Genomic DNA, 112,779 nt, shown 5'->3' on the forward strand with positions numbered 1-112,779 from the left:
GGTCCGCCCGGCCGCGGACGCAGTCGCCGTGCGACCGGCTCCCGGGGCCCTTGTCGCCGAGTACCTCGAGCACTGGCGACATGTCTATGAGTTCGTGTACTCGTCCGACGAGCTGCGGCACGGCGACGACCTCGATCTCTCGGGCTGGCGCGCCTCCGATACCGGTGCGCCGTTCTCCCGTGAGCACATGCTCGAATGGATCGAGCACGCCGTCGGACTCGTGCGCCGGGGGAACCCGCGTTCCGTTCTCGAAATCGGCTGCGGCAGCGGACTCCTGGCACACCGCCTGCGCACGTTCACCCGAAGCTATGTGGGACTCGACCCGGCCGGACCCGTCGTGCAGCGGTTACGCGCGCGGCAGCTACCGAGCGTCTCGGTAGTGCAGGCCTCCGCGCACCACCTCACCGATGTCCGAGTGACAGCCGCGGTAGAGCAGCTGGCTCCGCACGGCCGACCCGACTGCATACTCCTCAACAGCGTCACCCAATGCTTCCCCGACGAGCGCTATCTCACCGCAGTGCTCGACGACGCGCTCGACCTGGTGGCGCCCGGAGGCACCGTCGTCATCGGCGATATCCGCAACCTTGCCACCGCCTACGATTTCGCCCGATGGCTGGAGCAGGCCCTCGGGCCCGGTCGCAGCGCCGAGGAGATCGACCGGTGCGCCACGGCGCGCGTAGACGCCGACGAGGAATTGCTCTGTGACCCCTGGATCTTCGCCGACCTCGCCCGCCGACACCCGCGATCGGTGCGCGCCGCCTATTACGCCAAGCCCATGCGCGCCGATAGCGAACTCACCCGGTATCGGTACGATGTGGTACTGACCGTCGACGCACCCTCGTCGGCGCCTGCCCGGACGATCCCGTGGCGTGACCTGCCCGCCCGCGACACCGCCGGGCGGCTCCGCGCGCTCGCCGATTCGGTACGACGGGAAACGACCCTGGTCACCGGTATTCCGAACGCGCTGCTCGACCACGAATCCGCAGAAGCGGTCGAACCGGCCCGGGTCGCGGCGGTGCTCCCGGCCGACTACGCGGTACTCCTGGACTCCGCCGACGGCCGACTGCTCGCGGCCGGCCGCCCCGAACACCAGCCGGACCCGACCGCCTGGCCCGACGACCCGCCGAACACGTTCTGCAACAACCCGTTCGCGCGATATCTGCGGCGCAGGATGCCGGAAGTGCTCACCGACTACCTCGAATTGCTCACCACCGCGCCGCCGCTCCCGCCCATTGCCGTCGTCCAGGAGTCCTCCGCCGCATGACCACCACCACACCGTCGAGCTATCTCACCGAACTCCGCTCCGCCTGCCGAGGCGCCGTCCTGACACCGGGCGAACCGGGCTACGACCGCGCCCGGCAGCGATGGAACTCGGCGATCGACCAACGACCGGCAGCGGTCGTCCGATGCACCCGGGTGCCGGACGTCCGGGCAGCGGTCACCACTGCCCAGCACCACGGGTTACCCGTCTCGGTACGTGGCGGCGGACACGAAGTCGCGCAGCATCCCGCAGCCGACGGCTCCCTGCTGCTGGACCTTTCGGGCCTGAAAACCGTCACCATCGACCCGTCCACCCGGCGAGCCGTCGTCGGGGCAGGTGTCACGTGGGCCGAATTCGACCGTGTCTGCCATCGTCACGGACTGGCCGTGACCGGAGCGGACGTGTCCACGGTCGGCGTGGTTGGCTCCGCGCTCTGCGGTGGCAGCGGCTGGCTCCAGCGCATCGCCGGATTCACCTGCGACAGTGTCCGCTCCGCGCAGGTCGTGCTGGCCGACGGACGGCTCGTGCACACGAGCGGCGACCACCATCCGGACCTGCTGTGGGCGCTTCGTGGTGGCGGCGGCAACTTCGGCATCGTGGTCGCGCTCGAGCTCGAGCTCTACCCGATCCGACAGGTGCACGCGGGCACATTACTGTTCCGGCTCGACCGAGGACCCGGTGTCTTCCGAACATTCCAAGAGCTGTGCGCCGAGGCGTCCGACGAAATGGCACTGCGCGCCACTCTGCTGCACTGGCCGCCCACCGCCCCGGAAGGACCGCCCATGGCCGCGGTCACCGTCGCCCACTTCGGCGCCCCCGACCGAGCGCGAACGGAACTGACGGCGCTGCGCCGGTTGGGCGAGCCGGAACTCGATCTCATCCGCCCAGTGACCTATCCAGAGCTGCAACGCAACACCGAACAAGCGTTCCACGAAGGACACGGCACCGCGACCGGCACCGAGTGGCTCCGCGCATTCGACGATGATGCCGTCGACGCGCTCGTCGAGCTCGCGGCGCGGATGCCGACTCCGTACTCACTGGTGTCGGTCCATCGACTCGGGGGCGCCCTGCAGCGTATGCCGGTGGACGCGACCGCGTTCGGCTATCATGACGCCGCCTACCACGCGGTCATGTTCTCCGGTGGTCCCGCCGGGACCGACCTCACCGCTTCGCGCGCCTGGATCGCCGAGGTGGTGGACGCGCTGCAAGGATGCTCCGCGGGCGGTCCCTATATCGGAATCCTCGACGACACCGCCACACCCGAGCGTGTACGCCGCGCCTACCACCCCGCGTCCTATCCCCGCTTGCAGCGGGTGAAGACTCGCTACGATCCCGAAAACACGTTCCGCTGCAATCACAACATCCCACCGCTGAACGAGGCACCGTGACCGGCGACGAGACACTCGCGATCGCCCGGCAGGCCGCCGAGTCGGTCGCGTATTTCGATGCTCGCCAGTGCCTCGCCGCCCGCGCGGACCTCGATCTGTTCGGTCTAGGGGCCATGGCAGCAGTACTGCGCCCCGCGCTGTCGAGGCCGGAACCACGCACCGAGGAAGACCTGGTCGCCATGCTGCAGGTTGCGCCGCGGCACCGTTGGTTGCTGCGGCGCTGGCTCGCCCTGCTCAGCACACACGGATGGCTGGAACACGAGGCGAACAGGGGGTTCGCCTCGCTGCGAGCGGTACCCACCCCTCAGCGACCGGATCTCGAGCGGGCCTGCGCCGATCTCGGCTTCCCCGCGCAGCTCACACGGTTCTTCGCCGACGCCAACCGGCATGCGCTCGAGCTGCTGCAGGACCGGGTGCTGGCGCAGGAACTGTTGTTCCCCGACGGCGATCTCCTCACCGCCGAGGGAGCGTACCGGGACAACCCGGTGAATCAGTACCTCAACGCCGCGGCCGCCGGGGTTATCACACGAGCGGTGGACGAACTCTCCGGCGATCGTCACCCGGTACGGATCCTCGAACTCGGTGCCGGGGTCGGCGGCACCACCGCGGATCTCCTCCCGCAACTCGACGGCCGCCCGGTGGAATACCACTTCACCGATGTGTCGTCGTTCTTCCTCGATGCCGCCCGTACCCGTTTCGCACATCACCCAGGGCTGCGGTTCGCCTTGGTGGACCTCAATGCCGAACTCCCACCGCCCCGATCCTTCGATATCGTGCTGGCCGCCAATGTGCTGCACAATGCCCACCACTGCCGAGTGGCCCTACGTCGGCTACGCGAGTTGCTCCGCCCCGGCGGACACCTACTGGTGATCGAGTCCTGCCGGGAACACCCCCAACTGCTCACCTCGATGCACTTCCTGATGTCACCTCGACCCGGGGGAGTACGCCCCGGCGTCGACGATGTGCGCGCGGGCTCCGACCGCATCTTCCTGACCGAATCGCAATGGCGGGCCGAACTCGTCGCCGCCGATCTCGCGCCCTGGCTCGTACTGCCCGGGCCGGAGCAGCCGCTGGCCGCGCACGGCCAGCGGATCTTCGCCGCCCGGACACCGCACTGACCCGAGGATCGCTCGCCATGCGCATTCACCCGACCGTCGGTCGCCGATACACCGCCACAGACCACTACGAAGTCGGTCGCGAGAAGATCCGCGACTTCGCCCGCGCCGTCCAGGATTTCCATCCGGCCCACTGGGAGGACACCGCGGCCCGCGACCTCGGACACCCGGGGCTGCTCGCGCCGATCACCTTCGCCTCCGCGGTCACCTTCCCGGCGCATCGGAAGCTCATGCGCGCGGCGCTCGACGGCTACGATCCGGCGCACCTTCTCCATGTCGAGCAGGAAATCCGCAGTAACCGCCCGGTGACGGCAGGCGACCGGCTGACCCACGACATCACGGTGGACTCCCGCCGGTCCACGTCGGCAGGTGGTGAGCTCATCGCTCTCACCACCACTATCCACGATGACACCGGAGCTGTCGTGCAAACCGTGCACACCACCCTGGCCGGCCGCGACCACGGCAGTTCGCCGACCGCGGAAGCGCTCGCCATGCTGGACCTTCCCGGACCCGAGACCATCCGGACTCCGCCATCTCCGGAAGCCGCCGACGTCCGGCCGCGAGGGAGTGCCCGACGCACCGCCGTGCCGGACCTCCGCCAAGGGCAGGAGTTCCCGCCGATAACAATGCGACTCACCCGCGGTGAACTCGTCCACTACGCGGGCGTCTCCGGCGATATCAATCCCATCCACTGGCACGATGCCGCCGCTCGGCACGCGGGTCTGGACGCCGTCGCCGCGCACGGGATGCTGACCATGGGACTCGGTGCGGCCTGTCTGAGCGAGTGGCTGGGTACGGCGGACCGTGTCGTGGCCTACTACGTCCAATTCGCCAGACCGATCGTACTCGAGGCGCATCGGCCTGCGGATGTCACATTTCGAGCGGTGGTCCGGTCCATCGATCCGGTTGCGATGCGTGCCACCATCTCGCTGACTGCTCACTACTCCGATACGCCTGCCTTCGGCGCTGCCTCGGCGACCGTCGGGCTGGTCTGACGACACCGTCTGCGGTGCGGCCTGTACGCTTCCCCTCGAGGCTGTTGACCCGCTGTGCGCATCAACTGTGGTCGCTCAACCGGAGGAGTTTTCGCTGGTGGAGCGTGTGGGCGTAGTGGTCGATTCCCCTCCGGACACCAGTGCTAACCCACAGGGGGGCGGCGCCAACGATTGCTTTCTGTTCCATACGATGGAACCTCACCTCCAGTGGTCGGTGCAGCTTCGCCTTGTCTGCCGGGGCTCCGGCTGCTACATCGATACGGGGGCGAAGGTGTCGTTGTCGAGGGCAGCTGTCTGGATCATCAGGAAATCCTATCGTTACCGAGGGCGGGCATTCCCGGCGCGACTTCGTCCGCCGGGGCGAAGGAACTGGACAGATGACAGCCGCCACGGCAGGCGTCGGCGACCACGCGACCGCTGCAGGCGGGCCCAGTGGCGACCGCGTCGTGCCCGGCATCGGTCATCCCCGGGCATTCGGTGGCGAGGAGTTCGTCGATATGGTCATGCGTTCGGAATGGTGGTGGTGGCGGCGTGTTCCGCAGCGCCTTCGGATGTCCCTCGGCGGAGGATCGCGTGGTGGTAACGATCACCGGCAACCGGGTGAAGGGCTGCTAGATTGGCCAGAGATCCGCTTTTCGGCATGCTGTTCTACGACCGTTCGAGTTGAAGAGGCGAGGCGATGAAAGCACTCGTCGGCTATGCCCCGGTGAGCGCCTGCGAATGCGGCGGCTGCTTCTCCAGTGGCGGGTCGGCCCGGCTGGTGACGACCCGTGAATTCGCGTTCGACGGCGGGAAGGGGTATTCGAGGCGCCGGACGAGGAACTCGGCGATGTCGTGAAGCGCTGATCCGTTTCGGTCGATCCGCCGTCGCTTCGCCGTGTGCCGTGGAGGAGGTGTGATGTACGACCCCGATCCACCGTTTCGGCCGATACGCCGGGTCGATGGTTACCTGCCTCTGGAGGATTACGGGCTGATCGGAGACGGCACGACGGCTGCCCTGGTCGGTGTCGACGGATCGATTCCCTGGCTGTGTATTCCACGGTTCGACGCCGAACCGCTGTTTTGCGGCCTGCTCGATAATGCTCGGGGCGGGACGTTCACCATCGCACCGGCGGAACTGCGTGAGGGCCGCCAACGCTATCTCCCGGCCACCGGGGTGCTGGAAACCGAGCTGCGCTGCGCCACCGGCGTCGTCCGGTTGACCGATGCGATGGTCCTGCGTTCAGGCGCCGACCTCGGCGAGGACGCTGCTGCCGACAGAGCGGAACTCGTTCGCAGCGCCCTGGTCATCGAAGGCCGGGTCCGTTTGGCCGTCGAATTGTTGCCCAGGGGCGGGGCCGAGGTACAGCCCGTGCTGAGCGGAATGGAGATCCGCCCGAGTACCCGGCCTCGTCTGCGGTTGCCTCTGCGGAGCAACCGGCCGATACCCGGCCTGCACGCCACCTTCACCGTCTTCGTCTTCCGCCGCCTCGGCTTCCACGGCGAGGCAGACGCGTTCCTCGGCTGGGCCCTCGACGCCGTCGAACGCGGGGACCGGCCGCGCATCATGTACCACCTCGACGGCGACCCGGTACCGGACGAGGTATCGGACGCCGGTCTCGAAGGTTACGGCGTTCGGCACCGGTCCGGTGGGGCAACGGCGCCGCCGATCAACGCCAGCACGACCTCTACGGCGAAATCCTCGATTGCGCCGACCAATGGCTGCGGTCCGGTGGCGAGCTGCAGCCTGTCCTCCGGGCCGGTCCGGCCGGTTTGGCGGAGATGGCCGGCCGCGCGTGGGCGCAGCCGGACCAAGGGATCTGGGAGGCCCGCAGCGAGGGCCGTGCGTTCACCTACAGTGCGGCGCTGTGCCACGTCGCGCTGGACCGGGCCGCATCGATCGGCGAGCGTTTCCGGCTACCCGGGCCCGTCGGCACGTGGCGCGCCACCGCCACGCACATCCGCGAGTCCATCTTGGAACGCGCCTGGAACGAGCGGACTCGGACGTTGAGCGCCCATCTCGACGGAGGTTCCGCGCTGGATGCCAGCCTGCTGGCGCTGCCGCTGCGCCGTGTCGTCCCGGCCGGCCATCCGCGCATGGTGGCGACGACGGCGGCGATCGCCGAGCGCCTGGACGCCGGCGGCGGACTGCTCTACCGGTATCTGCACGACGAATCACCCGACGGCCTGCCCGGCGATGAGGGCGCCTTCGTCCTGTGCAGCTTCTGGCTGATCGATAACCTGACTCTGCAGGGCCGTATCGAAGAGGCCGAGCAGCTCTACGACTCCCTGTGCGCCCGCGCCAGCCCGCTGGGCCTGCTCTCCGAACAGATCGACCCCTCCACCGACGCGGTCATGGGCAACTTCCCGCAGGCGTTCAGCCATATCGGCGTCATCGCCAGTGGTGTGAACCTCGCACGTGCAAAGGTGGCCGCACGATGATCCGACGACTTGTCATCTACGGCGGCACAGGTGATCTGGCAGGACGCTATCTCCTACCGGGGCTGGCCGCTCTCCACGAAACCGGTCGTCTCGGCGCGGGTTTCGAGTTCGTCTGCGCCGACCGGAAGGGCCGGGACGACGAACAGTTCCGGGCATGGGCCGCGACCCAGCTCGACCAGTACGCCCCGAACATCTCGGGCGACACCCGGCAGGCGATACTCACGGCTGCGCGATACCGGCAGGCCGATATACAGGACCCGGCGCAGGTTGCCGATACGATCGCCGGCGCGGGACCGGTGGCCGTCTACCTGGCCCTGCCGCCGGCGTTGTTCCCCACCGCGATCCGGACACTGCACGCCGCGCAGCTCCCGGACGGCAGCCGGCTCGTGTTCGAGAAACCGTTCGGCGAGGATCTGGCCAGCGCGGAAACCCTCAACCGGCTGCTGGCGGATCTCATCCCCGAACAGGCCGTCTTCCGGGTGGACCATTTCCTCGCCATGACCACTGTGCAGAACCTACTCGGCAGCCGGTTGGCCAACCGGGTACTCGAATCACTCTGGAACAGCGCGCATATCACCGACGTCGAGATCATCTGGGACGAGACGCTCACCCTCGAGGACCGCGCCGGGTACTACGACAGTGTCGGTGCGCTCGAGGACATGGTGCAGAACCATCTCCTGCAACTGCTCTGCCTGGTAGCCATGGAACCACCGATCACCCTGTCCGAACGCGATCTGCGCGACCGCAAGGTCGACGTCCTGAGATCGATCCGCCCCCTGACCGACGACGATATACCGCACCGTACCCGTCGCGGCCGATACAGCGCCGGCGTGATCGGCGATCGCCACGTCCCCGCCTACACCGACGAGCCCGGCGTGGACCCGCGACGACGCACCGAAACCTTCACCGAAGTCCACTTGCGGATCGACAACTGGCGATGGGCCGGTACGAACTTCGTGCTGCGCACCGGCAAAGCTCTCGCCGTCGACCGCAAGGAGGTTGCCATCCACTTCCGTCCGGTCCCCCATATGCCCTTCGGCCACCACGGGACGACAACACCGAACGTCCTGCGGTTCGGACTCGACCCCGAAAACCTCACTCTCGCCCTCACGACCATCGGCGCTGCCGTGGACACTCTGGTCCCGGTCACCATGACCGCACCGATCCAACCGCCCGACCTACCCGCCTACGGACGGCTCTTGCTCGACGTGCTGCTCGGGAATCCGGCCCTGTCCATCCGCGGGGACGAGGCGGAAGAGGCCTGGCGGGTGGTCACCCCGATCATTTCGGCCTGGTCGAGAGATTTGATACCGCTCGACGACTACCCCGCCGGTTCACTGGGCCCGGCGGTCGGCCGCGGCTGATGGACAGCTTTGCGGCCGTGGAAGCGTCCGATGCCCACGTTCACCATGTGTAGTGGAAGGTTTGCCGCAGCGGACAACCGGGTTCGTGGTCTGTGATCCACCCACCGGGAGGAAGAAGGTGTCACTGGTAGCTCGCGGTACCTCATGGTGACACCGTCTCGGAGTCGCGACGCTGGTGGCCGACCGCCCGCACCGCTGTGTGGCCGGTGGTAGTTGTAGGTGTATCCAGCCTTCACGGTGGAAGCACGTCGGTTCGTGTGATCGCTGGCGTCACGATGCGCTCAACCGGGCGCGGTGCGTCTCGCACAGTTCCCAGATCGTGTTGCGCGTGCGTTCGTCCAAGACAGCATCGGGCCACGGGGTCGGAATGGCCTTGGTGTTGAAGTAGGTGCCGTTGGTGTTGCGGACCTCGGGGCTGGTCGCGAGGTGAATGCTGGACCGTGTGGCCTCGATCAGCGCCTTGTGGCCATAGAGCACCGGCATCGCCAGCCGCAGCAGCGGCACGATCGGACGAGCCAGCGGCGGGTAGGCGCCGATGGTGAGGTCCCTGTTCATCGAGGTGTACGCATGTCCGGGGTAGGCCACGTTCAGCGTCACCGGCGACCCTTCGACCTCTTGGGCAAAGCGGTAACTCATCGCCATCTGGGCCAGCTTGGTCTGGTTGTAGAAGGACAAGCCGACGTAGGACTTCTCACCCTGGAGGTTGTCCAGGTCGATCCGGCCCTTCGGGATGCCGCCGGTGATGTTGATGACCCGACCCCCACCCGAGGATGTCAGGGCCGGCATCAGCCAGTGCGTGAGGCAGAACGGCGCGACCACGTTGACCGCGAACGCAGTCTCGATACCGTCCTCGGTCACCTCACGATGAGATCTGGTCGCTCCCGCGTTATTGATCAGCACGTCGACGCCACGACTCCGGGTGCTGACCTCCTCGGCGAGGCGCTTCACGTCGCTGAGCCGGGACATATCGGCAGTTATCGCCTCGACTCGGCGGTTCCCGCTGGAGCCGCGGAGCTCCTCCACGGCGGCATCGGCGCGGTTCTTGTCGCGCCCGACGAGGATCACGCGTGCGCCCAGGTCGGCCAACTGCCGCGCTGTCTCTTTCCCGATCCCTCCGGTGCTTCCGGTCACCAGCACGGTCTTGCCATCCACAACCATCACTCCACTCCATCGATTCCTGTCACTTGGTGACACTATAGTCATTGAGTGCATAGTTTTAGTCTGAGTGCATGAGTGAGGGACTGAGGGAACGGACCCGGCGAGCCGTGCGGGCCGAGATCGCCGAGGTAGCCATCGACTTGTTCACCCGCCAGGGCTTCGAGAACACGACTGTCGATGAGATCGCAAGCGCGGCCGGTATGACCAAGCGCAGCTTCTTCCGGTACTTCCCGACCAAGGATGACGTCGTCTTCGAGGGCGTCGACCTCACCGGCGGGGACGTGGTCGCCGACATCGCCGCTCGACCTGCCGGCGAAGACCCCTGGGAATCTCTACATCACGTACTCCGCGCTCGGCAGGGCGAGATCCATGCCAGTGAGCAGGTCCTGGTCACGTTGCGGCTGATCGAGGCTACCCCCGCGCTGATAGGACGACTCCACCAACGACGAGCGGAGTGGCGACGGCGAGTCGGTGACGCGCTCGAGGCTCGCCCGGGCGTCGAGATCGACGCGTACGCAGCGGATCTGCTGATCAACGCCGCGACCGCTGTACTGGATGCCGTGTCCAGTCAATGGGTGCGATCAGGCGGCAAAGCGGACCGCTCCAGTCTTCTCGACCAAGGATTCCTCCACGTCCACGTGGATACCGACCCGCAGTAGGTGTCCACTCCTCAGGGCGTCGGCTACTCGTCGCCGACGTCCTGCTCCGCAACAACCAGCCCACAGAGGGCGGCGCCAACGAGTGTTTTCTGTTCCAGATGATGGAACCGCTCCTCCAGTTCCAGTGTTCGGTACAGCTTCGCCTTCTCGTATTCGCTCGCATCCGAGACCATGCCTCTGACCGACCAGAACCGATCGACGGGGTAGAGGCTGATTTTCTGGCTGTCGGCGCCCGCAGTGCGGACTACGCGGATGTCGCCGAAAGAGTCGATGAGTTTGCGGATCTCCGTTTCGGTGCGCCGATGTATGGCGGGGAGAGCAACCGGTTCTGCTCGAGCATCGGAATGTATACCTCTGCGGCGCTGTGCCTTACGATCGACCGGTGGCGGGAGTGTCTAATTAACGGTGGATCTCAATGATCAAGGGAGAGAAGCCAAGTGAGTGACACGGCAGCCGAGGATGAGACGGTGACCGCGCAGGCCGTCACATCTGGCGCAGCGGAGGTGTCGGACGAGCAGTTGATCGCGATGCTGGTCGACCGGGCCCGCACCGACGGTCTGCAGCTCAGTGGTGAGGGTGGTCTGCTGCAGCAGCTGACCAAGCGGGTGCTCGAATCCGCTCTCGAAGGCGAGGTCACCGACCACCTCGGCTATGACAAGCACGACCCCGTCGGACTGAGGGGCCCGGTGGATTCCGGACAGCGGCCTGAAAGGCTATTTCATGCTGCCGTCTGCTGATTCAGGTAATCGGCGTGCACCTGCAATGGCGCCTTGTAGCCGAGTCCCGAGTGAAGACGTGTGCGATTGTAGAAGGTTTCGATGTATTCCACAATCGCGCGCCGAGCTTGATCCCGTGTTTCGAATGCCGTGCGATGTAACCATTCGTTCTTCAGGGTACCGAAGAACGATTCGGCCATGCTGTTGTCCCAGCATACTCCGGTACGGCCGACGGCTTGCCGCATGTTCATCTGTCGCAGTTTCTTCCCGAAATCATAGCTGGTGTAGTTCGAGCCGCGATCGCTGTGGAATATCGCCCGCGGCCGGATATCGATCCGAGTCGCGGCCATATCGAGCGCGTCGGCGATCAACGGGGTGCGGTAGTGGTCGGCCATCGACCAGCGGGCCACCATTTTCGTGTAGCAGTCGATCACGGTCGCCGAATACAGCCACCCCTGTTTCGTCCGGATATAGGTGATATGGGAGACGAACTTCTCACCCGGTGCCGTGGCGGTGAAGTCACGTGCCACGAGATCGGGGATCCGGTGGTCGATATCGGCGTCGGTCGTGACCGGCCGCCATGGTTTCGGCTGGCACGGCACCAGATCCGGCTCCCGCATCAGCTTGCGGACGGTGTCGTCGTCGACCGGGTGGCCCGAGGCGAGCAGCACCGCGTGGACTCGCCGGTGCCCGTAGGTGCCGTGGGAGTCGTCGAAGATCGCGGTGATCATCAGTTTCAGCTCTTCACGCCGCTTCTCGTTCTCAGACGCCGGTCGGGTACACCATTCGTAACAGCCCGATCTGGACACACCCAGGTTCCTGCACATGAAGGCAACAGAGTAGGCCTTCTCCGCGTCCAGTTCTGCGATGAATGCGTATTTCACTGCTGCCGGCTCGCGAAGAAGGCCGCCGCTTTTTCCAGGAACTCGGCCTTCATCCGGAGTTCGCGGTTCTCCCGCTCCAGCTCACGCAGTCGCGCCCGCTCCGAAATCGCCAGTGGTTCTTCCTCGTCCGGATGCTTCTTCCGGTAGGCTGCCACCCAATTGGTGAGCGTCCCGGAATTGATTCCCAGATCCCGTGCGACCGCCGCGATCGAACGGCCGTCACTTTCCAGGACCATTTTCACGGCCTCGTCCTTGTACTCGGGTGAGTACTTCTTCCGCTGGTGAGCCACGACCAATTTTCCCTCACATTCCCGTAACCGCCGTACCAGGGGGCACTGTCCGGAGGGAGCCGGGCACCTCAGTCGGCGGGCGGTGACCAAATGGGTCAGCCCAAGGTGACGGTGACGGCGCTGCCGACGACGGTGGCGGTGACACCGAGCAGATGCTCGGTGATCATCGCGGCGATTGGCTGGATGTGGCGGTCTTTGCGGGCGACGACGGCGAGGGTGCGGGCGTCGATGACGTGGGTGGAAACGAGGTCGTTCACCGTCGTTGCCCTGAGCGTCTCCTGCGGGAATGTGGGAGCGGGCAATGCGCACACCGCATCCTGCACCCGCCGGATCACGCTGATCGCACGCTTCGGAGTCTCGTCCGGGTGGTGACTGGGGGGCGGGGGCAGGATTGCGGTGGTCATCGCGTTCTCCTCGAATTCTCCGGTACGGACAGTTGCGAGTCGCCGCTTGGCCGGCCGGTGGGCCGTGGATGACGGGTGGCTTGGCAGGCGAGCAGCGCAGGATTAGTTTATACAAAAGTAGGTTGTAAAAACTAGGAGGTGGGCCACATGCCCGACACGGACCTGACACCAACAGAAGCGGCGGAATTGGATGTGCGGGAGTTACGCAAGCCGGACAAGCACCCGGCGATCTTCGCGCGGTTCGACGCCCTGGCTGCCGGAGAGTCGTTCGTGCTGGTGAACAATCACTACCCGCGGCATCTGCGCGACGAGTTCGATGTGGAGCATCCCGGCGGGTACGGCTGGGAGGTCGTCGAGAACGGGCCGCGTGTGTGGCGGGTGCGGATCGGGAAGCTGGCCTCGACCTCGCCGCCGCGGATACTGACCGATACCACCATCTTCGAGCCTGGACATTTGGATACGACAGGGGCGATTTGGACGTTGCCGGTGCGCCGCCGCGATCTGGATGCCAACATCATTCGCATTGCTCCGCATGGACGCATCGAGGCACACAACGGCCCGGATCTGGATGTGCTGATCCACGTGCTCGACGGCGCGGGCACCCTTACCACCGAGCTCGGTGAGCTGGAGTTGGCGGCGGGTGCGCTGGTATGGCTGCCGCGCCGGTCACGGCGCGCGTTCACCGCGGGACCGCATGGTCTGCGGTATCTGACCGTGCATCAACGCCGCCAGGCTCTGGTCCTGGACCCGATCGGCTGAGCCGGATCGGCGAGACTGCGCCGGACCCGCTGTTATGGCACCACGGTGACCGGGCAGTGGGCCCGGCGCAGCAGCCGGGCAGCGGTGGATCCGGTGAGGCGGTGCAGGCGGCTGCTCGACCGGCCGACGACGAGGCTGTCGGCGTTGTTGTCCTGGGCCAGCCGCGCCAGTTCGACCGCGGGGGCGCCGCAGCGGACGGTGAACGACCAGGGCAGGGGTAGGTCGTGGAGGATTTCGGTGGCCAGCTCGCGGGTGGCGGTGACCTGCTCGGTGGTGAGGCCGGTGGTGAGGTCGGCACCCATCGGCGCCAGGCTGGTCAGGTAGGCGCTGGTGGCGAGCGTGCTGATGTAGGCAACCAGCACGGTGGCATGCATGCGGCGTGCGGCGCCGGCAGCATAGGCGAGCGCATGCGGGGACGCCTCGGAGGTGTCGATACCGACGACAATCAGCGGACCGCGGCCCCGGCCGCGGTGATCGCGGCGGTATGTGGCCTGCTCGATCACCGCGTCGTGCTGGTCGCGGGATCGGCGCGGGTGTTCGGGGCGGGATTCAGCCGACGTGGTCATGGTCGTGTCCGGCGAGGGTGTGCAGGGCGATGGTGGAGTGCGCGAACGCGCCACCGGCATGCATCTCGGCGGCCACCCAGATCGCTTCCATGATCTCGGCGTCGCCGGCACCGGCACGGTGCGCGAGCTTCGTGTGGCCGGCGATGCAGTACGGGCATTGGGTGACGTGCGCGACCGCGACGGCGATGAGCTGTTTGGTTTTTTGCGGCAGTGCCCCGTCGGCGAATACCTGCCGGCTGAATTCGTCGAACGCCTGATGGATGTCGGGGGCCAATTCGCGGCGCCGCGCGCCGATGTCCTGGGTCGCGGCGGGATAAACGGGGTCGCTCATCTGCTGTTTCTCCTCTGCTGTGTCGCTGGATTGTTCTGTTTGTCGATTCCTCCCGGGTGTGTGTGAAGGTGGACCGTGGTGCGGCCGCGCCCTGGGGCGGCTGGTGTGTTGTTCCCGCGGGACCATCTGCGGTCCGGGAGTTGTTCATGACACGCTGTGGGCCAGTAGCAAAGTGGCGCCGACGAGAAGTGCGGCGATTTTCAGGATTTCCAGCACCACGTACTCGTAGTGGCCGCGCGAGCGGGGCGCGTCGTGGCCGGCGAGCACGGCATCGCTGCGGCGGGTCAGCCGCGGCCGGACCAACGTGAGCTGCACGAGCAGCGCCGCAATAGCCACGATCAGCGCGGTCATGGTGCCCGTGGCGGGCGGGTCGATGACGAGGGCGACGATAATCGCTGCCGCGAAAACGATTTCGATGCCGTTGAGGGCGCGGAACACCAGCCGTCCGATGCCGAGCCCGATCGGCACGGTGACGCCGGGCGCCCGGAATTTCAGCGGCGCCTCCAGGAACGAGATCGCCAGCACCATGCCGAGCCAGCAGAAACCGACCGCGGTGACAACAGCCCCGGCGGTGGTCATGCCGCGGATCCGGTCGGTGCCTGCGCAGGCGTGGCGGTGCTGGTCGTGGTGAGGTGAGCCAGGCACAGGTCGGGGGTGACGAACGGGTCGAGCCGGCGCACGGCGACCGGTGCAGCCCGGCCTTCGAGCACCCCCTGCATCAAGCCCAGATGGATCGGGCACACCACACTCGCACGAGTTTCGGCCAGGTCCAGGAACGGGCAGTGCTGCAACCGGATCTTCGGCTGATCATCGTCGGTGTCGGGTTCGGGATCGAAGCCGACCTCGTCGAGCACCCGCACCAGCTCATCCACCGCCTGCTCGGTGGTCGGCGACGCGGTGTCCATGTCGCGGGCCATCTCGCGGCCCCAGCGTCGCCCGGCCTCGGCGGCGCGGGCCGACGGGTCGGGGTCGGCGGCCAGCCCAGCGGTGAGGATCTCGGCAAGCAGTCGGTAGTTACGTGGCCCGGCCGGGTCCATCCCACGATGAGCGCGGAACATCTGCGGCGGGCGCCCCGGCCCGGTGCGCGGGTGTTCCACCCGCTCGGCTTGCCCGGCCTCGACCAGCGCCTCGAGATGGAAGCGCACCGTATTCGGGTGCAGCCGCAGCTGCGTGGCGATATCGACGATGCTCAACGCATCATGGGAGCCGCGCAATGCCGCGAGCACGTCACCGCGACGCCCACCACCGGCTCCGGTCGGCGTGGCACGGGAGCGCGGCAGTGTGGTGGCGGATGCTTTTTCGCGTGTCATGGCTGGCTACTCCGTGTCGGCAGCGCGGCGACCAGCGGAGTATCGACCCCAACCGGGCCGAGTTTCGCTGCACCGCCGGGAAATCCGAGCGGTTGGTCGCGTCCGGGCAAGGTTTCGGTGAAGAAGGCGGCGTTGTCGTCGAGATAGGGCTCGAGTTCGGCGGGAAGGTCCTGCTCGTAGTAGATCGCATCCACCGGGCACACCGGCACACACGCTCCGCAGTCCACACACTCGTCGGGGTGGATGTACAGCGACCGGCCACCCTCGTAGATGCAATCGACCGGGCATTCCTCCACACACGCCCGGTCCATCACGTCCACACAGGGCTCGCCGATCACATACGCCATACCTCTATTTATACATCGAAATCTTGTATAAACTAAGCGGCGGGTGACCTACCCCACCGGATCTCTCGGTGCCGACCATCAACACAGGGACCGATTGTCTCACCGCGGTGTCTCACTCGCCGCCGCATGCGGCGAGGGGTCAGCTGATCCCGATGCTGTGACGGCCGGGTCCGCCACCCGCCGCCATGTGTGCCCGTCGAGGATGTCGAACCGAGAGGGGATTCACCGTTGTCTGCAGCACCGGGGCACACCATGCCCGCCGTCGAGGCCGAGCGTCCGCTCGCCGCGCGGATGGGCCCCAAGGGCGCGGCGATCTGGAAGATCGTCACCACCACCGACCCGAAACTGCTCGGCGTCATGTACATCTTCACCGCGATATCGTTCTTCCTCATCGGCGGGTTGATGGCGCTGCTGATGCGCACCGAGCTTGCGCGACCGGGCCTGCAGTTCCTGTCCAACGAGCAGTACAACCAGTTGTTCACCATGCATGGCACACTCATGCTGCTGTTCTATGCGACCCCGATCGTGTTCGGATTCGCCAACTGCGTGCTGCCACTGCAGATCGGCGCCCCCGACGTGGCGTTTCCACGGCTGAATGCGCTCAGTTACTGGCTGTATCTGTTCGGCGCGACGATCGCGACCGCGGGATTCGTCACCCCCGGCGGTGCCGCCGATTTCGGGTGGACGGCATACATACCCTTGAGTTCGGCCGTCCATTCCCCCGGCGTCGGTGCCGACTTGTGGATCATGGGGGTGGGATTATCCGGCGTGGGCACCATCTTGGGCGCGGTGAACATGGTCACCACCGTGGTGTGCCTGCGGGCACCCGGGATGACTATGTTCCGGATGCCGATCTTCACCTGGATATTCTGGTGACGAGCTTTCTCGTGTTGCTGGCGTTCCCGATCCTGACCGCCGCGTTGATGGCCCTGGAGGTGGATCGGCACCTCGGCGGGCACATCTACGACCCCGCTACCGGCGGCCCGATCCTCTACCAGCATCTGTTCTGGTTCTTCGGCCATCCCGAAGTCTATATCGTCGCGATCCCGTTCTTCGGGATCATCACCGAGATCTTGCCGGTGTTCAGTCGCAAACCTGTCTTCGGCTACACCGCACTGGTGTTCGCGACTCTCGGTATCGCGGCATTGTCGTCGGCGGTGTGGGCGCACCACATGTTCGCCACCGGCGCGGGGGACTGCTGTGAGTTTGGTTGACTCGCGGGTTTGGTCTTTCAGGCCGCGAGTGCGGGCCGGTTTATTGTCTCAAACTCGATCGGGGTGAGGCGGCCGAGTCGGCGTTGCCGACGGGTGCGGTGGTAGGTCTTCTCGATCCAGACCACGATCGCCATCCGGAGCTCGTCGCGGGTCGCCCACCGCTCCCGGTCGAGAACATTCTTCTGCAGCAACGCGAAGAACGACTCCATAGCAGCGTTGTCACCACACGCCCCGACTCTGCCCATCGAACCTCGTAATCCATTGCTCGACAATGCGTTCACGAACTTCCGAGAGCGAAATTGACTGCCCCTGTCGGAGTGGACGATCGTCGCGGTAGGCGCTCGGAGAGTGACGGCATGGTTCAGTGCCGACACCGCCAACGACGCCTTCATCCGCGAATCGATCGAATACCCGACGATCCGGTTGGAGAACACGTCCTTGACAGCGCATAAATACAGTTTTCCTTCACCGGTGCAGTGCTCGGTGATGTCTGTCAACCACACCGCGTCCGGAACGGCGGCAGTGAAGTGGCGTCCGACGAGGTCGTCGTGGACCGGCGGGCCGGCCTTGCGGTTCAGGCCGCGTTTCTTGGCGAACACACTCCGGATCCGCTGGGCTGAACACAACCGGTGGACCCTGTTCTCGCCCGCACGGATACCGCGGGCAGGCAGCTCGTCGGCGATGAATCGGTAGCCGAAAGCCGGGTCGTCGGCATGGATGTCGAGAGCGGCGTTGATCAGATGGGCGTCGTCCCAATCGCGTTGCGAGACAGGGCATCGTTTCCATTTATAGAACGCTTGGGTGGAGAAGCCGAGTACCCGGCAGGTCACCGCGACGGGGATACCGTCAGCGGCCAGGTCGAGGACCAGCGGGTAACTCATTTTGGGTTGACGTCACGCGAGAAATAGGCGACCGCGCGGCGCATGACCTCGGCTTCTTGTTCCAACTGACGGATCCGTTTACGCGCTTCGCGCAGCTCGGCCGACTCGTCACGGGTGGCGCCGGGCCGGTGGCCGTCGTCGATATCGGCTTGCTTGAGCCAGTTCTTCACACAGCTCTGCGATATTCCGAAGTCCTTCGCGATCTGGGTCAACGAGATCTCGCCCTTACGGGCGACCGCGACGATGTCACGGCGGAACTCTTCGGGATATGGCTTCGGCATGAGGGACATCCTTCCAGCGAGGAGCGATCCTCACAGGTCAGGAGTCAACCAAACCGGGGGCAGCCCCCGCCGTCACCGCCGCGGCATCTTCCGCGCGCGGAACTGGTTCCCGGAACCCACGGGTGGGCGCACTGCAACAGAGGGCACAACGTCAGAATTTGTTGATACAAACATCGTCCGATCGGCACCGATGCCAGCGTTCACCGATAGAACCAGTTCACCCGTCTGGCCAGGTCAAATGGTGCACCGGCACCAGTAATTGGTATTCTTCGATCGTGAATGAGAGCTCGTCTGAGCTAGAGGCGTTGAGGGCCGCCCTCGCAGCAGGTGAGGGCAGTGGCCCGTCTGCCGAATTCGATTTCGAACGCCGCATCGAAGAGTTGACCGCACAGGCAGCCGATGCCGGTCTGATCGACGATTTCCTGGCTGGACGGTTGGTCCGCAGTGGCGAACCGGCCGATGTGTCCGAGCTGCCCGTTCCCGGCGGGCCGTCGCGATAGGCGCTGCTTCAGACTTGGGCCAGGCAGGCGGGCCAGGGCCCCTTCGAAGATGGCGAACCTATCGGTCGACTGTAGGGGTGGATGCCCGATCAGGTCGGCGACGACGTTTGCCTTGAGACCAGTGACCAGTGGGCCTGTCGGCGTTACATGACCGATATGACCGGCGAATTCAGCGACCAAGTTGCCGCTGTAGCGGCAACTGGCGCTGAAACGGAGTCCATGACTCCGGAGCAGCTGATGGCCGCAGCTTATCGTTCGGAGTTCACCGACGTGCCGCTCGACATCGCCCTGGCTCCTGATACCGATGCCGACCGCAAACCAGAGATGCGGCCGCGACGAGTGGCGATGCCCGGCGAACTGGACGTGAGATGCCAGATTCGGGCGAGTGATCTGCAGTTGAGCCGGTCGGCCTAAATTCGCCAGTTGATCGAGCAGGACCTGCGAACCGCCTATGAAGGGCAGCAGAACAAGCTGCCGTGACCTCGATACATATTGCTCTCGACCCAATCGCTGGAGGCACGCCACGCTAACCGAACACGACGGCAGGCGATAGCCCTGGCAACTCACGGCTTCGTCGGTGAAGACCTGCGAATAGCGATAGTTCGGACAATGGAGGCCAACTACCAATAGTCCGAGTTCTGGTGTCCGGTATTGTCGGCCGCCGTCGAGTTCGCCTCCCCTTCGGTGGCAGGCCGTTCGGGAAAAGGACATGTTCCGTGGCCAACAGAAGAACCATATTTCCCGAACGTGACACTCCCGCAAGGCGGGTGTTTTTAACGAGCTGGTGGCGCATTTCGGTGGCTGGATGCCAGCTCAGCCAAGAGCGCGAAGTAACTGGTTGCCGGCGTCCCGCCCCGCTTAAGGCTCGCGCATGGTGGATGAGGCCATACCTCGAGAATACGTAGCGATGTAGGGGCGCCTGCTGTTCGCCGACCACAACGGGCAGAGGGCTGCGCAGCGCGTAAGCCCGATCATGAAGTGACTGAAAGTGGCGGGTCAGAAGCCGACGGTGGTCAGCCTGGGTGCCCGTTACGGGCGCTTTCTCGACGAACAACCCCAGGGCGACAGCAGGCTGCATTTCAGCGTGACGGGCTGTCGGTGATCGGGGGACAGCCGGTGACGCGGTCTATATTTCACCGGAGATTGTCGAGGAGGTGCTGATCGCCGCGGCGGGCGGCGCCCCCTGTGTTGGGGACTCGATGCTCGCGCTGCGGGTAGGGCTCTACGGTAACGGGACGCTCCAGCACAGCGTGGTTCCTCGGTCGGGTCGTGCGGTGATGGTGAACTTGCCACCGCCCTGCTCTGCTCGGGCTGCCATGTTGGCCAGGCCGCTGTGGCGTTCCGGGCTTTCGGGGATGCCGATGCCGTCGTCGGTGACCTCCACGGTGACATCGTCGCCGATATCGAGTTCGACCGCGACACTGGTGGCGTTCGCATGGTGGACGACGTTGCTGACTGCTTCGCGAATGACGGCTTCGACGTCGTCGGTCAGTGGATCCATCAATACGGTGGCAGGGCCACTGACTCTTACGGTGGTGCGCAATCCGGTGTCTGCGGTCAGTTCCGCGATCACCGAGTGCAGGTGTTGGCGGAAGTCGACCGAGCCGGCGTCGGGGCCATTGTGCAGGTCGAAGATGGAGTGGCGGATGTCTTGGATGATCGCCTGGACGTCCTCGATCGTGTCCCCGAGTCGTGCTTTGACCTCCGGTGAGCGCGCACGCTGGACGGTGCTCTGTAGTGAGAGTCCCACGGCGAAGAGCCGTTGGATGACGTGGTCGTGTAGGTCGCGGGCGATGCGGTCGCGGTCGGCGACGATATCGAGTTCACGCATTCGGCGTTGGCTGTTGGCCAGTTGCAGGGCCAGTGCTGCTTGGTCGGCGATTGCGGTCATCATCGCTTGTTGTTCGGGGTCCAGCGGTTCGGTATCGGCTGGTTGGATGACGCCGAGGATTCCGATGATGGTGCGTTCGACCCGCAGGGGCAGAATCAGAGTGGCGCCGACGTCTGCTTCGAGTTCCGGCAGGTCGTCGTGGCGGCTGTAATCGAGGGTGACTGTTTCGCCGCGCAAGAATGCTTCGGTGGGGGAGCTGGGCATGGGTAGCCGTTGCCGGGCCAGCCGGCCGGCCTCGGCACCGGCCGTGGCGACTACGACCAGTTCCGGAACTTCTTCCACCGGTAGGTCGGTGTCTTCGGGTAGGGCGACGAAGGTGCACGCCGAGCCGGTGAGGGTCAATGCGCGTTCGGCGACGAGGTCGAGCACTTCGTGGGGTTCGCCACCAGTGAGTAGCTCGGTGGCGACGTCTTTGGTGGCTGCGAGCCACTGCTGGCGTACGCGGGATTGTTCGTAGAGGCGGGCGTTTTCGATGGCGATTCCGGCGGCGGCGGCCAACGCCTGGACAACGACCTCGTCGTCTTCGGTGAATTCCTGGCCGTCGGCTTTCTCGGTGAGGTAGAGGTTTCCGAAGACTTCGTCGCGGACCTTCACCGGGACGCCGAGGAAGGTGCGCATCGGCGGGTGGTGAGGTGGGAAGCCGACCGAGGACGGGTGCGCGGACAGGTCGGCGAGCCGGATGGGGGTGGGATGTTCGAACAGCAGGCCGAGGACTCCGCGGCCTTCGGGGAGATTGCCGATCAGGATGCGGGTGTGGTCGTCGATACCTTCGTTGATGAAGGCGGCGAGCTGTTTGGTGGTGCCGGTGTCACGGACACCGAGTGCCCCGTACTGGGCGTCGACGAGCTCGATGGCGGTGTGGACGATCGAGTGCAGCGTGTTGTCCAGATCCAAGCCCGCGGTGATGACCAGCATGGCTTCCATGAGCCGGTCCATGCGGTCGCGGACGTCGACGATCTGGGTGATGCGGTCGCGGAGCTCGTTGAGCAGCTCGCGGAGCTTCAGCTGCGATAACGCTTCCATCACCGGAGCTCGGCCCCGGGCGTCGCCTGGTTCCGCGCCCTGTGCGCCCATAACCCTATTGTTGCACCGGGCAGCCGACGAAGGTCAACTGTGACTCGTCAACGCTTCAATACCGTTTCTGCTGCTGACCGAGCTGGGAGGCCATGACCGCAGCTTGCGTGCGGCGTTCTACTCCCAGCTTGGTCAGCAGCCGTGACACGTAGTTCTTGACCGTTTTCTCGGCGAGATACATCTGTTCGGCGATCTGCCGGTTGGTCAACCCTTCGCCGAGCAACGCCAGCAGGGTGCGTTCTTGTTCGGTCAGGTCGGCCAAGGGGCCGGTCTTCTTCTCGGCGTCGCTGCGCAGCTTGGCCATCAGTGCGGCGGCGGCCCGGTTGTCGAGCAGTGAGCGTCCCGCGCCGACATCGCGGATGGCGTCGATCAGATTGAGACCGGTGACGTCCTTGATGACGTAGCCGCGGGCTCCGGCGAGGATGGCGTCGAGCATCGCCTGTTCGTCGGTGAACGAGGTCAGGATCAGGCAGCGCAGGCCGGGCACGATCGAGAGCAGTTCGCGGCACAGTTCGATGCCGTTGCCGTCGGGCAGCCGGATGTCGAGGACGGCGACATCGGGCTGCAGGGCCGGTATCCGTGCGAGGGCGTGCGACACGCTGTCTGCCTCCCCGATCACATCCATGTCGGATTCGAGGTTGAGCAGTCCTGCGATTCCGCGCCGGACGATTTCGTGGTCGTCGACCAGGAAAACCTTGATCATGACCTCACCTCCTACAGCGATGTCTTCAGACTACGACCGTGCGGGGCATATCGAGCGCACTGTCGCAGCCAGCGCAGCAGGTGTCGGTCCGGTGGTGCGTGACTCAGATGGCTCGCGTTCTCGGCTGCTCAGTCTTGCCGGGGCCTGACCACGAGGATCGGCAGTCGGCCCGACTGCAGAACTGCGGCGCTGGTGGAGCCGAAGACGAGGGTTCCGAGTTCACTGCGGCCGTGGCTGCCGACGACCAATAGTTGCGCGGCTGCTGATTGCTCGAGCAGCGAGCTCGTGGGCGGCCCGGTGTCGAGTACGGTTTGGACCCGGACGTCGGGGTAGCGTTCGCCGAAACCGGCGAGGGCTTGCGCCAGCACCGCCGTAGCAGCCTGCCGGCCGGGCGCGTGGGGAGGCAGAGTAGTGCCGTCGTCGGCGTGTACGGCCAGCAGGTCTACGTCGCGGCGCGCGGCTTCGTCGAATGCTGTGTGGACCGCGGGAGCGCTGTTACCGCTGTGGTCGATGCCGACCGTGACCGGGCGGGTCGACCCGGGTGCCGCGACCGTCGCGCCGGCGGGGACGACCGCCACCGGACAGTGTGCGCGGTGCAGTACCGCCGTGCTGACAGAGCCGGGGTTGCGGCACTGTATCCGGTGGTGGGTGCCGTGATGGCCGACCACGAGTATCCGGGCCTGTGCGGATCGCTCGATCAGAACCGGTATCACGGGGTCGAATGTCACCTCGAGATGGATAGTGGTGGATGGGCGGGCGTGTGGGGCGGTCCGGGCGATGCGGTAGGCCCGGTGGGCGATGGTGTGGCCCCGGTCGCGTAACCACTGTCTGCCGAGGTGGCTCGGTGGCAGCGCCGGGCTGCCGGGGATCGCCATCGAGGTGACGATATGGAGCCGGCAGTGGTGCAGGCCGGCTTCTGCCGCTGCCCAGGCGACTGCGCGGTGCGAGCACGGTGAGCCGTCGACGGCCGCCACGATCTGCGCCGGCGGATATCTCGGTGTGCTCGACGCCGGGTGCACCCTCATGTGCCCCTTCTTCATCGCCGTCCTTCCGTATCGGGGACGAGTAGGACATCGGAGCCGGAACGCAGCAGGACCGCGTGACCGGTGGTTCCCAGCAGCGAGTAGCCGAGCGGGGAATGCCGGCCGGCGCCCAGCACGATCAGATCGGCGCCCAGGCGTTCGGCAGTCGTGGTGATCTGTGGCGCCGGCTGACCCGAATCGATCAGCGTGTGGACAGGCGCGGGCGACAGATCCCGGGCCAACTGCTCGATATGCGGGTGGACGGCCCGGTTACCGGTTTCCCGTAGTTCCCGTACACCCTGCGTATCAGCACCGGGGGCGCGCGGCACGTGTTCGCCGGGGTCGGTTCCGGCGTGGAACAGGGTGTGCTCGGCGGCTGGGGTGAGTGTGGTTCCCGCTCGCGCGGCGTCGGCGGCGATGAGTGAGGAGTCCACCGCGAGTACGACGCTGCGGTATCCGTCCGCGGGTGCGTTCTTGACCACGAGCACCGGGATGCGGCTGCATCGCGCGAGTGTTTCGGCGGTGCCGCCCAGGCGCGCACCGACCGTGGCACCGCGGCCGTGCGCACCGATGACCAGGAGATCGGCCGTGCGGGCAGCGGCTTCTTCGACGATCGCCGAGTTGGTATCGCCGATGCGGATGACGGTGTCGGCGCGGGCGTTGCCGGCGAAACGATCGATATGGGCCCGCAGGCGTAGTTCGGCGGAATCGGTGGTATCCGCCCGCGTCCGGCCGCTCAGTACGTGTATCGCGGTCAGCCGGGCGTGGTGCTCGCGGGCCAGTGCGGCCGCGCGCGCGACCACTCGGCCGGCGGTGTCGGAGAAATCTGTGGCTACGAGTATGTGGGCCGGCGGGGCGCCACCGAGCGGTGGCCGGCGGCGGGCGTGGGCGCGGCGCCGGCGGCGGATACCCAGGCGCCGGATCACTGCCTTTTCCGCTTCCGCGATCAGGAACACCGAGACGCCTACCGCGAGTACCTTCGCCCATTCGATCGCGGTCAGCCCGGCGGATCCGAAGACGGTGTGCATGAACGGGGCGTAGGTGAACAGCAGCTGGAGAACGATGCACGCGCTGATGGCACCCAGGACGTACCGGCTGCCCAGAATCCCTTCGCGGTTGAGCACCGATTCGCTGATGTGGCGGCTGTTGATCAGGTAGAACATCTCGGTCACCACGATGGCGTTCACCGCGATGGTGCGGGCGGTCTCGAGGGTGGTGCCTGCTTCGAGTTCCCAGAGGAACAGGCCGAGCGCACCGGTCATCATCAGGGCGGAGACCAGGGCCACCCGCCAGACGAAGAATCCGGACAGCAGTGATTCCGTGGGTGGCCGGGGCGGTCGCCGCATGACGTCGGGTTCGGTGGGCTCGAATGCCAAAGCCAATCCCAGTGTGCTGACGGTGGCGAGGTTGATCCACAGCACCTGCGCGGGGGTGAGCGGCAGGGTCAGCGAGAACAGGATCGCCGCGATCACGACGAGTGCTTCGCCGCCGTTGGTGGGCAGCATGAACAGGATGAACTTGCGCAGGTTGTCATAGACTCCGCGTCCTTCGCGGACGGCCGCGGCGATCGTGGCGAAGTTGTCGTCGACCAGGATCATGTCGGCGGCTTCCTTGGCGGCCTCGGTACCGCCGCGTCCCATGGCCACGCCCACATCGGCCCGGGCGAGGGCCGGTGAATCGTTCACGCCGTCGCCGGTCATCGCGACGACTTCGCCGTTGTCCTGCAGCGCCTGAACCAGGTCGAGTTTGTGTTCGGGTGAGGTCCGGGCGAAGATTTCGGCTTCCGCGGCGGCGCTGCGCAGCCCGGCGTCGTCGTAGGAGGCGATCTCGTTACCGCTCAACGGTTCCCGGCCGCGACCAAGGCCCATCTGCGCGCCGATTTCGGCGGCGGTGGCGATATGGTCGCCGGTGACCATTTTGACCGTGATACCGGCGCGGTGGCAGTCACGTACCGCCTGGACCGCTTCGGCCCGCGGTGGATCGATGATTCCGACGAGTGCGATCAGCACGAACCCGTCTTCGGTTTCGGCGAGATCGAGTGTTTCACGGGCCTGTGGGCGGTCCCGGTAGGCGATCGCCAGCACCCGCAACCCCTGTGCGGCGGTTTCGGCTATCCGCTCCTGCCAGCAGGCCCGGTCCATCGTGCTCGTGCCACCGGGTTCGAGTTGACCGGTGCACGCGGCCAGTACACGCTCGGGGGCACCCTTGAGATAGATGCGCTGCGCCCCGGCCGTGTCGGCCTCGTGCAAGGTGGCCATGAAACGCCGTTCGGACTCGAACGGGATCACATCCAGGCGCGGCCATGCTTGTTCGGCGTCGTCGCGGTCGAGCCCGGTCTTGGCGCCGAACACCAGCAGTGCGGCCTCGGTCGGGTCGCCCTCGATCTCCCAGGTGCCCTCGGACTCCCGCAGCAGCGCATCGTTGCACAGCACTCCGGCCCGCGCCGCCAGCCGTAACACCGGATCGCCGGCCGGGTCGACGAGACGGCCGTCGGTATCGGTGAGGTCCCCGACCGGTGCGTATCCGACCCCGCCGACGTCGACGGTGTGCCCGGCGGTGACCACTTTCTGCACGGTCATCTCGTTCCGCGTCAATGTGCCGGTCTTATCCGAGCAGATCACGGTGACCGAACCCAGGCTCTCCACCGCAGGCAACCGGCGGATCACGGCATTACGCCGCGCCATCCGCTGCACTCCCAGCGACAAGGTCACCGTCATGATCGCCGGCAGCCCCTCCGGGATGGCCGAAGCGGCGAGCGCGACCACCAGGGTGAACATTTCCGACGGCGGCTCGCCGCGCCAGGCCACGCCGAGAACGAACGCCGCGCCGGCCACGGCGAGGATCACCGCGGCCAGCCAGCGGCCGAACCTGCCGATCTGGCGCAGCAGCGGTGTGGTGGTCCTGCGGATCCCCACCAGCAGCTCGTTGATCCGCCCCAGTTCGGTACCGATGCCGGTCGCGGTCACCACGCCGTCGCCCTGCCCGAACACCACCACCGTGCCCGCGAACGCCGCGCAACGCCGGTCGGCCGGTTCGGCCGCATGATCCACCGCGGCAGCGGTCTTGTGGACCGGCACCGACTCCCCGGTCAAGGCGGCCTCATCGACGCGCAGATCACCGACGTCGATAAGCCGCAGATCCGCTGGGACCCGGTCACCGGACACCACCCGGACCACATCACCGGGCACCAGCTCCGCCGCGGCGATATCGACGATCACCCCGTCCCGGTGCACACGTGCCCGCGGGGCGAGTACCGCACGGATGGCATCGAGCGCGGTTTCGGCGCGGCCCTCCTGGACGAATCCCAGCACCGCATTGACCACGACCGCGCCGAACAGCACTGCGGTATCGATCCAGTGCGCCAGGAACGCCGTGATGACGGCCGCGCCCATCATCACGTAGAGCAGCATGTTGTGGAACTGCCGCAGGAATCGCCACCACCACCGGCTGCGCCTACCGGCGGGCAGCGTATTAGGCCCGTGTTCGGCCAGCCGCCGCGCAGCCTCGGCCGAGCTGAGCCCGGTCGGAGTCGAATCGAGCCGCGCCAGCGTGTCCGTGGCATCGAGCGCATGCCACGCGGGCGTACTCTCGCGTGTCCGGGGCATATCCAGGTCGTCGCTCATCGCATCGCCTACCATCGCCTCCGCTGCCGCGCCCCGCCGGGCGAACATCGGCTTCGAGGAGCATCCGCGGGTCCGCGAAAGAAGACAGCTACTCGAAGGAAAGCAGGACAGATCGAGCAGACTCCGGCGCGGCCCGGCGCCCGTCACCGCGGGGCATCCTTCCCATGCGGTCACGCACGGGTGTGTCGCGTGGTACACAGCCAGTTTTTCACCCTCGACGCGACCACGAAATAAGCATTGACACCCATTTCCCGAGGCGAGCCGGATACCGCCGCGTGATTCCGTATCGCAGCGCAAGAGCGGTTCGCTGCCGGTGCAGTTGGGAATCGGAGCAGCTATCGGAGGTCACCGCGACCGGGGTCCTCGTGCCCTACGCGGGCCGGGGATGCTGCGCGAAGCTGGTGCGCAGCAGGAAAAGAATCCATCCGGAGGACGCGCCATGGAGCAGGGACTGCCCGACGACGGTACGGTCGCGACTGCGCTGGCGCAGGCCGAGCGGGCGCCGTCGATCCACAACACCCAGCCGTGGCGGTGGCGTGTCGGTGACCGGTCGGTCCACCTGTACTTGGATCCGAACCGGGCGCTCACCGCAACCGATCCCGATCGGCGTGATCTGGTGATCAGCTGCGGCGCCGCGCTGCATCATCTCTGTGTCGCTTTCGCGGCGCTGGAATGGTCGGCCGTGGTGCACCGGTTACCGAATCCGGACGATCCCGGACACCTGGCTGCGGTCGAGCTGGTGCCGCACCGCTCGACACCCCTGGACATCGCACTGTCCTCAGCGATTTCACGTCGGCGATCCGACCGTAGACGCTACAGTTCGTGGCCGATTCCCGCGGGCTACCTGGGGCTGGTGACCGAGCGGGCCGGGGCGCTGGGCGCGACGATCAAACTGGTGTCCGACGGTTCACGCGACCGGCTCACCGACGCGATCCGCAAAGCCGCGGCCTGGCATGCCGCCGACCCGAAGTATCTGTCGGAGCTGGCGATCTGGACCGGCCGGCACGGCGACACCGAGGGGGTGCCGGCCCGCAGCGCTCCACCGGCGAGGCCTGGCGACGAGCTGCCGGCGCGGGCCTTCGCCGCCGCGTCGCTCGAAGATCCCGCCTACGAGCCCGATTACGCCGAGTTGCTCGTCGTGGGTACCTCCGGTGACGATCGACTGTCCCGGCTGCGGGCCGGGGAAGCGTTGAGTTCTGTGCTGCTCACCGCTACCAATATCGGACTGGCGACCTGCCCGATGACCGAGCCCCTCGAGATCCCGAAACTGCGCCGTGACGTGCGCGTCGGTGTGCTCAACAACGTCGCCTACCCGCAGGTCGTCATCAGGATCGGCTGGTCACCGACCAGTGATGCGCCGCTTCCGGCAACCCCTCGCAGATCCGTGACCGAGACCGCAGAGTCGCTGCAGACTCCGATGCCGTAGTGCAGGCGGCGCGCTACCCAGTTCCTCGGTGGTTCGGTGCGCTGCGACTATTGCAGTGGTGGAGTTCGACGAGGTGTTACCCGTAGCCCGGCGATGCGTTTGCCGTCCATGTCGCTGACCGTGAACCGGTGCCCGTCGATGACGACGCCGTCGCCGAGGCCGGGGAGGCGTTGCAGGTGGTGCAGGACGCAGCCGGCGACGGTTTCGTAGGGTCCCTCGGGCAAGCTGATTCCCAAAATCTGCTCGGCGTCTTCGACGACCAGCAGCCCGTCGATGCGATAAGGCACCCGTGACGTAGCCGAATCCGGGTCGTCCTCGGGGAGCGGATCGAATTCGTCGCCGAGCTCGCCGACGATCTCCTCGACGATATCCTCCACGGTGGCGATACCGGCGGTGCCGCCGTACTCGTCGACCACGACCACCAGCTGTGTATTGTCGCGGCGCATCCGCGCCAGCGCGGACAACGCCGATTTCGACGAAGGTAGCGGCAACAGCGGCCGGCACAGCTGCGCGACAGTGGCATGGGCGGATCGGTCGGCGCGCAGCAGATCGCGTAGATGAACGAACCCGACCACATCGTCGAGCGAATCCGCGACCACCGGGAAGCGGCTGTGCCCAAGTTCGATCGCCTGCTCACACGCTTGCGCCACCGGGGTGTCGGCGGAGAGGAAATCCACTTCGGTGCGGGGTTTCATCACCTCGGCAAGATTCCGTTTTCCGGCATCGAAGACCTCGGCCATGATTTCGCGTTCGGCGTCGGGGATGCTGCGATGGCCGGTCAGTAACTCCCGCAACTCGTCGCGGGTCATCTCCTCGCCCTTGTGCCCGGGATCGCCGCCCAGGACGCGAACGAGCGCGTCGGTGGAGACCGACAGCAGCCAGATCACCGGCGATATCACCGTGGCGAACCGATCCAGCGGCGAGGCCGTCGCCAGCGACACCCCCGTGGCACGCTGCAGCGCTATCCGTTTGGGCACCAGCTCACCGAGGATCAACGACAGGTAGGAGATCACTAGCGTGGTAGCGACCAGGGCGACCGCGTTCGTGGTCTCCTCCGACCATCCCCACTGTTGTAGGGCGGGACTGAGATCCGGTGCGATCGTGGAGGCACCGTAGGCGGCGGAGAAGAAGCCGGCGACCGTGACCCCGATCTGTACCGCGGACAAGAACCGATTCGGGTTCCGCGCCAACGCTGCGGTCCGGGCACCGCGGCGGCCGCGCCGGGAAAGGGACTGCAGCTGACTCTCCCGCAGTGACACCAGCGCGATCTCGGCGCCGGCGAACACTCCACCGACCAGGACGAAAATCAGCACCAACACCACGTTGACAAGCGTGTCCACGGTTATCACCACCGCCGGCGGTCACACTGTGGGCCGGGTCTGTCGTGGTCGGTGTCCATATCCTTTCTCCGCACCGGCAATACTCGACGAGCTACCTCCGAGTGTAGTGGACCACCGGAGCGCCGGAACCGAAGCCGATCGTGTTCGCACCAGTCCCATGGTCCCGGCTCCCTCGCGCTCACCCGCTTCCGGTGACAGGCCACCGATCGCGTGGGTCGCCGGGGTGGGCGACGATCATCGGTACTTCGCGCCGGCCTCTTCGATTTCGTGCCGTCGACCCGATCGCAGACGCTACAGTTCGTGGTCGATCCGGGCCGGTTATCCGGGGATCGTGGCCGAGTGAACCGAGGCGCTCGGTGCAATGATCGAACCGGTGACCGACGCCGGCCCGCAGTGCCCCAGCGATACGGGCCGGCGTCTCCTACTGGTTCAATGCGGTCGAGTGGTGCTCGATGGTGTGCAGTGCCGCGGCCAATGCTTCGCGCGTCAGCCGAGCCATCGGTTCCAGCTCCATCGCGGACTCGCCGGCGCCGGTGAGTAGTTCGGGGTCGAGGGCTTCGACCACCGTGTGACCGCACTCGGCACGAACACCGACAGTGCAGGCCAACAACGGCCCGAGGTGGGAGTCGATGGCCAGTACGCGGTGGGCGAGTTGCGGATTGCAGACACCCAGGAGGCGGAACGGCTCGGTCTCGACGCCTGATTCCGCCGACAGTACCGCCTGTAGATCGATATCGGAGAGCACCGTGAAACCCGTGTCGGCCAAGGCTTGCCGCGTCAACGCTACTGTGTGGTCGAAGGTGTCGGTGACCCGGACCGCCAGCTCTTCGGCCACCACGGGAATGCGGATCTCAGTGACCAGGTCGCCCGGGTTGACCGCGGCCTCTGGACCCACCAGATACAGCTCGGTAGGTGGCCCGACCGGCCGGTACCCCGAGTTGCTGAGCCACCGCTGGAGTGCGTCGTAGGCCTGCCCGAGCCGGCTGTAGTCACCACGGTGCACGGTGCGCGCGGTGCGGGTCGGTTCGGTGCGGCGCAGGGTGCACTCGCCGGTGCGGCCCTCACCGGCACCGAAGGTGACCGCGATCCCGAAGTCGACTGCGGTCGGCTCGCCGGAGCCGAAATCGCCGAGGTAGGTCGTCGACGGCGGGCCCACGGTGACGAGGTTGGCGGCGGCAGCGACCTCGAACAATGCCTGCATCCCCGCGCCGATGTCGTCACCGGCGTGGTCGGGGCGCACGATGCGACGCAGTTCCAGGACGGTCTGCGGTTCCGTGCGGTCGACAGTGACATGATTCGACACCGAACTCACCCACCTATCGGGATTGCCGGGCGCGGCGATCGTTTTCCTCGGAGGCCATGTGTTGGGCCCACAGCTTCGCGCGGTCGAATTCTCCTGCGGCCAGCGGTCCGGTCATACCGACAACATAGAAGTCGATCGGACGACGCACGAGCACGAAACCTGCCCGCCGTAGTTGTCTGCCGATCCCCCGGGCTGCGGACCCGGGCAGCCAGCTCGGGCGCTGTAGTTTCGTCGCGAAGGCCGCGGCCCGGGAACCGGTGGCTGCCTGGTGTTCGTCCTCGAGCCACTCGCGGATGCCTGTTGTGCTCTCGTTCGGCCCGAACGGGCCCCCGATGCGGTCCGCGGCATCTTGCCGGGTTTGGCGGCGGCTCATTCCGAAGGCGTGGGTCGGCCCTCCGACGACCAGCAGATCGACCGGCGAGTGGCTGTCGGGCGTCGCATCCGCCACGTCCACCACGTCCACCTCGGCATGCTCTTGCAGCCCTCGGGCGATGGCGGTCGCTGCGGCCTCGGTGTTGCCGAATACCGATTCATACACGACGCGTGCACGCATCTGCGGATCTCCTGCCTACTTGTGAACAGCGGCGATACTGTCTCGCTTCTACCGAAGCTACCGGTGCAGACGGCCGGTTCGGCAGTGCCGAATGGTGAAGCTGTGTGGTGACCTTCGGCCACCACACAGAGGTCCCGGGGTGGGCCGGGTCCGAGGACCGGCTGCAAGTGGTGGGCACACAGGCGGTGCCGGGGAGAAGTTACGGATCCGGTGACTTTTGCCCGTCCCGGGCGCGTGAGCTGATCGTTCACTCTGGAGCCGTGCTGGCACGGCTGCTTCCTGGTCTCGCGCAGCTCCATGGCTACCGTAAGGCCTGGCTGCGGGCGGATATCGTCGCCGGTGTCACGGTCGCGGGGTATCTGGTGCCGCAGGTGATGGCCTATGCGACGGTGGCCGGGCTGCCACCGGTGGTGGGGTTGTGGGCGGCGATCGGACCGTTGGTGCTCTATCCGCTGCTGGCGACCTCCCGGCAGCTGTCGGTGGGGCCGGAATCCACCACCGCCGTACTTGCCGCGGTGACGCTGGCCCCGCTGGCAGCCGGACAGCCGGATCGCTACGCCGCCCTCGCGGCGGTGCTGGCCGTGCTGGTCGGGGGCGTGTGCCTGGCCGCGGCGCTGGCCAGGCTCGGGGTGCTGGCCGATATGTTGTCCAAACCTGTACTGGTCGGGTACTTGGCAGGTATCGCGGGCACCATGATCGTGAGCCAGCTCGGTGCGGTGACCGGTGTCCCGATATCCGGCAACGACGTCGCGGCGCAAATGCGGTCGCTGGCGGCGCACCTCGGCGATTGGCATTGGCCCACCGTGTTGCTCGCCGCTGCCGTGCTGGCCACGCTGGTCGTACTGGCATGGCGCACTCCGCGGGTTCCGGGGCCGTTGCTCGCAGTCTTGGCGGCGACCGCGGTGGTGGCGGTCTTCGATTTCACCCGGTACGGGATCGAGGTTGCCGGGACGATCCCCGCGGATTTTCCGGCACTGCAGATCCCGCGGGTTTCCTCCGGCGATATTGCCGCGTTGCTGTTGCCCGCTGTCGGTATCGCGGTGGTCGGGTTCTCCGACACCATCCTCACCGCCCGCGCTTTCGCGGGCCGGCACCGGCGGCACGTGGATGCCAATATCGAACTCGGTGCGCTGGGCGCCACGAATCTGAGTGCCGGAGTCCTGCAGGGGTTCCCGGTGAGCTGCAGCGGTAGCCGGACCTCGATCATCGACGCCATGGTGGCCGCACACAGGTCCATTCGCTGGTCACCGTGTCGGTGGTGCTGGCGGCCACCACCGTCGTTGCGGTGCTGGCGCTGGGCGTGCTCTACGGGGTATTCGTCGCGGTCGCGCTGTCGGTGCTGGACCTGCTGCGGCGCATCGCCCGCGCCCACGATGCGATCCTGGGCTTCGTCCCGAACATGGCGGGGATGCACAATATCGACGACTACCCGCAGGCGCGCCCGTTGCCCGGGCTGGTGATCTACCGCTACGACGCGTCGCTGTGTTTCGCCAACGCCGAGGAGTTCCGGCAACGAGCGGCGGCCGCGGTGGACTCGTGGGCGCAGCGCAGCGGCACCCCGGTGCGCTGGTTCGTTCTCAACGTCGAAGCCAACGTCGAAGTCGATCTGACGGCGATGGACGCTGTCGAGCAACTCCATGACGAACTCAACCGCCGGGGCATCGTGTTCGCGCTGGCACGGGTGAAACAAGACCTCCGCGACGATCTGGACGCGTGTGGACTGACCGAACGGATCGGTCCCGGGCATCTCTATCCCACCTTGCCCACCGCGGCGCCGCGTTCGAGGCCGACGGTCAGGGGCCACTCGGCCCGCCGGGGAGATGACTTTCTTCTCTGACCCCGCCCGGCTTCGGGCGCGAAGCTCTACCCAGAGCAAGGTGTCGGAAGAGGTGTTGGTGATGACCGAGCCCGGGCCGAACGCCCACATCCGGTGGGCTGTGTTCACCCGTAGTTGGGCACTGCGGCCGACCAACCCCAACGCGCTGATGCGGCCGTGCGATCGCCTCGAAACCACCATCCGGATCCTCGCGGTGCTGGCGGTGGCGGTGCTGATCCCGATCTCGGCAGCGATAGGAACCGGCGTCTACACCAGTGTCGCCGCACAGGTCGAACTCGAACAACGTAGCAGATCCCCCGTCGACGCCGTCATCGTCGGCGAACCGGGTCGAAGCGGTCTGCATGCCGCCGAAGCGACGGTGAGCTGGGAGCACAGCGGTCACCGCGGTGAGGCCGACGTCGCGGTGCCTCCCACGGCAGTGCCCGGCGACCGGGTCACGCTGTGGGTCGACAGCGAAGGCCGGCGCACCGGGCCACCACGCCACTCCAGTGCCGCGGCAACGACCGGGACCATGGTGGCGATGGCCGTTGTCGTCATGGCCGGCTTCGCCGCGTGGGGCGCTGCCGGTTCCGCGTCGTGGCTGTTGTCGCGGCGCCGTAACAGGCAGTGGGATCGGGAATGGCAGGCCCTCACCGGCACCACCGAAAACCTGCCCTGACACAGCCACGGGCGGACCCTGCTCCGAGGTCCTGACCATTTCGCCGCCCTGACGATTCCGCCACGGCCGGCCGTAGAAAGGAACCAACGCATGGTACGTCATGGTGCTCCGCACAGCGCGAAAGATTCTGCCGTCCCGACGATTCTGGCAGCGGTCGACGGGTCGGCCAGCGGCTACCACGCCGTCGCGTGGGCGGGAGCGGAAGCGGCACTGCGGGGGTGTGCCCTGCACATCCTTACGTCGATGTCGGTCGCCGGGGGATTCGATCTCGATATAGTGCCGTCGCTGCCCGAGCAGCATGGCCGTCGCGAGGGGGATCAGATCGCGGGTGAAGCCGCCCGGATAGCGCGCACGACCTCGGGTGGCGCTACGGCGATCACGACGGAAGTGACGTTCGAACTCATCGCGTCGGCGTTGATCACACGGTCGCGGCAGATGCAGTTGCTGGTCGTCGGCAGCCGTGGAATGGGTGCATTCCAGCGGGGCATGCTCGGTTCGGTGAGCACCGCGGTCACGCACCACGCACACTGCCCGGTCGCGGTCATCCACACCACCTCCGCGCTCGACGCCGTCTCGGTCGGCAAACCGGTCGTGGTCGGCGTTGACGGCACCGCCAACAGCGACGCAGCGATAGCGCTGGCCTTCGACGAAGCCGCTCGCCGCAAAGTCGACCTATTGGCGGTGCACACCTGGAGTGATATCAGCGGCCTCGATCTCCCGGCCACGGACTGGGACCAGCCTGCCCGGGCGGTGCTGGCCGAAAGTCTGGCCGGCCATCAGGAGCAATATCCCGATGTCGAAGTCAGACGTGTGGTCACTCTCGACAGACCCGTGCGTGCCCTGCTGGACCAGTCCGAGTACGGCCAGCTGCTGGTCGTGGGCAGCCGCGGCCGGGGCGGGTTCAGCAGCATGATGCTCGGATCGACCAGTACTGCTCTGTTGCATGCCGTGGACATTCCGATGATCATCGACCGGGCCCCGCGCCCGGATTGATCCGCCGGAGCATCGAATGCCTGTGCATGCACGCTGCGCTCGGGCCGGGCGGCAGCTCCGCGCCACACAAGCGGCACAACCGCAACGGCGGCGAGCGCGGCACCCGCGCCACCCGTTTCCTCCGGTCCGCTGGTGACCGCGCAGTCGATGAGGTGGTGGTGGCGCTGGTTCCGCTACGTCACCGCTGGTGAGCTGCTTGGGTTTCTGGTACCCGCGGTGGTTGGTGCCTCGATCCGTGATGCCCGCCCGTTCCTCGCCGCCCTCTTGCTGGTGGTCGCCGGAATCGGTGAGGGAGCGATCCTCGGATCGATCCAGGCATGGGTGCTCCGGGAGGCTGTTTCCGGCATGCCGGCCCGGCAGTGGGTTGTGGCCACCATGGCCGGTGCCGGTTTGGCGTGGTCGGTCGGCGCGGTACTCGTGGCCTCCGAGGGGTTACAGGGGTGGCCGGTACCGGCGGTCGTGCTCACGGTAGCAGTGGGAGCGCCGGTGATGCTGGGCTCCCTCGGCGTCGCGCAGTGGTGGGTGTTGCGCTCATTGATCGCCGGCACCGGCTCGTGGGTGTGGGTTACCGCGGCGGCGTGGATGCTCGGCCTCACAGCGTTCGCGCTCGTCAGCACACCGCTGTGGCAGCCCGGGCAGTCCACTGCGGCTGTCGTGTCGATCGCGGTGCTGGCAGGGCTGGTCATGTCGTCGGTGATGGCCGGGATCACCGGGGCGTGGCTGGTTCATCTGCTCAACGGTCGACACTGCACCGCTGGGGGTGGAGGCCGAAGGTCCGTCGAGCGCGGGGCTTGATGCCCTGTGGGCGTGGTAGCTGACCGTGTTTCGATTTCCGCTGTGGTGGTAGGCACTCGGGTAGGAGGCAGCGTGGAAGAGGTGGACAAGCGCGTGCCGCGTCGCGATCGCCCGGATGCCGGGCGGCTCACGGTCGAGTTGTCGCGCGAGGAGGCGATGGCACTTCTGGCCAGTGCACCGTTCGGCCGGATCGTGTTCACCAGCAGTGCTTTACCGGCGGTGCGTCCAGTGAACCATCTCGTTGTCCCAGGTGGTTCGGTGCTCGTGCGCACCAGCTTGCTGCCGGGTCTTTCCGTCCTGCGGCCCACCGGTTCGGTGATCGTTGCCTACCAAGCTGACGCGATCGATCCGCAGCAGTGGCTGGGATGGTCGGTGGCGGTCACCGGCCCCGCGCGTGCGGTGACCGCACCGGATGCGCTGGCCGACTATGAACACAGTCTCGATACGTTCTTCGACAGCGGAAACAGTCCAGTCATCGTTATCGAACCCACGCTGGTGGCCGGAATCAGGCTGGTAGAGCGGCCGCAGGTCAGCGCCGGGTAGCTGCGCGCGCTGCCTCGCGTGAATCGGGCAGCCGATCCGGCTGTGCATGGTGGACTCGTTCTTTGATGCCGAGCAGCATCTTGCGCTCCATGACCCAGCTACCGGGTTCGACCACGCAGGCGAACCACAGGCGCTGCAGTGCAGCCCGCCGCGAGACAACGATGCGGTTGCGGCTCACCAGGCGGGAGCCATCGCCGGTGGGGTAGAGGCATAACGCCCATACCCAGGTGCGGTCATCGTCGGCGAAGACCAGCGCGTGTGGCCGGGACAGGATTTGCACACCCATGCTCGGCCCGGAGGAGCCCAGCGAGAGGGTGTCGCCGACGGCCAGGTTCTGCCACTCGGGCCGTATCTCGTCGGCGCTGTGCATATCCAGGCCCGCCAGGTTCTCGATCCAGTCGTAGGTGTAGGCGCCGCCGCGGCCGGGCCCGATCTGCACCAGCCACGGCCAGACCGCGTCGGGCGGGGCATGGATGGTCACCGCCCGGGTGGCAGTGAGGTCGGGTTCAGGTTGCAGCTCATCACCGGGCATGTTCCGGGAGATCTCCTCGGGGGTCGCGCCCCAGGTCAGCAAGCGTGGCCGCAGCCACACGCGGTATCCGACGGCCAAGCCCCCGAGCGCAATCGCACAGGCCGTGCCGGCCTTCTCCCGCAGTACTCCCACGTCCAGCGCCTCTCTTTCAGGGGCATGGCGAACAAGGCGACGCCGCGTCCGAACTCCTGTCCCGGTGCGCGGCGTCCAGCAGCTGCTCGCCTGCGCCGTGACCGCCGGGGTGTCAGTCGCGGGAACGTGCGACGATCACCGGTACTTCGCTGCGGTGTACCACGGCCCGGCTGACCGACCCCAGCGTCATTCCAGCGAATCCTCCCCGACCGCGCCGGCCGACCACCACCAGCTGCGCCTTGTCGGCCTCCTGCAGCAGACGCCGGGCCGGTCGGTCTTCGACCACCACGCGGACCACGTCGACGTCGGGGTATCGCTCGGTACAGCCGGCGAGGCTCTCGGACTGGATCGCACGGGCCTGCTCAGCCATCTCGTCGCGAGAGATGTAGCGGAAGAACTCCGACCACACCGTCACGGCAACCACACCGACACCGCGACGCGAGGCCTCGTCGAAAGCGATATCGATGGCCAGGGCTCCCTCCTCGGACCCGTCCACGCCCACGACAACAGGCCGCCCGGCTCGTTCGGCCACGTCGGCGCCGTCGGCTTCGGGAATCACCGCGACCGGGCAATGGGCATGACGAACCAGAGCGCTGCTCACCGAACCGAGCAAGGTACGGCCCACCGCGCCGTAGCCGTGAGTACCCACCACCATCATCAACGCACCTTTGGAACGGTCGATCAGCACCGGGACCGGCGGCGGATCGGCGACCACGGTCTCGACCTCGAGCTCGTCGGGACGGGTCACCGTCTCCCGGGCATTCTTCTCGGCGGTGCGCAGCAAGGCTTCGCCGTCGACACGCATGGCCTGATTATCAACGATGACGCTGATCCCCGGGCCGTAGTCGATCGGGGCGCCGACTGCATAGACCAGTCGCAGCGGCGCGCGGCGCGACTCGGCGGCCTGGGCGGCCCAGAGCAGTGCCGCCATCGACGGCGATGATCCGTCGATTCCGACGACGATGGCAGGCTGGGAATGTGCGGTCATGGTAGGCCTTCCGCTCGGTGTCGGCTGAAAAGGGAGCCGACGGTGGTCCTGACGCTCGGCCGCGTCGCCCCGGGCACGGGGTTCGGGTCGATTACCCTCACCGTAGGGGTGGTGGTGGCGCTCTTCTGCTGCCGTTTGTCACGAATCCGTGGGTCGAAAGTTGCTCGGGCGCCGAAGAACAGGCGCGGGGGCCGATCGACAGTCCATCGTGGAAGAACAAAGGGACCGACGGAGACCGCTGAACGGTCCGGTTGTAGGTAAAGCCGCAGTACAGACGGGAAGGCGACGAAAGGATCGAACGTGTCGATGCGAGCATGGCGGCTGGACTCGCCGGCCGATATCCGGCAGCAGCCGCTGCGCATGAGCGTTGAACCGATGCCGGTACCGGCCGAAGGGCAATTGCTGGTCCGGGTCCTGGCCTGCGGGGTGTGCCGGACCGATCTGCACCTGGTGGAGGGGGATCTGCCCGTCCACCGCCGGCATGTGGTCCCCGGCCACGAGGTCGTCGCAGAAGTCGTTTCCGCGGATACCAGCCCCGCGCACGCCTTCGTGTCCGGACAGAAAATCGGGGTGCCGTGGCTGCGCTACACCTGCGGCGAGTGCCGCTACTGCCGGCGTGGCGCGGAGAACCTGTGCCCGCGCTCGCGATACACCGGCTGGGACGCCGACGGCGGCTACGCGGAGTTCACCACCGTTCCTGCGGAGTTCGCGCTGCCGCTGCCCGCGGGCTACGACAACGAACATCTCGCACCACTGCTGTGTGCGGGGGTGATCGGCTACCACGCGCTGCAGCGCGCGGAACTGCCCGACGGCGGGGTGCTGGGAATCTACGGGTTCGGCGGCAGCGCCCATATCACCGTCCAGATCGCGGTGGCCCGAGGCGCCCGCGTGCACGTGATGACCAGAGGCGCGGCTGCACGTGCCCTGGCGCTGTCGCTCGGCGCCGCGTCGGCCGTCGATGCCGCTCAGCCGCCGCCGGAGCCACTGGATTCGGCGATTCTGTTCGCCCCGGCCGGTGAACTGGTGTTACCGGCGCTGGAAGCGCTCGACGCCGGCGGGACGCTGGCCGTCGCCGGCATCCATCTCAGCGATATACCGCCATTGAACTATCAACGCCACTTGTTCCGGGAACGCCAGATACGCAGTGTCACCTCCAACACCCGCGCCTCGGCGCGGGAGTTTCTGGAAGTGGCCGGCCGGCAGCGGCTGCAGGTCACCACGCACCATTACCCACTCGACCACGCCGACTGGGCGTTGAGCGACCTCGCCGCCGGCGCCTACGACGGCGCGGCGGTCCTGATTCCCTGACCGGGATTACCGAAGACCTGCCACTGAGTACCTAGGTCCCTGCCGCGCGGGCCCCGGGGGTGGCGAGGATGGAACTCACCACCGAAAACGCGACGTCAGGAGGCAGCAATGACCACAGCAGGGGCCGTGATGCACGACGATGTGGCCCATATCGGGGTACGCGACACACTCGACACCGCGGCACAGCAGATGCGTCAACGCGGCGTCGGTGCCCTGCCGATCTGCGACGGCGAAGGCCACGCGGTCGGTATCGTCACCGACCGCGACATCGTCGTGAAATGCCTCGCGCAGGGCCACAATCCCGCCACCGCCACCGCCGGTGAATACGCCCAGGGCGACGAGCTGCACACCGTGGAATCCGACGCCGATATCAGCGACGCTGTGGCAGTGATGGAGCAGTACCAGGTGCGCCGGCTACCGGTCACCGAGCACGGCCGGTTGGTGGGCATCATCACCGAAGCCGACCTCGCCCGGAGCCTGCCCGAAAAAGCTGTCGGCGAATTCGTCGAAGCGATCTGTGAACAGAAACTACCCGCACAGACCGAGCCATCCACACCGTAGCAACTCAGCTCTCAGGGTTGTGACGACGGTGGCGGGACAAACCCCGGCGGCCACCGTGTTTTGTCGTCGTAGATGACGCCGGTGAGATTCGCATCGCCCAGGAACGCGTCGGTGAGGTCGGCCCCGTACAGGAGCGCGCCCGACAAGTCTGCCGCGCGCAGGTATGTGCCGGTGAGGTTTGCGTTGAGCAGGATCGCGCCGCGGAAGTCCGCACCGCCCAGGCCGCCGCGGCTGAGGTTCGAGCCAGCCAGTATCGCGCCGCTGAAGTCCGGGCTGGGCAGGAACAGGTCGTTGAGACAGGTCGCTCCGAGATCGATGTTTGAGGTGTCGGGTAGCGCGGTGTACTTCGTGATGACCTCCAGTGCAGCCTGAATATCGACTGGGGCCGGTACTTTGAGCGCGCAGGAGCCGTGCGGGGTTTCCGTGCGCACGAACGCTTCGAGCAGTCTGCGGAGAGCGGCGCGGTCGTCGGCGGAATCCTGAGCGAGGCGTTCGATGAGGTAGATGCCGCCGAGGCGGACACTTTCCTTGTCGGAATCGAGTTGTTCTGTCGCTGATTTGATCTGTTCGGATTGCGCGGTCCGCCGCGCCAACTCGAGTTGGTCGTTGGTGGCGTTGAGAGTGCTGTTGGAGTAATAGAGCGCTCCCACAGCGGCGAATGAGGCTATCAACGTGCCGAAGGCGGTCACTATCGTGGCGACCTTCGACCACGTCTTCCCCGAATCCTGCGACCCGACCGCTGTCGGTTGCGGCGACGGAGTCGATGCCATGTCCGAGGGCTCGACGTCGGGCGGTGCTGCAGCCTCTGCAGTGGGCGTCTGTCCGTCAGGAGTCGAGACCGCCGCCCCGTGTCCTCTGCCGTCCGAACTCGAAGGTGGTGCCTCTCCCGGGCCATCTGCCGATTGCTGCCTGCCACCCGCCGTCACAACACGCATTATCGGGCCAAACCCACACGGTCACAACCGATCACGTATCTTCTGCGAGCCTACAGTGAGTCGGCTGTAACAGTGTGAGCGGCCCGAACTCGACTGCCCTGGCGGACGACCTCAGCGCCGAGCCCACTTGCTTGCCGAGATATCCCACAGTGCCTCGAAGAACTCGAGCCGGTACCGGTGCCGGAGCCGCGATCCACGGCGTCGGATCGTGCCGAGATGAGGATCTCGCGGTTCGACCGACGTCAACGATCATCGAGGGCCGTCAGAGTTGGGCGATCGACGACCACTCGGTGACAGTGGTAGCGGACGAGCTGCAACGCTGTGATTCTGTGCCGGCGGTGGGCTCGTCGGTGAGAGCGTCCCATACCAGGTGAGCGGTCGACACCGCGGTATCCAGCGGTGTGCCTGTGTCGATGTCGACTGCTTCCGGCCACGGGTCCGCCGCGCCGGCCAGGGCGGCGGCAATGCGTGGTGTGGCCTCGGAGATGTCGTGTCGGCGGCGGCGGATGCGGTCGGCGGCCACGGGTGCCGGGCACACGCAGCGCAGCGTCGCGAAACGGGCACCGGTCCGGTGTGCGAGGGCATGAGCGCGGCTTCGTTCGGTGGCGTCGCCCCAGCTCGCATCGAGGATCACCGATCGACCCGAATCCAGCAGTGTCCGGGCGCGGTTCAACAGTTCGGTGTAGACACGCTGCTTGTTGCCGGGAGAGTAGGCCCCGTGGCCGTAGGTGCCGCTTTCCCCGACGATGTCGCCGCCGGCGCGCAATTCGGCACGTACCGTGTCGCTGGAGAGCACCTCGGCGCCGGTTCGTTGTGCCAGTCCGGCGGCGACGCTGGTTTTGCCGGTTCCGGGTAGTCCGCCGACGAGGACCAGTCGCACTGCCGATGCCCGCAGGTGCTCGACGGCGATCTGCAGGTGCCGGTGTGCGCGGTCACTGCCTTCTGCGTCGCCTTGGCCGGCGCGGATGGCGTCGACTTTCGCGCGCACCAGCGCACGGTAGGCGATGTAGTGATCGGCCAGCGAGGCCGGGGCGGTGTCTGCGGTGCGGCGCTGATAGGTGCGTATCAGGTCGATCGCGTGGTCGGGGTGGCCGAGGAACTGCAGGTCCATGGCGAGGAAGGCGATGTCGTCGAGGCAGTCCACGAACCGCAGATCGTCGTCGAAGTCCAGGCAGTCGAGAATGCGGAATCCGTCGGGGAGTTCGAAGATGTCTTCGGCGAGCAGGTCGCCGTGTCCGTCGATGATTCGTTGCCCGGCGATGCGGTCGTCGAACAGCTGCCGGCGGCCGGTCAGGTAGTGCCGGGCCAGTGTGTCGATGGTGTCGAGCAGTGCGGGGTCGATGATTTCGGGTGGCTGGTGGCGCATGCTTGTCAGCAGGTCGGTCCACCGGCCCTGGACCGCGTCGGCGGTGCCGGCGCGGTCGATCTCGGGTCCTCGCCGGGCGGTGGTGTGGAAGTCCACGAGCACCTCGATCAGGGGTGTGAGGTCGACGGGCTCGCCGGCCGGTTCGCTGAGCCGATGCGATAACCGGGTGTGTTCGGGGAGGCGGCGCATGACGATCACCGGCTCGTCCGCCGCTGCGTCGGGGTGGGTGAAATGGCCGAGTCCGAGGTAGATGTCGGGAGCGAGGCGCCGGTTCAGTTCGATCTCGCGGGTGCAGGCCCGTTCCCGCTGTTGCGGGGTGGCGAAGTCGAGGAAGTCGGTGGTGATCGGTTTTTTGGCCTTGTACACCCGGTCCCCGCAGAGGAGCACGATCCCGGTGTGTGTTTCCCGCAGTTCGACCGCTGGGTCCATCCTGGGTCCTGTCTGTTGGGTGTATCTCCGGGCCGGGCAGAGGACTGCCGCTCATCCGGCGGTCGCGCGGGCGTGCTCGAGCAGTAGCCGTCGTTCGGCGGTATCGATGGCGCGTCGTGCCGCGGAGATGGCGTCGGTGGTGACCGAGATCGAGGTGATGCCCATCCGGATCAGGTGTTCGGCGAAGTCGGGGTTTCTCGACGGTGCCTGCCCGCACAACGAGGAGGTGATCCCCGATTTGCGTGCGGTGGAGACGATGGTGGAGATCGCGTCGAGCACTGCGGGGTCGGATTCGTCGAACAACGGCGCGCACTCGGTGGAGTCGCGGTCGACTCCCAGGGTGAGTTGGGTGAGGTCGTTGCTGCCGATCGAGACCCCGTCGATGCCCAGGCCGGCGTATTCGGGCAGCCAGTAGGTGATCGACGGCACTTCGGCCATGACCCAGCGGTGCATTCCGCGCTGATGGCGCAGCGGGCCGGAATCGATGAGGTCCAGGCATGCTTCCAGTTCCCAGCGGGTGCGCACGAACGGGAGCATCAGGTGCAGGTTCGGGGTTCGTTGCCGGACCTCGGCCAAGGCGGTCATCTCGAGCTGGAACACTTCCGGTTCCTGGGTGTATCGGTAGCAGCCGCGATAGCCGATCATCGGGTTGTGTTCCAGCGGCTCGTAGCTGGCCCCGCCTTCGAGGTCGCGGAATTCGTTGCTGCGGAAATCGGTGGCGCGGTAGATCACCGGCCGCGGAGCGAACGCGGCGGTGATGTGGGTGAGTGCGTCGACCATGCGGTCGAGGAACACGCGTTGTTCACCGCGGGCGATCACTTCACGGGGGTGCCGGTTGTCGAGTGCGCGGGTCAACAGCATCTCGGCGCGCAGCAGCCCGACTCCGTCGGTGTCGGCGGCGGCGGCGCGTTGCGCGGCTTCGGGTAGTGCGAGGTTGACATACAGTTTGGTGGCCGTAGCGGGCGCGGCTGCGGCGGCACCACCGGTGCGGGGTTCGCTGGCAACCGCCGGGTGGGGCTGCGCGCCGGCGCGGACTTCACCTGTTGAGCCGTCGACGGTGACGGTGTCTCCGTCGGTGAGCGTGGTGGTCGCCGTGCGGGCGCCGACGATGCAGGGAACACCGAGCTCTCGGGCGACGATCGCGGCGTGGCAGGTCATTCCGCCGCTGTCGGTCACCACGGCGGCGGCGCGGCTGATGGTGGGCAGCCAGTCCGGGTTGGTCATGGGCGCGACCAGGATCTCGCCGTGCGCGAGCGCCGTCCCTTGTTCCGGCGCGGACAGTACGCGCACGGTCCCGTCGGCGGTGCCGGGTGCGGCGGCCAAACCGCGGACGAGCACTGTCGCCGGCGGGGGAGCGGCCGGGGCGGGGTGGGGTTCGGGCAGTGTGGTGACGGGCCGTGCTTGGACCAGCCACAATGCGTCCTCGTTGTAGACCCATTCGACGTCTTGTGGGTGGTCGCCGTGATGGTGGTGTACGGCCAGGGCCAGCTTGGCCACCTCGATGGCTTCGGGTTCGGTCAGCGCCGGCGCTGCTTTGTCTTCCTCGCTGAGTTCGATGCGGCGGTCTCCGCCGGGTCCGGCGACGATGGCGAAATCCTGGTGTCCGGGCCGGTGTTCGAGTAGGCGGGGGCCGTCGGTATCGAGGAGGTAGGTGTCGGGTTGGGTGGCGCCGGAGACCACGACCTCTCCTTGGCCGCGGGCTGCGTCGATGACGATGCGGTCCCGGCGTCCGGTGGCGGGGTCGGCGGTGAAGGCGACACCGGCGCGGCGTGCCTGCACCATCTTTTGCACGACCACAGCCATGGCCGGTGTGGCCTGCATATCGCGGCGGGCTCGATAGGTCAGCACCCGTGGGCTGAACAGCGAGGCCCAGCAGTCGAAGATTGCCTCGATGAGCTCGTTTTCGCCACGCACATTGGTGCGGGTGAGGTTCATGCCTGCGAACGAGGAGGTCGCACTGTCCTCGCCGACCGCTGAGGAACGCACCGCCACGTCGGCGCGGTCGCCGAGTAAACGGTAGGCGGCCGTGATCGCCGAGCGCGCTTCGGCGTCGAGAGTGCAGGCGTGCACGATGTCGCGCATGCGCTGGCACAGCACATCGACCCGGACAGGATCGGCCGCCGCGGCGGCGGAGAGCGCTTCGGCGTGCAGCGCTGCAAGTTTGGCGCCGTGGGCTCCTTGGGCAACGATCTGCTCGTAGCAGGAGCGCAGCACCACGAATCCCGGCGGGACCGGGAGGCCGGCGGCGACGAGTTCACCGAGGTTGGCGCCCTTGCCGCCGGCTTCGTCGGCGTCGGCCAGGCGCAGTTGATCGAACGCGGCGACGTAGGCGCCCATCATCGACTCCCTTGGTTGTCGGTGGCGGCGGCGGCGAATGTGCTGCTGAGCAGCTCTGCGGTGAGCAGCCGCCGTAAGGGGGCAGGTAGTTCGGCAAGGAGCCGGTCCAGTTGCCCGGTGGAGAACAGTCGGCTCAGTGCTTCGGTGACCGCGCGCAGCCATTGGTGTGCCGTGTTGATCGCTGGGGCCAGCGGATCATGGGGTAGCGGCATGGCCGGTCCTCTCGGGCTCGGCGGCAACCGTCGCCGGGGTCGGCGGGCGCCGCGGAGTCTGCCTGGGTACGGGTTCAGCGTGGCCGATATACCGGCCGCGGGGGCAGTGTCGTCGTGCCTGAGCCGCTGGGACCTTGGACCTTTCCGGTTGTGCTCTGGGGGTCGCCGCACCGGCTGTCTGTAGGCAGGATCGGCGGCGCCGGGAAGGGTGAAGCTGGTTGCGCTCAGTCGTCGGCGCGCACGACCTGTGGCCGGCGGGCATCGCGGTGGCCGGCCGATGCCGGAGCCTGTGTTGGGGTTGTGCGGCGGTGTGCGCGCACGGCTTTGTCGGCGGTGTCTGCGGCCAGCACGGCGGGGATGGCGGCGGCGGCCAGCAGCCAGCCCTGCCAGGTAGGGGCGGTGCCGCCGAGCAGCTGGGGCAGGGGAGGTACCCAGAGGAACACGGCGAGCAACACCACTTCGATGGCCACGGACCACAGCAGCAAGGGGTTGCCCCGCCAGCCGGTCGACCCCACCCACCGGGTTTCGCTGCGGCAGGCGAAGGCGTTGGTGAGCTGCCCGAGGACCACGGCGGTGAACAGGGTGCCCGAGGCCACGGCCACGAGCGTGGTGTCGGCCTCGAGGCCCCACCGCCAGCCGCCCGCAGACAACACGGTGAGGAAGGCGATCATCCCGATTCCGGCTTCCGTGGGGCCCAGCACCCCGAACGCGCGCCGCAGCAAGGACCGGTCGATCAGTTTCCCGACCCGGGACCGCCCGGACATGGTGCGCGGGTTCGGGGGCTCGGCGCCCAGCCCGAGGGCCGGGAGCATGTCGGTGCCGATATCGAGGGCCAGCACCTGCAAGACGGTGAATCCCAACGGGAACGAGCCGCCGGAGGCGGCCCACACCGCGAATGGTGCGAGTTCGGCGACGTTGTCGGTGAGGTGATAGGTCAAGAATCTGCGGATGTTGGCGAAGGTCGCGCGCCCGAGTTCGATGGCGGCGACGATGGTGCCGAAATGGTCGTCGAGCAGCACCAGGTCGGCGGCTTCGCGGGCGACATCGGTGCCGGAGGCGCCCATCGCGACCCCGATATCGGCGGTGCGCAGGGCGGGGCCGTCGTTGACGCCGTCGCCGGTCATCGCCACGATGTGGCCACGGCGTTGCAAAACGGCCGCGATCCGCAGTTTTTCCTCCGGTGCCACCCGCGCGACGACGACACCGTCGCGGTCGAGCAGCACGCCCAGTTCCTTGTCGTCGCGGGGCAGGTCCGCGCCGACCACGACGAAGCGGTCGGCCCCGAGCAGTCCGATCTCCTGGGCGAGGGCGGCGGCTGTGGCGGGGTGGTCACCGGTGATCATGGCGACCGAGATCCCGGCGCGCCGGCAGGAGGTCAGCGCCTCGGCGACCCCCGGCCGGGGTGGATCCTCCAGTGCGAGCAGGCCTAGCAGCGCCGGTTCCGCCGCCTCGGGGTCGGTGCGGGCGACCGCGATCACGCGCAGTCCTCGTTCGGCCATCCGCGAGAGCGCGGCCGTGGCGGCCGCGAGGTCGGTTCCGGGTCGGCGGGCGCACAGGTCGAGTACGGCTTCCGGGGCGCCGGTGATGTGGGTGCCGTCGATATCGGTGGCTGTGGCGCGACGCGTGTGGTTGTCGAACGGTTCGCGGTGCTGCGCCGGCGGTGGTGGTGCGGTGATCCCGGCGCGGGCCGCCAGCACATGGACGGCGACCTCGAGCGGGTCACCGAGAGGCAGCCACCGGCCGTGGGTGTGCTGAGCCCTCGCGTCCGGCGAGCAGCGTGCGGCCGAATCGGCGGCAGCGTGGGTCGCGGCCATCGCCGCGCCGGTGCCCTCGACACGCCCCTGCGGGTCGTAGCCGCTGCCCTCGACGGTGGTGGTCCCCGCTGGGGTCCACACCTCGACGACCTGCATCTGGTTCTGTGTCAGCGTCCCGGTCTTATCGGTACAGATGAAGGTTGTCGCACCCAGCGTCTCCACGGCTTCCAAGCGTTTGACCAGCGCATTGGACGACGCCATCCGTTGGGCAGCGCGCGCCAGGGACAGCGTTACCGTCGGCAGCAGTCCTTCCGGGACGAGCGCGACGGTCACCCCGATGGAAAACAGCAGACTCTGCGTGGCGTCTCCGCCCAGCAGCGTGAACACCAGGAAAGAGATCACGCCGACCGTGACCGCGATCATGGCCACCACCCGCACGACCCGATGTAACTGCCGGGCCAACGGGCTGGGCGGGCGTTTCGCGCTCTCGGTGGCGGCGGCCAGCCCCGCCAGCCGGGTCCGCGCGCCGGTCGCGCTGACCTCCGCGGTGCCGTGACCGGCCACCACATAGGTGCCGGCCATGATGGTTCGCCCGCGGCCCACCGATACCGGCGTGCTCTCACCGGACAGCATCGATTCGTCGATATGAAGGTTCTGCGCCCCGCAGACCAGCGCATCAGCGCACACCCGCGCCCCGGCCTCGAGCACCAGCAGATCGCCCACGACCAGGTCCCGAGATTCGACGGCGACGACGGCACCGTTTCGGCGCACTCGGGCCCGCACCGGCAACAGATCGCGCAGTCGTTCGGTCGCCCGGTCGGCACGGTATTCCTGGGCGAAGGCGAAGCCCGCGTTGAGACACACCACCACCGCGATGGCCACGGCCAGCACCGGCATCCCGGCCACCAGCGCCAGCGCTGCGGCCGCCCACAACATGAGAGCGAAGAAGTGGGTCAGCTGCGCAGCCAGCTCCCGCACCGGGCTCCGCCGTTGCGGGGCCGGCAGTTCGTTGGGCCCACCGGTGTGCAGCCGTGCGGCCGCCTCGGCTGTAGTCAAACCGGCCGGGATCTGTCCGGTCGGCTCACCGGCACCTGCGCCCCCACGGGGCAAGGCGTCCATGGGCGTGAGACTGCCCGCGTGCACCCTTGCCTGGGCAGAGTCGTCGGACCCTGCGCGCCGGGACCAACTACCCGCCCGGGCTTCGATCCTCGCGCTCTCGGACCCGGGGTCTGTTTCGCGAGGACTCGGTGGGACGAACGACACGGCCGAAGGTCACGAGTTGTGAGGACACGACCGGCTTCTGCCGGCCGGCGATATAGGCCGGTGGGCTCTGCCCGAGTCTGCCCGCCGACGGCCACTCTGAGAGAGAAACGATCGGCTCGGTCACCCGAGGAGAGGGATATGGTCGCCGCGAACCCCGATGTGCAGACAGTGCGCAAGGTTGTAGCCCGGGCGTGTCGCGCGCCGTCGCTGCACAACAGCCAACCGTGGCGGTGGACCTGGAACGGGGAATTTTTGCGGCTGTATGTCGATGATCGTCGGTTGCTGCCCTACACCGATGCGTTCAACCGGCAAGGGATCATCGCCTGCGGCGCCGCGCTCGACCATGCCCAGGTAGCAGGTGCGGCATTGGGGTGGGAAATGCAGGCGTCGGTGTTTCCCGACCCGCTGGACCGGACGCATGTGGCGTCGCTGTCGTTTCGTGGCCGCCATGCGCCCTTGGAGGCCGACGAGCTGCTCGGCGCCGCGATCGACACCCGCTACACCGATCGGCTGCCGTTCGCCCCGCCCTACGCGTGGATAGGCCTGGAGGTGGTGCTGCGGACACTGTGCCGCAACTTCGGCACCCACCTGCAGGTGCTGGACCGATCCCAGTACCGCGACCTGGACCGGATCTCGGATACAGCGGCCGCGTTACGCCGATCCGATCCGCGATATCAAGAAGAACTACATGGATGGGCCGGCGACACCTGGCGACCCTATGCCGGTATCCCTGTGTCTGCCCGGGCAACGGCCCAGGCCGCGGACAAGGTGGCGGCCGGCCGGATGTTCCCGCTCGGCGCTGCCGGTGCGGGCCCTGAACCCACGACCGAGGACCGCGCCACGATCGTGGTGCTCTCCAGCGACAACGACACCGTGGAATCGGTCCTTGCCTGTGGGCGGGCCTTGTCGCAGCTGCTGCTCGAATGCACGGTCGAGGCGATGGCGAGCTGCACGCTGACCCACGTCACCGAAACCCCGTCGGTGCGGGCAATGGTGAGCGACCTGCTGGGTCTGGACTATCCCCAAGTCCTGGTACGAATCGGGCAGGCCACCGCGCCCCCGCCGCCACCTACCCCGCGCCTGCCGCTGGAGTCGGTACTCGACACCGGCACCGAAAGCCCCGCCCCGGGGCAGGACCGGTCCTCGACCGCGGCGACCTGAGTCTCTGCCAGAGGTGACCGCTGTCCCTATACGCGAATGTCGTGGCGGCGTGGAATCGAACAGTGTCACCCGACAACCATCGACCAGGAGGAGTAATGAGCCTCATCCCTGCACACCGCCAACAGCATTCGTTACTGCCTGACTTCACCGACGTCTGGAACTCACTGGCTCCGGCCGCGGGCCTGGCATCGATGTTCGGCACCCACCTGTTACGCGTCGAGGACACCGTCGATGACGGCCATTACGTGGTCCGTGCCGAGATCCCGGGCGTGGACCCGGACAAGGACGTGGAGGTCTCCGTACGAGACGGCCAATTGACCATCAAGGCCGAACGCTCGGAAAAGCATGAGGAGAAAGGCCGGTCGGAATTCAGCTACGGCTCCTTCGTCCGCACCGTCACCCTGCCTCAGGGCGCAGACGAGGACGCGATCGAAGCCGGCTATGCGAAAGGCATCCTGACGGTGTCGGTGCCGGTCTCCGAACCGACCAGCGAAGCAAAGAAGGTCCAGGTGAAGCAGGGCGAGTAGGCGCGCCCGCCGCTCAGATGAACAGCCGGGAACCCGACACGAGCCAGCCCCGCGGTTCCCGGCATCCCCGGCGCGGGGCACCCAGGTGTTCAGGAGGCGATGGTGGCGCCCATTGTCACGGTGACGATGAATCCGACGATCGACCTGTCGACCTCCACCGGCCGTGTTACCGCGACGGAGAAGATGCGTTGTGCGCAGCCGCGAATGGATCCGGGCGGCGGCGGTATCAACGTCGCCCGAACGGTGCTCGCGCTCGGTGAGCAGGTGCTGGCGGTGCTGCCCGTCGGCGGCTCCACCGGAACAGTGTTGGAAGACCTGCTGGAAGGTGCCGCAGTACCGTGTCGAATCATTTCGATCGACGGGTCGACGCGGGAAAGCTTCTCGGTCACCGACAACGAATCCGGCCAGCAGTTCCGGTTCGTTCTGCCCGGCCCGACGTTGACCCCGCCCGAGTGGAGCCGCTGCCTGGACACCGCGATCGACGCCGCACGCTCTGCCCGGTACGTGGTGGCCAGCGGAAGCCTCCCGCCCGGTGTGCCCAGCAACTTCTATCAAGCGCTGGCCACCCGGGTGGCGCGGGCAGGCAGCCGGTTCATACTCGACACCTCCGGTGAGGCACTGCGACAGATGCGCCACGGCGCGTATCTGGTGAAGCCGAGCGCACGCGAACTCGCCCACTACGTCGGACACCCTCTCCCCGACAGGGACAGCCGGATCACCGCGGCACGGGAACTGATCACCGGTGGTGTCAGCGAGCTCGTGGTGGTATCGCTCGGTCCCGACGGCGCACTCGTGGTCGGCCGGGACCGGTGGGACACGGTACCGGCGACACCGGTCGCGGTCGCCAACGCCACCGGCGCCGGCGATGCGATGGTTGCGGGCCTGACCGTGGGGTTCGCCCGCGGGCTCGACACCATGGACGCGATGGAACTGGGGATCGCCGCAGCATCGGCCTCGCTGGTGACCCACGGCACCAACCCCGGCCACCCCGACGTCATCGCCAACCTCCTCGATGCGCGCACCGCGACACCGGCACCGCTGTCGCGCAGCGCGGATTGACCACCGGCCGCCGTGCACGACAGCGACATCGACCGCCGCGGCATCCAAGGACAACCCATTTCGTAAAAGGAGTCTCAATGCGTTCCTCGGTCTTGTCGATATCCGCCGCGACCGCCACCGCCGGCGCCGCAGCGGCGCTGCTGCTGCGAAGGCGCATGCTGCGCTGGGGCGCGACCGACGACGAGTTGGCGGCAACCTATCCCGGCGACGATCTGATCAACCGCCCCTGTTCACGGTCGACCATGGCGACGACCCTTCCCGGGCCGCCCGCCGCGGTCTGGCCATGGTTGGTGCAGATGGGCGCGGACCGAGCCGGCTGGTACAGCTGGGACCAGCTGGACAACGACGGCCGGGCCAGCGCCTCCGAGATCATCGAACAGTGGCAGGATCTGCGTCCCGGTGATCGGGTCTATGCAACCGTCGACGGCACCGTCTACTTCACCGTCGCTCTGGCCGAGTATCCCTCGACATTGGTGCTGCGCAGTGATTACGCACTGCCCAGCGGTCGGCCGCTGGACCCGGCCGAACCCGACCCACGCGCCTTCGCCCGCGGAGTGTGGGGCTTTCACCTGCGCGAACTGCCCGGAAACGAGACCCGGCTGGTTGTGCGCACCGTCGGCCGGGACGGGCCCCGTGCCGTTACCGCGGTGTTCGACTGGTTGTTCGGGGAACCCGCTCACTTGATCATGCAGGCACGTCAGTTCCACAACCTGGCGCAGCGGGTCCGAACCACCGCAGGCAGCGCCGAGCCCGCAGTGCCGGCCACGGCCGTGACAACCCGGCCCGAGCAGATCGCGGATCGTGCCGCGCCGATACCCCACTGAGTCCCATGGTCCTCAATGCAGGCCAGGATTGCGCCGTCCACCGTCCTGCCCACGCGCCACACAGCGAGGGCCGCGCAGAACAACGGAAAGCCGGCGGGGTCGTAGGAACGGCGAAGAAGTGACTTTCGCCCGTGTCCACACAGTCGTGCGCGGGACGAGGCTTGGAACTGCAATGGTCCCTGCGAGGGAGGTAGCCGACATGGATACGTTCTCGGGTCGCAGTGCAATCGTCACCGGCGGCGCACGCGGTATCGGCGCTGCCGTGGTCCGGTCACTCGCCAAGGAAGATCTCGGTGTCGTGGCCGCCGACATCCTCGAGCAGGAGGGCAGCGAACTCGCCGACCGGATGGGCGAGGCTGCGATCTTCCGCAAACTCGATGTCACCGACGAGACGCAGTGGCGGCAGGTGCTCAGCGACGCCGAGGCCACCTACGGTCCCCTGGCAGTATTGATCAACAATGCCGGCATCGTCGATTTCGCCGGTGTGGAGGCCGAGTCGCCCGCCATGTTCCGACATGTCGTGGATGTCAATCTCTACGGTTCGTGGCTGGGTATGCACGTGTGTGCGCCCGCGATACGCGCCGCCGGGGGCGGGGTGATCGTCAATATCTCCTCGACCGCCGGTCTCATCGGATACGCGGGAGTCGGCGGCTACGTGGCCAGCAAGTGGGGGCTGCGCGGGCTCACCAAAGCCGCGGCGCTCGAACTCGGACCCGGCGGTGTGCGGGTGTGCTCGGTGCACCCCGGACCGATCCACACCCCGATGACCGCCGCGCTGCCCGAATCCACCGCCGCCCATCAACCGCTGCCCCGTTTCGGCGAACCCGACGAGGTCGCGGCCATGGTGCGGTTCCTGGTCACCGAGGCAACGTTTTCCACCGGCTCGGAATTCGTCTGCGACGGCGGCGCCACGGCCGGCCAGACACTGGATCTGGCCGACGTCTCCTGAACCCGACCCCGCCCGAGCCGCGGGCTGCGGTACGAACTCGATCCCACCGGAAGGAAACCCCCACGATGACCGGTAGCAGCGTACCCGGCCCCGAAACCGTCCACTCGGCGCTGGCGCTGGCCAGCCGGGCGCCGTCGGTGCACAACAGCCAACCCTGGCTGTGGCGCCTGGGCGGCAGCACGGTCCACCTGTACGCCGACACCAGCAGGCACCTGCCCTTCACCGACCCCGACTCCCGGGATCTGCTGCTCAGCTGCGGCGCGGTGCTGCATCACTTCCGCATCGCCGCGCATTCGCTCGGTTGGCGCACCATCGTGCACAGGTTGCCCAATCCCGACGACCCGCAGCATCTGGCGTCGATCGAGTTCGTCCGGGCCACACCGGATTCCGATGTACTGCAATTGGCGCGCGCCATCAACCGCCGTCACACCGACCGCCGGCGGGTCACCTCATGGCAGGTGTCACCCGGCCATATCGCCACGTTGCTCGCTGCTGCCACCGACGAAGGGGCCGACGCCCTGGATGTGACCGAGGAGCGGCAGCGCAGCGTATTGCGTGAGGCGTTCACTCGCGCGGCCGACCGGCATCACCACGATGACGGTTACCGCGCCGAACTGTCGCGGTGGAGCGGGCATTACGCCACCGCCGACGGTGTTCCCGCCCGCAACGCGGTCGTGGCCACCGACCCGCTCACCCGCGAATTCCGCGGGCCCACCATGCAACAGGTGGTCGACGACACGATCGACGGTGCGCACTTGCTGCTGGTGCACACCCGCACCGATGACCGGCTGCCGCGGCTGCAAGCCGGAGAGGCCACCAGCGCCGTACTGCTTTCGGCCACCGAGCTGGGTCTTGCGACCTGCCCGTTGTCCGAACCGTTCGAAATCGGTGACACCCGGCAACAGGTGGGCGCCGATGTCCTGCACGCAAACAGCTACCCGCAGATCGTCATCCGCGTCGGATGGGCCTCCACCCGCGCGCCCTCGGTCCCGGTCACCCCGCGCCGGGCCCTCACCCACATGGTCAAGCCGCTGTGACACCGCCCGCACCGGGCCGCATCGGCGCACCCGGACGCCAGAGAGGATCCGCGCGATGAGGCACACAACGGTGGCCGACGTGATGACCCGAGATGTGGTCAGCGTCGGCGTGGACACACCGTTCCATCAGATCGTGCAACTACTGGCCCGGCACGGAATCAGCGGCGTACCTGTCCTCGATGCCCGCCATCGGTGCGTGGGAATGGTGACCGAGGCCGACCTGCTCGCCAGGCAGTCCCGCCTCGGCGGCCCGATCACGGGCACCGTGTGGGCCGTGCTGTGGAAGAAGGCATTCGCACGCAAAAGCGAAGCGCTCACCGCCGCCCAGTTGATGACCGCACTGGTGATCACGGTCATGTCCGATGCTCGTGTATCGGCGGCCGCGGCGACCTTGGCCCGCCACGACCTCCGCTGCGCACCGGTCATCGACTCCGGCGGCGACATGGTCGGGATCGTCAGCCGCAGAGATGTCCTCGCAGTGTATCTACGCCCGGACGAGGAGTTGGCGCAGCTGATCGAGGACGACGTGTTACGCCGTGCGTTGTGGCTGCCGGCGGCCGCGGTGACGGTCGAGGTGCATGCCGGCGTCGTCACCCTCAGGGGCGCGGTCGAGGCGGCCATGATCGGTCTCATCGGTTCCTTGGTCGCCGCGGTGGACGGCGTCGTCGAGGTGCGCAATCTGCTGATCGCCGATACCGCTCGCGCCCTGATGCACGCCGGAGTGCACAGCATCGACGGCGAGAAATCGGTGGCTGCGGCCGCAGCCCGGATGCGCGCCGACGACGTCGGGACACTGCTCGTCGTCGATACCGCGGGGACTGTCACCGGAATCGTCACTGATCGCGATCTGGTGCTGCGCTGTGTGGCCGACGGACTCGATGCGCAAGCCACGACGGTCGATGTCGTCGCTACCCGCACCGTGGTCACGGCGCAGGCCGACCAGCATATCGACGACGTGGTGGCCGTCATGCGCGGACACCGGCTGCGCCGGGTACCGGTTCTCGCCCACGGTCGCCCGGTCGGGATCGTTTCCGAAGCCGATATCGCCCGGCGTCTCCCACGCGCCGCGGCCGGGGCCTTGGTGAAACACCGGTACAGCACACCGGCGACAGACAGCAACCGCCGATAACCCGGGCTTGCCTGGCCGGTCACGGAGGATGGTATGAACTCGGTACATCACAGCAGCGCAGCGCCTGCGCCCACCCGCTGGCCGCCCATCGACAAGCCGGCCGCCCTGCGTGGGCAGGCCAATCTCACCGACTACCGTCGTGCCTGCACGGAATTCGACTGGGACAGCGCCGCCGGCGAACTGTCCACGCTGCCCGGCGGCGCGGTCAACATCGCCCACGAAGCCGTTGACCGTCACCTGAACACACCCCGGGCCGCCGCGCCGGCGCTGCATTGGCTACGCGCCACCGGCGGGCGGGTCACCCTGACCTATGCGGATCTGGCGGCATCGAGCAATCGATTCGCCGGTGTCCTGGACACGCTCGGCGTCAGGCGCGGCACGCGCGTATGCACCCTGCTCGGACGCAGCCCGCAGCTGTACATCGCTGCTCTCGGAACCTGGAAGGCCGGTTGCATCGTCTCACCGTTGTTCTCCGCCTTCGGCCCCGAACCCGTGCGCCAGCGCATGGCCCTCGCCGGCGCCGAAGTACTCGTCACCACACGCGCCCACTACCGGCGCAAAGTCGCACCGATCCGGCGGGAACTGCCTGCACTGCGCCATGTTCTGATCGCCGACACCGACAACGACACCGGGCAGGGGTGCGACGACGGTGTCGTCGACCTCCAGGCGGCCATGGCCGCCGCCTCACCCGACTACACCATCGTCCGCACCGATCCCCAGGAGACGGCGCTGCTGCATTTCACCAGCGGCACCACAGGAACACCGAAAGGTGCCGTGCATGTGCACAATGCGGTTCTGGCGCATCGAGTGACCGCACGTTATGCCCTGGACCTGCGGGGCGGGGACGTGTTCTGGTGCACCGCCGACCCCGGCTGGGTCACCGGGATGTCCTACGGTGTGATCGCGCCGTTGAGCCTGGGCGCCACATTGATCAGCGACGAGGCCGAATTCGACACCCGCCGCTGGTATGACATCCTGACCGCGGAGCAGGTCACCGTCTGGTACACCGCGCCCACCGCCTTGCGCATGCTGATGCGCTAGGGCGACGCGCTGCCGCGCGGTACCGATCTGTCGCGGCTGCGTTTCATCGCCAGCGTCGGTGAGCCACTCAATCCCGAAGTCGTCGTGTGGGGGCAACGCGCATTCGGCCGTCCTGTGCACGACAACTGGTGGCAGACCGAGACCGGCGCGATCATGATCGCCAATCTCGCGGCCGAACAGGTCCGGCCGGGTTCCATGGGGCGCCCGCTGCCGGGCGTGCACGCCACGATCCTGCGCCGCGGACCCGACGGCCGCACCCTGGTCGATGGGGACGTCGTCCAGGCCAATGTCGACGAGATCGGTGAGCTGGCGCTGCGCACCGGCTGGCCGTCGATGTTCCGCGAGTACTGGCAGCAGCCGCAACGCTATGAGAAATCGTTCGCCGGGCCCTGGTATCTGTCCGGTGACCTGGCCCGCCGCGACGCCGACGGCTACTACTGGTTCGTCGGCCGCGCCGACGACGTGATCAAGTCCGCGGGACATCTGGTCGGGCCGTTCGAAGTGGAAAGCGCGTTGATGGCGCACCCGGCCGTCGCCGAAGCCGGCGTCATCGGGGTCCCCGACCCCCTGGCCGGGCAACTGGTGAAGGCGTTCGTGCTGCTGCGCCCCGGCTATACACCGACCGAGGCCTTGCACGACGAGCTGATCGCTTTCGGCCGCCGCGCCCTCGGCGCGGTCGCCGCCAAAGAGGTCGAGTTCGTCGACACTCTCCCGCATACGCGCAGCGGCAAGGTGATGCGGCGGTTACTGCGCGCCCGCGAACTCGGACTCCCCGAAGGCGACGTATCGACCTTGGAGGCGCTGCCGTGACCATCACCGAACACCCGGCCGACCTCGACCACACCGACCCTGCGTACGGGCTCGGATTACTGCAGCAGATGCTACGAATCCGCAGTTTCGAAGAACGCTGCGTCCAGCTCTACAGCGCCGAAAAGATCCGCGGTTTCCTGCATCTCTACATCGGGGAGGAGGCCGTCGCCGCGGGCCTGCTCGGCGAACTCGACACCGACGACGCAGTGGTGTCGGCCTACCGCGAGCACGGACACGCACTGGCGCGCGGCATACCGATGACGGCGGTGATGGCGGAAATGTTCGGCCGCACCACCGGCTGCAGCGGCGGCCGCGGCGGCTCCATGCACCTGTTCGACGCCGGGCGACGCTTCTACGGCGGCAACGCCATCGTCGCCGGCGGACTGCCGCTTGCGGTCGGGATCGCCTTGGCCGACGCCATGGCCGGCGCGCCGCGCGTCACCGTATGCCTGTTCGGCGACGGCGCGTTCGCCGAGGGCGAATTCCCCGAGTGCGCGAACCTGGCAGCACTGTGGCACTTGCCGCTGCTCTTCGCATGCGAAAACAATCAATACGCCATGGGCACCGCGCTGCGCCGCGAACACGCCAACACCGACCTCGCCCTCCGTGCCGCCGGTTACGGCATGGCGGCGTGGCCGGTGGACGGAATGGACGCCGAGGCGGTAGCGGCGGCGTCGCGACGGGCGATACAGATGATCCGCGGTGGCGCAGGACCCTGCTTCCTGGAATGTCGCACCTACCGCTTCCGGGCGCATTCGCTCTACGACGCCGACCGCTACCGCGACAAGGCCGAGATCGACCAGTGGAAAGCCCGCGACCCCATCCCGCGCCTGACCGCACAGCTACGCGCTGCCGAGCTCATCGACGACCACCGGTATGCGGAGTTGCAGTCCGCGATCGACGCCGAAATAGATGCGGCGATCACCGCCGCCGAAAACGCCCCCGAAGAACCCGTCACCGACCTGACCCGCCACGTGTATGCGGAGCGGACATGACCACCACCTACTGGCAGGCATTGACCGAGGCGCTGCGTGAGGCCCTGGACCGCGACGAGCGGGTGTTCCTGATGGGCGAGGACGTGGGCGCCTACGGCGGCTGCTTCGGCGTCAGCCGCGGCCTGCTCGACGCCTACGGTCCGCGCCGCATCCGCGACACCCCGTTGAGCGAATCCGCGTTCGTCGGCGCGGGTATCGGTGCCGCAATCGCGGGGATGCGCCCAATCGTGGAGATCATGACCGGAAACTTCAGCCTGCTCGCCCTGGACCAGATCCTCAACAACGCCGCCACGCTGCGGCATATGTCGGGTGGGCAGATCGGTGTGCCGCTGGTCATCCGCATGGCCACCGGCGCCGGACGTCAACTCGCGGCACAGCATTCCCACAGCCTCGAAGCCTTCTACGCCCACCTCCCCGGACTGCGCGTCCTGTCACCGGCGACGATGACCGACGCCCGGGCCATGCTGTGGCCGGCCCTGCAGGACCCGGACCCCGTCGTGATCTTCGAACCGATCGCGCTGTACAACAGCAGCGGCGAACTCCCCGAACCGGACACCATCACCGATATCGGTATCGACACCGCCGCGACCGCCCGCCCGGGCAGCGACGTCACCATCGTCGCCTACGGAGGCACCCTGCGCACCGCGCTGGCCGCCGCCGACCGGCTCGCCGACACCGATATTGCCGCCGAAGTCATCGACCTGCGCACACTACGACCGCTCGACACGGACACAATCGTGGGCTCGGTGGCACGCACACACCGGCTGGTGATCGTGGACGAAGGCTGGGGCCGGGTCGCGATCGCCGCCGAAATCGCCGCGGCGACTGCCGAACACGCCTACTACGAGCTCGACGCCCCGATCCGCCGGGTATGCACCGCCGACGTGCCGATCCCCTACGCCCGCCAGCTCGAGGAAGCGGCCCTGCCCTCACCGGCGGCCGTGGTCGAGGCCGTGCACGCGGTGGTGAGGTGAGATGGCCGAATTCCGGATGCCTTCCCTGGGTGCGGATATGGTCGAAGGAACGGTGCTGCACTGGTTCGTGCGCCCCGGCCAGAGGGTGCACACCGGAGACATCGTCGCCGAGATCGACACCACGAAAGCAGCCATCGAGGTGGAAAGCTTCGACGACGGCGTCCTCACAGAAATCCTCGTGACAGAAGGCGCCACGGTTGCCGTCGGAACACCCCTGGCGACCATCGCTACCACGGCAGAACCCGCCCCAGACACCTCACCACCGGCGCATGGTGATGCCGAGCCGGCACCGACCGACGGCTTCGGAACGGCCCCTCTGCCGCCAACGGCCGCACAAGGACCAACCGCCCACCCGGCCGCCCCGCCGCGCAGTGATGGGTCCGAGCGCGATCACCGCGCCACACCCCTGATCAGGAAGCTCGCTGCCGAGGCAGGGATCGACATCGCTGCCGTCCCCGGCAGCGGCCCCGGTGGGCGGGTCATGCGAGCCGACATCGAACGCGCCAAGACCGGCGCCTCATCACATCCACCGAGCCCCCCCAACGGCGGCCCCGGCCCGGCGCCCACCGACCGCGCCACCGCCCCCACGCGCGCTACCGGGGTCAGCGTGGCGAAACCGTATACCGGGCCCGCATCGGGGTACGCGCGCCGCGTGGCACATGCGTCGGGGGTCGAGCTTGCCGGGGTCACCGGGTCCGGCCCGGACGGCGCGGTACGCGCCCGCGACCTCCCCACCGGTGGTCGGGCGCCGGAACCCGTTACCGGACAACCACAGATACCGTCGGCCATCGCCGACGACGCCGGGAAGACCGCACAGAATCCACCGCACGATCCCACCGCCGCCCGGCAGCTGATCGCCGCGGCGATGACGCGATCGAAACGCACTGTGCCCCACTACATCTGTCGAGCGTCGTCGATATGGAGGAGGCCACCCGCGCGCTGCGCCGCATCAACGAACAAGCACCGGTATCCGAACGAATCGTGGTCTCGGCGCTGCTGCTGTGCGCTGTGGCCCGGGCAGCGCGCGCCGTTCCCGAACTCAACGGATTCTGGAGCGACGACCGATTCCAGCCGGCGTCGGATGTCCATCTGGGCACGGTGGTGTCGCTGCGCGGGGGGCGGAATCCTGGTGCCCACCATCCCCGACGCCGACCGGCTCTCGCCCACGCAGATGATGCAGGCCATGCGCGGGCTGGTCGCCCGGACCCGCAGCAGCCGATTACGTTCCCGCGACACCACGCAGGCCACCATCACAGTGACCAACCTCGGCGATCTCGGAGCGGACGCGGTGTTCGGTGTGATCCCGGTCCCGCAGGTCGCGATCATCGGATTCGGTGCGGTGACCGAACGGCCCTGCGCGGTGGCCGGCCTGGTCGGGGTCCGCCCGCAGGTGACCGCAACCTTGTCCGCGGACCACCGAGCCAGCGACGGCGCCGTGGGTGCACGGTTCCTGCATTGCATCACCGACTACCTACAGCATCCGGAGGAGTTGTAGATCATGACCGCTGGAATCACCTCACGAGCCGAAGCACTCGCCCTGGTGCGCCGATCCCTGCAAGGCTTCGCCACCCAGGACGAAATCACCGGCCTCGACGAACACCAGTCGTTGCGTAGCACGCTCGAACTCGACTCGATCGACTTCCTCACCTTCGTCGAACGGCTCTCCGCCGGCAGCGGCCGCCGAATCGACGAGGACGATTACCCGAGTCTGGCAACCATTGATTCCTGCGCCGATTTCCTCACCGACCGCCGATAGAAGCTGGTTTCCCAGCGGCTACCGGCAGCTACCACTGCCGGCTACGGCGCCCGATGCCCGCCCCTGCAACCCAGGAAAGAAGCATGCCAGGAGGCAGGGAGGACCAAAGTCCCGACTGTGACCGTGTGGTCACCACGATCCGGTTCCGTTCGGCAATCGTGTCGGTGACGTTGGTTTCTGTGCCGAATACCACCGACAGGCGAAGTATCGGGATCGTCACAGTTCACCACGACCCCGGGACGACGTATGGATGCAGGCGAGCGGCGCAACGATCCTCCACGCACCCGTGACCGGCGACCCCCCGCAGATGGCACCCCGTCTCCTGCCCGGTCCGGTATCGGCTTCAGAGGCTCGGCCGGCGAGCTGCGGCGACGGTGGGTGGCCCTGGTGACCGTGGGAGCGGCCGCAGCATGGGCGGTTCCCGTGGCCACCTTCTCGATGGTGGTCGCCCCGTGGAAGCCGGCGGCGATGATGGTGCCGGCCGGGGCAGTGGGCGCAGTCGTGCTGGCCGGCGCGCAGGCTGTTGTTCTCCGCCGCTGGCTGAGTTCGTTCCCTGTCCGCAAATGGACTGCTGTTTCGGCAGTGGCTGCCGTGGTGGAGTGGGCGGTACTCGCGCTGGTCGTCGTTCATGGGGAACGAGTGGGAAACCTGCCCGCCGTCGGCCAGGTTCCGCTCGTAGCCGCGGGGATCGTGTCCGTGACGTTCGCGCTCGGGGTCGGCCAATGGTTCGTCCTGCGGCGGTGGTCGGACCAAGCCGTGTTGTGGATATGGGCCAACGCCGTAGCGTGGATCATGGGCGCAACCGTCTTCGTAGCCGTCGCGCAACCGGTACGGGTCAGCGCGGCGATGACCGTCACCGCGGCGACGATCTCGGTGGTGGCGGCAGTGCTGCTGCGGGGCGCGGTGGTTGCTGTGATCACCGGCGTGTACCTGCTTCACGTTCTTGCCGAGGCACACCTCCACCCCGTCATACCCCGCTCAGCGGGTGCCCCCTCGGACACTCTCGTCCACGCCGGGAGAACAGCAACGCGAGGCCGCATCGGTGCGGGCTATCCCGCAGGACGGGCAGTGGTGGATCTCGTCCGGGCATTTGCCCTGCTGCACATACCCGGAAATCCTCGGCTGCAGCCGAGCTCTGATGCGCCCGCTGCAGACCGCTGATATTCGCTCGGCTCGTTCGCCTGCGACATGCAGACCATGAGCCCGGGGCGAAAGTCGCCGCGGGTGGGGACCGCCGGCACTGGGCAAGCAGCCGGGGGCCAGGAATTGTGGATTTCCGTAGCAGCTTATTCGGTGGACACGAGAAAGGACCGATCCGATGCGAGCGCAGGTCGGGGACTGGCTGGTCATCGAATGCGGATCAGTGGGCGGCGGTATACAACGCGGGCTCATCGAGGAAGTACATGGGCGCGACGGTGGCCCGCCGTATCTGGTCCACTGGATCGATACCGGGCGGCGGGCTCTGATCTTCCCCGGACCGGATGCGCACGTGGTCACCAGTGAGGATCTGCACGCGAGCCAGCGGCTGGCGGCGCGTCACTTCCTCTTCGGAGGCCACGAACCCGAGGAGCCCGCTGCGTCGCCGTGGACCGGCGTGGCTGAAGCGGTGACCTCCGGCGCCGTCGGTCGGTGAACCCGATATAGGGCTTTGCACCCGGCATCGTGTCGGCTCGAGTGCGTACGAGGCGACGGCCGGTGAAGCTTGCGTCCGATGGCTCGCAGTACCTCCGATAGCCACACCAGATGGTACCCGATTAGTGGATGCGGGTCGGGCAGTAGATCCCCCGCAGCCGGACATGCTCGTAGGTGGCGTCGGGGTTCGCCGGTGCCAGATCAGCGTCGCCCATCAGCGGTCACGATTGACCGATCAGCGATGTCCGTTCCGCCGTCTCAACCATCACCGGTGGCGTCGCCGACCGGAAGGTTCAGGTGGTCGGCATACGGTTGGGCTGTCAGGGTTTCCTGATCGACAGCATGGTTGTCACCACGATAGTGACCGATATCACGCTGCGATCACCACGGCGGCTGTAGGCCAGTCCATGTCGGTTCCTCTCTGTGAAGTCATCGACCGTATGGGCCGGGCATCGCGTGTGCGGACCCGCCTCACGCAGGTGCTCTGGCTTCGTACCCGAGTCTTCCGGGCGAGCTGCGGCAGCACTATGGTCCATTCGCCTGCACCGCGGGGTCGATGGTCACCGATCGGCACCGGCACGGTATTCGCCTGACCCCTGCGCCGTGCAGCTCCCCGGCGACGTGGAGGGCTCGGTCACTGTGGTATTGCCCGGCTGCTGTTCGGCAAGCCGGCCGCGAGGATCTTGCGGAAGCCGGAGTCGATACACGCGACGAAATCGGCGATGTCGGGGACGGCCGCGGTGTCGATGGTCAACCCGATATGGCAGGTCCCCAGGTGGGACAGCAGGGTGGCGTTGAACGCGGTGCCGAGAGTGGGACCGAAGGCATGGACATGTTCGACTTCGGCGCCGGCGAGGTAGAGCGGTATCGGTGAACCCGGTACGTCGGAGGCGACGAAGTCGACGTGCTTCAGCATTTCCGCGAGTACCCGGCTCGGCATCCGGTTGAACACAGCGGCCACCGCGTTGGACAACGGAATCGCTGGTTCGCGTCGCCACCGCTCGACGAGGGTGTGCACCTGCCACATCTGTTTGAGGGCATTGTCGGTGTCGGCGGGGATCGCGAATCTGGCGAGGGTGATGCGGTTGCCGCCGATCGGGTCGTCGGGTGTGCGCAGGCTGATCGGCATCGTCAGGCGCAGTCGGTGGACCGGGGCGTCGTAGCGGGCGTGGTATTCCCGCAGGCCCAGCACGATCGCGGTGAGGAAGGCGTCGTTGAGGGTGCACTCCACGCGGAGCGCGGAGTCGGACAGCTCTTTCAAGGGGAACTGCAGGACCGTCAGGTACCGGCCGAGGCTGCGGTCGGTCATGACGGGGGACAAGGTTTTGGTGACGGGTCTGGCGAGCCGCAGAACCGAGGTGGCCAGTGTGGCGCTTCCGCGGACGGCGCCGATCGGGTCGGCCAGGGATCGCATCAGTTTCGGCGTGCGGGCGATGCTGCCGGTGAGAAGTCTGGTTCCGGTGGCCCAGTTCCAGGCCACGATATCGGCGAGGGTTCCCGTGCCGGGTTCGTTTCTCACCTTTATCGGGCCGCGTTCTGTGCCCTCGCGGCTGAAATCGAGGATTTCTCCGGCGATCTGGATACCGCCGATGCCGTCGGTGAGGCTGTGGTGCACGGTGAGCACGGCGGCGCATTTGCCGCCGGGCATCCCGGTCAACAGGGTGAATTTCCACAACGGCCGGGCAGGGTCGAACGCGGTCATGGCTTCGGTGCGGGCGAACTCCAGCACCGCTGCCATATCTGCCGGGCGGGCCAGGGTGGCTCGGCGGATATGCCAGAACAGGTCGAATTCCTGGTCGGGTTTCCAGCGTGGTGGTGCCAGGCTCAGTGGCACCGGCGACAGGGTGTGCCGGAAGCGTGGTACGACGCGGGTTCCGCGGTCGATCATCCGGACCAGTTTCGCCCAGTCGGGTTCGGCGTCCAGCAGCAGTATCGTCACGATCGTCGAGCGCAGCATCGGGTCCTGTTCCATGCTCCAGGTGAACAGGTCCGATTGGGTCATATGGGATGAGCGAGAACCCATGGTCAGCTACTTTCCTGAACCTGAGCGGGGTGAGTGGGCTCGACGTCTTCACTGTGCCTCGGCAATCCAGTCGGTCGACAGGGGCGAAGGTCACCGCCCACGGACTGCGATCGTGTGAGCGCGATACCGCAGGTGTGCTCCCGGTGCCCGACCACTGCGGCGCAGCAGCGGGTTCCGGACTGACTTTGGTCCCTGCGATGAGGTATTTGCGCACTGGTGGGGGCGATAGCAGGCGACGAGCCTGGAGACAAGACCGGTGCCCCGTGGTGACCAGCTACGGCGAAGGCCTCGAACGGCATCGGGCGGTCCTCAACCGATCAGCCTGCGATGAGGTGATCTCGAATGCGTGCACGCGATATCCTCAGCCGACCGGTGATTACGGTCCGGCGAGACACGGCACTGACCGACGCTGTGGCGTTACTGACCGGGCATGGTTTCGCTGCGCTACCTGTCGTCGACGAGCGAGAGCGTGTGGTGGGCATGCTGTCGGAGTCCGATGCGATGGCCGCGATCGAATCCGGTCGGGAGGCCGGCATCGTGGAGGTGGCGATGACGACCCCGGTGCAGGTGGTCGAGCCGACCACGGAGGTGCCCGAGATGGTGAAGGTCATGCTCGATCACCACAGGCGGTCGGTGCCGGTGGTGGAGGCGGGTGTGCTGGTCGGCATCGTGGCCCGCCGGGATCTGTTGCGGGCGCTGGCACGGGACGAGGAGGCGCTCGAGGCGCGCGTGTATTCGCTGCTCGAGGACTATTCGGGTAGTCACCGGCAGTGGGATGTCGAGGTCGTCGACTGCGATGTCACGATCCGCGGGATCTGCGCGGACGAGGCCGAGCAGCGGGTGCTGGCGGCGATTACACGCACGATCCCCGGTGTCGGCGAGGTTCATGTGGTGGATACCGCGGCGATCCCATCGGATCAATGACCTCCGGGGTGCGAACCCCGGGGCGGAGGGCTGCGTCGGTATGGGCTCAACGATCCGCGACCGTGGTGAACGGTGCGGTGCGGCGCTTCGGTGGATGAAGGATACGGTCCAGGCGGGCGGCCACATAACCGAGAACCGAGACCGCGCTCACGATCAGCAGGTCACCGGCGGCCAAGGGTTCGGTTCCGAGAAGCTCACGCAGCAAGGGCAGATACAGACCCGCGAACTGCAGCAGGAGCGCGCCACCCACGGCCACCAAGAGCATGGGGTTGGCCAGCGAACGCGCCCGTGTGCGTGAGCCCAGTGCCACGCCGAGTTGGGTCATCCCGAGGGCCAGAAACGCCATGCTCTGCCACGGGCGCCCGGTGTGGTCGGCCCAGACGGCCACCCCCAACGTCACCACGGTCAGCGCGATCCCGATCCGGATCACCCGCTGCCACAACCCGGCGCCGAGGATGGTTTCGGTGGGTGGGCGCGGTGGCCGGTTCATTGCGTCGGGTTCGGCGGGTTCGCCGCCGAGCGCGACCCCGGGCAGTCCATGGGTGAGCAGGTTGATCCACAGGATCTGGGCAGGAAGAAGGGGCAGGGCAAGCCCGAAGAAGGGCCCGAGCAGCATGACCGCGATCTCGGCCGCTCCGCCGGAGAGTCCGTAGACGAGGAATCGGCGGATGTTGTCATACACTCGGCGGCCTTCCTCCACCGCCACGATGACGGTGTCGAGGTTGTCGTCGGCGAGCACGAGGTCGGCGGCTTGGCGGGCGACCTCGGTGCCGCGGCTGCCCATCGCGACCCCGATATCGGCGTCCTGGAGCGCGGGCCCGTCGTTGACACCGTCACCGGTCATGGCCACGACGTGACCGTCGTGGTGTAAGGCGTCGATGATCGTCAGCTTCTCGCTGGGTGTCGCGCGGGCGAACACGGTGCCGGTGACCAGGTCTTCGTCGCGAACGGTTGCGCGGCAGTCGATCACCGGCTCGCTGGGGCCGCGGATCCCGAGGCGGGTCGCGATCGCCTGGGCTGTGCCGGCGTGATCGCCGGTGATCAGCACCGGCCGGATCCCGGCCTTGCGGCAGGCGGCGATGGTGGCTGCCGCTGCGGTCCGGGGTGGGTCGAAGATGGCGATCAAACCCAGTAACCGCAGGTGCTGTTCCATGGTTTCCTCGCCCGAGGCCGGGGCGTCGGCCCGGTGCGCGTCGGCCACGGCGAGCACGCGGAAACCGTCTCGGGCCCAGCGTTCGGCTTGCTCGGCGGCTTGGCTCAGCTGCCGCGGATCGTCATCGAGGACCGGTGCGGTCAGGACCGCTTCGGGTGCCCCCTTGCAGATGACGCGGTAGCCCCCTGCCGGGTCGCGGTGGGCTGTCGACATGCGTTTGCGGTCACTGTCGAATGGTCGTTCGGCGACCCGTGGCATCCGGGTGTGCAGTTCGTCGGTGTCGAGACCGAGCTTCAACGCCGCCGACAGCAATGCCAGTTCCGTGGGATCGCCCAGCGCCACCCATTCTCCGGGCTCACCGTCGTCGGCCGGCATCAGGCGTGCGTCGTTACACAGGGCGGCTGCCGCGAGGAGTTCGGTGAGGGCTGGCCGGTCGTCGGGGCGCAGTTGCCGGTCACCGGCGAGCACGGCACCGGTGGGGCTGTAGTCGGTGCCGGTGACCGAGGCCTGGGTGTGCGGGGTCCAGATCCGGCGGGCCGCCATACGTCCTTCGGTCAGGGTGCCGGTTTTGTCGGTCGCCAGCACTGTCACCGAGCCGAGGGTTTCCACCGCGGGCAGGTGCCGGATGAGCGCTGCGCGTTGTGCCATGCGCCGGGCGCCCAGCGCCAGGCTCAGGGTCACCACGGCCGGCAGCGATTCCGGGACCGCGGCCACCGCCAAGCTGATCGCGGTGACCACCATCAGTTCGACCGGCTGGCCGCGGAACAGCCCCAAGGTCAGAACGAGGACGCACAAGACGATGACCACGGCGGCCAGCAGCCGCCCGAACCCGGCGAGGCGGCGCTGCAGCGGTGTGGAGGCGTGACCTCGGTCGAGAAGGTGGGCGATCTGCCCAGTAGCGCTGGCGGCGCCGGTCGCGGTGACCACTGCGGCGCCGCGGCCGCGGACCACGACCGTGCCGGCGGACAGGCCGGATGCTGTGGTGAGGTTCTTGTCCACCGGCACGGATTCCCCCGTGACCGCCGATTCGTCGACGGCCAGCGATTCAGCGGTGCACGCGGTGGCATCGGCGGCCAGGATGTCGCCCTCACCGAGCACCAGCAGATCTCCGACGACCACCTCGGCCGCCGGAATCTCGCGCTGCACTCCGTCCCGCAGCACCCGGGCGGTGGGTGCGGTCAGCTCCGACAGCGCCGCGATCGCACGGTCCGCCCGGATCTCCTGGGCGACACCGACCACAGTGTTGACCACCACGACGGTCAGGATGATCGTCATATCGGCCCAGTCACCGGTGAGGACCGTCAGGAGCGCGGCGATCAGCAGGACGATGATGAGCGGATCCCGCAACTGGGTGAGCACGCGCTGCCACCATCGGGTCGGTGGGCGTTGCGGCAAGATATTGGGTCCGTCAGCGGAGAGCCGTTGCGCTGCCTGCGCAGCGGTCAGCCCGGTGGTGGCCGCGACGGCGGTGCTTTCGTTCAGTGACATGGGCCCGTCTCCAGGGCGTGTGGGTTCATCCGTCGGTGCGGGAGCGCACGATGAGAAGCGGGGTGTCCAGGGCGTGTAGTAGGGCGTTGCTGGTGGAGCCCAGCAGCATGCCGGTGAAGCCGCCGCGACCGTGGCTGCCGACCACAACCAGTTGAGTCCCGGCCGAGGCGTCGAGCAGTGAGCGCACCGGCCGGTCGGCGGTGATGATGCGTTCGACCTCGACGTCGGGGAACTGCTCGGCGTAGCCGGCGAGACTTTCCGCGAGTACGGCTTCGGCTTCGGCGCGGGCGGCATCCCAGCCGCGGACCGGGACTTCCAGGCCGCTGGTGTCGCTCCACGCGTGCAGTGCGATCAGCCCTGTCTCGCGGCGGGATGCTTCGTCGAAGGCCGCCGCGACGGCGGGGGCACTGTTGTCGGTGCCGTCGACTCCGACGAGAACCGGCTGGCGCACCGTGACCGCGTCGAGGACGGCGGGCGAACGCACGACCACGACCGGGCAGTGTGTGTGGCGGGCCACAGTGGTACTGACCGACCCGAGCAGGCCGCGGGAAAACGCGCCCATTCCGCGGCTGCCGACCACCAGCATCCGCGCCTGCGCGGAGCGGGTGAGCAACGCATGCGGGGGCAGTTCTTCGGTCACCTCGGTGGTGACGGACACCGGTGGGCGGTCCGTGCCTGCGGTGCGCGCCACGTGGGCAGCCTCGCTGGTGATGTGTTCGCCGTCGCGTCGCATCGCCCGCCGTTCGGCGTCACCGAGTACAGCTCCGGGCCCGAATCCGCTCGGTACCCCGACCGCGGTGAGGATGTGCAGTTCGCACTGGTGCAGTCCCGCTTCTATAGCAGCCCAGGCGACTGCCCGCAAGGAGGTGGGGGACCCGTCGGCGCCGACCAGTATCCGAGGCACACCCTGCGGGAGTGGTTCGCGCTCCGATTCGGACATACTCTGCTCCTCTGTCACCGAGGCGATGCGGGGTCGGGCGGGTGATGTCGTGCGATGATCAGCGGGCACTCCGCCGCATGCAACAGGGCCACACTGGTGGAGCCGAGCACCATCGAGGCGAAGCCGCCGCGCCCGCGGCTGCCGACCACGACCAGTTGTGCGCGCTCGCATTCGGTGAGCAGGCTGCGTGCGGGCGCATCGGAGGTGACAACTCGCTCGACCGGGACGGTGGGATACTGCTGCGCGTAGCCGGCAAGCTGCTGAGCGAAGCGGTCCTCCTCGTCCGCGCGGGCGCGTTCCCAATGGGTGTGCACGTCGATCCCGCTGGTATCGCTCCATGCGTGGACCGCGACGAGCGCTACTCGACGGCACGCCGCTTCCTCGAAGGCGAGCTCCAATGCTGTCGCACTGTCCGGAGACCCGTCCACCCCGACCAGTACCGGCCGGCATTGTGACACCGCGTCGGTGCCGGAGAGATCACGGATCACCGCGACCGGGCAGCGGGCGTGCCCGGCCACCGCAGCGCTCAGCGATCCGACCACGGTGGGTGCCACGCCGCCGCGGCCGCGGCTGCCGACCACGACCATCCACGCCGACCACGACCGGTCCAGCAGGGCCAGGGTGATCAGTTCGGATGTCACCTCGGTGCTCACTGTCAAGGGGTCGTGACCGGCGGCTGCCTGCGCGATGCGGGCGGCTTCGGCGACGGTGTCCTCCGCGATCGAGTACAGGTCTTCGGCGGGCCGGCTCGCCTGGACGAGCGCCGGGATCCGTGCGGTGGACAGCAGCAGATGCAGCGGGCGGGCCCGCAAGTGCGCTTCCAGCCCGGCCCACGCCGCCGCCCGGTAGGAGGTCGGTGAGCCGTCGACGGCGGCCACGATCGGTGCTGCGGTGTCCTGGTCGCCGTGGTCCTCGGTCATCGACGGCACTCCTTTCCGCTCCTACCGCGAGGAACCGCGCCCTTCGGGCCGGCCAACCAGGCGTTCGGTGCTCGCCGGGATCGCCGGGCAAGCGATCACGGGTGGATGGTGTGGGTTCGTGCCGCGGGCAGCCCGAGTGAATCGGCGATACCGGCCGACCATGTTTGGATCGCGGCCCAGTCACGCAGGTCGCCGTAGCGGCCACCGCCCATGAGCCGGTAGAGGATGCGCGCCTTCAGCGACACACCCTGACGTTCGTAGGTGCCGGCGAATGCCTGGTAGTCGCGGGCATGCACCGCGTCTCGACGCGCGGCGATCTTCTTGGGCACCATGCGACCGACCCGGCGGCCGATGGGGCCGCGCAACGCCGGTCCGAGGCCGACGGTGAACAGACGGACATCGGTGGACGCCAGTTCGGCCCGGTTGCGTTCGAGGTAGGCCGCAGCCGCCGGTAACAGATCCATGTTGTGAACAGCGCTGCCGACGATCACCGTGTCGACCTGCCCGGGAGCGGGTGCGTGGTCGATATCGTGCATCTCGACGCGGGCACCGCGTTCGGCCAGCTCAGCGGCGATGAACTCGGCGATATCGCGGGTGCTTCCCTGCTCGGTCGCGTAGATGACCGCCACCCTGCGCATGGTCGATGTCATACCAGTGAGTGTGGTGCTGCACCGGTGCCTGCGCGCAGGGTCATCAGGCCCCGGACCGGGGGACCATCGACCCGGATACCGCCCAGACCCGATCCGCCGAATATCGGCTCTGCCGGGGCATGTCGCCGGGTCGGTGTCGCGTAATCTGATTGCCCGGTGAGGTGGATCAAGGACCAATGGCACCTGTCTCGGCGCAGCGGATTTCCTACCGTCAGAGGTATGAACGATGGACCGTCAGGAGCGGTGGTCGAGCGGGCTGTGCATCTCGCGGGGCGGGCTCCGTCGCTGCACAACAGCCAGCCGTGGCGCTGGGTATTCGATGGTAGGACATTGAGCTTGTATGCGGTGCCGGAGCGGATGCTGCCGACGACCGATACCGGCGGCCGGCAGATGCTGCTCAGCTGCGGCGCCGGTCTCGACCATCTGCGGGTGGCGATGGCCGCTGCGGGATGGCGGCTGTCGGTGGCGCGCTTTCCCAACCCGAACAACCGTGATCATCTGGCGACGATCGGTTTTCGCCGTGCAGCGATCATCACCGAGGGCGACCGTGCGCGTGCGGAAGCGGTCGGTAGCCGCTACACCGACCGCCTGCCGTTCGGGGAGCCCGCAGGCTGGGCCGATTTCGAGACGATTCTGCGGTCCACATTCGATCCTGACGACGCCGTGGTGGACGTTCTGCCGGAGGACAGCCGGGCCGACCTGGCCCACGCCGCGCAGATGACCACGTCCTTGCGCCGATACGACTCGGGATACCACGCCGAGTTGCATTGGTGGACCGGCCATGTCGTCAGTGCCGCGGGTATCCCGAAAAGTGCGCTGGTTTCCCCGGGCGAGCAAGAGCAGGTTGCGGTCGGGAGGCGATTCCCGACCGCCCCCGACGAGGCGGGCCGAACCCTCGAACAGGCCGAAGACCATGCCGCGATACTGGTCCTGTCGACCTTGGGAGACACTGCCGAGGAGATCGTGCGCTGTGGCGAGGTGCTGTCCACCGTGCTGCTCGAATCCACCCTCGCCGGGTATGCCACCTGCCCGCTGACGAACCTGACCGAAGTGGCGCGCAGCCGCGAAGTGGTCCGTCAGCTGATCGGAGGCCGCAGGATGCCCCAAGTTCTGGTCCGTGTCGGTGCCATACCGCACCGAGACCAGCCGCCGGCACCGACACCTCGGCTTCCGCTGCGCGAGATACTGACCACCGAGGAGTCCGCGACGCGGTGAGCTTCACGCCGTCGTGAATCGGGAATGCCGGGGTGCGCGCTGTCCTCCGGCGGGCCCCGGCTCTCTGCGCTGTCGTGGCCGCTAGCACGCCGCGTTGGGAAACCGCACTGTGTTTCCGGCGGCGAGTTCGACGCTTTCGTCTCGGCAGGTGACGGTGATCGGTGCCGCGGGCCCGGGATGGGAGCCGAGCTCCACGCCCTGGCCGCTGACGTGCACCGTGAGCCGGTGGCCCCGGTACACCATGGGGAACGACAGCGGCCCCAGCGCGTGTGGCCACGAGGGGCAGAAGACGAGTTGGTCCTCGCGCATTTCCAGGCCGGTGAAACAGCGTTGGAGCAGGTCGGCGCTACCGGCCATGGCAGCGAGGTGGATGCCCTCGGCCGTGGTGCCGCCTTGGATATCGGCGATATCGGATTCCAGGACCGATTCGAAGTACTCCACGGCCCGTTCGCGATGCGCACGCGCCAGAACCCAGGCGTGCACCAGAGCGCTCAGTGTCGAACCGTGGGAGGTGCGGGACAGGTAGTACTCGACGGTGCGGGGGATCATCTCCGGTGGCAGGGCGTAGCCGAGGTGGTCGAGCAGTGCCCGCAGCTCATCGGCGGAGAACAGGTAGAACAGCATCAGGACGTCGGCCTGTTTCCCGGCGCGGTAGCTGTTGATGTTCTCGCCTTCTGCTTCCAGGATGCGGTCGAGCCGTTGGATATTGCCGTACCGGCGCCGATAGTGCTCCCAGTCCAGCTCGCGTAACCGGTCGTAGCCGTCGAATTGGCTGATGACACCGTCGTGGAACGGCACGTACATCCGGTGCACGACATCCTGCCAGCGTTGCAGCTCGTCCGGTGTCAGCGACAGTGCGTCCAGCAGCTCTGCCCGCGACAGTGGCGGCAGTGCGGTGAGGGCGTCGAGGGCACGCAGGATTGTCCAGGCCGCCATGATGTTGGTGTAGGCGTTGTCGTCGATACCGTCCTGCGGGGCGTGCGGGTATCCCGAGTGGAATTCGTCGGGGCCGATGACGCCTCGGATGCTGTAGCGGCCGCGGTCGGGGTCGAATTCGGTACGGCTGGCCCAGAAGCGGGCGATCTCGGCCAGCATCTCGGCACCGTATTCGGTGAGGAAATCGATATCGCCGGTGGCCTGATAGTACTGCCAGACCGTGTAGGCAACGGCGCTGCCGATATGGTGGGCACGATGGCTGGGATCGGGATTCCAGCGCCCCGACAGCGGATTGAGGTGCATGCGCTGGCTTTCCTCTCGGCCGTCGCTACCGGACTGCCAGGGAAACATTGCCCCGGCGTATCCCGCCTGCGCTGCGTCGCGCCGTGCCTGCGGTAGGCGCCGGTAGCGATATCGCAGCAGGGATCGGGTCAGCGCGGGGAAGCGGGGGTTGAGTACGGGGAAGATGAACAGTTCGTCCCAGAACACGTGTCCTCGATACGCTTCGCCGTGCAGCCCGCGCGCCGGGACACCGACATCGAGGTCGACGGTGTTGGGGGACAGGGTCTGGATGACGTGCAGCAGGTGCAGGCGCACGATTTGCACCGGGTGGGTCGCGCCGTCGAGGTCGATGCGCAGCCGCGCCCAGATCCGGTCCCACGCCAGAATATGGCCCGCGCGGAGTTCGGTGTAGCCGGCGAATTCGTCGAGCCGGCCGGCCGCGGCCTCGCCGGGGTCGCCGGTTGCGGGATCGCGGCCGGTGGATACCGCCATGGTCTTTTCGAGCGAGATCGGTTCTCCCGCCGCCATATCGAGGCTGAACTGGTGTCCGAACGCACCGTCGTGGTGCAGGTATCGTCGCTTGGCTTCGAGGGCATCACCATGTTTGCGCACCACGGTGCGCAGGGCCATCGCCAGCGGCAGCCCTGCCGCGTTCGTCCGGGTTCGGACAAGGACCGCGTCGGTGGACAATTGCCTGCCGTGGGCTGTGGTCAGGTGTTTGCTCGACAGTCCGCGGTAGCGGGCCACGAGCGTGTTGGCGATCGCGGTGTCGACGGTTGCGCGGATCTGCATCGGTCCCGACCAGTTCTCGGCGACGATCGTGGTCTGCAGCGCGCCCAGGTGCGGGCGGTGCATGGCGGCGAAGCGGCGCTCGGTGACGTCCGTGATGCGGCCTTGCGCGTCACGGTACCGGAAGCAGCGCACGAGTTCTGCCCGGCGCAGATCCAGCTGTTGCCGGTAGGTCAGCAGGTCGGCGCGGTCGATATCGAACCAGTCGCCGTCGCCGATGCGCCAGGTCACCGGTAGCCAATTCGGGACGTTGACCAGGCTTTCGTTGTCGATCTCCCGGCCGGCGACGCGGTCGTGGAGCCGGTTGTACAGGCCGGCGAGATAGGTGCCCGGGTAGTGGAGATCACCTGCCACCGATTCCGGTGCCGCGCCGCGGGTGGCGAAGTAACCGTTGCCGACAGTGCACAACGCTTCGCGCAGTTTTTCTTTCGCCGGGTCGTAGCCGTCGAAGGTGATCGTCCACGACGGGGGCACCGGGGCCTCGGCACCGGCGGCCAGCAACCGGGTGAGCCGATGCAGGAAATCGCGGACCCGGGTGGGTTCGGCTAGGGAGAATCCGGCCGCTGTTGCGCGCGTGATGCTTTCGTTGCTGCGGACCACCACGCCCAGCCCGTCGGCTTCTACGGCGTCGAAGGCGTCCTCGTCGGTCAGGTCGTCGCCGATGTAGACCGGGAACACCGCGCCGGGCAGGCGCTCGACGATCCAGCGCAGCGCGGCGCCTTTGTCCCAGTCGGTGTCCGGCCGCAATTCGATCACTTTGCGGCCGCCGGTCACCCGCAGTCCGTGCGCGCGTCCCGCGGCGTGTACCGCGGCCACGACGGGGCCGATATCGCCGGGTGCGACGTTGCGGTAGTGGGTGGCGACCGCGAACCGCTTGTGCTCGACCAGCACACCCGGAATATCGCACAAATCGCGGTGCAGCTTGTCCGCCGCCTCCGCCAGCGCCTGCTCGGTGCCCGCCGGGATCGCGGCGGTATGGCGGGTGCCGTCGGGGGCGAGTAGTTCGTATCCGTGGCTGCCGGCGTACCAGAGCCCGGCACCGTCGACGCGGCCGCGGAGATCGTCGAGCTCGCGTCCGCTGATGACGGCGACGGGGCAGCGCGCCGCCAGTTCTTCGAGCACGTCTTTCATCTCCGCGACGAGGTGGGCGGCGGCCGGCTCAGGCACGATATCGGACAGTGTGCCGTCGAAATCGAGCAGGACCGCCGGGGTTTCGCCGCTGAGCTGGTCGGTGATGCGCGACCAGAACGCGAGGGCATCGGGAACATCGGATACGCGCCGGAATCCGCCGCGGGCTCGGATCCGGGACAGATCGTCGACAACGATGTCGGCGCCGCACGCCCGCAGCCGGTCGGCGTGTCCGCCGCGGTCGACGCCGACGACGAGCCCGAAACCGCCGTCACGGCCGGCCGCGACACCCGCTTCCGCGTCTTCGACGACCACGGTGCGGTCCGGTGCGCTGTCCAGCCGGCGGCAGGTCTCGAGCAGGGTCGCCGGGTCCGGTTTGCCCGCGAGACCGAGTTGTTCGGCGTCGATTCCGTCGATGCGGGCGTCGAATACTCCGGTGAGCCCGGCGGCGGTGAGGAGGTAGTCGAGGTTGCGGCTGGCGGAGAAGACGCCGGTCGCCATCCCCAGTGACCGCACCCGCCGGATCAGCGAGACCGTGGTCTCGAACACGCGCACGCCGTCGCGGACGACCCGCTCGCGGAACAGGCGATCTTTGCGGTTGCCCAGTCCACACACTGTCTCCGCGGTCTCAGCATCGGTGGGCTCGCCCCACGGGAGGCTGATGCCGCGGGAGGCCAGGAAGTCGGCGACGCCGCGGTAGCGCGGTTTGCCGTCGACGTGGCGGAGATAGTCGTCGGGGGTGAACGGCGAACGGTCCTGGCCCGCGGTCGCGCCGGGCCGGTCGAGGTAGGTGTCGAACAGTTCGGTCCACGCCGCCGCGTGCACCGACGCGGTGTCGGTGACGACGCCGTCGAGGTCGAATACGACGGCGTCGTAGCGACGTGTGTCGATCACGGTCGCGGTGTCTGCACCGTTGGTCACCTCGTCAGCCTGCACCACCGCGGTGGCCGGCGGATAGGGCAAGAAGTCGTCAACCGGTGCACCGCGAGCCCGCACAGACTCGGAGACGGTCTTGCCAACCGGGTTGGTCGCTGGTGGCAAGACCGTTTCGCCGACCGGCTGTGAACAGTGGTCAGGGTGGCCGCAGCAGCGGGTCGCACTGTTGGGCGCAGCGCGACATCTCGGCGAGGTCTGTCTCGATTGCGGCGGCGATCTGTTCGCCGGGCAGCACGCTGTCGTAGTCGCTGAGCACGCCGAACCGCAGCAGGCCGTGGTAGCTGGTGACCGCGACCGCCAAGCCGATGCGCATGGCCAGCGGCGGCAGCGCGAACGCGTCGAGCACGGCGCGCCCGAGGAATGACAGTGTGTCCTGTGGTCCGATCACGTTGGTGACCAGTGCGCCGACGGCCTGCTGCCGGTAGCGCGCCGCGAACCGGAGCGCGGCGGCCACCGGCGCTGTCGGTAGCAGCGCCGCGACGCCGAGCGCCAGCTCTTCGGCTTCCACTTCGCCGGTCGTCCGTTGCCGGGCCACCCGCTGGTGTACTCGGGTGAGGCGCTGGCGAGCGGTTGCGGCATCCAGCGGCAGCTGCGGGGTGAGGGCAGCGACGACGTTGCCGAGTCCGTCTCCGGACCGGGCCGGCCGGGTGGAGACCGGAACGAGGATGCGCAGGTGCTCGGTGGCCGGATCACGGCCTTGGGCGATCAACACCGACCGCACCGCACCGGTGACCGCTGCAACCGCGACATCGTTGACGGTGACCTCGAACGCGGCACAAATATTCCGGATGTCGGCCAGATTCGATTCCGCGACACCGTAGCGGCGCCGGGGCCCGAGCTCCTCGGCGCCCAGTGAGCCGTTCCCGGCTGGTAGCAGTGCCCAGGTCAGGGGTACCGCGTTGCGGACCAGGCTCCCGGCGCCCCGGGCCGCGACGGTCGCTACGCGTGCGCCGGCAGTGGCGAGGCTCTGGACGGTGGAAATCGTGGGCGGCGGCCCGGGTGTCGGGTGGTCGGGGTGGTCGTCCGTGTCATCGCAGAGTTGTTCGAACAACCGCATGCCGGCCATACCGTCGACCATCGTGTGGTGTGCCACGAACAGCAGCGCCCATTGATCGACGCCGTATTCCTCGATGACCAGGCAGCGCCACAGCGGGTGGTTCCGGTCGAATTTCTCGGTCGACTCTGCGGCGATCAGGTCATAGAGCTCCTGTTTCCCGCGTGGTTGCGGCAATGCGCGCCACCGCAGGTGCCGTGTCAGGTCGAAGTCGGGGTCGTCGACCCATCGGGGTGCCTGCAGGTCCAAGGGCGTCCGGTGGACTCGCTGCTGTAGCCGTGGATCGCGGTCGACGCGCTGTTGGAGACGTTCGATGAGTTCTGGCTGCGAAGGTGCTCGCCCGTCCAGCACCGTGGCGATGCCGATGCCGACATCAGCGGTCCCGTCGGCGTCTTCGATGTACAGGAAGGCCGAATCGAGGGGGTGCAGGCGGCTCATAAGCTGTCGTGCTCCGGTGCCGCGGGCGCCCGCCCGGACTGCGATGGGGCTTCGGAGACTGTGTCGACGAACCGACCGACGGTTTCGTCCGGCAGGGCGCGGGCGATATCGGTCTCGGTGAGTATGCCGACGAGCCGGCCCTGTTCGGTCACCGGAAGCCGGCGGATCCGGTAGCGCTGCATCACCGTCTGCGCATCGCTGTCGATAACGATGCTGCGCAGCATCGTTCCCTCGAACGGGTCCCCGGCGGCCCAGCTATCAGGATCGTACCCCTCGGCAAGGCACATCATGACGATGTCGCGGTCGGTCACGAGGCCGATCGGGTGGTCTTTGTCTTGCCCGTCGTACACCGCTTGCGATCCGATGCCATGCTGCCGCATCTGCCGGGCCGCTGTTGTCACGGTCGCGCTCTGCCCGAGACAGATGACGTCGCGGTGCATGTGGGATCGAACCGGGTTCATCGCGGGATCTCCCAACGTGCGGGGGCGCGGCTGCTGCCGTTTCAGCATCACCGGCCCCGGTGCTGTCCTGGCAGGGCACAAAGTCACTGCTCGTGCAGGGAAAGACACCGGGCTGGGTTCTCGACAACAGGACGGGCCGGCTCGCATCGGGTGATCGCCCGTGGCGGTCGTATCAGGCGCTTCGAGGGATGGCCGTGTCGAACCGATCGCGTCCGGCGGGATTCGACCACGTGTCCGGTGCAGCGGTCGGGACCATTTCCCTGTCTATCGGCGACTTCCGGCCCTGCGGCCGGGGCGGGCGCCGGAATCGATGCTGGAGAAGCACCCCAGCCGGTATCTCGGACCCCGTGAGGAAGGCAATGGTATGGCGCATCGCACCGATCCTTTGGCCGCGGAAGTTCACACCGCGCACGCCTGGCTGAGCACTATCGCCGACGGCCTGGGCACCAAGGACCGCCATTTCGCCCTCCGCGCTCTGCGCGCATGGATGCATGCGGTCCGCGACCGGGTCGGGGTGTCCAACTCTGCCCACGTGACCGCGCAACTTCCCGAGGTGCTTCGCGGGATGTGGTACGAGGGCTGGATACCGGCCAAGGTCCCGGTTCGCCACGGTGTCGCCTCGTTCATCGACCAGTTCGCCGAGGAGGCCCGGATCGACCGTGACGATGTTGTCGTGGTCGCCGGGAAGATCACACGGTCGTTGGATCGGCTGTTCGCGCCCGGTCAGCTCGACAGGATCTTCGCCGTTCTGCCCGCGCCGCTGGATATAGCCCTGTGGGGCGATTTCCTCGGCGAGACCACCGCGGCCAGGACGGTGCCGCCGGTCCGTGCCCTGCGCGCTGCGCAGCGCGAGCACGATCTCGCCCAGCAGGTCCGGGTGCTGGGAGAAGCGGTCGCTGTGCTGGCCCGTGGACTCGAACAGTTGCCGTCGCTGCCCGCCGACGAACAACGGGTCGCCACGGCAGCGCAGTCGGCGCACCGCATCCTGCTGGCAGAGGGGCTGGTGGATCAGCACGCGACGGAGTGAGATGAGCATGCTGCAGCCAACGGTGTCGCTGGGCCCAGCTCCGGCACGGTCACCGCCGCCGGTGAGTGGGTGGCTTGTTGGTACGGCCCAGCGGGATACCGTGCGCGAGCTGCTGCCGTCCAGCCTCGAAGGGCTGCTGCACGACACTGGCAACCCGGAATTCCTGCTTCGCCTCGACATCCCGGGTCCTGCCGCCGAACTGTTGAGCACACCGCGGATACAACGCGCGATCGGCATGGTCTACAGCCCGGGCACCGAGCGGCAGAACCACTACTTCCGTGCCCGCACCACCCAGCAGTTCGACGCGGTGATCCATATCGACCGCACCACCGCTGTGCAACCACTGGAACCGGACAGCCGCCGTGATGCGGGCACCATGCCACAGGCCTGTGAGCGCAGTGGCTTGTGCCGCGGCCGCACGGGACAGCCACAACGCTCCCGAGAACGATAGAGAGGCGGCGGCGATGATAGAGCTCGCCGGATTGAGCAAGGCGTACCGGCGCACGGTGGCACTCGACGATGTGAGCGTGCAGATACCGGCGGGTGTGGTCTTCGGATACGTCGGACCCAACGGGGCAGGCAAGACCACCACCATCCGCATCCTGGCCGGTTTGATGCGACCCACGCGCGGTTGCGCGCGGATCTGCGGCGCCGACACGGTGCGGGAGCGGGAGAAAGCGCAACACCACATCGGGTATCTGCCGGGCCAATTCGTCGCCTACCCCGACCTGACCGGCGAGCAGTACCTGGACTATCTGGCGAACCTGCACGGTGGTGTCGCCCCGAAGCGACGCCGCGGTATCGCCGAACGTCTCGAACTCGACCTCTCTACCCGCATCGGTGCGATGTCGCACGGGAACCGGCAGAAGGTCGGCATCGTGCAGGCGTTCATGACCGAACCGGATGTGCTGTTGCTCGACGAGCCGACCACGGGCCTGGACCCCTTGGTCCAGCGGGAATTTCTGGCCATGGTGCGCGAATTCCGCGACAACGGGTGCACAGTCTTCCTGTCGTCGCACGTGCTGTCTGAGGTGGAAGCGGTCGCCGACAGCGTGGGGATGCTGCGCAGGGGCCGGCTCATCGACGTCGGGACCGTCGCCGAATTCACGGGCCGGACACTGCGGCGCCTCGATGTGACCTTCGGCGCCCGGCCACCGGATCCGGCCGGGTTGCGTGGTCTGGCAGGGGTCCGGCAGGTGCGTGAGGACTCGCAGCGAATGCAGATCGAAGTACAGGGCTCCACCGCCGAGCTGCTCAAGACGATCGCACCCTATGAAGTGGTCGACATCGTGAGCCATGACCCCGACCTCGAAGAGATCTTTCTCGGCCACTATGGACAGGACTGAAATACCATGCTGAGCAGCGTGTATCTGAAATCTCTGCGTGATCAACGCCGCGGTCTTCTCGGCTGGAGCATCGGCGGGGTGGCGCTGGTGCTGTTGGAAAGCGCCTTGTGGCCGTCGATCTCGGGAATGGCAGGAATGCAGGACATCGTGGAGAGTTACCCCGAAGCGCTGCGCGAACTGTTCGACCTGGAGGCATTCGGGACGGGTACTGGCTTTCTCAACGTCGAACTGTTCAGCATGCTGTTACCGATCCTGTTCCTGGTCTTCGCGGTCGGACGCGGTGCCAAGGCGATCGCGGGCGAGGAAGAACGCGGGACACTGGAGGTACTGCTGGTGACCAGGGTCTCGCCGGTGCGGCTCATGCTCGAGCAAGCGGCCGTGCTGGTCAGCGCAGTCCTGACGGTGGGGGTGGTGCTGTGTGGCGCGGTGGTGGTGTTCTCGGCGGTGTTCGGTCTGGGGGTCACCATCGGTTCGGCGATGACCGGAGCACTGTCGATGGTGCTCATCGGTATCGAGTTCGGCCTGCTCGCCCTGGCGATCGGTGCAGCGACCGGCCGCCGTGTACTGGCAGCGGCCGTCACGTCGGTCTTCGCGGTCGCGGCCTATGTTCTGTATGTAGCGAGCAAGCTCGTCGAGGCAGTGCGCCCCTGGGGGCCGCTGTCACCGTTTCACCAAGCCATAGAAGGTGGGCCGATGGGTGCCGGTCTCCCCGCCGCCTATGGCTGGCTGCTGCTCGCCGGGGTTCTGGTGCTGGCGGCGGGGCTTCCGATCTTCGATCGCCGTGACATCGCCGGAGTCTGAGCGGCCGGGCCCTGAGGAGCGGTGCATCGTCACCGTATCCGGTGCACACCGCGCGCCGCCGGCGCGGGTTGGGTTGCACGGCGGACTCTGAGCCGCGGTCACCACTCGCGTGTGGTCTTTCCGCAGGCGGCGGCTACGAGTTCACCCGGGCGGGCGGTTGCGCCGGAGGACGTCGAGCCGGACCCTGCACTCGTCTTCATCGATCTGCCCGCGGGCGAAGCGTTCGGAAAGGACTGCTTCCGGATCCGCTGGAGCATCGCCCCGAGGATGTGGGGGAGCCCACGAGGGTGCCGTGAGGGCACGGACGACGGCGAACACCGCGAGGGCGACCAGCACCGCGAGTAACACCACTGTGGCGATCATCAGCGTGGTTTCCCAGCCGTTCATTCCGTGGTCATACCAATGCATGCCTTCCTCCTCGCACGACCAGGGTTTTCTCAGCGGTAGCCGGCTCGGCGGCCGCCGGTCAGCTCTGGTGGGCAACGAGGACCGGGCAGTGGGCTCGTTGCACGACGATGTTGCTGGTGGAGCCCATGAGCAGACCACGGAAACCGCCGCGGCCACGGCTGCCCACCACGACGAGCTGCGCCGACTTGGACCAGTCGAGCAGGTGCAGGTCCGGGCCGGCCAGATAGATCTTGCGGATCACCTCGACGTCAGGGTATTTCTCCGTCCACTCGGCGAGCCACTCGCTCATCTGCGCGTCCGCTGCAGCGGCGATGTCGGGATCGTCGATGGTTTCGGGCATGCCGGCGAACCAGTGGAAACGCAGGTCGTGCCAGGTGTGTAGTGCAACCACGGGCGCCCGCACCAGGTCTGCTTCGGCGAATGCGGCGGCCGCGGCGGCGTTACTTGCCGCAGTTCCGTCGAGGCCTACGACGACGGGCCGTTCACGGCCGGTACTCGATTCGGTTTCGTGCCCGCGCACCACCACGATCTTCCCGTGGCCGTGGCTGGTGACCGCGAGCAGAGTGGATCCGAGATGGGCCAGGGTGGATCCTTCTCCGGCGGCGCCGATCACGGTCAGTTCCGCGGAGGCGGACTCTTCCACCAGCAGACGCGAGGGCTCCGCATCGGACAGTTCGGTCTCCACCGTCAGCGAAGGATCGATCTGCAGTGCCAGCGAGCGGGCGCGCTCCACGCAGTCGTTTCCGCGGCGATACGCCGCCTCGAGCACAGGTGGCTCCATCTGGTCGTAGACGCCGGTGAGGGAACGCGCGGCAGCCAGGTTGTATCCGTGCACGATGCGTAACCGCCAGCCGCGTCGGGAGGCGGTTCGGCTTGCCCACCGCACGGCGAGTTCGGACGGCTCGGAGTGTCGGCTCCGACAACGATCGTCAGGGACGACTCGGGTGACTGTGCGGAACTGTCCATGACGGCTGTCCTTCGGGCTCCGGAGCTGCGATCCTTTCGAGACTAAGCCGGTAGGACAAGCCACCGCGGCTGTCATTCGTCACCCGTGGCCGGGACTTCGGTCGCCTGCACACCCGGCCGGCATGACCGGTGAGCCACGTCGACCACATCGCCGGGCCGGGACTCGTTTCTGCCGGGCCCGGGCCGGCTCCACAGCGGCGGCTCAGGCCGTGATCGGCTGGTTGGCGCTGACCCAACCTTGCGCCAAGCGGTCGATTACGTCGCCGACGGTCTCGCCGCGATCGGCTGTATCGGCGGATGAGGTCTGCAGACACCAACTGTCGATTTCTTCGATCAGTTCTCGACGCCGGTGATCGATCTCGGTGAGCCAGGTCGAGGCGTCGACCCCGACCCGCCGGTCGTGCAGTTTCGCCAGTGCATGAGCCCACCGCAGCAGTTGATCGTCTTCATAGCTTCGCCCCTGGAAAACACTGAGAATCGCGGGCACACCCGGCAGGATCGGACGCTGCGCCGCAGTATCCGGAGAATCTCTGCTTTCCACCGACCCCGACATATTTCGCTCAACCATCAAATCCCCCTTGAACTTGTTGAATGAAACGGAGTATCGCTTCCGAGGGGGACAGTAATCGACCGACGCCACCACCACAGCGGAAACGCAAGATTGCGTTCGTTGTAGTGCGCCAGTGAACCGGTGCAGGTCAGAGTTGTAATCCTCGATTCACGACGTCGGCCGAGGTCGGGAAGCACCGCGTTCTGGCATCGTGGCTGCTCGACCGCCTGTTGGGCAGGACACTGCGGTGCGGCACTCAGTGGACAGTGCGCTCGCCGGTGGTGAATGCCGGCGGGCCTTGGTAGGGGCGTTGCAGCGCGGCGAATTCGGGTGTGGTCGCGGCGTCTATCACTGCGCGCAGCAGTGCGGTGGCGCGGTGAGGAGCTGGCGGTGCGGTGAGTACGGGCCCACCGAATCCCTGCCCGTCGATCGCGATGATGGGGCTGCCGCCTCGACCACCGAGAGCCTGCTGTGAGGCCTGGTGTGCATCGGCGACCGGCGCGTCGAACGAGGCGTCGTCGAGAGCGGCAAGAAGGGTCGATTCCAGGCCGGCCTCGGCGAGGGCCGCCGCGGCGGCGGCATCGTCATCGGTCTCGGGTGTTCGCGGATGCAGCCGCGGGCCCAGCGCCAGGTAGAGAGAAACGAAGCCTGAGGGGCCGTGGCGCTGTTCGACGGCAGCGAACACGCGCCCGAACCGGCGTGAACGGCTGATCATCGGTTCGTGGCCGGCGTCGACGGCCCGGCCGTCGTTGAGTACCGCCAGACTCATCTGTTTCACGGCCACCGCGTGTTCGCCACGTGCGGTGTCGAGCAGCCAGCGGGCTGTCACCCAGGCGAACGGGCACACCGGGTCCACGTACAAATCGATCTCTGCCATCACTGTCCGCCTTCGCGGGCTCCGGCCGGTGAGCGGACTACACGGGAAGCGATCGCCTCCCTCACTTGCTCAATATACCCCCAGGGGTATTATCGGAACTCGAATATACCCCCGGGGGTATGAAAGGTGGGGTGGGAGTGATCGGAAGAGGTGGAGGTACAGCGGTGACGGAGACGATGACCGGACGGGCGGGCGTCGGCGCAGCGACCGGTGGTCCGCTGGCGCGACTCGGCGCGGCGATGGCCGGGCGTGCCCGCTGGGTGTTCGGGGTGTGGCTGGTGGTTCTCGTCGCTCTCGGCGCGGCCGCGCCGAGTGTGTTCACCTCGCTGGCCGGAGCCGGATGGCAGGCCGAGGGGTCGGAGTCGGTGCAGGTGCGTGAACTGGCCCAGCAGCATTTCGGTGGGAATTCCTCCGCGGCCGTACAGGTGGTCGTGCACTCCGACACCGCCACCGTCGACAGCCCTGCGGTGCAGCGGATAGTGGCCGAGGTGGCCACCGAGTTCGCCGGAGACGACCGCTTCGCCGGTGTGGTGGTGCCGCAGCCGGGGATGACGATCAGTCCGGACAGGCACACCGGCATCGTTGTCGCCGGCGCGAATGCGTCCACCGATGACATGGTCCGGGCGGTCGACGACCACAAAGAAGCGTTGACCGCGCTGTCGGGCGAGGGTGTGGAGGTCTATCCGACCGGCGCGTCGGCGCTGTGGAGCGACTTCAACAAGGCCAACCACGACGCGATGATCAAAGCCGAATTGTTCTCCTGGCCGGTGACGCTGGCGATCATGGTGCTGGCATTCGGGTCACTGGTGGCTGCGGGCCTGCCGTTGTTGCTGACCGTCGCGGGGTTGGTGGCGTCGGCGGGAGGGCTGGTGCTGTTGAACGAGATCACCCCGATCTCGGTGTGGGCGATGAACTTCGCGATGATGTTCGCCCTGGCCCTGGGCATCGACTACGCTTTGTTCATCGTCGCCCGTTTCCGCGACGCCTTGAGCAAGACGACCGATACCGGGCGTGCTGTGGCCGAAACGATGGACACCGCAGGCAAAGCCGTGGTGCTGTCGGGCGCCACCGTGGTGGTGAGTTTGTCGGCGGTGCTGCTGGTGCCCGCGCCGGCGGTGCGCACGATGGCCGTGGGCATCATGCTGGCCGTGATCTTCGTGCTCGCCGCGACGGTGACACTGCTGCCCGCAGCGCTGGGCGCGCTCGGATCCAAGATCAACGCCGGTGCCCTGCCGTATGCGAAGCGGCAGCATCATCGGTCGCCGCGTTTTGCCCGGTGGGGCGAGATTCTGCTCAACCACCCGTGGCCGTTTGCCATCGCGGCGCTGGCGGTGCTGATCGGGCTGGCGATACCGGTGTTCGGACTGAAGGTCGCCATGCCCTCGATTCAGGTCGTGCCCGCCGATGCCCCGGTGCGTCAGGGCTATGAGCTGGTACAGCGACAGCTGGGGCCCGGTGCGCCGGGAGCGTTGCAGATCGTGACTCCGGCCGAAAGCGCCATCGAGACCGCGGACAAGGCCGCGGCGGCCGAGGGCATCGCCATGGTCACACCCGCCCAGCCTGCCGGCGACGGATCGGAGCTGGTGATGCTGCAGGCACTACCCGAGGTCGACCCCTCCGATGAACGTATGGGCACCATCCTCGACGATCTGCGCGCACAACTACCCGACCAGGCCCTTGTCGGCGGCGCCCCGGCCGAGAACCTGGATCTGCAGCAGGCCCTCGACAATTACCTGCCGGTCATCGTCACGGTGATCCTCGTGCTGGGCTTCGTACTGTTGCTGGTCGCCCTGCAGGCCCCGCTCATCGCAGCGCTGGGCACCTTGGTCAGCCTGCTGTCGACGGCCGCGGCATTCGGAGTGGCGAAACTGATCTTCCAGGACGGCCACGGATCCGGCCTGCTGGGTTTCACCCCGCAGGGTTTCCTCGACGGCTGGGGGCCGGTGTTCTTCTTCGCGATGATCTTCGCGATCGCGATGGACTACACGGTGTTCCTGCTGGCCACCGCCAAAGAACACTACGAGCATTCCAAAGATCCGAAAACCGCCCATATCGACGGGTTGGCCCACTCCGGCCGTGTCATCTTCGCCGCGGCAGCGGTCATGGTGGCGGTGTTCTTCACCTTCGCGCTGGCCCAGCCCCTACCACCGAAGGAGATGGGCATCATCCTCGGCGTCGCGGTCCTGCTCGACGCGCTCGTCGTCCGGCTGGTGCTGCTCCCGGTCGTCCTGCGGCTGACCGGCCACGGCGCATGGTGGTCACCACGATGGCTACGCCGAGTCCTACCGACAATCAACTTCAGCCACTGACCACCACCCACTGATACCCCAGGGGGTATTGTTGACAGAACTGCGAAAACAGGAGAAGACACCATGATCGGCGACGAAAACACCATCGCTCCCGTGCTCAACCGCTTACGACGCGCCCATGGCCAGCTCGCGGGCGTGATCGCGATGATCGAGGCGGGCCGCGACTGCAAAGACGTCGTCACCCAGCTCGCCGCGGTGTCCCGCGCGCTCGACCGCGCCGGATTCAAGATCGTCGCTACCGGTCTGCGTGAATGCCTCGACCGGCAGGGCGAGGAGGACACCGACCCGTTGACCGTCGACGAACTGGAAAAACTGTTCCTCGCCCTGGCCTGACACCACCGGGGCCGGGGACGTCACCGCTCGTGAAAGGACGGCCCACCATGCCGACACTCGTGCGTCACCGCGAATGGACCATCGATCGAATCGTTCCGCTGCTGGCCGCAACGATGGTCCTGCTCGGCACCGTACTGGCCGCAACCGTCTCACCGTGGTGGCTGATCCTGACCGCGCTCGTCGGCGCCAACCTGCTGCTCTACGGCGTCGTCGGCTGGTGCCCGGCCACCCTGATCATGACACGCCTGGGTGTACCCGCCGGCCGCACCGGGCCCCCGCGCGTGAACCCGCGGTCCAATCATCATCCAACGCATACCGGAAGTGAGGAGATCCGATGACCGAGACCACTGCACTCGCCTTGTCTGCCACACTGACCACCAGCTTCGACGATGCCGTGGCACGCACCCGCGCCGCCCTGTCCGAACAAGGATTCGGCGTCCTCACCGAGATCGATATGCGCGCCACCCTTGAGGCCAAACTCGGCCACGATATGGAGGACTATCCGATCCTCGGCGCCTGCAACCCGCCCCTGGCCCATCGTGCCGTCGGTATCGACCGCCAGGTCGGGCTCCTACTGCCCTGCAATCATCGTCCGTCGCGACCCCGCCAACGACACCGACGTTTTCGTCGAAGCCATGAACCCGAACCTCATAGTCCAGGTCACCGGGCAACCGGCACTCGCCCCGATCGCCGAGGAAGCAACGACGAAACTGCAAGCTGCCATCGGTTCCCTCCAAACCAGCGGGAACTGACAGACTCGTCGACCAGCGACTCGACGCCACCGGGGTCCGGCAGGCCACACGACCGGAGTAGCCGAAATCGTGCGGACTTCTTCGGCGCCACGCAGCGGTCCATCGGTCGACCGGAGCCGGAAACGAACCTGGGAGCAGATCGTGACCGGTGCGGCGGCCGGCTTCACGGTCGGAGGCGAAACGTCACCGTCGGTCCCGGACACCAAGCAGTGATGCGGGTAACATTCACGGCTATGACCTCGCCCTTTGGTGGACGGATCGGCTTGGACGTGCGTGACTCCGTACCCGATTGGGGGCCGTATACACCGCGCGCGGCCTCGGACGGGGCGCCGAACATTCTGGTGATTCTGTACGACGACACGGGGATGGATGCGTGGGCACCCTACGGGGGACGGATCCAGATGCCGACGCTGCAACGGCTGGCGGACAACGGGTTGACCTATACCCAATGGCATACGACGGCGCTGTGTTCACCGACGCGGTCGATCTTCCTCACCGGCCGCAACCACAACCTGAATCGATGCGGGTCGATCATGGAAGCCACCGACGGCTTTCCCGGTGCTGCTGGGCGCATCCCCCCGGAGTGCGACGAAGTCGCCAACCCGGCCGATCACGTACGGCCGTGGTCGGAACTCAACGACGACGAGAAACGGCTCTTCGCGCGCATGGCCGAGGCATTCGCCGCACTGTCGGAGTACACCGATGTCGAGACCGGGCGGCTGATCGACTATCTCGAGGAAACGGGTCAGCTGGACAACACGCTGATCATCTATTGCGCCGACAACGGTGCGTCGGGGGAGGGGACACCCAACGGCTCGGTCAACGAGAACAAGTTCTTCAACGGCTATCCCGATGATCTCGCGGAGAACATGCGCTACCTCGACGCGATCGGCAGCCCGCAGACCTACAACCATTACCCGACCGGCTGGGCGGCCGCGTTCTCGACCCCGTTCCAGATGTTCAAACGCTACTCCCAGTTCTCCGGTGGTACCTGCGATCCGCTGGTGATCCACTGGCCCGCCGGTACCGCGGCTCGCGGGCAACTGCGCCACCAGTACCACCATGCGACCGATATCGTGCCGACGATCCTCGAGGCGGCCGGGCTGGAGATGCCCGCGGTGTACCGAGGCGTACAACAGCATCCGTTGAGCGGCGTGTCCATGCGGTATTCGTTCGATCGGCCGGAGGCGCCCACCACCAAGCATCGCCAGTACTACGCGATGCTGGGCACGCGCGGAATCTGGGAAGACGGATGGAAGGCGGCCGCGCTGCACGCACCGCTCAGCGGCCGTGGCGGGTTCGATTCCGATCGCTGGGAGCTCTACCACGTCGATCGCGACCGGGCCGAAGCGCACGATCTGTCCGGTGAGTATCCGGAGAAGCTGAATGAGCTGATCGCGGCCTGGTTCGAGGAAGCCGAGCGCAACGATGCTCTGCCGCTGGACGATCGCACCGCATTGGAATTGCTGACCCTCGAGCGGCCCTTGGCCGAGCCGCCACGTGACCGTTACGTCTACTATCCGGATACCGCGCCGGTGCCCGAAGCCGTGGCGGTCGATATTCGTGGCCGGTCCTACAAGATCGTCGCCGATGTCTCGCTGACCGGCAACGCTGAGGGGGTGCTGTTCGCGCACGGCTCGAGGTTCGGTGGCCATGCCTTGTTCATCCTCGAAGGCCGGCTGTACTACGTGTACAACTTTCTCGGCATCCAGCCCGAACAGGTCCTCGTCTCACCGGAGCCCCTCCCCGCCGGCCCCCTCACCGTCGGGTTCGAATTCACGCGGGAAGGTACGGGAGAGTACGGAGAGTCACTGGGCGTCGGCCGGCTCCACATCGGTGAACAGGTGGTCGCCGAGAACCGGATACGTACCCAAGCCGGGCCGTTCACCCTCGCGGGCGACGGGTTGTGCGTCGGTTACGACAGTGGAGACGCGGTCAGCCGGCTCTACCGCAGCCCGTTCCGGTTCACCGGAGGTGAACTCCTGGGTGCGGCCGTGGATGTCAGTGCCCGTCAGTACCGCGACCTCGAACGTGAGGCTGCGGCCGCGTTCGCGCGCGAATAAACGACGGTGCCCGCTACGCCCGCCCCGAAGGATATGGTCTGGATACCTGCGGGCCGTTTCTGGATGGGGTCCGACGATTTCTATCCCGAGGAGTCCCCGGTTCACGAGGTGGCCGTGGACGGATTCTGGATGGACCGAAACCCGGTCACCGTGGCCCAGTTCCAGCGTTTCGTCCGCGACCGCGGATATACGACCACCGCGGAGATCCCGCCGGATCCGGCGGACTACCCGGACGCCGATCCGGCGCTACTGGTGGCGGGATCGCTGGTCTTCACCCCATCGCCAAGGCCGGTCGGATTGGACGACCTCACCCGGTGGTGGTCATTCGTCCCGGGCGCCCAGTGGCGCAACCCGGAAGGACCGGGCAGCGGTATCGGCGAGCGGCGCCGGCATCCGGTGACACATATGTCGTGGTTCGACGCCTGCGCCTATGCCGAATGGGCAGGCAAACAGCTACCGACCGAGGCCGAATGGGAGTATGCCGCGCGCGGCGGGCTGGACCGTCAACCGTTCGTGTGGGGAGCCGAGCACCGCCCGCGCTGGCGACCGGCAGCCAACGTGTGGCACGGTCGCTTTCCCTGGGAGAACACCCTCGACGACGGCTTCGCCCGCACCTCACCGGTCGGGCATTTCCGCCCCAACGGCTACGGTCTCAACGATATGGCCGGCAACGTGTGGGAGTGGACCGCCGATCTCCACACCCGCGACCACACCGGTGCCGGCCTCGATGCTCGGCCGGCCGGATCCTGCTGCCGCCCCGGCGCTGCGCACTCGGCGCCGGGCGAACCGTATCCGCGGCGCACGATCAAAGGCGGCTCGCACCTGTGCGCACCGAACTACTGTTTCCGCTACCGGGCCGCGGCACGCCAAGGGGAATCCGAGGAAACCTCGACCGGTCACCTGGGGTTCCGCTGCATCATCCGACCCTGAATCCCCGGGGTCCGGGCGCGGCCCGGGCATTGCGCCACGGCCTCGATGACCTTCTCCTCTGCCCCACAAACACGTATCGACGAGATCCTTGGGACAGGACGGGATCCAACCGCGAGGAAGGCAGAGCATGACCGAACGCACGGCACCCGCTTTCGGGAACCACAGCGCAGCCGATGTCGTTGCCGCGGTGGACGGCTCACCCAGTTCGTATCGAGCGGTGGCCTGGGCAGCGGTCGAGGCGAGTATGCACGGCTGTGGGCTGCATCTGATCAACTCGTGGGCCATTCCGTCGGGATTCGGTCCCGAGGCCACGATGACCGAGAACGACCTGCGCTGGTTGTACGACCAGGGTCAGCGTGTCGTCGACGAGGCCGAGCACGTGGCCCGGACCGCCTCGCCGGGCAAGGCGCCGATCATCAGCACCGAGGTGACCTCCTTGCTCATCACCACGGCGCTCATCAAGCGATCGCACTCGGCCCGGATGGTGGTAGTCGGCAGTCGCGGCCTGGGTGCGTTCCAGCGCGGGCTGCTCGGCTCGGTGAGCACAGCCGTCGCCCGGCACGCGTGGTGCCCGGTGGCGGTCATCCACGCCGACGCACCGCTGGACTCGGTCTCGGCCGGGCGACCGGTAGTGGTGGGAGTGGACGGCAGCGACAACAGCGCGCCGGCGGTGGCGCTGGCGTTCGACGAAGCGGCCCGGCGCAACGTCGGACTGATCGCCATGCACTCGTGGAGTGACACCAGCGGACTCGATTTCCCGATCCGTGACTGGGACGACGTCCGGAACTCCGCCGACAGGGCGCTCGCCGAGACCTTGGCCGGCTACCGCGAACAGTATCCCGATGTCGCGGTGCAGCGGATTGTCCGCGTGGACCGGCCCGCGCGTTCGTTGCACGACGCCTCGGCCGACGCGCAACTCGTCGTCGTCGGCAGCCGTGGCCGCGGCGGATTTCGGGGTCTGTTGCTCGGCTCCACCAGCGACGCCCTGCTTCATTCGGTGGACACTCCGCTGATCGTCGTCCGCGCCCGGCCTGCACACAATGACAGTGCAGGCGAGCACGAGTAAGAGGGGCGCGCTACCGGCACCGACAGCGTCGGGTCATATTCCTGATCCTGGCCATCCTCGGTGCGGTGACGGCGCCCTCGGCGCTGCCCGTCCGCCGTCGCCGGGAGCGCTATGCGCGGCGCCCGCCGCGCTCACCGTCTCAACCCCCTCGGGACTCACACCTCTGCATGGTGACGTGCGCGCAGCCGTGCCAGACGCAGTCCGGCAAAGGTGAGCGCGACCGCAACGCATCCAGCGACGGTCATGAGCCGGTTGACGTCCACGGCGGGTTGCCAGCGCACGCGGCCGTCGGCGACCACATAGGCACCGACGGGCTTGGCTCCGACGCCGAAGCCACCGCCGGACCCCTCTTTCCCTTCCTCATCGGTACCGGCGCCACCGCCCGCCCCGCCGGAGACCGCCGCGGCCGTGATCACCGTGATCCCGTCGCGTTCGACGGGATCGGCGAACACTCGCCGGACACTCATCGAGTCCTTCGCTGTGGTGAGAATATCGTCGACCTTCATCATGTCCTTCCTGCTGTTCACCGAGCGTCGTGCGCGACCATGACCGGGCAACTCGCGTGCTGAACCACCGCGTTGCTGGTCGAACCGAGCAGCAGACCCCGGAATCCACCACGCCCGCGGCTGCCGACCACCACCAGTTGCGCCACCTTCGACCATGCGAGGAGCTGGTGGCGCGGACCGAACAGATAGACCTTGCGGATGACGTCGACCTCCGGGTATTTCTCCTGCCAACCCGCCAGCTGCTCAGCCACAACGGTATGAGCCGCGGCGGCCACATCGGGATTCGAAATCGCATTCGGATATCCCGCGAACCGGTCGAACCGCTGATCACTCCAGGCGTGCACCGCGATCAGCCGGGTCGACCGCTCCGCTGCCTCATTGAACGCAGCCGCGACAGCGGCTTCGCTGGTCCGGCTCCCGTCGACCCCCACCACCACCGGCAGCGCCGCGCGGGTGTGCCGGTCGGTATCGTCACCGCGCACGACCACGATGCAGCCGTGACCGTGCGCGGTGACGGCAAGCAGCGTGGAGCCGAGATGGGTGAACGTCCCGCTATCGCCCGAGGCTCCGAGAACGACCATATGCGCGTCGGCCGATCGGGCGAGCAACAGCCGCGACGGATCGTCCTCGGCGACTTCGGTCCGGATCCGCAGCGCGGGGTCGACGGTGCCGGCGAGCGAGACAGCCGCGGCAACATAGTCGGCCCCGCGCCGGCGGATGTTTTCGAGAACCCCGGGGACCGTCACATCGTAGATACCGAGCGCGCTCGAAGCAGCCATGAGATCGAGTCCGTGCACGATAAGTAACTTGCGGCCACGTAGGGACGCAGTTTCGGCGGCCCAGCGCACCGCCCGGCTCGCGGCATCGGAGCCGTCAGTTCCCACCACGACAGCCGCCGCTGCCGACATACGCGAGTGTCCGGTACGGTCCGTGGCCATTGCGCTGACCCCTTCGGCTCTACGAGGGCGAACACCCGTAGGCTAAATCGGCCGACCCGGGCGTCTCGCCTGCCATTGGTCATGAACACAGAGGCCCTTGGGCAGCGACGGTTCCTTCGCTGTCGCCGGTATCAGAGTCGTGCCGTACGCACGATCAGTACGTCTCCCTATGCGTCAGGAGACAGAGCAGCCGCAGCGAGGTGCGACTGTGGAGGTACGTTTGTGTTGGTGTCCAACTCACGGTGACGAGTCAGAGCACGACTGCGAGATACATCTGACTGCGGCAAGTTAGTAAGAAACCACGGAGACAGGATCCTGAAAATGCACAGGTGGTGCTCAAGAGGTTAACCGAGAATCTACCACTGTGCTACCAGGAGAGGTGACCTGCTCCCCGTGAATGCGACCGGCCGGAATTAGAGTCCTGTTGGCCCTGGTGAGGGCCAGAAGGGACGATAGGAACCATGGCTGGACGCAAGCGGCATTCCGCGGAGGACATCGTGCGCAAGCTGCGGCGCGCCGATGATCTGGCCGCGGAGGGCTTGACCGGCGAGCAGATCGCCGCTGACTTGGGGGTCTCGGCGGCGACACTGTATAACTGGCGCCGCCAGTACGGCGGGATGGACACCGATGCCGCCAAAGAACTCAAGGAGCTGCGGGAACAGAACGCCCGATTGAAGCGGCTGCTCGCCGACGCTGAGCTGGAGAAAGACGCCTTGCGGGAGATCAGCAAGGGAAAATTCTAGGCCCGGCGGCCAAGCGACGCGCCGTGGACATGCTCCGGGATCGGATGGGCATGTCCGAGAGGTTCGCGTGCAAAGTTGTCGGGCTCGCCCGCTCCACCTATCGACGGTTGCCGACCGCGCAGACACCGACTGATCCCGACGCCGGGGCGCGGGCCTGGCTGCGTGGTTATGCGGCCAAACACCCATGCCACGGGTTCCGCCGGGCTTGGGCAGCTCTGCGGTTCGACGAAGGCCATCGGGTGAATATCAAACGGGTGCACCGGCTCTGGCGACAAGAGAGCCTGCAGGTGCGGGCGCATCACCCGCGTAAACGTGCCGGGATCTCGTCGGTGCCGGCGGTGGATGCGGATGCGCCGAGGGTGGTGTGGGCGCTGGATTTCCAGTTCGATTCCACCGTCGACGGGCGTGCGGTGAAAATCGCGTCGATGATCGACGAGCACACCCGCGAATCACTGCTGCACCTGGTCGAACGGTCGATCACCGGCGAGCGTCTGGTGGCCGAACTGGAGCGGGTCTTCGCTGCCCGTGGGACGCCGAAGGCGCTACGTCTCGACAACGGTCCAGAGATGGTTTCTGCAGCACTGCAATCGTTTTGCGAGGATCGGGTCGGGATCTCCTATATTCCGCCGGGCACGCCCTGGAACAATGGATTCGTCGAGTCGTTCAACCGGCGCCTGCGCGTGGAGTGCCTGAACCGCAACCACTGGACCAGCCTGCTCGAAGCTCGGGTGGTGATCGCGGACTTCAAGCACGAACACAACCACCGGCACCGGCATTCGGCGCTGGGCTACCGCACACCGGCCGAGTACGCTGCGGCCTGCACCCACACCCACCACCCGGTGGACTGCCACATCAACTGAACACCGATGACAACGATCCGACTCTGAAACCGGGTGGTCGCGTTATCGGGGACTGGTCAGTACGGCGATCAACTGCCCCGAGAAATGCTGCGCGAACACTATCGGTGCAATCCAGACATCATCGAGTTCTGCAACCGGAAGTTCTACGACGGCCGGTTGGTCCCTTATACGCGCAGTACACCGGGGTTCACGCCGATGGCGGTGGTGCGGACCGCCCCGGGTAATCATATGCGTCACATCTATGGTGACGCCGACCCGAAGTCGAACGGGCGGAGCAATCAGCGCGAGATCGATGTGATCCGGCACGAGGTCCTGCCGTGGATATCCGCCGATATCGCTCCGCACGAAGTCGGGATCACCACTCCTTATCGCCGTCAGGCCGACAAGGTGGCCGACGCCCTGATCGAGTCCATCGAATCCGACACCGTGCACAAATTCCAGGGGCGGGAAAAGGATGCGGTGGTCATGACCACGGTGCTCGACGATACCCGTAGCAGCCGGGCAGCGTTGAAGTTCGCCGACGACCCGAACTTGATCAATGTGGCAGTATCTCGTGCGATGCGCTTGTTCGTTCTGGTCACGCACCCTTCGGAGCTGCCGGCCAGTCGGCACCTGCGCGATCTGATCGGCTATATCCGGTACCGGGATCCGGGTAACCCGGTCGTGGACAGCGATGTGGTGTCGATCTTCGATTTGCTGTACAGCGACTACGCGGAGCGGCGGCGCAAACATCCGCACATCAGGTGGGGGAGTACCGAGTGGGCTTCGGAGGACATCGCCCTCACCATGGTGGAAGGGGTGCTTGCCGAACCCGATTACGGGCATCTGGGGGTGCACAGGCAGGTTCTTCTGCGGAATGTGTTCCCGCGCAACTTGGATCGGCTCGACGATCGGCATCGCAGGTTCGCCCGGCGCCGATCGTCGTTCGACTTCGTCGTATACAACCGGATCACCAACGAGAACCTGGGCGCTATCGAGGTGGATGGGTTCAGCACTCATGAAGCGAGCCCGGAGCAGCGCGCCCGTGACGCATTGAAGGACGAGATATGCCGTCGCTACAACTTCGAGCTACTGCGCCTGCCGACGACCGGCAGCGGTGAACCGGCCGAGGTTCGCAGGTTCCTCGGGCGACTTGCCTGAACAACTTCGGATCAGTATGTGATGTCACTACCCATGCTGCTGCCGGCGCAGTGTCTGTATCGGTCAACCGGCCGGGCGGCAAGCGGGCTCGCCGGCCCGGCTCTCGGATTTGAGTTTCACCGGCACGATTCCGCCGGGGGTGCGCGCCATCAGGGCCAGGGTGGTCTCGAGTAAGCCGGGGAAAGCCTGGTCGACCTCGACGGTCCGTAGGTGTACGAAGCAGCGCGTGCCTTCTTTGCGTGTGCGGGTCAGGCCCGCCGAACGCAGCACTTTCAGGTGGTAGCTCAGTGTCGAGGGGGCTACCGGGACATCGAGCTGCCCCCAGGCGACTTCGTGGCCGTCGCTGAGCAGCCGGATCAGCCCCAGTCGTACCGGGTCGGCCAGCGCGTGCATGACTTCGGCGAGTTCGACCTCGGCGAGATCACGGTAATCCGGGGGCGTTGTTCGTACCACGACCCTGATGGCCATCGACCCCCAGCGAGCCATGCTCGCCCTCGCTCTGGGAATCAGCGGACTCTACGGTGGCAGCGCCCTCGGCGCGGCTGTCGGCGGCTATCTCATCGACAACCACTCCGCGCCGGCGATCCCCTTTGTCGGCGCGGCAGTCGTGGCACTCGCATGGCTACTCACCTTGCCGGCCAGCCGGGACACAGGCACTGTCAGCGGCCCCGATATGGCTCTGCACCGCTGAATGCGCCAGCTGCGCGGCCCGACGCCGGTGACCCGAACCCGGTAGTCGCGGGTGATCGGGTCGAAGCGGTTGTAGCGGTAGGGATCCGGTTCCCCGGCATCAGCCGGATCGACTCGGGCCGCGTTGTGGGCCGACTCTTCGCGGTCGGTTCGGGCGCGGGGCCGCCTGCAGCGTCTGTGCGGGCAGCACGGCACCCGCCCCGATGATCTCTATACCGAGCAGGCGGTCGTCCTCGTCGAAATCGAGAACGACTTCGGCATCCTTGATGGTCACATTCTGCTGTCGTACGGCTTCACCTGCACCGATGGGCTGCTTCAAGGCGATATAGGCGGCATCGGCAGAGGGATCGTATGTCATATGCATGTTCAAAGGTTGTGCTCTTCTCGGCTGATCGGACCCGAGGGTTGTTTCCGGCCTGTGCTCCCAAGGCGCAGCGAAGGGCGGGCCCCCAGAACTCGGCCTCTCCGTACTGCGCCTCTGGAAACGATGCCACACAGAATCCCGCATCCGCCGCGGCTCGAACTACCACCCTTCTGCAACGAGAACTTCCCTGCCAGAGCGCGACGACTGACGCCGACCCCGTGGAGCCTGCCACGGTGGGCGATCGGCACAACTTGCCGACCTGGACGTCTTTCGGACGATGTTGTCGAGGCCGAGTTGGGCGATCGCCGACCGCGCGTATGCCGCCCGGCTCGGCGTCGCGAGCATCGTGGTCACCGGCTCGGACCGAGTGTCGTGGGGTGTCACCGCCGGCCGTGTTGCGACCCCGGCCGCGTCGAGGTCGGCTCGAGCCCCGTCCGGTAGTTCACCCGCACCAGCCCCTACCTGTCACTTTTCCGCCGGTAGTCCGAGTTGTGCCCATGAACGCGTCGATTTCGAATACTCGACACAGCCGTCAGGGTGGCGAGGCTACGGTGGCTGTCTTGTGAGAAGGTGAGGTTTCACTCGTGCGCCCGGTACCGGCGGTGTCGGTTACGAGTGTCGCAGGATTCGGGTGAAGGAGAGGCTTCGGTGGAAGCGGCGTTCGATGTGGCCGGGTTGGTAGGGCATCGCTATCGTGTGGATGATTACTACGAGGTGGGGCGGGAGAAGATCCGCGAGTACGCGCGGGCGGTGCAGGACTTCCACCCGGCGCACTGGAGCGAGGACGCTGCTGGTGAGTTCGGATACGCCGGTCTGATCGCGCCGACCACGTTCATCTCCACTGCCGCGATGTTGGCCAACCGCAGGCTGTTGGAGACCGTCATGGCCGGCTACGACGTGATCGTGCAGACCGATCAGGTTTTCGAGATGTACAAGCCGGTGCTCACCGGCGACCGGTTGGTCAGCGATGTCGAGCTGTCCTCGGTGCGTCGCATCGCGGGCAAAGACCTGCTCACTATCACCAACACCTTCACCGACCAGACCGGCGACATCGCGCAGATCATGCACACCACCGTCGTCGGCCTTACCGGCAAGGACGTCGATGCCGACCTCAGCGACACGATCGAGCGCATCGTTATGAGCGGGCTGCACGCGAATTACCGAGCCACGGCCGCATCCTCCGCGAGGAACGGGCCGATGGCGCCGGATCCGGATACCGGGACAGCTACGCGTCTCTCGCCGATTTCCCGTACGCGTATCCCACGCACCGTGTCGCGATTCGAGGACATCACCGTCGGTGACGAGCTTCCCACTCGTTCTGTGACCGTGACACGGGGTGATCTGGTGAATTATGCCGGGGTCTCGGGAGACGCGAACCCCATCCATTGGCACGATGGGGTCGCCGCGCTCGCCGGTCTGCCGGGCGTGATCGCCCATGGCATGCTCACCATGGGTTTGGGAGCGGGATTCGTCACCGGATGGCTCGGTGACCCGGGTGCATTGATCAGGTACGGGGTCCGGTTGTCGAATTACACCGTCGTCGAAGCCACCGCCGCGGGGACCGTGGAGTTCACCGGGCGCGTCAAATCGGTCGATCCCGACACCAGGACGGCTGTCGTCGTCATCGTCGCGAAGTCGGGCGGCCGCAAGATTTTCGGCCTCGCCACGGCGGATGTCCGCCTCGCCTAGCCTCCGCCGCGATAGCGGGGGCCGTTGCCGGCGGTGAACGAACAGCCGTCCCCCGGCGAGACCGTGGCGGGCGGTTACGCCGCAGGGAACCTCGTCGACCGGTGCCGATACTGCGAGGTCTGTTCAGGAGAACAGCAATCGAGGAACGGGGCGCCCAGTGACTCGCAGCCGCGAGTGACGGTCCTCTCGCGGGGCCGGGTCGCGCCTCCGCGGTCGGTGATGCTGCGGCGCGGTTACGGTCGAAGCTGTGCCTGCCTCTGAAGATCGTTTTGCCCGTAGCCGGTCCGACCGGATGCCTCGCCGAGATGTCCGGCCGACGTTCGTGCTCGTGCACGGGGCGCACAGCAACTCTTGGTCGTGGTCTCCGCTGCTACAGGAACTCGCGCTACTCGGGCATCGAGGTTTGGCTGTCGACCTGCCCGGTCATGGCCTCGGCGGCTATTTCCCGGTGTCGTACCAGGCTCCCCAGGATCTGCGGTCGTTCACCGCCCAGGCGTCCCCGCTGTCGTCGATCACTCTGCAGGACAATGTCGACCATGTGGTGGCCGCGGTACGGCGGGTGGCGGAGTTCGGACCGGTGATCTTGGTCGGCACCAGTGGCGGCGGTGCGACCATCAGCGGCGTCGGCAACACCGTGCCGGACCTACTGGACGGAATCGTCTATATCTCGGCCTGGTGCTGCGTCGAATTGCCCAGTGTCGCCGCCTACCTCGAGACCTTGGGGATTCACGATGTGGCCGCGGCGATGGTCAATTGGCGGTCGGCCGACCCCGGCCAACTGACAATGATGAAGCGCAACCTGATGGCCGATGCCACCGACAATCAGTTCCGCGCTTGTCTCAATCTCCTCGAACCCGCGGACTCGGCGCAGGTTTTCACCACGGATTGCCGCGTACGAGCCGATACTTGGGGGCGGATTCCCCGCACCTACATCCGTTTCTCCCACGATCGCGCCATCCCACTCGCCATGCAGAACCGGATGATCGCCGAAGCGGACGCTTTGACCCCCGGCAACCCTTTCGTGGTCCACACCATCGATACCACCCACCTCGGCGCATGTCTCCATGCGGCACGAATAGCCGGCATTCTCGCTGGGTCGAGCCCAGTGGGATAGGCCGACCGGCCCAACACCGGCGAGTCGATATCGAGAGAGTTTCCGGCCCGATGGACGCGATCGACGCCGAGCCCGTCGGGTGTCTCGCTCATCCATGTCGCGATGTCTTCGGTATCGCGCAGGGGCGGTTTGTTTGCCATGCCCAGCCCGGCCGATGCCGTCGGGTGGGGAGACGAGACGATCGTGGGACAGCTCTGCGCCGACCCGTCACCACAGCCGGCCGTTTCCTCCGATACCCGGCAGTAGCACGGATGATATGAACGTACCATTTATGGGGTACGGGCATACCATTCAGCTGAGAAGAACACCCGACGAGGAAGGCGAGGTTCCGTGCCACGATTGGTCGACCATGAAGTGCGGCGCCGTCAGATCACCGATGCCGTGCGCCGCGTCATCGTCACCGGCGGCCTGGAAGCTGTGACCTTCCAATCGGTCGCCGCCGAGGCCGGGATCTCGATACGGCTGGTGCAGTACTACTTCGGAACCAAGAACGAGTTCCTACTGGCGACCCACCGATCGGTCATACAGGACGCCGGTGCCCGATTCCAGCAACGGTGGACCGCACTGGGGCCCGAGGCCACACCCCGAGAGGCGATTCACGCGGTCCTGACCGAGCTGCTGCCCTTGGACGAGCAGCGCCGGGAAGAAGTCATCGTGCTCAACGTGTTCGCCACCGCGGCGATCGCCGGCCGAGGCATCACCGCCGAAGAAACCTTCGCCGCGCCACAAGCCCTCGTCACGATCGTCACCGACCAACTCCGGCGTACCCGGAGCTCCGATCGCTCAGAGCTGGACGATGCCCCCGAACGCGACGCCGAACTCATCACCATGACGATCGGCGGACTGGCCCAGGCCATGCTCCAGAACTTCATCACCCCCCGGTCCGCCCTCGAGCTCCTCGACCATCTGCTCGATCGCGTGCTGGGGACAACCACCGCGGACGCCGACCCGGCCCGATCGGTACCGAGTTGAGCGCCACCGACCGGCGGACCGATACAGCCGCACAGACCAAAGTTCACGGACCTGGATATTCAGCGCAACCCGGCGTGTCGGCCGGGGAGCAGCGAATCGGCCAGGCGGGCGGCGAGTTCGGCGTCCAGTGGAGTTCTGGCCACCGCCAGTCGATACCACAGCACTCCGTATGCCTGATCGGCGAGCAGTTCCACATCGGTATTCGCGGGCAGTTCCCCTCGTGTGCGCGCTCGGTCGAGCACGCGATGCAGAACGGCGCGGCGGTCGCGGGCGAAATCGGCGAGTAGCTCTGCCGTCGCGGGCTCGCTCTGCGCTTCGGCGAGGACGGCGCGCAGCAGGGCGGACATCGGTGGCGATGTCGCGGCGGCGAAAGTGGCGGTGAGGATGCTCGTCATATCTTCGTGCAGGGAGCCGGAGTCGGGATCGGGTGCGTTGTTGCGGGCCCATTCGGTCATCGCCTCGAGCAGTACCGCACCTTTCGACGGCCACCAGCGATAGATCGTTTGTTTGCTGACGCCGGCCTTCGCCGCGATATCGGCGGTCGTCACCGTGAGGCCGCCGTGTCCCGGCAGCAGATCGACCGCGGCGTCGAGGATGGCGCGGCGCGCGGCCTCGTTACGGCGGCGGCCGGTATGCGGGCGTTGTCGCGTCACTCGCCCAGCCTAGCGGTTGACGGAACTGGCGGTACCGAGAAGAATTGTCGAGACTGATGGTACCTATAAAGGTGGTGCGTCCTCATGAGTCCGACAACCGCGAAACAGCGCCGGGTGAACTGGTATCACCGGCGCATCGCCAATCCCCTGATGCGGCGAGTGGTGGGACACCTGCCCGGTCAGGCGTTACTGGAGACCACTGGTCATCGCAGCGGCCTGCCCCGCCGAACCCCGGTCGGCGGCCGCATGGTCGACGGCTCGTTCTGGCTCGTCAGTAACCACGGTCTCGCCTCGGCATATGTCCGCAATATCGCGGCGGACCCACGGGTCCGCTTGCAGACCCGCTCTCGGTGGTACACCGGTATCGCCCACCTGCTTCCCGAGGATGACGCACGCGCCCGTCTGCGGCGGCTCCCGCGTGTGAACAGCTGGAATGTCCGCATGCTCGGTACCGACCTGCTCACCATCCGGATCGACCTCGACCAGCGGTGACCTGCTCGTGAGCCGGTGCCGCCGAGGCGGCTCCCACCGCTGTCAGAACGCGACCGCGGCCTCCGTGAGACGTTCGAACACCGCGGGAGCGGGCCATCCGCCGGTGCGGTAGCGCGGTGGGTGGAGGCCCGGCATCGGGACGATACCGGTGAGCTCGACGGCGGTGCCGAACGGCACTACGACGGTCCGTTCGTCGTCGGTGGCGAACGCGAGGAAATCGGCCACCGGCAGGGTGGCGTCGACACCTTCACCCCAGACCGTCACGGTATGGATACCGTCCTCGCGTTCGGCCACCATCAGACTGCTCACATAGATCGCCTCGAGGTCCTCCTGGTAACGCTCCTCGAGCCATTGTTGCTGGGTGTGGTACTGCGCACCGGCCAGTATCGCGCGCGCCCGGGCCACCTCGGCGCTGTTGGCGGTGCTCACCTGGTCCAGCGGGATCACCAGGCCGGATTCGTCGAGGGTGTACCCCTGGGGCGACAGTGGCCGTGCCGCCTCCCGGTACTGCTGTTCCACCGCTTCGAAGGCCTCGGACAGCAGCTCCGGATCACCGGGAACGATCAGCAGGCTCCGGTGATCCGGAACGAACGCCACCGGCGGATGCTCGAAGTTCGTCGTCGAGACGAGCAGCCAATCCGGCACCAGGATCCACGACGACAGATAATCGGCTTCGTCGACCGCTATCCTCACGATCCCGTCGCCGGGCAGTTCCGCCACCGGCACCACCGCCGCCAGGTTCTCCCGGGCCACCGTGAACGCTTCTTCCGCCGTCACGCCCCATTCGGCGAGCTTCGTCTCGTCGGGGAAGCCGATGACATCCGGGTGGTCGATGGCCAGCAACTCGTCCACGAAAGGGAAGAGCGGGCGCCGTATCCGCGAACCCTCGTCCGCCGATGCGTAGGTGGCAGGCCGTAGTGCCGGTCGCAGCAGCGGGCGTACCTCCTCCCAGCTCTCGGGTGGTGCCGTGGGCGTGACGAGTGCGGGCACGATTCGCGCCAGCCATTCCCGGGTTTCCTCCGGCGATCGGTCGCGCGTTTCCGTGAAGAGGTTCGCGAGATGGAGCACGGCATCTCCACCGTCGTAGCGGACAGCGAATTCGCCGGCGTCATAGGAGACATCGCTGATACCTGCCGTGCGCATATGCCCGAAGACCTGCAACGCGAATTCGCGCCGTACCCGATCGTCGTCGGTATTCGTCATCTGGAAGAGCAACCTCACGTTCACGGTTCGGGCAACGACAAGAAGCGCGGACGCTACCGGAACCGCCGCCGGTGGCGCTCGGTGATGTTCCCAGTGGCGGTGCCACGGCCGCGGACCGGCCCGTTGATTCACGGGGATCATCCGTTGCCCGGCGCCGCGGTTTCGGTCATGGCGGGGAGAGGAGCGAGTCGCGGTCTGCAGCGGGGGCAGCCACACCTGGCCGGTGGGTACGCGGCGCGCGGAAACGCCGAACCGGATGTGGCAGTTGTTCGCAGCACATCCGCATTCGTCGCCGTTCGATCACGTTGCAGGACACGGCGGCCGCCCGGACTTCTCCGGGCGGCCGCCGTGGGCTTCGGTGTGCTGCCGCGTCCTGAGCGGAGCGGGGCTGCTAGCGCCCCTGATGCGACCGCTGCCGTGCTTCCTGCACTCCGGCTTCGGAGCGTGCCTTCTCGGCCTCGGCTTCCTTCTCCGCGACCTCGCGCTGTGCTTCGGCCTTCTCCTGCTGGGCGATGCCCTCGTCGCGCAGGCTCTCGTTGTCGAGGAGGGTGCCGCCTACTTCCTTGGCCTTGCCCTTCACACCTTCGACGACGCCTTCCAGTCCTTCCCGGGGGCCGGTCTGCTTCTCCGCCACGATGATTACCTCCGAATGTTCGGTCTTGGTGGATATACGCGACATACCCGGAGGTAGCGGGTTCAATCGGTGATCTTCCGGACGGCCGGAGACGGCGGCGGGAGGGATCCGGTGATGGCTTCCAGGGCCCGGCGGTGGCCGCCACCATGCTCGCCGTACACACTCGCGCGGGACCGAGACGATCACGGGGCCGGGACTTGTTCGGACCGATCCGTACAGGCTCCCGCGATACCCGGTTCGGATGCCCGGGCCGGCCGCCCACGGGTACCTCGTTACGGTGTGATCGTGTTCGACAACAACTCACGCCTCGAGCGCAAGATCGATCGTCTCGAGCGCAAACTCGATCTGATCTTGCAGCACCTGCAGATCGAAGATCCCGATGCCATCGACTTCACCGAAATCGATGATCTGCTGCGCCGAGGCAAGAAAGTCGAGGCCATCAGGCGCTATCGCCAACTCGACCCCGCCGCCGGTTTGAAGGAAGCCGCGGACGCGGTGGAAGCCCGGGCGAAAGCACTCTGAGGGCGGAGAAACCGTCGGGTCGCGGATCATCGGTGAGGGTGCCGCTGTGTCGCACCAGCGATGCGCTGGGCGGTATATCCATGAGCGCAGCTGGTTCGTCTCGCCCTGCCGTGGCAAGCGCATGTCCGCCCGATAGGAAAGGAGGCCGGTGGTGGAGAAGATGTATGCCGGTGGCCGGCTGCGTGCACTGCGTGAACAGCGAGGACTCTCGCAGTCCGGTCTGGCCAAGGCGCTGGGGCTCTCGCTGAGTTATGTCAATCAGCTGGAAAACGATCAGCGCCCGTTGACTGTGCCCGTGTTGATGCGGCTGACCTCCACCTTCGACCTGGATGTCGGGTTCTTCGCGCCGGAGACCGATGCCCGGCTGCTCGCGGATCTGCAGGAGGTGTTCGCCGAGGATCCGGAAGCCGCGCCGGTGAGCAGCACCGAGCTCGATGATCTGCTCACCCGGGTCCCGGCGGCGGTGCGGTTGCTGATCAGTCAGCATCGGCGCCTGCGTACGATCAACGGGCAGCTCGAGCTGCTCACCGACGGGCTCGACTCGCCGGTGGTGGGGCCCCGCACCGCGATGCCCTACGAGGATGTCCGCGACTACTTCTACGACCGCCGCAATCACATCCCGGTCCTGGACACCGCCGCCGAGGAGTTGTTCGTCGCCGGGAGGTTCACGCTCGGTGGGCTGGATCTGCAACTGGCCCGTCTCCTGCACGACGAACACCAGGTGAAGGTCCTGATCCGTTCGGAGGACCCGGTCCGGCCCGGGCCCAAGCGCCGCTACGATCCGGAGACCCGCACGCTCACCCTCGCGCGTCGCCTGACCGCCGGGCAGCGCGCGTTCCAATTGGCTACGCAGCTGGCGTTCCTCACCCAGTCCGCGGTGCTCGAGGAGCTGCTCGCCGAGACCGCGACGTTGCCGGCGGAGTCCCGGCGGCTGCTCCGGATCGGCTTGGCCAATTACTTCGCCGGCGCGTTGATCTTGCCCTATGGGGCGTTCTTGAACGCGGCGAAAGCGGTGCGTTACGACATCGATCTGCTCGCCGCGCGATTCGAGGTCGGGTTCGAAACGGTATGTCACCGTCTGTCGACGCTGCAGCGGCGCGGGCAACGCGGCGTGCCGTTCTTCTTCGTGCGCACCGACCGCGCGGGCAACATCTCCAAACGTCAGTCCGCCACCGCCTTCCACTTCTCCCGGTCCGGGGGCAGTTGCCCGCTGTGGGTGGTGCACGAGGCGTTCGCGACGCCGGGCCGGATCCGCACCCAGATCGCGGAGATGCCCGACGGGCGCACCTATCTGTGGTTGGCGCGGACCACGGGGGAGAGCAGCCCGGGTTACCTTTCGCCGTCGCGGGATTTCGCGGTCGGGCTCGGGTGCGATCTCGCTTTCGCCGATGAACTCGTCTACTCGCACGGGCTGCCCCTGCGCGATGCGGCCGCCGCTGTTCCGATCGGGGCCGGATGCCGGGTCTGCGAACGTGCCACGTGCGCCCAACGCGCGTTCCCGCAGATCGGCCGGCCGCTCGCCGCGGACGAGAACCGGCCGGCCACCACCCCCTACGCCCCGGTCCCCGCGATCGGGGAGCGAGGTCCGGATACGAGCGAGTGGTGATCGGTCCCGCGCCGCGGGGCGGGCGTTCGACCCCGAGGGGGCGGTGAGGGCAATTCCGCCCGCACCACATCCACCGCCCACACGCCGCCTCCACAAAATCCGCAACTTCGCAGGTCGGCCTCCACAAGATTCGCCTTTGCAACGGATTTCCACTGCTCGGCGGGACACGTAGCGTCCGGGGAAAGCGAACGCTACCGATCCCTGGAGGCCGAGGACTGTGAAGAATCATCTCGTCCGTACCCACCGCTCCGCGGAGAATTTCCCCCGTGAGCAGCATCTGGCATGGCGGATCGCCGAGGTGGCGACCGATCCGGTCGAAGTCGCCCCGGAGACCGAGGAGATGATCGTCAACCGGATCATCGACAACGCGGCGGTTGCCGCGGCGTCGCTGACCCGGCGTCCGGTGGCCAATGCCCGGGCGCAGGCGCTGACACATCCCTACCGGCCGGGCGCCGGTGTATTCGGTGTCGAGGGCACGTTCTCCCCGGAGTGGGCGGCGTGGGCCAACGGTGTGGCGGTGCGTGAACTCGATTTCCACGACACCTTCCTGGCCGCCGAGTACTCGCACCCGGGCGACAACATCCCCCCGATTCTGGCGGTTGCCCAGCACACCGGCCGGTCCGGCCGCGACCTGATCCGGGGGCTGGCCACCGGCTACGAGATCCAGATCGACCTGGTGCGCTCCCTCTGCCTGCACGAGCACAAGATCGACCATATCGCCCACCTCGGCCCGTCGGCGGCCGCCGGTATCGGCACCCTGCTCGGCCTGGACACCGAGACGATCTACCAGGCCATCGGGCAAGCCCTGCACACCACCACCGCGACCCGCCAGTCCCGCAAAGGGGAGATCTCGAGCTGGAAGGCCTACGCCCCCGCGTTCGCCGGAAAGATGGCGGTGGAAGCCGTCGATCGCGCGTTGCGCGGTGAGGGCGCCCCGTCTCCGATCTGGGAGGGTGAGGACGGCGTGATCGCCTGGCTGCTGGGTGGCCCGAGCGCCGAGTACGCGGTGCCGCTGCCCGGTCCAGGAGAAGTCAAGCGGGCGATTCTGGATTCCTACACCAAGGAGCATTCGGCGGAATACCAGAGCCAGGCCCCGATCGACCTGGCCCGGCGGATGCGGGACCGGATCGGGGACCTGGACCGGATCGCCTCCATCGTGCTGCACACCAGCCACCACACCCATGTGGTCATCGGCACCGGCTCGGGTGATCCGCAGAAGTTCGATCCCACGGCCTCGCGAGAAACTCTCGATCACTCGGTTATGTACATCTTCGCGGTCGCGCTGCAGGACGGCACATGGCACCACGAACGCTCGTACGACCCGGAGCGCGCGCAGCGCCCCGACACCGTGGAGCTGTGGCGCAAGATCTCCACCGCCGAAGATCCGGAGTGGACCCGCCGCTACCACTCCACCGATCCGACGGAGAAGGCGTTCGGTGCCCGCGCGGAGGTCACCTTGAAAAGTGGTGAGGTGATCATCGACGAACTCGCGGTCGCCGACGCTCACCCGCTGGGCGCGCGGCCGTTCGTCCGCGACCAGTACATCGCCAAGTTCCGCACCCTCGCCGCAGGCGTCGTCGAGCCGGCCGAGCAGGACCGCTTCCTGGAGGTGGTCCAGCGCGCGGGTGAGCTGTCCGCGGATGAGTTGCCGCAGCTCGTCTTCACCGTCTCGGCGGATGTACTCGCCCGCGCCCCGCGTTCCCCGAAGGGATTGTTCTGATGACAGGTCTACTGGCAGCGTCCACACCGGCCGCCGATAAGCGCGTGGCCTTCCGCGCGGGTCTGGTCTCGGGCCGCATCCAGCGTTTTCCCGGCGCGTTCAATCCGCTGGTCGCCGGACTGATCCAGGAGATCGGGTTCGAAGGGGTTTATGTCTCCGGCGCGGTGCTCTCCGCCGATCTGGGCCTGCCCGATATCGGGTTGACCACTCTGACGGAGGTCTGCGGACGTGGTCACCAGATCGCGCGGGTCACCGATCTGCCGGTGCTCATCGATGCCGATACCGGTTTCGGTGAGCCGATGAGCGCCGCGCGGACGATTACCGTGCTCGAGGATGCCGGGATCGCCGGCTGCCACCTCGAAGACCAGGTCAACCCCAAACGATGCGGTCACCTCGATGGAAAGGCCGTGGTGTCGCCCGACGAGATGGTGCGGCGGCTGCGGGCGGCTGTCTCGGCCCGCCGCGACCCGAACTTCGTGATCTGCGCCCGCACCGATGCCGCGGGGGTCGAAGGGATCGACGCCGCGATCGAGCGCGCGCAGGTCTACGCCGACGCCGGTGCCGACCTGATCTTCACCGAGGCATTGCACACCCCCGCGGAATTCGAGAAATTCCGGGCCGCTGTATCCGCCCCATTGCTCGCCAATATGACCGAATTCGGCAAATCCGAGCTGATTCCGGCGGCGACACTGGAATCGATCGGTTACAACGCGGTCATCTATCCCGTCTCGACCCTGCGGCTGGCCATGTATGCGGCGGAGGCGGGACTGCGCGAAATCCATGCCGAGGGTACGCAGTCCGGTCTGCTGGCTCGGATGCAGCACCGCAGCCGCCTCTACGAGTTGCTGCAGTACGAGCGTTACAACGTATTCGATTCCGCTGTATTAGATTTCACTCCGGGGAGGAACCGATGACGAACTCGGCTTCGGTCAGCGAGCCGACGCGGGACGCCGGCCACTTGTCCGCGATCCCGACCATCTGCAAGGGCCTGGCAGGCGTCGTCGTCGACACCACCTCGATCTCCAAGGTGGTGCCGGAAACCAACTCCCTGACCTACCGTGGCTACGCCGTCCAGGATCTGGCCGCCAACTGCAGCTTCGAACAGGTCGCCTACCTGCTGTGGTACGGCGAACTACCCACCCACGCCGAACTGGAGCGATTCCAGCAGCGGGAGCGGGTATCACGGCGCGCCGACCGCTCGCTGCTGTCCCTGGTCGCGAAGATGCCCGATACCTGCCACCCCATGGATGTGGTGCGGACCGCGATCAGTTACCTGGGTGCGGAAGACCCTGCCGAGGACGACAATTCGGCCGAGGCCAACCGCGCCAAAGCGCTGCGGATGTTCGCGGTGCTGCCGACCATCGTGGCGGCCGATCATCGCCGGCGCCGCGGTCTGGACCCGATCGCCCCGCATTCCCCTATGGGTTATGCCGAAAACTTCCTGAACATGTGTTTCGGCGAGGTTCCGCCGCCGGAGCTGGTGAAGGCGTTCGAGGTATCGCTCATCCTGTACGCCGAGCACAGCTTCAACGCCTCCACCTTCGCCGCGCGGGTGGTCACCTCCACACTGTCGGATATCTACAGCGCGGTCACCGCCGCCATCGGTGCTCTCAAGGGACCGCTGCACGGCGGCGCCAACGAAGCCGTGATGCACCACATGCTGGAAATCGACGATCCCGGCCTGGCGGGGGAGTGGTTGCGTGAGAAGCTGGCCCAGAAGGAGAAGGTGATGGGTTTCGGGCACCGGGTCTACAAACAGGGTGATTCCCGGGTACCCACCATGAAGCAGGCCTTTCTGGATATCGCCGCGGCCACCGGTGGGCAGAAGTGGGTGCAGATGTACGAAGCGCTGGAAAAAACGATGGACGAGGCCACCGGGATCAAGCCGAATCTCGATTTTCCCACCGGCCCGGCGTATCACCTGCTCGGATTCGGGGTCGAGCTCTTCACCCCGATCTTCGTGATGAGCCGGATCACCGGCTGGACCGCGCACATCATCGAGCAGGGCGAATCCAACGCCCTGATCCGGCCGCTGAGCGAATACGTCGGTGTACCCCAGCGCCCCGTCGTCGCCTGACCACTTCGATATCCGATATCGACGGTCCACACGAGGTAGCCGGCTACGGGCGCGGAGATCTGCGGGGATTCCCAACACCGACAGGTGCCGTGCCACACAGCAATGTGGGAAGACCGTCACTTACTGCTGCCGGTTACCGCGGTACCGGCGGGTTGTGAGGGCGGCGTCGGCGACATCCGGACTCGCGAACTGTTCGACCGTATTCCGGGTCAGGGGCGGCGATACAGTTCTCGGCGCAGGCCGCGGCCGAGCTTGCGCTGCAACCGGCGGAGGATCCGAACGGTCTCCTCGTCGGGGAGTCCTGTGGTGATCGACCAGTCCGGTCCGGATCCGAAGATATCGCTGGCGAAGGCGAATTCGGTCGCCACCAGGGTTCGTCGCCAATCCCGCGCGCTCAGCGGCTCGTTCGATTTCAACGCCGAACGCAACCGCCGTGCCTGCTCGTACAGGTCCTGCACACTCCGGAAGTCCATAGCAGCCGCGAGCGCTTCGGTGCAGTGGGCCGGACCGCCCCATTCGCCCAGTCCGTGGCGTAGTACCTCACGTTCGTCCTCCGATAGTTCGATCGCTACCAGGTCATCCGGATCCATTCCCTCAGGATGGCCCACTGCCCATACACGAGAAGACCGCCCGGGCGGATGAGAGCGGCCCTTCTCGATCAGGTGGGACCACTCAGGCGTGTTCTCCGGTCCCCGCGTAGCTGCCCCATCGGACTTCGGCGATATCGTTGTCCTCGTCGTTGTAGGTCTTCTCGATCCACTCGATGATTTCGTACTCCGCCTTGCGCAAGATCGGTTCCGGTACATCCACAGGGGAGGTCATCTCGACCAGGAAGTACGCTCGATCACTCGGCCCTTGCCCCGGATGTTCTTCTGCCCAGGTCGAATGCATCTCGTAGTCGGACTCGGACTTCTGCTCCAGGCCGACCCGGGCCCGGGCGAACTCCGGTGATTCCATCAGCTCCGCTGCCAGCGCGGTACGGACAGCCTGCGCCTGTGCGGGTGTGCAGTACAGCTGGACGACCAGATAGCTACTCACGCCATCGGTCACTCCGTTATTTCCCAAGTGGTGGCCGAATCACCTTCGGGGACAGCGGGATGCCGCCGATCCTGTCTCATCGACGCTCCCTACTGAGCCACGGTTCCGAACAGAAAGCCTCGGAAGGCCCGCAGGTACTCGTCCAGTTCGTATTGATCGGCGAACCGGGTTCCGGTCGGGTCGAACCATTCGCTCGGCGTCGGGCGCCGCGCGATCATGTAGTCGAGAGCTTCGCGCACCATGTCTCCGTAGACCGGGTCCGTGGCTATGCGTTCGCGCTCTGCACGGGCGAATTTCCGCTTCTGGTCGGCCAGGACCGCGTAGTGCATCGTTACGAGCGGCCACAGCAGACGAGTGATATGCGGGATTTCGTCCCACCACCGTGTCTCCGCGCGCAAGATCTCACTGGCCGTCGTCGGCTCGTAGGAGGGATCGAACGCCCGGTCGGCGCCGCAGGGGCGCCACACAGGCCCGGTCTTCAGGTTCATCGGCGGGTACCAGACGCCTCGCCACACCGGGACTCCGAGAGCGGAACGGTTCACCGGGAGCTCCTGGGCCAGTGATATATCGGCCGTGATGGCACGCACGGGAGGTAACTCCTCGTAGGAGGGAATCAGATCCGCCACCATCGCCAAGCAGTCCCGTTCATCGAAGCCGGTCACGCCCGCGTACGGCGCGGTCCACCAGAGAGCTGTTGCGCGGTCTCGATCGAATTCGATCCAGAACCGCCGCACCGTGGCCATATGTGCCCCTTCCCATGAACCCCGGGCGCCTACCCACGATACCGGCCTCCGATCGGTGCCGGCACTCGATGATCGGTATTCCCCGACGTTCGTCCGCGACTCCAGGCCCACATCCCCGGTCCGGTCGGAAACCTCTCCGTGGATGCCGGCCGAAGTCGTCGACCCCCACTGCGCGGTGCTCGGGCCCGGCGATTTCATCCGTCGGGCTCATGGCGCCCGGAGGCCCGGAGCTCGACTCTTCGTCGTCTGCTGGGTGACGCGGCGCATGCCACCCCCCACTGGGCGCGTTCGGGTTGAACGCCGGCATCGCCGACGCGCACAATCTGGCGTGGAAGCTCGCATACGTCCTACGCGGTGAGGCCGGGCCCGAGCTGCTGGAGAGCTATCACGCCGAACGCCATCCGGTGGCTCTCATGACGATGGAGCAGGCGCGTCTGCGGTTCGACGAACCGTCCCTGCACTGGGGAAGGATATGGCGGCGGCGCGCAAGGCAGCGGGAACTATCAATGCGCCGGTGGTGCACCCGGGTTACCGGTACGGCGGCGCGGAACTCCCCTCCACCGAGGACGTGGTACTCGACCTCGACGGGTCGCCGGGATCCCGACTGCCGCACATGTGGGTGGCCGACGGGGTCTCCACGCTGGACCTCGTCGGATCGCAGTGGTGCGTGGTCACGGCCGACCCCGACGTGAAGGCCGATGTGCCGGCGCGAGGACGGAACGGATGTCCTCTCCGGCCGAGGTGCTGGGCGGGCCTGTCCGCTTCGACGGACAACGCGCGGTGGGGCGGATATCGACGACCAGCAGGTTCGTCGAGTCCTTGTGTCGGCTCGGACACACAGTGGATGTCGGCGCGCACACAGACCCAACGGGCCCGGAGCCGAAGAATCGTGGTCACCGGAACGAACGCCATTCGAAGGAGATTTCTACGTGATGAATGCACGGAAAACGATCGCGGTATGCGCGAGTGCCATCGGAATTACCGCCGGACTGGCGGTTTTCCATCCCGCAACGGCGTCCGCGGCAACGTACGGCGGTCAGTGCGGTAAGGGATATGAGGTGATCGATTCACGCGAGCTCAGGGGCGGCACCGTTTACCTCACCTATAACGGTGAGAAGAACTGCGTCGTCACCGTGCGGGACCGGCCGGGGCAGCCGGTGCGGATGGGCGCCGGGCTGCGGACATCGAAGGATCGCAGCAATGTGATCGTCGATGATGCCCGATACACCGAGTTCGCCGGCCCGGTGAAGGTCGAAGCGAAGGGTGAGTGCATCGACTGGGGCGGTCTCATCGGTGACGACATCTGGCAGGCCTACAAGGTGCATTGCGGCTGAGCGGAACAGGTAGCGGAGTACCGGGGGCGCTGTGCACCGGCCGCCCTCGGTGATTCGGTCCGAGCTGCTCGGCACGGGAGCGCTTTCGCCTCGCGGCTCGTCGGCGAGTGCGTGTATCGGCTCGGACACAGTGAATGCCGGTGCGCACACAGGGCCGACGGGCCCGGAGCCGAAGAATTCGGCTCACGGAAAACGAACGTCATCCGGAGGATTCCATGTCGAGATTCACCACCATGATCAGTACGACTGTCGTCGCGCTCGGCGCTGCCGCTGTTGTGGGCCTGTCCGCGCCCCCGGCTGCGCTAGCGGCCCCGGCGCCGGCCGCGCCGGCGGCACAGGCACCCGTGAGAACACAAGGATGGCTGAAGATCTACGACGGGCCGGCGCCGGACGGTACCGATGCGGTCGAGCTCACCGCGGTCGCCGACCCGGCGGTCGGGCTGCGCGTGACCGACGGTGACGGTCGCTCGCTCTACCGGTTCGACAAGGACACCACCGAACCGTCGCAGTCGAACTGCAACGGCGACTGCGCCGTCACCTGGCCGCCACTGCTGGTGAGCCGGGAGCAAGGACTGTATGTGGTGGGTATCGCCGCGGAACGGGTCGGATTCATCGAGCGTGCGGACGGTTCGTGCCAGATCACCGTCGGAGGCTGGCCGG

The 112,779-nt window shown here is 67.1% G+C and carries 105 protein-coding genes and 8 pseudogenes (2 of these 113 only partly in view); 65 read left to right on the forward strand and 48 right to left on the reverse strand.

Annotated features, from left to right (window positions below):
• The 6 genes and pseudogenes from ACYR7D_RS18220 to ACYR7D_RS18245 form a co-directional block, all read left to right on the forward strand.
• Positions 1–1,264, forward strand: partial view of a class I SAM-dependent methyltransferase gene (locus tag ACYR7D_RS18220; protein WP_459545774.1) — the 3' portion only. The gene continues 83 nt to the left of window position 1, outside the view; only the last 1,264 of its 1,347 coding nucleotides appear in the window; its start codon lies off the left edge, out of view; it ends in the stop codon at positions 1,262–1,264.
• Positions 1,261–2,649, forward strand: coding sequence for an FAD-binding oxidoreductase (locus ACYR7D_RS18225; RefSeq protein WP_459545775.1), 1,389 nt, complete (start codon positions 1,261–1,263; stop codon positions 2,647–2,649). Before ACYR7D_RS18220 ends, ACYR7D_RS18225 begins: the two co-directional genes overlap by 4 nt.
• The gene (locus tag ACYR7D_RS18230; protein WP_459545776.1) at positions 2,646–3,767 is read left to right on the forward strand and encodes a class I SAM-dependent methyltransferase; all 1,122 of its coding nucleotides are present in this window, start codon (positions 2,646–2,648) and stop codon (positions 3,765–3,767) included. Before ACYR7D_RS18225 ends, ACYR7D_RS18230 begins: the two co-directional genes overlap by 4 nt.
• 17 nt (positions 3,768–3,784) lie before the next feature.
• Positions 3,785–4,759 (forward strand): fused (3R)-hydroxyacyl-ACP dehydratase subunits HadA/HadB, encoded by a 975-nt coding sequence (locus tag ACYR7D_RS18235; protein WP_459545777.1) that lies wholly within the window; start codon positions 3,785–3,787, stop codon positions 4,757–4,759.
• A gap of 679 nt (positions 4,760–5,438) precedes the next feature.
• Positions 5,439–5,597, forward strand: coding sequence for a hypothetical protein (locus ACYR7D_RS18240; RefSeq protein ID WP_459545778.1), 159 nt, complete (start codon positions 5,439–5,441; stop codon positions 5,595–5,597).
• Between the two features lie 60 nt (positions 5,598–5,657).
• Positions 5,658–6,029 (forward strand): annotated as a pseudogene (locus ACYR7D_RS18245) (trehalase-like domain-containing protein); the annotation flags it as partial.
• On the opposite strand, the gene ACYR7D_RS18250 reads toward ACYR7D_RS18245, so the two are convergent.
• The gene (locus ACYR7D_RS18250; RefSeq protein WP_459550331.1) at positions 5,982–6,380 is read right to left on the reverse strand and encodes a hypothetical protein; all 399 of its coding nucleotides are present in this window, start codon (positions 6,378–6,380) and stop codon (positions 5,982–5,984) included. The pseudogene ACYR7D_RS18245 and the gene ACYR7D_RS18250 sit on opposite strands and share 48 nt — an antisense overlap.
• Between ACYR7D_RS18250 and ACYR7D_RS18255 the strand changes: the two genes are divergently transcribed.
• The gene (locus ACYR7D_RS18255; protein WP_459550209.1) at positions 6,344–7,180 is read left to right on the forward strand and encodes a glycoside hydrolase family 15 protein; all 837 of its coding nucleotides are present in this window, start codon (positions 6,344–6,346) and stop codon (positions 7,178–7,180) included. The genes ACYR7D_RS18250 and ACYR7D_RS18255 overlap by 37 nt on opposite strands.
• Positions 7,177–8,544 carry a glucose-6-phosphate dehydrogenase gene (locus ACYR7D_RS18260; RefSeq protein WP_459545779.1) on the forward strand — a complete coding sequence of 456 codons (1,368 nt, stop codon included), beginning with the start codon at positions 7,177–7,179 and terminating at the stop codon, positions 8,542–8,544. Before ACYR7D_RS18255 ends, ACYR7D_RS18260 begins: the two co-directional genes overlap by 4 nt.
• Positions 8,545–8,814: 270 nt before the next feature.
• Here the strand turns inward: ACYR7D_RS18260 and ACYR7D_RS18265 are convergent, their stop codons facing one another.
• Positions 8,815–9,696, reverse strand: coding sequence for an SDR family NAD(P)-dependent oxidoreductase (locus ACYR7D_RS18265; protein WP_459545780.1), 882 nt, complete (start codon positions 9,694–9,696; stop codon positions 8,815–8,817).
• A gap of 77 nt (positions 9,697–9,773) precedes the next feature.
• On the opposite strand from ACYR7D_RS18265, the gene ACYR7D_RS18270 reads away from it, so the two are divergent.
• Complete coding sequence (locus ACYR7D_RS18270; RefSeq protein ID WP_459545781.1) at positions 9,774–10,361, forward strand: TetR family transcriptional regulator; 588 nt, start codon at positions 9,774–9,776, stop codon at positions 10,359–10,361.
• Positions 10,362–10,384: 23 nt separating this feature from the next.
• Here ACYR7D_RS18270 and ACYR7D_RS18275 read toward each other — a convergent pair whose 3' ends face one another.
• Positions 10,385–10,534: a hypothetical protein gene (locus ACYR7D_RS18275; protein WP_459545782.1), complete on the reverse strand. Its 150-nt coding sequence runs from the start codon at positions 10,532–10,534 to the stop codon at positions 10,385–10,387.
• 264 nt (positions 10,535–10,798) lie between these two features.
• On the opposite strand from ACYR7D_RS18275, the pseudogene ACYR7D_RS18280 reads away from it, so the two are divergent.
• Positions 10,799–11,035 (forward strand): annotated as a pseudogene (locus ACYR7D_RS18280) (IS256 family transposase); the annotation flags it as partial.
• A gap of 44 nt (positions 11,036–11,079) precedes the next feature.
• Here the strand turns inward: ACYR7D_RS18280 and ACYR7D_RS18285 are convergent.
• Together ACYR7D_RS18285 and ACYR7D_RS18290 are read right to left on the reverse strand one after the other, a co-directional pair.
• Positions 11,080–12,251 (reverse strand): IS3 family transposase gene (locus ACYR7D_RS18285; protein ID WP_459545783.1). Its coding sequence is split into 2 segments (ribosomal slippage): positions 11,080–11,996 and positions 11,996–12,251, totalling 1,173 coding nucleotides; the frame shifts between segments, so codons are not numbered across the junction.
• Positions 12,252–12,346: 95 nt separating this feature from the next.
• Positions 12,347–12,655 carry a hypothetical protein gene (locus tag ACYR7D_RS18290; protein WP_459545784.1) on the reverse strand — a complete coding sequence of 103 codons (309 nt, stop codon included), beginning with the start codon at positions 12,653–12,655 and terminating at the stop codon, positions 12,347–12,349.
• A 147-nt stretch (positions 12,656–12,802) separates the two neighbouring features.
• Between ACYR7D_RS18290 and ACYR7D_RS18295 the strand changes: the two genes are divergently transcribed.
• Positions 12,803–13,414, forward strand: a complete 612-nt coding sequence (locus ACYR7D_RS18295; RefSeq protein WP_459545785.1) for a DUF2249 domain-containing protein — start codon at positions 12,803–12,805, stop codon at positions 13,412–13,414.
• A 32-nt stretch (positions 13,415–13,446) separates the two neighbouring features.
• On the opposite strand, the gene ACYR7D_RS18300 is transcribed toward ACYR7D_RS18295, so the two are convergent.
• The 5 genes from ACYR7D_RS18300 to fdxA all read right to left on the reverse strand — a co-directional run bounded on the left by ACYR7D_RS18300 (position 13,447) and on the right by fdxA (position 15,968).
• On the reverse strand, positions 13,447–13,980 hold the full coding sequence (locus ACYR7D_RS18300) for a universal stress protein (protein WP_459545786.1): 534 nt from the start codon (positions 13,978–13,980) through the stop codon (positions 13,447–13,449).
• Positions 13,964–14,311 (reverse strand): carboxymuconolactone decarboxylase family protein, encoded by a 348-nt coding sequence (locus ACYR7D_RS18305; RefSeq protein WP_459545787.1) that lies wholly within the window; start codon positions 14,309–14,311, stop codon positions 13,964–13,966. Before ACYR7D_RS18305 ends, ACYR7D_RS18300 begins: the two co-directional genes overlap by 17 nt.
• Positions 14,312–14,455: 144 nt before the next feature.
• The gene (locus tag ACYR7D_RS18310) at positions 14,456–14,890 is read right to left on the reverse strand and encodes a hypothetical protein (RefSeq protein ID WP_459545788.1); all 435 of its coding nucleotides are present in this window, start codon (positions 14,888–14,890) and stop codon (positions 14,456–14,458) included.
• Positions 14,887–15,621 (reverse strand): helix-turn-helix transcriptional regulator, encoded by a 735-nt coding sequence (locus ACYR7D_RS18315; protein ID WP_459545789.1) that lies wholly within the window; start codon positions 15,619–15,621, stop codon positions 14,887–14,889. Before ACYR7D_RS18315 ends, ACYR7D_RS18310 begins: the two co-directional genes overlap by 4 nt.
• Positions 15,618–15,968 (reverse strand): ferredoxin, encoded by a 351-nt coding sequence (gene fdxA / locus ACYR7D_RS18320; protein WP_033246302.1) that lies wholly within the window; start codon positions 15,966–15,968, stop codon positions 15,618–15,620. Before fdxA ends, ACYR7D_RS18315 begins: the two co-directional genes overlap by 4 nt.
• Positions 15,969–16,220: 252 nt before the next feature.
• Here fdxA and ACYR7D_RS18325 point away from each other — a divergent pair.
• Positions 16,221–17,158, forward strand: a pseudogene (locus ACYR7D_RS18325) (cbb3-type cytochrome c oxidase subunit I); the annotation flags it as partial.
• Positions 17,159–17,199: 41 nt separating this feature from the next.
• Here the strand turns inward: ACYR7D_RS18325 and ACYR7D_RS18330 are convergent.
• Positions 17,200–18,344 (reverse strand): IS3 family transposase gene (locus tag ACYR7D_RS18330; RefSeq protein ID WP_459545790.1). Its coding sequence is split into 2 segments (ribosomal slippage): positions 17,200–18,065 and positions 18,065–18,344, totalling 1,146 coding nucleotides; the frame shifts between segments, so codons are not numbered across the junction.
• A gap of 275 nt (positions 18,345–18,619) precedes the next feature.
• Here ACYR7D_RS18330 and ACYR7D_RS18335 point away from each other — a divergent pair.
• Together ACYR7D_RS18335 and ACYR7D_RS18340 are read left to right on the forward strand one after the other, a co-directional pair.
• Positions 18,620–18,844: a type II toxin-antitoxin system ParD family antitoxin gene (locus ACYR7D_RS18335; protein ID WP_157170410.1), complete on the forward strand. Its 225-nt coding sequence runs from the start codon at positions 18,620–18,622 to the stop codon at positions 18,842–18,844.
• 81 nt (positions 18,845–18,925) lie between these two features.
• The gene (locus tag ACYR7D_RS18340) at positions 18,926–19,258 is read left to right on the forward strand and encodes a hypothetical protein (protein WP_033247712.1); all 333 of its coding nucleotides are present in this window, start codon (positions 18,926–18,928) and stop codon (positions 19,256–19,258) included.
• A gap of 808 nt (positions 19,259–20,066) precedes the next feature.
• On the opposite strand, the gene ACYR7D_RS18345 is transcribed toward ACYR7D_RS18340, so the two are convergent.
• From ACYR7D_RS18345 to ACYR7D_RS18365, 5 genes and pseudogenes are all read right to left on the reverse strand, one after another.
• Entirely contained in the window at positions 20,067–21,809 is a 1,743-nt protein-coding gene (locus tag ACYR7D_RS18345; protein ID WP_459545791.1) for a sensor histidine kinase, read from the reverse strand.
• A 55-nt stretch (positions 21,810–21,864) separates the two neighbouring features.
• Entirely contained in the window at positions 21,865–22,512 is a 648-nt protein-coding gene (locus ACYR7D_RS18350) for a response regulator transcription factor (RefSeq protein WP_033247710.1), read from the reverse strand.
• A 128-nt stretch (positions 22,513–22,640) separates the two neighbouring features.
• Positions 22,641–23,537 carry a universal stress protein gene (locus ACYR7D_RS18355; RefSeq protein WP_033247719.1) on the reverse strand — a complete coding sequence of 299 codons (897 nt, stop codon included), beginning with the start codon at positions 23,535–23,537 and terminating at the stop codon, positions 22,641–22,643.
• 11 nt (positions 23,538–23,548) lie between these two features.
• Positions 23,549–24,442, reverse strand: a complete 894-nt coding sequence (locus ACYR7D_RS18360; protein WP_373280857.1) for a universal stress protein — start codon at positions 24,440–24,442, stop codon at positions 23,549–23,551.
• Positions 24,416–27,139, reverse strand: a pseudogene (locus tag ACYR7D_RS18365) (cation-transporting P-type ATPase); the annotation flags it as partial. The gene ACYR7D_RS18360 and the pseudogene ACYR7D_RS18365, both read right to left, overlap by 27 nt.
• A 457-nt stretch (positions 27,140–27,596) precedes the next feature.
• On the opposite strand from ACYR7D_RS18365, the gene ACYR7D_RS18370 reads away from it, so the two are divergent.
• Positions 27,597–28,583: an Acg family FMN-binding oxidoreductase gene (locus ACYR7D_RS18370; RefSeq protein WP_033247709.1), complete on the forward strand. Its 987-nt coding sequence runs from the start codon at positions 27,597–27,599 to the stop codon at positions 28,581–28,583.
• Positions 28,584–28,630: 47 nt separating this feature from the next.
• Here the strand turns inward: ACYR7D_RS18370 and ACYR7D_RS18375 are convergent, their stop codons facing one another.
• The 3 genes from ACYR7D_RS18375 to ACYR7D_RS18385 all read right to left on the reverse strand — a co-directional run bounded on the left by ACYR7D_RS18375 (position 28,631) and on the right by ACYR7D_RS18385 (position 31,779).
• On the reverse strand, positions 28,631–29,929 hold the full coding sequence (locus tag ACYR7D_RS18375) for a hemolysin family protein (protein ID WP_033247717.1): 1,299 nt from the start codon (positions 29,927–29,929) through the stop codon (positions 28,631–28,633).
• Positions 29,930–30,344: 415 nt separating this feature from the next.
• Positions 30,345–31,226, reverse strand: coding sequence for a DUF302 domain-containing protein (locus tag ACYR7D_RS18380; RefSeq protein WP_231508800.1), 882 nt, complete (start codon positions 31,224–31,226; stop codon positions 30,345–30,347).
• Between the two features lie 13 nt (positions 31,227–31,239).
• Positions 31,240–31,779, reverse strand: coding sequence for a flavodoxin family protein (locus ACYR7D_RS18385; protein ID WP_459545792.1), 540 nt, complete (start codon positions 31,777–31,779; stop codon positions 31,240–31,242).
• A 260-nt stretch (positions 31,780–32,039) separates the two neighbouring features.
• Between ACYR7D_RS18385 and ACYR7D_RS18390 the strand changes: the two are divergent.
• The 5 genes and pseudogenes from ACYR7D_RS18390 (at position 32,040) to ACYR7D_RS18410 (ending at position 36,605) form a co-directional block, all read left to right on the forward strand.
• Positions 32,040–33,616 (forward strand): annotated as a pseudogene (locus ACYR7D_RS18390) (SulP family inorganic anion transporter).
• A 61-nt stretch (positions 33,617–33,677) separates the two neighbouring features.
• Positions 33,678–34,274: an Rv1733c family protein gene (locus tag ACYR7D_RS18395; protein ID WP_051157967.1), complete on the forward strand. Its 597-nt coding sequence runs from the start codon at positions 33,678–33,680 to the stop codon at positions 34,272–34,274.
• 90 nt (positions 34,275–34,364) lie between these two features.
• Positions 34,365–35,267 carry a universal stress protein gene (locus ACYR7D_RS18400; protein ID WP_459545793.1) on the forward strand — a complete coding sequence of 301 codons (903 nt, stop codon included), beginning with the start codon at positions 34,365–34,367 and terminating at the stop codon, positions 35,265–35,267.
• Positions 35,268–35,399: 132 nt separating this feature from the next.
• Complete coding sequence (locus ACYR7D_RS18405; RefSeq protein ID WP_156052242.1) at positions 35,400–36,062, forward strand: hypothetical protein; 663 nt, start codon at positions 35,400–35,402, stop codon at positions 36,060–36,062.
• 72 nt (positions 36,063–36,134) lie between these two features.
• Positions 36,135–36,605: a pyridoxamine 5'-phosphate oxidase family protein gene (locus ACYR7D_RS18410; RefSeq protein WP_459545794.1), complete on the forward strand. Its 471-nt coding sequence runs from the start codon at positions 36,135–36,137 to the stop codon at positions 36,603–36,605.
• On the opposite strand, the gene ACYR7D_RS18415 is transcribed toward ACYR7D_RS18410, so the two are convergent.
• Together ACYR7D_RS18415 and ACYR7D_RS18420 are read right to left on the reverse strand one after the other, a co-directional pair.
• Entirely contained in the window at positions 36,592–37,269 is a 678-nt protein-coding gene (locus ACYR7D_RS18415) for an SRPBCC family protein (RefSeq protein WP_174375619.1), read from the reverse strand. The two genes, ACYR7D_RS18410 and ACYR7D_RS18415, sit on opposite strands and share 14 nt — an antisense overlap.
• A 112-nt stretch (positions 37,270–37,381) precedes the next feature.
• Positions 37,382–38,257, reverse strand: coding sequence for a universal stress protein (locus tag ACYR7D_RS18420; RefSeq protein ID WP_033242929.1), 876 nt, complete (start codon positions 38,255–38,257; stop codon positions 37,382–37,384).
• 306 nt (positions 38,258–38,563) lie between these two features.
• Here ACYR7D_RS18420 and ACYR7D_RS18425 point away from each other — a divergent pair, with 306 nt between their 5' ends.
• Together ACYR7D_RS18425 and ACYR7D_RS18430 are read left to right on the forward strand one after the other, a co-directional pair.
• Positions 38,564–39,565, forward strand: coding sequence for a zinc-binding alcohol dehydrogenase family protein (locus ACYR7D_RS18425; RefSeq protein ID WP_459550210.1), 1,002 nt, complete (start codon positions 38,564–38,566; stop codon positions 39,563–39,565).
• Between the two features lie 108 nt (positions 39,566–39,673).
• Positions 39,674–40,126: a CBS domain-containing protein gene (locus ACYR7D_RS18430; protein WP_033242928.1), complete on the forward strand. Its 453-nt coding sequence runs from the start codon at positions 39,674–39,676 to the stop codon at positions 40,124–40,126.
• A gap of 11 nt (positions 40,127–40,137) precedes the next feature.
• On the opposite strand, the gene ACYR7D_RS18435 is transcribed toward ACYR7D_RS18430, so the two are convergent.
• The 5 genes from ACYR7D_RS18435 to ACYR7D_RS18455 all read right to left on the reverse strand — a co-directional run bounded on the left by ACYR7D_RS18435 (position 40,138) and on the right by ACYR7D_RS18455 (position 48,278).
• On the reverse strand, positions 40,138–40,815 hold the full coding sequence (locus tag ACYR7D_RS18435; protein ID WP_459545795.1) for a pentapeptide repeat-containing protein: 678 nt from the start codon (positions 40,813–40,815) through the stop codon (positions 40,138–40,140).
• A 508-nt stretch (positions 40,816–41,323) separates the two neighbouring features.
• Positions 41,324–42,856 (reverse strand): bifunctional aminoglycoside phosphotransferase/ATP-binding protein, encoded by a 1,533-nt coding sequence (locus ACYR7D_RS18440; protein WP_063820642.1) that lies wholly within the window; start codon positions 42,854–42,856, stop codon positions 41,324–41,326.
• Between the two features lie 51 nt (positions 42,857–42,907).
• Positions 42,908–45,193, reverse strand: coding sequence for a phosphoenolpyruvate synthase (gene ppsA, locus ACYR7D_RS18445; protein ID WP_459550211.1), 2,286 nt, complete (start codon positions 45,191–45,193; stop codon positions 42,908–42,910).
• Complete coding sequence (locus ACYR7D_RS18450) at positions 45,193–45,405, reverse strand: DUF2267 domain-containing protein (RefSeq protein ID WP_033242925.1); 213 nt, start codon at positions 45,403–45,405, stop codon at positions 45,193–45,195. Before ACYR7D_RS18450 ends, ppsA begins: the two co-directional genes overlap by 1 nt.
• A 224-nt stretch (positions 45,406–45,629) precedes the next feature.
• Positions 45,630–48,278 (reverse strand): cation-translocating P-type ATPase, encoded by a 2,649-nt coding sequence (locus tag ACYR7D_RS18455; RefSeq protein ID WP_459545796.1) that lies wholly within the window; start codon positions 48,276–48,278, stop codon positions 45,630–45,632.
• A gap of 282 nt (positions 48,279–48,560) precedes the next feature.
• Between ACYR7D_RS18455 and ACYR7D_RS18460 the strand changes: the two genes are divergently transcribed.
• The 16 genes and pseudogenes from ACYR7D_RS18460 to ACYR7D_RS18535 all read left to right on the forward strand — a co-directional run bounded on the left by ACYR7D_RS18460 (position 48,561) and on the right by ACYR7D_RS18535 (position 62,317).
• Positions 48,561–49,583 carry an Acg family FMN-binding oxidoreductase gene (locus ACYR7D_RS18460; protein ID WP_051157970.1) on the forward strand — a complete coding sequence of 341 codons (1,023 nt, stop codon included), beginning with the start codon at positions 48,561–48,563 and terminating at the stop codon, positions 49,581–49,583.
• 95 nt (positions 49,584–49,678) lie between these two features.
• Entirely contained in the window at positions 49,679–50,110 is a 432-nt protein-coding gene (locus ACYR7D_RS18465) for an Hsp20/alpha crystallin family protein (protein WP_033242924.1), read from the forward strand.
• A 99-nt stretch (positions 50,111–50,209) separates the two neighbouring features.
• The gene (locus tag ACYR7D_RS18470) at positions 50,210–51,169 is read left to right on the forward strand and encodes a 1-phosphofructokinase family hexose kinase (protein WP_459545797.1); all 960 of its coding nucleotides are present in this window, start codon (positions 50,210–50,212) and stop codon (positions 51,167–51,169) included.
• A gap of 77 nt (positions 51,170–51,246) precedes the next feature.
• Entirely contained in the window at positions 51,247–51,993 is a 747-nt protein-coding gene (locus ACYR7D_RS18475) for a hypothetical protein (RefSeq protein ID WP_063820643.1), read from the forward strand.
• 199 nt (positions 51,994–52,192) lie between these two features.
• Positions 52,193–52,942 (forward strand): SDR family oxidoreductase, encoded by a 750-nt coding sequence (locus ACYR7D_RS18480; RefSeq protein ID WP_033242923.1) that lies wholly within the window; start codon positions 52,193–52,195, stop codon positions 52,940–52,942.
• Between the two features lie 65 nt (positions 52,943–53,007).
• Complete coding sequence (locus ACYR7D_RS18485) at positions 53,008–53,979, forward strand: Acg family FMN-binding oxidoreductase (protein ID WP_033242922.1); 972 nt, start codon at positions 53,008–53,010, stop codon at positions 53,977–53,979.
• A 55-nt stretch (positions 53,980–54,034) separates the two neighbouring features.
• The gene (locus ACYR7D_RS18490) at positions 54,035–55,108 is read left to right on the forward strand and encodes a CBS domain-containing protein (RefSeq protein ID WP_051157971.1); all 1,074 of its coding nucleotides are present in this window, start codon (positions 54,035–54,037) and stop codon (positions 55,106–55,108) included.
• Positions 55,109–55,141: 33 nt separating this feature from the next.
• Positions 55,142–56,959 (forward strand): annotated as a pseudogene (acsA, locus tag ACYR7D_RS18495) (acetate--CoA ligase).
• Between the two features lie 68 nt (positions 56,960–57,027).
• The gene (gene pdhA / locus ACYR7D_RS18500) at positions 57,028–57,954 is read left to right on the forward strand and encodes a pyruvate dehydrogenase (acetyl-transferring) E1 component subunit alpha (RefSeq protein WP_033243137.1); all 927 of its coding nucleotides are present in this window, start codon (positions 57,028–57,030) and stop codon (positions 57,952–57,954) included.
• The gene (locus tag ACYR7D_RS18505) at positions 57,951–58,928 is read left to right on the forward strand and encodes an alpha-ketoacid dehydrogenase subunit beta (RefSeq protein ID WP_459545798.1); all 978 of its coding nucleotides are present in this window, start codon (positions 57,951–57,953) and stop codon (positions 58,926–58,928) included. The genes pdhA and ACYR7D_RS18505 overlap by 4 nt, the downstream gene beginning before the upstream one ends.
• Positions 58,929–58,944: 16 nt before the next feature.
• Positions 58,945–59,643: pseudogene (locus ACYR7D_RS18510) on the forward strand (E3 binding domain-containing protein); the annotation flags it as partial.
• Positions 59,644–59,801: 158 nt separating this feature from the next.
• A pseudogene (locus ACYR7D_RS18515) lies at positions 59,802–60,032 on the forward strand (2-oxo acid dehydrogenase subunit E2); the annotation flags it as partial.
• A gap of 25 nt (positions 60,033–60,057) precedes the next feature.
• A complete protein-coding gene (locus ACYR7D_RS18520; protein WP_459550212.1) occupies positions 60,058–60,423 on the forward strand; it encodes a 2-oxo acid dehydrogenase subunit E2 in 366 nt (121 codons plus the stop codon).
• 3 nt (positions 60,424–60,426) lie between these two features.
• Positions 60,427–60,684: an acyl carrier protein gene (locus ACYR7D_RS18525; protein WP_033242920.1), complete on the forward strand. Its 258-nt coding sequence runs from the start codon at positions 60,427–60,429 to the stop codon at positions 60,682–60,684.
• A gap of 387 nt (positions 60,685–61,071) precedes the next feature.
• A complete protein-coding gene (locus tag ACYR7D_RS18530) occupies positions 61,072–61,845 on the forward strand; it encodes a hypothetical protein (RefSeq protein WP_156052241.1) in 774 nt (257 codons plus the stop codon).
• Positions 61,846–62,002: 157 nt separating this feature from the next.
• Positions 62,003–62,317: a DUF1918 domain-containing protein gene (locus ACYR7D_RS18535; protein ID WP_063820644.1), complete on the forward strand. Its 315-nt coding sequence runs from the start codon at positions 62,003–62,005 to the stop codon at positions 62,315–62,317.
• A 633-nt stretch (positions 62,318–62,950) separates the two neighbouring features.
• On the opposite strand, the gene ACYR7D_RS18540 is transcribed toward ACYR7D_RS18535, so the two are convergent.
• Entirely contained in the window at positions 62,951–64,339 is a 1,389-nt protein-coding gene (locus tag ACYR7D_RS18540) for a wax ester/triacylglycerol synthase domain-containing protein (RefSeq protein WP_459545799.1), read from the reverse strand.
• 342 nt (positions 64,340–64,681) lie between these two features.
• On the opposite strand from ACYR7D_RS18540, the gene ACYR7D_RS18545 reads away from it, so the two are divergent.
• The gene (locus tag ACYR7D_RS18545; protein WP_033242918.1) at positions 64,682–65,263 is read left to right on the forward strand and encodes a CBS domain-containing protein; all 582 of its coding nucleotides are present in this window, start codon (positions 64,682–64,684) and stop codon (positions 65,261–65,263) included.
• Positions 65,264–65,309: 46 nt separating this feature from the next.
• On the opposite strand, the gene ACYR7D_RS18550 is transcribed toward ACYR7D_RS18545, so the two are convergent.
• The 4 genes from ACYR7D_RS18550 to ACYR7D_RS18565 form a co-directional block, all read right to left on the reverse strand.
• On the reverse strand, positions 65,310–67,904 hold the full coding sequence (locus ACYR7D_RS18550; RefSeq protein WP_051157974.1) for a cation-translocating P-type ATPase: 2,595 nt from the start codon (positions 67,902–67,904) through the stop codon (positions 65,310–65,312).
• A gap of 25 nt (positions 67,905–67,929) precedes the next feature.
• Positions 67,930–68,844: a universal stress protein gene (locus ACYR7D_RS18555; protein ID WP_033243133.1), complete on the reverse strand. Its 915-nt coding sequence runs from the start codon at positions 68,842–68,844 to the stop codon at positions 67,930–67,932.
• 14 nt (positions 68,845–68,858) lie between these two features.
• Positions 68,859–69,764 (reverse strand): universal stress protein, encoded by a 906-nt coding sequence (locus ACYR7D_RS18560; protein ID WP_033243132.1) that lies wholly within the window; start codon positions 69,762–69,764, stop codon positions 68,859–68,861.
• Positions 69,765–69,859: 95 nt separating this feature from the next.
• Complete coding sequence (locus ACYR7D_RS18565; protein WP_033242917.1) at positions 69,860–70,414, reverse strand: flavodoxin domain-containing protein; 555 nt, start codon at positions 70,412–70,414, stop codon at positions 69,860–69,862.
• Positions 70,415–70,633: 219 nt separating this feature from the next.
• Here ACYR7D_RS18565 and ACYR7D_RS18570 point away from each other — a divergent pair, with 219 nt between their 5' ends.
• Entirely contained in the window at positions 70,634–71,629 is a 996-nt protein-coding gene (locus tag ACYR7D_RS18570; RefSeq protein WP_033242916.1) for an Acg family FMN-binding oxidoreductase, read from the forward strand.
• A gap of 81 nt (positions 71,630–71,710) precedes the next feature.
• Here the strand turns inward: ACYR7D_RS18570 and otsB are convergent, their stop codons facing one another.
• The 3 genes from otsB to ACYR7D_RS18585 all read right to left on the reverse strand — a co-directional run bounded on the left by otsB (position 71,711) and on the right by ACYR7D_RS18585 (position 77,653).
• Positions 71,711–75,685, reverse strand: coding sequence for a trehalose-phosphatase (gene otsB / locus ACYR7D_RS18575; protein ID WP_459545800.1), 3,975 nt, complete (start codon positions 75,683–75,685; stop codon positions 71,711–71,713).
• 151 nt (positions 75,686–75,836) lie between these two features.
• Entirely contained in the window at positions 75,837–77,192 is a 1,356-nt protein-coding gene (locus tag ACYR7D_RS18580; protein WP_033242915.1) for a wax ester/triacylglycerol synthase family O-acyltransferase, read from the reverse strand.
• Positions 77,189–77,653 (reverse strand): CBS domain-containing protein, encoded by a 465-nt coding sequence (locus tag ACYR7D_RS18585; protein WP_063820646.1) that lies wholly within the window; start codon positions 77,651–77,653, stop codon positions 77,189–77,191. The genes ACYR7D_RS18580 and ACYR7D_RS18585 overlap by 4 nt, the downstream gene beginning before the upstream one ends.
• Positions 77,654–78,017: 364 nt before the next feature.
• Here ACYR7D_RS18585 and ACYR7D_RS18590 point away from each other — a divergent pair, with 364 nt between their 5' ends.
• The 4 genes from ACYR7D_RS18590 to ACYR7D_RS18605 are packed head-to-tail and all read left to right on the forward strand — an operon-like array spanning position 78,018 to position 80,827.
• The gene (locus ACYR7D_RS18590) at positions 78,018–78,680 is read left to right on the forward strand and encodes a DUF2267 domain-containing protein (RefSeq protein ID WP_033243129.1); all 663 of its coding nucleotides are present in this window, start codon (positions 78,018–78,020) and stop codon (positions 78,678–78,680) included.
• 7 nt (positions 78,681–78,687) lie between these two features.
• Entirely contained in the window at positions 78,688–79,131 is a 444-nt protein-coding gene (locus ACYR7D_RS18595; RefSeq protein WP_459545801.1) for an erythromycin esterase family protein, read from the forward strand.
• Positions 79,132–79,144: 13 nt separating this feature from the next.
• Positions 79,145–80,026 (forward strand): ABC transporter ATP-binding protein, encoded by an 882-nt coding sequence (locus ACYR7D_RS18600; RefSeq protein WP_033242913.1) that lies wholly within the window; start codon positions 79,145–79,147, stop codon positions 80,024–80,026.
• Between the two features lie 6 nt (positions 80,027–80,032).
• Positions 80,033–80,827, forward strand: a complete 795-nt coding sequence (locus ACYR7D_RS18605; RefSeq protein WP_033242912.1) for an ABC transporter permease — start codon at positions 80,033–80,035, stop codon at positions 80,825–80,827.
• A gap of 141 nt (positions 80,828–80,968) precedes the next feature.
• On the opposite strand, the gene ACYR7D_RS18610 is transcribed toward ACYR7D_RS18605, so the two are convergent.
• The 4 genes from ACYR7D_RS18610 to ACYR7D_RS18625 all read right to left on the reverse strand — a co-directional run bounded on the left by ACYR7D_RS18610 (position 80,969) and on the right by ACYR7D_RS18625 (position 83,628).
• A complete protein-coding gene (locus ACYR7D_RS18610) occupies positions 80,969–81,235 on the reverse strand; it encodes an SHOCT domain-containing protein (protein WP_033242911.1) in 267 nt (88 codons plus the stop codon).
• Between the two features lie 58 nt (positions 81,236–81,293).
• A complete protein-coding gene (locus ACYR7D_RS18615; RefSeq protein WP_459545802.1) occupies positions 81,294–82,277 on the reverse strand; it encodes a universal stress protein in 984 nt (327 codons plus the stop codon).
• A 126-nt stretch (positions 82,278–82,403) separates the two neighbouring features.
• Positions 82,404–82,847 carry a hypothetical protein gene (locus ACYR7D_RS18620; protein ID WP_218000700.1) on the reverse strand — a complete coding sequence of 148 codons (444 nt, stop codon included), beginning with the start codon at positions 82,845–82,847 and terminating at the stop codon, positions 82,404–82,406.
• A gap of 160 nt (positions 82,848–83,007) precedes the next feature.
• Positions 83,008–83,628 (reverse strand): mycothiol-dependent nitroreductase Rv2466c family protein, encoded by a 621-nt coding sequence (locus ACYR7D_RS18625; protein ID WP_033242909.1) that lies wholly within the window; start codon positions 83,626–83,628, stop codon positions 83,008–83,010.
• A gap of 176 nt (positions 83,629–83,804) precedes the next feature.
• On the opposite strand from ACYR7D_RS18625, the gene ACYR7D_RS18630 reads away from it, so the two are divergent.
• The 6 genes from ACYR7D_RS18630 to ACYR7D_RS18655 all read left to right on the forward strand — a co-directional run bounded on the left by ACYR7D_RS18630 (position 83,805) and on the right by ACYR7D_RS18655 (position 91,081).
• Positions 83,805–85,937 (forward strand): MMPL family transporter, encoded by a 2,133-nt coding sequence (locus ACYR7D_RS18630; RefSeq protein WP_033242908.1) that lies wholly within the window; start codon positions 83,805–83,807, stop codon positions 85,935–85,937.
• A 63-nt stretch (positions 85,938–86,000) separates the two neighbouring features.
• Positions 86,001–86,270, forward strand: coding sequence for a metal-sensitive transcriptional regulator (locus ACYR7D_RS18635; protein ID WP_033242907.1), 270 nt, complete (start codon positions 86,001–86,003; stop codon positions 86,268–86,270).
• A gap of 47 nt (positions 86,271–86,317) precedes the next feature.
• Positions 86,318–86,608, forward strand: coding sequence for a YgaP family membrane protein (locus ACYR7D_RS18640; RefSeq protein WP_459545803.1), 291 nt, complete (start codon positions 86,318–86,320; stop codon positions 86,606–86,608).
• A complete protein-coding gene (locus ACYR7D_RS18645; protein ID WP_459545804.1) occupies positions 86,605–89,085 on the forward strand; it encodes a sulfatase-like hydrolase/transferase in 2,481 nt (826 codons plus the stop codon). The genes ACYR7D_RS18640 and ACYR7D_RS18645 overlap by 4 nt, the downstream gene beginning before the upstream one ends.
• 33 nt (positions 89,086–89,118) lie before the next feature.
• Entirely contained in the window at positions 89,119–90,015 is an 897-nt protein-coding gene (locus ACYR7D_RS18650; RefSeq protein ID WP_459550213.1) for a formylglycine-generating enzyme family protein, read from the forward strand.
• Between the two features lie 127 nt (positions 90,016–90,142).
• On the forward strand, positions 90,143–91,081 hold the full coding sequence (locus ACYR7D_RS18655; RefSeq protein WP_051157978.1) for a universal stress protein: 939 nt from the start codon (positions 90,143–90,145) through the stop codon (positions 91,079–91,081).
• Positions 91,082–91,236: 155 nt separating this feature from the next.
• Here ACYR7D_RS18655 and ACYR7D_RS18660 read toward each other — a convergent pair whose 3' ends face one another.
• Together ACYR7D_RS18660 and ACYR7D_RS18665 are read right to left on the reverse strand one after the other, a co-directional pair.
• On the reverse strand, positions 91,237–91,590 hold the full coding sequence (locus ACYR7D_RS18660; protein WP_396890858.1) for a spore germination protein GerW family protein: 354 nt from the start codon (positions 91,588–91,590) through the stop codon (positions 91,237–91,239).
• 14 nt (positions 91,591–91,604) lie between these two features.
• Positions 91,605–92,525, reverse strand: a complete 921-nt coding sequence (locus tag ACYR7D_RS18665; protein WP_459545805.1) for a universal stress protein — start codon at positions 92,523–92,525, stop codon at positions 91,605–91,607.
• A gap of 461 nt (positions 92,526–92,986) precedes the next feature.
• On the opposite strand from ACYR7D_RS18665, the gene ACYR7D_RS18670 reads away from it, so the two are divergent.
• A protein-coding gene (locus ACYR7D_RS18670) for an IS3 family transposase (protein WP_459545806.1) occupies positions 92,987–94,128 on the forward strand; the annotation gives its coding sequence in 2 pieces (ribosomal slippage) (positions 92,987–93,251 and positions 93,251–94,128; 1,143 coding nt in all).
• Positions 94,129–94,161: 33 nt separating this feature from the next.
• Entirely contained in the window at positions 94,162–95,268 is a 1,107-nt protein-coding gene (locus ACYR7D_RS18675; protein ID WP_459545807.1) for an AAA domain-containing protein, read from the forward strand.
• Between the two features lie 63 nt (positions 95,269–95,331).
• Here ACYR7D_RS18675 and ACYR7D_RS18680 read toward each other — a convergent pair whose 3' ends face one another.
• Positions 95,332–95,736: an ArsR/SmtB family transcription factor gene (locus ACYR7D_RS18680; RefSeq protein ID WP_459545808.1), complete on the reverse strand. Its 405-nt coding sequence runs from the start codon at positions 95,734–95,736 to the stop codon at positions 95,332–95,334.
• Here ACYR7D_RS18680 and ACYR7D_RS18685 point away from each other — a divergent pair.
• On the forward strand, positions 95,729–95,959 hold the full coding sequence (locus tag ACYR7D_RS18685; RefSeq protein ID WP_459545809.1) for a hypothetical protein: 231 nt from the start codon (positions 95,729–95,731) through the stop codon (positions 95,957–95,959). The two genes, ACYR7D_RS18680 and ACYR7D_RS18685, sit on opposite strands and share 8 nt — an antisense overlap.
• A 99-nt stretch (positions 95,960–96,058) precedes the next feature.
• On the opposite strand, the gene ACYR7D_RS18690 is transcribed toward ACYR7D_RS18685, so the two are convergent.
• Positions 96,059–96,322 carry a DUF2283 domain-containing protein gene (locus tag ACYR7D_RS18690; RefSeq protein WP_459545810.1) on the reverse strand — a complete coding sequence of 88 codons (264 nt, stop codon included), beginning with the start codon at positions 96,320–96,322 and terminating at the stop codon, positions 96,059–96,061.
• A 648-nt stretch (positions 96,323–96,970) separates the two neighbouring features.
• Between ACYR7D_RS18690 and ACYR7D_RS18695 the strand changes: the two genes are divergently transcribed.
• From ACYR7D_RS18695 to ACYR7D_RS18705, 3 genes are all read left to right on the forward strand, one after another.
• Positions 96,971–98,011, forward strand: coding sequence for a fused (3R)-hydroxyacyl-ACP dehydratase subunits HadA/HadB (locus ACYR7D_RS18695; protein ID WP_459545811.1), 1,041 nt, complete (start codon positions 96,971–96,973; stop codon positions 98,009–98,011).
• 292 nt (positions 98,012–98,303) lie between these two features.
• On the forward strand, positions 98,304–99,125 hold the full coding sequence (locus tag ACYR7D_RS18700) for an alpha/beta hydrolase (RefSeq protein ID WP_459545812.1): 822 nt from the start codon (positions 98,304–98,306) through the stop codon (positions 99,123–99,125).
• Between the two features lie 330 nt (positions 99,126–99,455).
• Positions 99,456–100,097 (forward strand): TetR/AcrR family transcriptional regulator, encoded by a 642-nt coding sequence (locus tag ACYR7D_RS18705; RefSeq protein ID WP_459545813.1) that lies wholly within the window; start codon positions 99,456–99,458, stop codon positions 100,095–100,097.
• A 59-nt stretch (positions 100,098–100,156) separates the two neighbouring features.
• Here the strand turns inward: ACYR7D_RS18705 and ACYR7D_RS18710 are convergent, their stop codons facing one another.
• The gene (locus ACYR7D_RS18710; RefSeq protein WP_459545814.1) at positions 100,157–100,750 is read right to left on the reverse strand and encodes a TetR/AcrR family transcriptional regulator; all 594 of its coding nucleotides are present in this window, start codon (positions 100,748–100,750) and stop codon (positions 100,157–100,159) included.
• 84 nt (positions 100,751–100,834) lie between these two features.
• Between ACYR7D_RS18710 and ACYR7D_RS18715 the strand changes: the two genes are divergently transcribed.
• Complete coding sequence (locus ACYR7D_RS18715) at positions 100,835–101,242, forward strand: nitroreductase/quinone reductase family protein (protein WP_459545815.1); 408 nt, start codon at positions 100,835–100,837, stop codon at positions 101,240–101,242.
• A gap of 42 nt (positions 101,243–101,284) precedes the next feature.
• Here ACYR7D_RS18715 and ACYR7D_RS18720 read toward each other — a convergent pair whose 3' ends face one another.
• Both ACYR7D_RS18720 and mbp1 read right to left on the reverse strand, forming a co-directional pair.
• Positions 101,285–102,445, reverse strand: coding sequence for a DUF1444 domain-containing protein (locus tag ACYR7D_RS18720; protein ID WP_459545816.1), 1,161 nt, complete (start codon positions 102,443–102,445; stop codon positions 101,285–101,287).
• Between the two features lie 391 nt (positions 102,446–102,836).
• Positions 102,837–103,124: a microaggregate-binding protein 1 gene (gene mbp1, locus ACYR7D_RS18725; RefSeq protein ID WP_459545817.1), complete on the reverse strand. Its 288-nt coding sequence runs from the start codon at positions 103,122–103,124 to the stop codon at positions 102,837–102,839.
• A 240-nt stretch (positions 103,125–103,364) separates the two neighbouring features.
• Between mbp1 and ACYR7D_RS18730 the strand changes: the two genes are divergently transcribed.
• The 5 genes from ACYR7D_RS18730 (at position 103,365) to ACYR7D_RS18750 (ending at position 109,004) form a co-directional block, all read left to right on the forward strand.
• Positions 103,365–103,601: a hypothetical protein gene (locus ACYR7D_RS18730; protein WP_459545818.1), complete on the forward strand. Its 237-nt coding sequence runs from the start codon at positions 103,365–103,367 to the stop codon at positions 103,599–103,601.
• 160 nt (positions 103,602–103,761) lie between these two features.
• Positions 103,762–105,207 (forward strand): short-chain fatty acyl-CoA regulator family protein, encoded by a 1,446-nt coding sequence (locus ACYR7D_RS18735; protein ID WP_459550214.1) that lies wholly within the window; start codon positions 103,762–103,764, stop codon positions 105,205–105,207.
• A gap of 217 nt (positions 105,208–105,424) precedes the next feature.
• Positions 105,425–106,927: a 2-methylcitrate dehydratase PrpD gene (gene prpD, locus ACYR7D_RS18740; RefSeq protein WP_459545819.1), complete on the forward strand. Its 1,503-nt coding sequence runs from the start codon at positions 105,425–105,427 to the stop codon at positions 106,925–106,927.
• Entirely contained in the window at positions 106,927–107,841 is a 915-nt protein-coding gene (prpB, locus tag ACYR7D_RS18745) for a methylisocitrate lyase (RefSeq protein ID WP_459545820.1), read from the forward strand. The genes prpD and prpB overlap by 1 nt, the downstream gene beginning before the upstream one ends.
• Complete coding sequence (locus ACYR7D_RS18750; RefSeq protein ID WP_459545821.1) at positions 107,838–109,004, forward strand: bifunctional 2-methylcitrate synthase/citrate synthase; 1,167 nt, start codon at positions 107,838–107,840, stop codon at positions 109,002–109,004. Before prpB ends, ACYR7D_RS18750 begins: the two co-directional genes overlap by 4 nt.
• A 209-nt stretch (positions 109,005–109,213) precedes the next feature.
• On the opposite strand, the gene ACYR7D_RS18755 is transcribed toward ACYR7D_RS18750, so the two are convergent.
• From ACYR7D_RS18755 to ACYR7D_RS18765, 3 genes are all read right to left on the reverse strand, one after another.
• Positions 109,214–109,594, reverse strand: coding sequence for a hypothetical protein (locus ACYR7D_RS18755; protein WP_459545822.1), 381 nt, complete (start codon positions 109,592–109,594; stop codon positions 109,214–109,216).
• Between the two features lie 82 nt (positions 109,595–109,676).
• Complete coding sequence (locus tag ACYR7D_RS18760; protein WP_459545823.1) at positions 109,677–110,042, reverse strand: hypothetical protein; 366 nt, start codon at positions 110,040–110,042, stop codon at positions 109,677–109,679.
• A gap of 89 nt (positions 110,043–110,131) precedes the next feature.
• Positions 110,132–110,785, reverse strand: coding sequence for a hypothetical protein (locus ACYR7D_RS18765; RefSeq protein ID WP_459545824.1), 654 nt, complete (start codon positions 110,783–110,785; stop codon positions 110,132–110,134).
• Positions 110,786–111,078: 293 nt separating this feature from the next.
• Between ACYR7D_RS18765 and ACYR7D_RS18770 the strand changes: the two genes are divergently transcribed.
• From ACYR7D_RS18770 to ACYR7D_RS18780, 3 genes are all read left to right on the forward strand, one after another.
• Positions 111,079–111,477 carry an FAD-dependent monooxygenase gene (locus ACYR7D_RS18770; protein ID WP_459545825.1) on the forward strand — a complete coding sequence of 133 codons (399 nt, stop codon included), beginning with the start codon at positions 111,079–111,081 and terminating at the stop codon, positions 111,475–111,477.
• A 240-nt stretch (positions 111,478–111,717) separates the two neighbouring features.
• Entirely contained in the window at positions 111,718–112,119 is a 402-nt protein-coding gene (locus ACYR7D_RS18775) for a hypothetical protein (protein WP_459545826.1), read from the forward strand.
• A 215-nt stretch (positions 112,120–112,334) separates the two neighbouring features.
• On the forward strand, positions 112,335–112,779 hold the 5' portion of the coding sequence (locus ACYR7D_RS18780; protein WP_459545827.1) for a hypothetical protein. The gene runs 107 nt beyond the window's last position; only the first 445 of its 552 coding nucleotides appear in the window; it begins with the start codon at positions 112,335–112,337; its stop codon lies off the right edge, out of view.

It is taken from the genome of Nocardia sp. X0981, from assembly GCF_977089955.1.

Coding starts and splice junctions, on each gene's coding strand:
- ACYR7D_RS18525 (WP_033242920.1), top strand. CDS start 60,427: ATGACCGCTGGAATCACCTCACGAGCCGAAGCACTCGCCCTGGTGCGC.
- ACYR7D_RS18355 (WP_033247719.1), bottom strand. CDS start 23,537: ATGAGGGTGCACCCGGCGTCGAGCACACCGAGATATCCGCCGGCGCAG.
- ACYR7D_RS18580 (WP_033242915.1), bottom strand. CDS start 77,192: ATGAGCCGCCTGCACCCCCTCGATTCGGCCTTCCTGTACATCGAAGAC.
- ACYR7D_RS18310 (WP_459545788.1), bottom strand. CDS start 14,890: ATGACCACCGCCGGGGCTGTTGTCACCGCGGTCGGTTTCTGCTGGCTC.
- ACYR7D_RS18735 (WP_459550214.1), top strand. CDS start 103,762: ATGTATGCCGGTGGCCGGCTGCGTGCACTGCGTGAACAGCGAGGACTC.
- ACYR7D_RS18545 (WP_033242918.1), top strand. CDS start 64,682: ATGCGTGCACGCGATATCCTCAGCCGACCGGTGATTACGGTCCGGCGA.
- ACYR7D_RS18235 (WP_459545777.1), top strand. CDS start 3,785: ATGCGCATTCACCCGACCGTCGGTCGCCGATACACCGCCACAGACCAC.
- ACYR7D_RS18625 (WP_033242909.1), bottom strand. CDS start 83,628: ATGGCAGAGATCGATTTGTACGTGGACCCGGTGTGCCCGTTCGCCTGG.
- ACYR7D_RS18340 (WP_033247712.1), top strand. CDS start 18,926: ATGCCCGATCAGGTCGGCGACGACGTTTGCCTTGAGACCAGTGACCAG.
- ACYR7D_RS18610 (WP_033242911.1), bottom strand. CDS start 81,235: ATGCATTGGTATGACCACGGAATGAACGGCTGGGAAACCACGCTGATG.
- ACYR7D_RS18295 (WP_459545785.1), top strand. CDS start 12,803: ATGCCCGACACGGACCTGACACCAACAGAAGCGGCGGAATTGGATGTG.
- ACYR7D_RS18755 (WP_459545822.1), bottom strand. CDS start 109,594: ATGGATCCGGATGACCTGGTAGCGATCGAACTATCGGAGGACGAACGT.
- ACYR7D_RS18395 (WP_051157967.1), top strand. CDS start 33,678: ATGACCGAGCCCGGGCCGAACGCCCACATCCGGTGGGCTGTGTTCACC.
- pdhA (WP_033243137.1), top strand. CDS start 57,028: ATGCTACGAATCCGCAGTTTCGAAGAACGCTGCGTCCAGCTCTACAGC.
- ACYR7D_RS18455 (WP_459545796.1), bottom strand. CDS start 48,278: ATGGACGCCTTGCCCCGTGGGGGCGCAGGTGCCGGTGAGCCGACCGGA.
- ACYR7D_RS18370 (WP_033247709.1), top strand. CDS start 27,597: ATGGAGCAGGGACTGCCCGACGACGGTACGGTCGCGACTGCGCTGGCG.
- ACYR7D_RS18505 (WP_459545798.1), top strand. CDS start 57,951: ATGACCACCACCTACTGGCAGGCATTGACCGAGGCGCTGCGTGAGGCC.
- ACYR7D_RS18540 (WP_459545799.1), bottom strand. CDS start 64,339: ATGGGTTCTCGCTCATCCCATATGACCCAATCGGACCTGTTCACCTGG.
- mbp1 (WP_459545817.1), bottom strand. CDS start 103,124: ATGTCGCGTATATCCACCAAGACCGAACATTCGGAGGTAATCATCGTG.
- ACYR7D_RS18440 (WP_063820642.1), bottom strand. CDS start 42,856: ATGGACCCAGCGGTCGAACTGCGGGAAACACACACCGGGATCGTGCTC.
- ACYR7D_RS18290 (WP_459545784.1), bottom strand. CDS start 12,655: ATGACCACCGCAATCCTGCCCCCGCCCCCCAGTCACCACCCGGACGAG.
- ACYR7D_RS18225 (WP_459545775.1), top strand. CDS start 1,261: ATGACCACCACCACACCGTCGAGCTATCTCACCGAACTCCGCTCCGCC.
- ACYR7D_RS18350 (WP_033247710.1), bottom strand. CDS start 22,512: ATGATCAAGGTTTTCCTGGTCGACGACCACGAAATCGTCCGGCGCGGA.
- ACYR7D_RS18450 (WP_033242925.1), bottom strand. CDS start 45,405: ATGCCGCTACCCCATGATCCGCTGGCCCCAGCGATCAACACGGCACAC.
- ACYR7D_RS18480 (WP_033242923.1), top strand. CDS start 52,193: ATGGATACGTTCTCGGGTCGCAGTGCAATCGTCACCGGCGGCGCACGC.
- ACYR7D_RS18630 (WP_033242908.1), top strand. CDS start 83,805: ATGACCGGACGGGCGGGCGTCGGCGCAGCGACCGGTGGTCCGCTGGCG.
- ACYR7D_RS18570 (WP_033242916.1), top strand. CDS start 70,634: ATGAACGATGGACCGTCAGGAGCGGTGGTCGAGCGGGCTGTGCATCTC.
- ACYR7D_RS18315 (WP_459545789.1), bottom strand. CDS start 15,621: ATGACACGCGAAAAAGCATCCGCCACCACACTGCCGCGCTCCCGTGCC.
- ACYR7D_RS18345 (WP_459545791.1), bottom strand. CDS start 21,809: ATGGGCGCACAGGGCGCGGAACCAGGCGACGCCCGGGGCCGAGCTCCG.
- ACYR7D_RS18775 (WP_459545826.1), top strand. CDS start 111,718: ATGAATGCACGGAAAACGATCGCGGTATGCGCGAGTGCCATCGGAATT.
- ACYR7D_RS18485 (WP_033242922.1), top strand. CDS start 53,008: ATGACCGGTAGCAGCGTACCCGGCCCCGAAACCGTCCACTCGGCGCTG.
- ACYR7D_RS18680 (WP_459545808.1), bottom strand. CDS start 95,736: ATGGCCATCAGGGTCGTGGTACGAACAACGCCCCCGGATTACCGTGAT.
- ACYR7D_RS18665 (WP_459545805.1), bottom strand. CDS start 92,525: ATGGCCACGGACCGTACCGGACACTCGCGTATGTCGGCAGCGGCGGCT.
- ACYR7D_RS18655 (WP_051157978.1), top strand. CDS start 90,143: ATGACCGAACGCACGGCACCCGCTTTCGGGAACCACAGCGCAGCCGAT.
- ACYR7D_RS18635 (WP_033242907.1), top strand. CDS start 86,001: ATGATCGGCGACGAAAACACCATCGCTCCCGTGCTCAACCGCTTACGA.
- ACYR7D_RS18640 (WP_459545803.1), top strand. CDS start 86,318: ATGCCGACACTCGTGCGTCACCGCGAATGGACCATCGATCGAATCGTT.
- ACYR7D_RS18260 (WP_459545779.1), top strand. CDS start 7,177: ATGATCCGACGACTTGTCATCTACGGCGGCACAGGTGATCTGGCAGGA.
- ACYR7D_RS18550 (WP_051157974.1), bottom strand. CDS start 67,904: ATGTCACTGAACGAAAGCACCGCCGTCGCGGCCACCACCGGGCTGACC.
- ACYR7D_RS18420 (WP_033242929.1), bottom strand. CDS start 38,257: ATGACCGCACATTCCCAGCCTGCCATCGTCGTCGGAATCGACGGATCA.
- ACYR7D_RS18465 (WP_033242924.1), top strand. CDS start 49,679: ATGAGCCTCATCCCTGCACACCGCCAACAGCATTCGTTACTGCCTGAC.
- ACYR7D_RS18460 (WP_051157970.1), top strand. CDS start 48,561: ATGGTCGCCGCGAACCCCGATGTGCAGACAGTGCGCAAGGTTGTAGCC.
- ACYR7D_RS18605 (WP_033242912.1), top strand. CDS start 80,033: ATGCTGAGCAGCGTGTATCTGAAATCTCTGCGTGATCAACGCCGCGGT.
- ACYR7D_RS18650 (WP_459550213.1), top strand. CDS start 89,119: ATGGTCTGGATACCTGCGGGCCGTTTCTGGATGGGGTCCGACGATTTC.
- ACYR7D_RS18425 (WP_459550210.1), top strand. CDS start 38,564: ATGCGAGCATGGCGGCTGGACTCGCCGGCCGATATCCGGCAGCAGCCG.
- ACYR7D_RS18565 (WP_033242917.1), bottom strand. CDS start 70,414: ATGACATCGACCATGCGCAGGGTGGCGGTCATCTACGCGACCGAGCAG.
- ACYR7D_RS18585 (WP_063820646.1), bottom strand. CDS start 77,653: ATGAACCCGGTTCGATCCCACATGCACCGCGACGTCATCTGTCTCGGG.
- ACYR7D_RS18715 (WP_459545815.1), top strand. CDS start 100,835: ATGAGTCCGACAACCGCGAAACAGCGCCGGGTGAACTGGTATCACCGG.
- ACYR7D_RS18765 (WP_459545824.1), bottom strand. CDS start 110,785: ATGGCCACGGTGCGGCGGTTCTGGATCGAATTCGATCGAGACCGCGCA.
- ACYR7D_RS18615 (WP_459545802.1), bottom strand. CDS start 82,277: ATGACAGCCGCGGTGGCTTGTCCTACCGGCTTAGTCTCGAAAGGATCG.
- ACYR7D_RS18535 (WP_063820644.1), top strand. CDS start 62,003: ATGCGAGCGCAGGTCGGGGACTGGCTGGTCATCGAATGCGGATCAGTG.
- ACYR7D_RS18555 (WP_033243133.1), bottom strand. CDS start 68,844: ATGTCCGAATCGGAGCGCGAACCACTCCCGCAGGGTGTGCCTCGGATA.
- ACYR7D_RS18750 (WP_459545821.1), top strand. CDS start 107,838: ATGACGAACTCGGCTTCGGTCAGCGAGCCGACGCGGGACGCCGGCCAC.
- ACYR7D_RS18690 (WP_459545810.1), bottom strand. CDS start 96,322: ATGCATATGACATACGATCCCTCTGCCGATGCCGCCTATATCGCCTTG.
- fdxA (WP_033246302.1), bottom strand. CDS start 15,968: ATGGCGTATGTGATCGGCGAGCCCTGTGTGGACGTGATGGACCGGGCG.
- ACYR7D_RS18560 (WP_033243132.1), bottom strand. CDS start 69,764: ATGACCGAGGACCACGGCGACCAGGACACCGCAGCACCGATCGTGGCC.
- ACYR7D_RS18475 (WP_063820643.1), top strand. CDS start 51,247: ATGCGTTCCTCGGTCTTGTCGATATCCGCCGCGACCGCCACCGCCGGC.
- prpB (WP_459545820.1), top strand. CDS start 106,927: ATGACAGGTCTACTGGCAGCGTCCACACCGGCCGCCGATAAGCGCGTG.
- ACYR7D_RS18660 (WP_396890858.1), bottom strand. CDS start 91,590: ATGATGAAGGTCGACGATATTCTCACCACAGCGAAGGACTCGATGAGT.
- ACYR7D_RS18600 (WP_033242913.1), top strand. CDS start 79,145: ATGATAGAGCTCGCCGGATTGAGCAAGGCGTACCGGCGCACGGTGGCA.
- ACYR7D_RS18400 (WP_459545793.1), top strand. CDS start 34,365: ATGGTACGTCATGGTGCTCCGCACAGCGCGAAAGATTCTGCCGTCCCG.
- ACYR7D_RS18470 (WP_459545797.1), top strand. CDS start 50,210: ATGGTGGCGCCCATTGTCACGGTGACGATGAATCCGACGATCGACCTG.
- ACYR7D_RS18300 (WP_459545786.1), bottom strand. CDS start 13,980: ATGACCACGTCGGCTGAATCCCGCCCCGAACACCCGCGCCGATCCCGC.
- ppsA (WP_459550211.1), bottom strand. CDS start 45,193: ATGGGCGCCTACGTCGCCGCGTTCGATCAACTGCGCCTGGCCGACGCC.
- ACYR7D_RS18720 (WP_459545816.1), bottom strand. CDS start 102,445: ATGACGAATACCGACGACGATCGGGTACGGCGCGAATTCGCGTTGCAG.
- ACYR7D_RS18645 (WP_459545804.1), top strand. CDS start 86,605: ATGACCGAGACCACTGCACTCGCCTTGTCTGCCACACTGACCACCAGC.
- ACYR7D_RS18595 (WP_459545801.1), top strand. CDS start 78,688: ATGCTGCAGCCAACGGTGTCGCTGGGCCCAGCTCCGGCACGGTCACCG.
- ACYR7D_RS18430 (WP_033242928.1), top strand. CDS start 39,674: ATGACCACAGCAGGGGCCGTGATGCACGACGATGTGGCCCATATCGGG.
- ACYR7D_RS18590 (WP_033243129.1), top strand. CDS start 78,018: ATGGCGCATCGCACCGATCCTTTGGCCGCGGAAGTTCACACCGCGCAC.
- ACYR7D_RS18685 (WP_459545809.1), top strand. CDS start 95,729: ATGGCCATCGACCCCCAGCGAGCCATGCTCGCCCTCGCTCTGGGAATC.
- ACYR7D_RS18700 (WP_459545812.1), top strand. CDS start 98,304: ATGCCTCGCCGAGATGTCCGGCCGACGTTCGTGCTCGTGCACGGGGCG.
- ACYR7D_RS18385 (WP_459545792.1), bottom strand. CDS start 31,779: ATGCGTGCACGCGTCGTGTATGAATCGGTATTCGGCAACACCGAGGCC.
- ACYR7D_RS18490 (WP_051157971.1), top strand. CDS start 54,035: ATGAGGCACACAACGGTGGCCGACGTGATGACCCGAGATGTGGTCAGC.
- ACYR7D_RS18240 (WP_459545778.1), top strand. CDS start 5,439: ATGAAAGCACTCGTCGGCTATGCCCCGGTGAGCGCCTGCGAATGCGGC.
- ACYR7D_RS18305 (WP_459545787.1), bottom strand. CDS start 14,311: ATGAGCGACCCCGTTTATCCCGCCGCGACCCAGGACATCGGCGCGCGG.
- ACYR7D_RS18275 (WP_459545782.1), bottom strand. CDS start 10,534: ATGGTCTCGGATGCGAGCGAATACGAGAAGGCGAAGCTGTACCGAACA.
- ACYR7D_RS18270 (WP_459545781.1), top strand. CDS start 9,774: ATGAGTGAGGGACTGAGGGAACGGACCCGGCGAGCCGTGCGGGCCGAG.